97 protein-coding genes and 1 pseudogene (2 of these 98 only partly in view) are annotated in these 115,343 nt (G+C 42.7%); 43 read left to right on the forward strand and 55 right to left on the reverse strand.

Going from position 1 to position 115,343, the window contains the following annotated elements; genetic code table 11:
- The 4 genes from L3V77_RS09280 to L3V77_RS09295 form a co-directional block, all read right to left on the reverse strand.
- Positions 1-180 carry the 5' end (the start) of a glutaredoxin domain-containing protein gene (locus L3V77_RS09280; RefSeq protein WP_275133882.1) on the reverse strand. 180 nt of this gene lie to the left of the window's left edge, so 180 of the gene's 360 nt are visible here — the first part of the coding sequence; it begins with the start codon at positions 178-180; the stop codon falls past the left edge of the window.
- 232 nt (positions 181-412) lie between these two features.
- A complete protein-coding gene (locus L3V77_RS09285) occupies positions 413-1,915 on the reverse strand; it encodes an arylsulfatase (protein ID WP_275133883.1) in 1,503 nt (500 codons plus the stop codon).
- A complete protein-coding gene (locus L3V77_RS09290; protein ID WP_275133884.1) occupies positions 1,912-2,307 on the reverse strand; it encodes a DUF4345 domain-containing protein in 396 nt (131 codons plus the stop codon). The genes L3V77_RS09285 and L3V77_RS09290 overlap by 4 nt, the downstream gene beginning before the upstream one ends.
- Before the next feature lie 117 nt (positions 2,308-2,424).
- Positions 2,425-4,710, reverse strand: coding sequence for a multiheme c-type cytochrome (locus L3V77_RS09295; protein ID WP_275133885.1), 2,286 nt, complete (start codon positions 4,708-4,710; stop codon positions 2,425-2,427).
- 476 nt (positions 4,711-5,186) lie between these two features.
- Here L3V77_RS09295 and L3V77_RS09300 point away from each other — a divergent pair, with 476 nt between their 5' ends.
- Together L3V77_RS09300 and L3V77_RS09305 are read left to right on the forward strand one after the other, a co-directional pair.
- Positions 5,187-7,136 (forward strand): methyl-accepting chemotaxis protein, encoded by a 1,950-nt coding sequence (locus L3V77_RS09300; RefSeq protein ID WP_275133886.1) that lies wholly within the window; start codon positions 5,187-5,189, stop codon positions 7,134-7,136.
- Between the two features lie 147 nt (positions 7,137-7,283).
- Positions 7,284-9,089, forward strand: coding sequence for a GGDEF domain-containing phosphodiesterase (locus L3V77_RS09305; RefSeq protein ID WP_275133887.1), 1,806 nt, complete (start codon positions 7,284-7,286; stop codon positions 9,087-9,089).
- A gap of 47 nt (positions 9,090-9,136) precedes the next feature.
- Here L3V77_RS09305 and L3V77_RS09310 read toward each other — a convergent pair whose 3' ends face one another.
- Positions 9,137-9,547: a ribosome recycling factor family protein gene (locus tag L3V77_RS09310; protein ID WP_275133888.1), complete on the reverse strand. Its 411-nt coding sequence runs from the start codon at positions 9,545-9,547 to the stop codon at positions 9,137-9,139.
- Positions 9,548-9,828: 281 nt separating this feature from the next.
- Positions 9,829-10,845, reverse strand: coding sequence for an IS110 family transposase (locus tag L3V77_RS09315; protein ID WP_275133889.1), 1,017 nt, complete (start codon positions 10,843-10,845; stop codon positions 9,829-9,831).
- Between the two features lie 255 nt (positions 10,846-11,100).
- Between L3V77_RS09315 and L3V77_RS09320 the strand changes: the two genes are divergently transcribed.
- Positions 11,101-11,292, forward strand: a complete 192-nt coding sequence (locus L3V77_RS09320) for a hypothetical protein (RefSeq protein ID WP_275133890.1) — start codon at positions 11,101-11,103, stop codon at positions 11,290-11,292.
- 95 nt (positions 11,293-11,387) lie between these two features.
- Here L3V77_RS09320 and L3V77_RS09325 read toward each other — a convergent pair whose 3' ends face one another.
- The gene (locus L3V77_RS09325) at positions 11,388-12,281 is read right to left on the reverse strand and encodes a LysR substrate-binding domain-containing protein (protein WP_275133891.1); all 894 of its coding nucleotides are present in this window, start codon (positions 12,279-12,281) and stop codon (positions 11,388-11,390) included.
- Between the two features lie 140 nt (positions 12,282-12,421).
- On the opposite strand from L3V77_RS09325, the gene L3V77_RS09330 reads away from it, so the two are divergent.
- A complete protein-coding gene (locus L3V77_RS09330; protein WP_275133892.1) occupies positions 12,422-13,447 on the forward strand; it encodes a C45 family peptidase in 1,026 nt (341 codons plus the stop codon).
- Positions 13,448-13,531: 84 nt separating this feature from the next.
- On the opposite strand, the gene L3V77_RS09335 is transcribed toward L3V77_RS09330, so the two are convergent.
- A complete protein-coding gene (locus L3V77_RS09335; RefSeq protein WP_275133893.1) occupies positions 13,532-14,638 on the reverse strand; it encodes an alkene reductase in 1,107 nt (368 codons plus the stop codon).
- 409 nt (positions 14,639-15,047) lie between these two features.
- On the opposite strand from L3V77_RS09335, the gene L3V77_RS09340 reads away from it, so the two are divergent.
- Positions 15,048-15,767, forward strand: a complete 720-nt coding sequence (locus L3V77_RS09340) for a helix-turn-helix transcriptional regulator (protein ID WP_275133894.1) — start codon at positions 15,048-15,050, stop codon at positions 15,765-15,767.
- An 89-nt stretch (positions 15,768-15,856) separates the two neighbouring features.
- Here L3V77_RS09340 and L3V77_RS09345 read toward each other — a convergent pair whose 3' ends face one another.
- The 5 genes from L3V77_RS09345 to L3V77_RS09365 form a co-directional block, all read right to left on the reverse strand.
- Positions 15,857-17,263, reverse strand: coding sequence for an aldehyde dehydrogenase family protein (locus L3V77_RS09345; RefSeq protein ID WP_275133895.1), 1,407 nt, complete (start codon positions 17,261-17,263; stop codon positions 15,857-15,859).
- A 55-nt stretch (positions 17,264-17,318) separates the two neighbouring features.
- Complete coding sequence (locus L3V77_RS09350; RefSeq protein ID WP_275133896.1) at positions 17,319-18,818, reverse strand: tripartite tricarboxylate transporter permease; 1,500 nt, start codon at positions 18,816-18,818, stop codon at positions 17,319-17,321.
- Between the two features lie 23 nt (positions 18,819-18,841).
- Positions 18,842-19,429 (reverse strand): hypothetical protein, encoded by a 588-nt coding sequence (locus L3V77_RS09355; protein WP_275133897.1) that lies wholly within the window; start codon positions 19,427-19,429, stop codon positions 18,842-18,844.
- A 51-nt stretch (positions 19,430-19,480) separates the two neighbouring features.
- The gene (locus tag L3V77_RS09360) at positions 19,481-20,392 is read right to left on the reverse strand and encodes a tripartite tricarboxylate transporter substrate binding protein (protein WP_342752073.1); all 912 of its coding nucleotides are present in this window, start codon (positions 20,390-20,392) and stop codon (positions 19,481-19,483) included.
- Positions 20,393-20,457: 65 nt separating this feature from the next.
- On the reverse strand, positions 20,458-20,961 hold the full coding sequence (locus L3V77_RS09365; protein WP_275133899.1) for a universal stress protein: 504 nt from the start codon (positions 20,959-20,961) through the stop codon (positions 20,458-20,460).
- Between the two features lie 193 nt (positions 20,962-21,154).
- On the opposite strand from L3V77_RS09365, the gene L3V77_RS09370 reads away from it, so the two are divergent.
- The 4 genes from L3V77_RS09370 to L3V77_RS09385 all read left to right on the forward strand — a co-directional run bounded on the left by L3V77_RS09370 (position 21,155) and on the right by L3V77_RS09385 (position 24,836).
- Entirely contained in the window at positions 21,155-22,456 is a 1,302-nt protein-coding gene (locus L3V77_RS09370; RefSeq protein ID WP_275133900.1) for an FAD-binding oxidoreductase, read from the forward strand.
- Positions 22,457-22,471: 15 nt separating this feature from the next.
- On the forward strand, positions 22,472-22,834 hold the full coding sequence (locus L3V77_RS09375; RefSeq protein WP_275133901.1) for a cupin domain-containing protein: 363 nt from the start codon (positions 22,472-22,474) through the stop codon (positions 22,832-22,834).
- Between the two features lie 262 nt (positions 22,835-23,096).
- Positions 23,097-23,573 (forward strand): DUF1456 family protein, encoded by a 477-nt coding sequence (locus L3V77_RS09380; protein WP_275133902.1) that lies wholly within the window; start codon positions 23,097-23,099, stop codon positions 23,571-23,573.
- A gap of 36 nt (positions 23,574-23,609) precedes the next feature.
- Entirely contained in the window at positions 23,610-24,836 is a 1,227-nt protein-coding gene (locus L3V77_RS09385) for a DEAD/DEAH box helicase (protein WP_275133903.1), read from the forward strand.
- A 45-nt stretch (positions 24,837-24,881) separates the two neighbouring features.
- On the opposite strand, the gene mak is transcribed toward L3V77_RS09385, so the two are convergent.
- Both mak and L3V77_RS09395 read right to left on the reverse strand, forming a co-directional pair.
- The gene (gene mak / locus L3V77_RS09390; RefSeq protein WP_275133904.1) at positions 24,882-25,790 is read right to left on the reverse strand and encodes a fructokinase; all 909 of its coding nucleotides are present in this window, start codon (positions 25,788-25,790) and stop codon (positions 24,882-24,884) included.
- Positions 25,791-25,994: 204 nt separating this feature from the next.
- Positions 25,995-27,515 (reverse strand): aldehyde dehydrogenase family protein, encoded by a 1,521-nt coding sequence (locus L3V77_RS09395; protein WP_275133905.1) that lies wholly within the window; start codon positions 27,513-27,515, stop codon positions 25,995-25,997.
- A 255-nt stretch (positions 27,516-27,770) separates the two neighbouring features.
- On the opposite strand from L3V77_RS09395, the gene L3V77_RS09400 reads away from it, so the two are divergent.
- Positions 27,771-29,543: a sigma-54-dependent Fis family transcriptional regulator gene (locus L3V77_RS09400; protein WP_275133906.1), complete on the forward strand. Its 1,773-nt coding sequence runs from the start codon at positions 27,771-27,773 to the stop codon at positions 29,541-29,543.
- Between the two features lie 6 nt (positions 29,544-29,549).
- Here L3V77_RS09400 and L3V77_RS09405 read toward each other — a convergent pair whose 3' ends face one another.
- Positions 29,550-30,245 (reverse strand): amino acid racemase, encoded by a 696-nt coding sequence (locus tag L3V77_RS09405; RefSeq protein ID WP_275133907.1) that lies wholly within the window; start codon positions 30,243-30,245, stop codon positions 29,550-29,552.
- Between the two features lie 104 nt (positions 30,246-30,349).
- On the opposite strand from L3V77_RS09405, the gene L3V77_RS09410 reads away from it, so the two are divergent.
- Together L3V77_RS09410 and L3V77_RS09415 are read left to right on the forward strand one after the other, a co-directional pair.
- Positions 30,350-31,261, forward strand: coding sequence for a LysR substrate-binding domain-containing protein (locus L3V77_RS09410; RefSeq protein WP_275133908.1), 912 nt, complete (start codon positions 30,350-30,352; stop codon positions 31,259-31,261).
- Positions 31,262-31,350: 89 nt separating this feature from the next.
- On the forward strand, positions 31,351-32,259 hold the full coding sequence (locus L3V77_RS09415; RefSeq protein ID WP_275136739.1) for a 1-aminocyclopropane-1-carboxylate deaminase/D-cysteine desulfhydrase: 909 nt from the start codon (positions 31,351-31,353) through the stop codon (positions 32,257-32,259).
- Between the two features lie 16 nt (positions 32,260-32,275).
- Here L3V77_RS09415 and L3V77_RS09420 read toward each other — a convergent pair whose 3' ends face one another.
- The 7 genes from L3V77_RS09420 to L3V77_RS09450 form a co-directional block, all read right to left on the reverse strand.
- Positions 32,276-32,689: a hypothetical protein gene (locus tag L3V77_RS09420; protein WP_275133909.1), complete on the reverse strand. Its 414-nt coding sequence runs from the start codon at positions 32,687-32,689 to the stop codon at positions 32,276-32,278.
- A 195-nt stretch (positions 32,690-32,884) separates the two neighbouring features.
- On the reverse strand, positions 32,885-33,103 hold the full coding sequence (locus tag L3V77_RS09425; RefSeq protein ID WP_275133910.1) for a hypothetical protein: 219 nt from the start codon (positions 33,101-33,103) through the stop codon (positions 32,885-32,887).
- Between the two features lie 214 nt (positions 33,104-33,317).
- Entirely contained in the window at positions 33,318-33,830 is a 513-nt protein-coding gene (locus tag L3V77_RS09430) for a fasciclin domain-containing protein (protein WP_195703395.1), read from the reverse strand.
- A 130-nt stretch (positions 33,831-33,960) separates the two neighbouring features.
- Positions 33,961-34,401, reverse strand: coding sequence for a hypothetical protein (locus tag L3V77_RS09435; RefSeq protein ID WP_275133911.1), 441 nt, complete (start codon positions 34,399-34,401; stop codon positions 33,961-33,963).
- Positions 34,391-35,752 carry a CHASE2 domain-containing protein gene (locus L3V77_RS09440; protein WP_275133912.1) on the reverse strand — a complete coding sequence of 454 codons (1,362 nt, stop codon included), beginning with the start codon at positions 35,750-35,752 and terminating at the stop codon, positions 34,391-34,393. The genes L3V77_RS09435 and L3V77_RS09440 overlap by 11 nt, the downstream gene beginning before the upstream one ends.
- Positions 35,753-35,801: 49 nt before the next feature.
- On the reverse strand, positions 35,802-37,904 hold the full coding sequence (locus L3V77_RS09445) for a caspase family protein (RefSeq protein WP_275133913.1): 2,103 nt from the start codon (positions 37,902-37,904) through the stop codon (positions 35,802-35,804).
- A gap of 142 nt (positions 37,905-38,046) precedes the next feature.
- Positions 38,047-38,715, reverse strand: coding sequence for a hypothetical protein (locus L3V77_RS09450; protein WP_275133914.1), 669 nt, complete (start codon positions 38,713-38,715; stop codon positions 38,047-38,049).
- A 252-nt stretch (positions 38,716-38,967) separates the two neighbouring features.
- Here L3V77_RS09450 and L3V77_RS09455 point away from each other — a divergent pair, with 252 nt between their 5' ends.
- Together L3V77_RS09455 and L3V77_RS09460 are read left to right on the forward strand one after the other, a co-directional pair.
- Positions 38,968-40,527, forward strand: coding sequence for an alpha/beta hydrolase (locus tag L3V77_RS09455; protein ID WP_275133915.1), 1,560 nt, complete (start codon positions 38,968-38,970; stop codon positions 40,525-40,527).
- 53 nt (positions 40,528-40,580) lie between these two features.
- Positions 40,581-40,961, forward strand: a complete 381-nt coding sequence (locus L3V77_RS09460; protein ID WP_275133916.1) for a hypothetical protein — start codon at positions 40,581-40,583, stop codon at positions 40,959-40,961.
- A 74-nt stretch (positions 40,962-41,035) separates the two neighbouring features.
- On the opposite strand, the gene L3V77_RS09465 is transcribed toward L3V77_RS09460, so the two are convergent.
- The 9 genes from L3V77_RS09465 to L3V77_RS09505 form a co-directional block, all read right to left on the reverse strand.
- On the reverse strand, positions 41,036-41,827 hold the full coding sequence (locus L3V77_RS09465) for a LytTR family DNA-binding domain-containing protein (protein WP_275133917.1): 792 nt from the start codon (positions 41,825-41,827) through the stop codon (positions 41,036-41,038).
- On the reverse strand, positions 41,814-42,875 hold the full coding sequence (locus L3V77_RS09470; protein ID WP_275133918.1) for a histidine kinase: 1,062 nt from the start codon (positions 42,873-42,875) through the stop codon (positions 41,814-41,816). The genes L3V77_RS09465 and L3V77_RS09470 overlap by 14 nt, the downstream gene beginning before the upstream one ends.
- Positions 42,875-44,146 (reverse strand): hypothetical protein, encoded by a 1,272-nt coding sequence (locus tag L3V77_RS09475; protein ID WP_275133919.1) that lies wholly within the window; start codon positions 44,144-44,146, stop codon positions 42,875-42,877. The genes L3V77_RS09470 and L3V77_RS09475 overlap by 1 nt, the downstream gene beginning before the upstream one ends.
- Before the next feature lies 1 nt (position 44,147).
- Positions 44,148-44,894: an outer membrane lipoprotein-sorting protein gene (locus L3V77_RS09480; RefSeq protein WP_275136740.1), complete on the reverse strand. Its 747-nt coding sequence runs from the start codon at positions 44,892-44,894 to the stop codon at positions 44,148-44,150.
- A 22-nt stretch (positions 44,895-44,916) separates the two neighbouring features.
- Positions 44,917-46,176, reverse strand: coding sequence for an ABC transporter permease (locus L3V77_RS09485; RefSeq protein WP_275133920.1), 1,260 nt, complete (start codon positions 46,174-46,176; stop codon positions 44,917-44,919).
- Positions 46,164-46,847 (reverse strand): ABC transporter ATP-binding protein, encoded by a 684-nt coding sequence (locus L3V77_RS09490; protein ID WP_275133921.1) that lies wholly within the window; start codon positions 46,845-46,847, stop codon positions 46,164-46,166. Before L3V77_RS09490 ends, L3V77_RS09485 begins: the two co-directional genes overlap by 13 nt.
- Before the next feature lie 10 nt (positions 46,848-46,857).
- Positions 46,858-47,547 (reverse strand): hypothetical protein, encoded by a 690-nt coding sequence (locus tag L3V77_RS09495; RefSeq protein WP_275133922.1) that lies wholly within the window; start codon positions 47,545-47,547, stop codon positions 46,858-46,860.
- Positions 47,548-47,703: 156 nt separating this feature from the next.
- The gene (locus L3V77_RS09500; protein WP_275133923.1) at positions 47,704-48,789 is read right to left on the reverse strand and encodes a phosphotransferase; all 1,086 of its coding nucleotides are present in this window, start codon (positions 48,787-48,789) and stop codon (positions 47,704-47,706) included.
- A gap of 174 nt (positions 48,790-48,963) precedes the next feature.
- Positions 48,964-49,806, reverse strand: coding sequence for an SMP-30/gluconolactonase/LRE family protein (locus tag L3V77_RS09505; protein ID WP_275133924.1), 843 nt, complete (start codon positions 49,804-49,806; stop codon positions 48,964-48,966).
- 312 nt (positions 49,807-50,118) lie between these two features.
- On the opposite strand from L3V77_RS09505, the gene L3V77_RS09510 reads away from it, so the two are divergent.
- Positions 50,119-55,206 carry a caspase family protein gene (locus tag L3V77_RS09510; protein ID WP_275133925.1) on the forward strand — a complete coding sequence of 1,696 codons (5,088 nt, stop codon included), beginning with the start codon at positions 50,119-50,121 and terminating at the stop codon, positions 55,204-55,206.
- 4 nt (positions 55,207-55,210) lie between these two features.
- Here L3V77_RS09510 and L3V77_RS09515 read toward each other — a convergent pair whose 3' ends face one another.
- The 10 genes and pseudogenes from L3V77_RS09515 to L3V77_RS09560 form a co-directional block, all read right to left on the reverse strand.
- Complete coding sequence (locus L3V77_RS09515; RefSeq protein ID WP_275133926.1) at positions 55,211-58,069, reverse strand: ABC transporter substrate binding protein; 2,859 nt, start codon at positions 58,067-58,069, stop codon at positions 55,211-55,213.
- A 288-nt stretch (positions 58,070-58,357) separates the two neighbouring features.
- A complete protein-coding gene (locus tag L3V77_RS09520; protein WP_275133927.1) occupies positions 58,358-60,409 on the reverse strand; it encodes a caspase family protein in 2,052 nt (683 codons plus the stop codon).
- A 30-nt stretch (positions 60,410-60,439) separates the two neighbouring features.
- Positions 60,440-60,709, reverse strand: a complete 270-nt coding sequence (locus L3V77_RS09525) for a SemiSWEET transporter (RefSeq protein WP_275133928.1) — start codon at positions 60,707-60,709, stop codon at positions 60,440-60,442.
- 55 nt (positions 60,710-60,764) lie between these two features.
- The gene (locus L3V77_RS09530) at positions 60,765-62,045 is read right to left on the reverse strand and encodes an allantoate amidohydrolase (RefSeq protein WP_275133929.1); all 1,281 of its coding nucleotides are present in this window, start codon (positions 62,043-62,045) and stop codon (positions 60,765-60,767) included.
- Between the two features lie 3 nt (positions 62,046-62,048).
- Positions 62,049-63,278, reverse strand: coding sequence for an alanine--glyoxylate aminotransferase family protein (locus L3V77_RS09535; RefSeq protein ID WP_275133930.1), 1,230 nt, complete (start codon positions 63,276-63,278; stop codon positions 62,049-62,051).
- 65 nt (positions 63,279-63,343) lie between these two features.
- The gene (locus tag L3V77_RS09540) at positions 63,344-64,162 is read right to left on the reverse strand and encodes a sulfite exporter TauE/SafE family protein (RefSeq protein WP_275133931.1); all 819 of its coding nucleotides are present in this window, start codon (positions 64,160-64,162) and stop codon (positions 63,344-63,346) included.
- Positions 64,159-65,787 (reverse strand): gamma-glutamyltransferase, encoded by a 1,629-nt coding sequence (locus tag L3V77_RS09545; RefSeq protein WP_275133932.1) that lies wholly within the window; start codon positions 65,785-65,787, stop codon positions 64,159-64,161. Before L3V77_RS09545 ends, L3V77_RS09540 begins: the two co-directional genes overlap by 4 nt.
- Before the next feature lie 38 nt (positions 65,788-65,825).
- Entirely contained in the window at positions 65,826-67,082 is a 1,257-nt protein-coding gene (locus L3V77_RS09550) for an amidase family protein (RefSeq protein WP_275136741.1), read from the reverse strand.
- A gap of 51 nt (positions 67,083-67,133) precedes the next feature.
- Positions 67,134-67,982: pseudogene (gene puuE / locus L3V77_RS09555) on the reverse strand (allantoinase PuuE); the annotation flags it as partial.
- 167 nt (positions 67,983-68,149) lie between these two features.
- The gene (locus tag L3V77_RS09560) at positions 68,150-68,791 is read right to left on the reverse strand and encodes a TetR family transcriptional regulator C-terminal domain-containing protein (protein ID WP_275133933.1); all 642 of its coding nucleotides are present in this window, start codon (positions 68,789-68,791) and stop codon (positions 68,150-68,152) included.
- 243 nt (positions 68,792-69,034) lie between these two features.
- Between L3V77_RS09560 and L3V77_RS09565 the strand changes: the two genes are divergently transcribed.
- The 11 genes from L3V77_RS09565 to L3V77_RS09615 all read left to right on the forward strand — a co-directional run bounded on the left by L3V77_RS09565 (position 69,035) and on the right by L3V77_RS09615 (position 82,372).
- Positions 69,035-70,588 (forward strand): ABC transporter ATP-binding protein, encoded by a 1,554-nt coding sequence (locus L3V77_RS09565; protein ID WP_275133934.1) that lies wholly within the window; start codon positions 69,035-69,037, stop codon positions 70,586-70,588.
- Positions 70,575-71,705: an ABC transporter permease gene (locus L3V77_RS09570; protein ID WP_275133935.1), complete on the forward strand. Its 1,131-nt coding sequence runs from the start codon at positions 70,575-70,577 to the stop codon at positions 71,703-71,705. Before L3V77_RS09565 ends, L3V77_RS09570 begins: the two co-directional genes overlap by 14 nt.
- Entirely contained in the window at positions 71,705-72,634 is a 930-nt protein-coding gene (locus tag L3V77_RS09575; protein ID WP_275133936.1) for an ABC transporter permease, read from the forward strand. The genes L3V77_RS09570 and L3V77_RS09575 overlap by 1 nt, the downstream gene beginning before the upstream one ends.
- Before the next feature lie 483 nt (positions 72,635-73,117).
- Complete coding sequence (locus tag L3V77_RS09580) at positions 73,118-74,194, forward strand: BMP family ABC transporter substrate-binding protein (RefSeq protein WP_275133937.1); 1,077 nt, start codon at positions 73,118-73,120, stop codon at positions 74,192-74,194.
- A 99-nt stretch (positions 74,195-74,293) separates the two neighbouring features.
- A complete protein-coding gene (gene xdhA / locus L3V77_RS09585) occupies positions 74,294-75,745 on the forward strand; it encodes a xanthine dehydrogenase small subunit (protein ID WP_275133938.1) in 1,452 nt (483 codons plus the stop codon).
- On the forward strand, positions 75,745-78,111 hold the full coding sequence (gene xdhB, locus L3V77_RS09590) for a xanthine dehydrogenase molybdopterin binding subunit (protein ID WP_275133939.1): 2,367 nt from the start codon (positions 75,745-75,747) through the stop codon (positions 78,109-78,111). Before xdhA ends, xdhB begins: the two co-directional genes overlap by 1 nt.
- On the forward strand, positions 78,101-79,018 hold the full coding sequence (xdhC, locus tag L3V77_RS09595) for a xanthine dehydrogenase accessory protein XdhC (RefSeq protein ID WP_275133940.1): 918 nt from the start codon (positions 78,101-78,103) through the stop codon (positions 79,016-79,018). The genes xdhB and xdhC overlap by 11 nt, the downstream gene beginning before the upstream one ends.
- Positions 79,011-79,523: a 2-oxo-4-hydroxy-4-carboxy-5-ureidoimidazoline decarboxylase gene (locus tag L3V77_RS09600; protein ID WP_275133941.1), complete on the forward strand. Its 513-nt coding sequence runs from the start codon at positions 79,011-79,013 to the stop codon at positions 79,521-79,523. The genes xdhC and L3V77_RS09600 overlap by 8 nt, the downstream gene beginning before the upstream one ends.
- Positions 79,520-79,843: a hydroxyisourate hydrolase gene (uraH, locus tag L3V77_RS09605; protein ID WP_275133942.1), complete on the forward strand. Its 324-nt coding sequence runs from the start codon at positions 79,520-79,522 to the stop codon at positions 79,841-79,843. Before L3V77_RS09600 ends, uraH begins: the two co-directional genes overlap by 4 nt.
- A gap of 1 nt (position 79,844) precedes the next feature.
- A complete protein-coding gene (gene guaD, locus L3V77_RS09610) occupies positions 79,845-81,212 on the forward strand; it encodes a guanine deaminase (RefSeq protein WP_275133943.1) in 1,368 nt (455 codons plus the stop codon).
- Positions 81,158-82,372 carry a urate hydroxylase PuuD gene (locus L3V77_RS09615; RefSeq protein ID WP_275133944.1) on the forward strand — a complete coding sequence of 405 codons (1,215 nt, stop codon included), beginning with the start codon at positions 81,158-81,160 and terminating at the stop codon, positions 82,370-82,372. The genes guaD and L3V77_RS09615 overlap by 55 nt, the downstream gene beginning before the upstream one ends.
- A gap of 29 nt (positions 82,373-82,401) precedes the next feature.
- Here L3V77_RS09615 and L3V77_RS09620 read toward each other — a convergent pair whose 3' ends face one another.
- Positions 82,402-83,265 carry a LysR family transcriptional regulator gene (locus L3V77_RS09620; RefSeq protein ID WP_275133945.1) on the reverse strand — a complete coding sequence of 288 codons (864 nt, stop codon included), beginning with the start codon at positions 83,263-83,265 and terminating at the stop codon, positions 82,402-82,404.
- A 93-nt stretch (positions 83,266-83,358) separates the two neighbouring features.
- Here L3V77_RS09620 and L3V77_RS09625 point away from each other — a divergent pair, with 93 nt between their 5' ends.
- Both L3V77_RS09625 and L3V77_RS09630 read left to right on the forward strand, forming a co-directional pair.
- Entirely contained in the window at positions 83,359-83,598 is a 240-nt protein-coding gene (locus L3V77_RS09625; RefSeq protein ID WP_275133946.1) for a hypothetical protein, read from the forward strand.
- Positions 83,588-84,238 (forward strand): HAD family phosphatase, encoded by a 651-nt coding sequence (locus L3V77_RS09630; RefSeq protein WP_275133947.1) that lies wholly within the window; start codon positions 83,588-83,590, stop codon positions 84,236-84,238. Before L3V77_RS09625 ends, L3V77_RS09630 begins: the two co-directional genes overlap by 11 nt.
- On the opposite strand, the gene L3V77_RS09635 is transcribed toward L3V77_RS09630, so the two are convergent.
- The 8 genes from L3V77_RS09635 to L3V77_RS09670 are packed head-to-tail and all read right to left on the reverse strand — an operon-like array spanning position 84,225 to position 93,135.
- Positions 84,225-84,716 carry a DUF6653 family protein gene (locus L3V77_RS09635; protein WP_275133948.1) on the reverse strand — a complete coding sequence of 164 codons (492 nt, stop codon included), beginning with the start codon at positions 84,714-84,716 and terminating at the stop codon, positions 84,225-84,227. The two genes, L3V77_RS09630 and L3V77_RS09635, sit on opposite strands and share 14 nt — an antisense overlap.
- Before the next feature lie 23 nt (positions 84,717-84,739).
- A complete protein-coding gene (locus tag L3V77_RS09640) occupies positions 84,740-85,576 on the reverse strand; it encodes a phosphotransferase (protein ID WP_275133949.1) in 837 nt (278 codons plus the stop codon).
- Between the two features lie 11 nt (positions 85,577-85,587).
- The gene (locus L3V77_RS09645) at positions 85,588-86,013 is read right to left on the reverse strand and encodes a GNAT family N-acetyltransferase (protein ID WP_275133950.1); all 426 of its coding nucleotides are present in this window, start codon (positions 86,011-86,013) and stop codon (positions 85,588-85,590) included.
- A complete protein-coding gene (locus L3V77_RS09650; RefSeq protein ID WP_275133951.1) occupies positions 86,004-86,783 on the reverse strand; it encodes a class I SAM-dependent methyltransferase in 780 nt (259 codons plus the stop codon). The genes L3V77_RS09645 and L3V77_RS09650 overlap by 10 nt, the downstream gene beginning before the upstream one ends.
- Positions 86,784-86,833: 50 nt before the next feature.
- Positions 86,834-87,955 (reverse strand): NAD(P)-dependent alcohol dehydrogenase, encoded by a 1,122-nt coding sequence (locus L3V77_RS09655; protein ID WP_275133952.1) that lies wholly within the window; start codon positions 87,953-87,955, stop codon positions 86,834-86,836.
- Complete coding sequence (locus L3V77_RS09660; protein WP_275133953.1) at positions 87,936-91,040, reverse strand: efflux RND transporter permease subunit; 3,105 nt, start codon at positions 91,038-91,040, stop codon at positions 87,936-87,938. The genes L3V77_RS09655 and L3V77_RS09660 overlap by 20 nt, the downstream gene beginning before the upstream one ends.
- Entirely contained in the window at positions 91,033-92,097 is a 1,065-nt protein-coding gene (locus tag L3V77_RS09665; protein ID WP_275133954.1) for an efflux RND transporter periplasmic adaptor subunit, read from the reverse strand. Before L3V77_RS09665 ends, L3V77_RS09660 begins: the two co-directional genes overlap by 8 nt.
- Before the next feature lie 54 nt (positions 92,098-92,151).
- Complete coding sequence (locus tag L3V77_RS09670) at positions 92,152-93,135, reverse strand: DUF2860 family protein (RefSeq protein ID WP_275133955.1); 984 nt, start codon at positions 93,133-93,135, stop codon at positions 92,152-92,154.
- Between the two features lie 388 nt (positions 93,136-93,523).
- On the opposite strand from L3V77_RS09670, the gene L3V77_RS09675 reads away from it, so the two are divergent.
- From L3V77_RS09675 to L3V77_RS09715, 9 genes are all read left to right on the forward strand, one after another.
- Complete coding sequence (locus L3V77_RS09675; RefSeq protein ID WP_275133956.1) at positions 93,524-95,146, forward strand: ATP-binding protein; 1,623 nt, start codon at positions 93,524-93,526, stop codon at positions 95,144-95,146.
- Entirely contained in the window at positions 95,143-95,838 is a 696-nt protein-coding gene (locus tag L3V77_RS09680) for a response regulator (protein ID WP_275133957.1), read from the forward strand. Before L3V77_RS09675 ends, L3V77_RS09680 begins: the two co-directional genes overlap by 4 nt.
- A gap of 239 nt (positions 95,839-96,077) precedes the next feature.
- Entirely contained in the window at positions 96,078-96,620 is a 543-nt protein-coding gene (locus L3V77_RS09685; RefSeq protein ID WP_275133958.1) for an outer membrane beta-barrel protein, read from the forward strand.
- A gap of 231 nt (positions 96,621-96,851) precedes the next feature.
- Complete coding sequence (locus tag L3V77_RS09690; RefSeq protein WP_275133959.1) at positions 96,852-97,403, forward strand: nucleotidyltransferase family protein; 552 nt, start codon at positions 96,852-96,854, stop codon at positions 97,401-97,403.
- Between the two features lie 252 nt (positions 97,404-97,655).
- The gene (locus tag L3V77_RS09695; protein WP_275133960.1) at positions 97,656-99,122 is read left to right on the forward strand and encodes a diguanylate cyclase; all 1,467 of its coding nucleotides are present in this window, start codon (positions 97,656-97,658) and stop codon (positions 99,120-99,122) included.
- A 58-nt stretch (positions 99,123-99,180) separates the two neighbouring features.
- Positions 99,181-100,077 carry a DMT family transporter gene (locus tag L3V77_RS09700; RefSeq protein WP_275133961.1) on the forward strand — a complete coding sequence of 299 codons (897 nt, stop codon included), beginning with the start codon at positions 99,181-99,183 and terminating at the stop codon, positions 100,075-100,077.
- Positions 100,078-100,428: 351 nt separating this feature from the next.
- The gene (gene gntH, locus L3V77_RS09705) at positions 100,429-102,054 is read left to right on the forward strand and encodes a guanitoxin biosynthesis MBL fold metallo-hydrolase GntH (RefSeq protein ID WP_275133962.1); all 1,626 of its coding nucleotides are present in this window, start codon (positions 100,429-100,431) and stop codon (positions 102,052-102,054) included.
- 122 nt (positions 102,055-102,176) lie between these two features.
- Entirely contained in the window at positions 102,177-102,692 is a 516-nt protein-coding gene (locus L3V77_RS09710) for a hypothetical protein (protein ID WP_275133963.1), read from the forward strand.
- A 96-nt stretch (positions 102,693-102,788) separates the two neighbouring features.
- Positions 102,789-103,286 carry a hypothetical protein gene (locus tag L3V77_RS09715; protein WP_275133964.1) on the forward strand — a complete coding sequence of 166 codons (498 nt, stop codon included), beginning with the start codon at positions 102,789-102,791 and terminating at the stop codon, positions 103,284-103,286.
- 128 nt (positions 103,287-103,414) lie between these two features.
- Here L3V77_RS09715 and L3V77_RS09720 read toward each other — a convergent pair whose 3' ends face one another.
- The 3 genes from L3V77_RS09720 to L3V77_RS09730 all read right to left on the reverse strand — a co-directional run bounded on the left by L3V77_RS09720 (position 103,415) and on the right by L3V77_RS09730 (position 107,764).
- Positions 103,415-104,005, reverse strand: coding sequence for an HAD family hydrolase (locus L3V77_RS09720; protein WP_275133965.1), 591 nt, complete (start codon positions 104,003-104,005; stop codon positions 103,415-103,417).
- Positions 104,006-104,188: 183 nt separating this feature from the next.
- Entirely contained in the window at positions 104,189-105,868 is a 1,680-nt protein-coding gene (locus tag L3V77_RS09725; protein ID WP_275133966.1) for an RluA family pseudouridine synthase, read from the reverse strand.
- A 966-nt stretch (positions 105,869-106,834) separates the two neighbouring features.
- Positions 106,835-107,764: a LysR family transcriptional regulator gene (locus tag L3V77_RS09730; RefSeq protein ID WP_275133967.1), complete on the reverse strand. Its 930-nt coding sequence runs from the start codon at positions 107,762-107,764 to the stop codon at positions 106,835-106,837.
- 246 nt (positions 107,765-108,010) lie between these two features.
- Here L3V77_RS09730 and argH point away from each other — a divergent pair, with 246 nt between their 5' ends.
- Genes argH through L3V77_RS09760 form a run of 6 tightly spaced genes read left to right on the forward strand, consistent with a single transcriptional unit; the run spans position 108,011 to position 114,292 of the window.
- Complete coding sequence (argH, locus tag L3V77_RS09735; RefSeq protein ID WP_275133968.1) at positions 108,011-109,444, forward strand: argininosuccinate lyase; 1,434 nt, start codon at positions 108,011-108,013, stop codon at positions 109,442-109,444.
- 28 nt (positions 109,445-109,472) lie between these two features.
- Positions 109,473-110,336, forward strand: coding sequence for an amino acid ABC transporter permease (locus L3V77_RS09740; protein WP_275133969.1), 864 nt, complete (start codon positions 109,473-109,475; stop codon positions 110,334-110,336).
- Between the two features lie 10 nt (positions 110,337-110,346).
- A complete protein-coding gene (locus L3V77_RS09745) occupies positions 110,347-111,117 on the forward strand; it encodes an amino acid ABC transporter ATP-binding protein (protein WP_275133970.1) in 771 nt (256 codons plus the stop codon).
- 31 nt (positions 111,118-111,148) lie between these two features.
- Positions 111,149-111,979, forward strand: a complete 831-nt coding sequence (locus L3V77_RS09750; RefSeq protein ID WP_275133971.1) for an ABC transporter substrate-binding protein — start codon at positions 111,149-111,151, stop codon at positions 111,977-111,979.
- A 52-nt stretch (positions 111,980-112,031) separates the two neighbouring features.
- A complete protein-coding gene (locus L3V77_RS09755; protein WP_275133972.1) occupies positions 112,032-113,411 on the forward strand; it encodes an MmgE/PrpD family protein in 1,380 nt (459 codons plus the stop codon).
- An 11-nt stretch (positions 113,412-113,422) separates the two neighbouring features.
- Positions 113,423-114,292 carry a polysaccharide deacetylase gene (locus L3V77_RS09760; RefSeq protein ID WP_275133973.1) on the forward strand — a complete coding sequence of 290 codons (870 nt, stop codon included), beginning with the start codon at positions 113,423-113,425 and terminating at the stop codon, positions 114,290-114,292.
- Between the two features lie 873 nt (positions 114,293-115,165).
- Here L3V77_RS09760 and yidZ read toward each other — a convergent pair.
- Positions 115,166-115,343, reverse strand: the 3' end of a protein-coding gene (yidZ, locus tag L3V77_RS09765) for an HTH-type transcriptional regulator YidZ (RefSeq protein WP_275133974.1). 782 nt of this gene lie beyond the right edge of the window; 178 of the gene's 960 nt are visible here — the last part of the coding sequence; its start codon lies off the right edge, out of view; it ends in the stop codon at positions 115,166-115,168.

The following is a 115,343-nucleotide window of genomic DNA, read 5'->3' on the forward strand; positions in this document are numbered from 1 at the left end:
TTTCATTGCTCGACGAACTTTTACGCAGAATGGGCAGGCTTCAAATTGATACAGACTCATTGAAGTTGCTCTGTTATCGACCTCTTGTTGTAACGCATCGCTACGTTTGATGCCTTTAGGGGCAAATATAAAATTCAATGTTAAAATTATTTTCCCTAAACACCAACGTACAAACTTCATAATTTCTCTTTCTGATTGGGTATAAATTAACAATAGTGTAACAGTGTTGCGTCCTCGGCAATAGACCTGTTAGGTGGGTTTATTGTTGTACCAGTAATTTTGTGTCCAAACGGTAAAAATACTTTGAAAGGGTTGGTCTTTAAACCAACCGAGGGATGATGTTCGGTTAGTACTGGGATGATGAATCAATAGAAAAGCTCGCGAAATATCGCGAGCTTTTTATTTCCACTTGTTAATTTCCTACTCCACCTACTTTCTCGGCCGGTGTTTCAGAGGTCACTGATGGCCATTCTTTGAATGTCGCTAAATGTTCACCTACTGCGGCTTGAGCAGGGCCAAACGCCCACATTTTCTGCCCCATCCATTTAACGTACATACCAGATTCTTCAGCTGCTCTTTCGTATGGGTCTCTTCTCAGGTTAAATAATAAGGGCGCATTTAGTTCTTCTTTTGCTCCACCCCAACCCTCATTTTGAACAACGAAATGCGCCTTCCAATCTCCAACACGAACTGCCTGTAGTTTATCTCTTTCGTAATAAAAGATTTCTTTGCGGCTCGATTCACCATCTTTGGTTAACATCTCCATTTGATTATAGCCGTCGAGATGTGCTTTATGCCCTTTGTAACCTTTCAATAACTGTTCTTTTACATCTGCGGGTCCACCAGCGGCTTGAACTAAAGTAGGCAGTAAGTCCATACCGTCAAACATGCCATTATTTACGGTATCTGCAGGTATTTTGTTAGGCCACTGAATAAGAAATGGTGCGCGTACGCCACCTTCCCACGTTGTACCTTTCTCACCATGGAATGGTGTCATCCCACCATCTGGCCATGTCATTATTTCAGGGCCATTGTCTGCCGTAAATACGATAATAGTGTTATCTGCGATCCCTAACTCTTCTATTTTCGCCAACATTTCCCCCACATGGTCATCGAGGTCTTTCATAACAACCTCCTGTAGACCCCAGCCATTCGTTCCGAGCATTTTCTCGTATTTCGGTGATAAATGGCTCCAAACATGTCCTCGAGATGGGCAATACCAAGTAAAAAATGGTTTATTAGCTTCTACTGCTCTTTCAATAAAGTTTATGGCGTGTTTGTTAACTTCATCATCCAACGTTTTCATGCGTTCGATAGAAAGCTTACCGTCATCTTTAATCGTTTGATTACCTTTACCATCAGACGTAACGTGTAACACGTTACGCGGCGCAAACTTTTGAAAATCTTCGTCTTTTGGCCAGTCGGGATCTTCCGTGTATTCCATTGCATTTAGGTGGTATAGCCATCCCCAATATTCATCAAATCCATGCATGGTTGGCAAGAACTCATCTCGATCCCCTAAATGGTTTTTACCAAACTGACCCGTTGTATAACCAAGATCTCGTAACATTTCAGGCAATGTCGGCGTATCTTGGTTCAGACCAACGGGACCACCGGGAAGGCCTACAGAATGCATTCCTGTTCTTACAGGTAACTGGCCTGTCAAAAATGCAGAACGTCCGGCAGTACAAGAAGGTTGAGCATAGTAATCGGTTAGCAGCATTCCTTTTTCAGCAATACTATCTATATTCGGCGTTTCACTACTCATGACTCCGTTGTGATATGCACTCAAATTGGAAATGCCGATATCATCCGTAAAGATGACAAATATATTGGGTTTATCTTGCGCAGCATTCACGAGTGCTGAAAATAAAAGCACATTGAAAAATGACAAAATTTGAAACATCCTTTTCATACCGTTTTCCTTACTTTTTCACTTTTTTTGATTAAGATAAAGCCCACGACCGCAAATCCAAATTCTAGAATCATATAGGCAAAGAGTAGCCAGTGAGGCATTCCATCTACAAACAGACTGTAAAGTCGTCCAGATGCTAAACCAAACATAAACACCGTTAGGCTATATAGCGCTGGTAACTCATATTTTTCACGAAAAGCACCAAGGATCCAAAACAGTACGAGCGCAAGATAAAGGCCCATAACACCACGAAAAATATGACTAACATTGACGGCAACTGCATCAATACCAAACAGAAAAGACAACGACCTGACGGGGTCCAAACCATAAGAAAGCGCAATGGGTGTTAGCCCTGCTGACGCTAGTAGCAAGAATGCTCTTTGTGTCTTCACTTTTTCATCCTTTAACTTTACTCTTGTTAAGTAAAAGCGTAGGACATATTTATTAAGATACAAATAGTTATTGTTATAATATCACTCTATAACACGAGTTAAATTGCTTCACCGTGCTCACTTACCATTCAGTTTTTTTAATAACATGGTCGTCACTTCTGGCGTGGCATATTGAGACAATTCATTTATACATTTATTGGCTTCCTGGCGAAGTAGCTTCGTTTTTCTATTCGTTACCAATAGATTGCATCTAGCGAATAGCTGCTGTGGATCACGACTGATATCGAATGCGCGTTTCAGAGCACTATTGGCCGTAGACACATTAAACGCCTCCATAGATAGCCCATATACATACCAGTATTGAGCGGTGTTGTTATCTCTTGTTGTAGCCAATTTAAAATACTTGGTCGCTTGCTCTTTCTTCCCTTGCCTCAATAAAGACAAACCCGCGCTGTATGTCAGTGAAGCGGAATTAGGTTGAGCCTCAATGCCATTTAGCAGCGTGTCAAAGGCCAATTTCTCTTTTCCTTGACTGCGATATAAATCGGCGAGATTAACATAACTATTAGGGAAATAAGGTTCAATATCTATTGCACCCAAGTAGGCATTAATGGCTTCATCATATCGCCGTTGAGAGCGGTACACATTTCCCAAATTCGTTCGAGCAAAGCCTCTGTCTGAATTTAACTCTTGAATTTGAATATAATCTAACAAGGGGTTAGCTACCCTCTCTTTTTCAAGAGGATTCATTTCACGCCAATATATCACTAATCCCCCTGCAGCTTCCGCACGCACAGAAAGTGAAACGTCATCAAGCAGTGGTTCTAAAACACGCCACCGTTCCCTAAAACTGAGTGAAGCAGAGCCCTTAATGGTTCCTATTCGAACCAATTCACTTTCGTTTTTTACCCCTTGGCGAAGCGCGTTTATGACCGTCTGCCCTTTTGATGAGCTAAGACGCTGAAGCGCTGAGCCACGTATAATATCGCTCTGTTTTGAATCTTGTGCGATATAGGAAAGCGCCTCAACAGCAGAACGATGATTTATATCTGCGGCATAAAACGCTACGGCGAAATGTGGTTGATTACGATAGACGGAGTTAGGAAACCATTGCTTGAGCATATTATCTGCCCAATCATTATCCTTATCTTCATGGCATGAACTACACACGTTAGGTGTACCTGATTGTTTGCTCAAGTCAGGTCTCGGAATCTGCCAGCTATGATCCCGTCTAAGATCCACTTGCATATACAGTGTCTCTGGCATGTGACAAGTGGTGCATTTGGATGCCTCGCTACCTTCACTATGGAAAGTATGATTATTAGGCATGTAACTCGATGGAAGGTGGCATTGGTTACACAATACTTCTTCTGGTAAAAGCAATTTCGTGGAGTGAGGGTCATGACAGTTGGAACAGCTTACCCCGTTGTCTGCCATTTTTGACTGCATAAAAGAGCCGTATACATAGTCTTCGTCATAAATCTGTCCATCATCATGGTAGAGCTCTGGAGTAATCAAGCTCACTCGATATTTATCTAAAAGTGTACCTTTCAAATACTCATCTTTCTCGGAAACCTGCATGCGACGACTGTGACATTGTGCACAGACGTCTATCTGGTCTGTGGGGGAAATCTGATGCGGTTGTAATGTCGACTGTCCCTCTTTAAATACCCAATTATCTACTGATTTTGACAAGTCTCGCCCAAATCCTACGTTGACTGTTTGGTCATGGGGATTTTCTTTCACTAACTCAATATGCTTACTTGCAGCGCCATGGCAAGCTTCGCATCCGACATTAATTTCCGACCAGCTAGTGTTGTACGTATTAAGAGAAGGGTCATAGTTTTTTTTCAAGTTTGTAGAATGACAATCTGCGCACATGAAGTTCCAATTTTGGCCTGTATTCATCCAATAGAACTCGTCGTTATTCTTCATCTTCGGATAAAGATGATACCAACGTTGTCCTCCTGCTGATTCAGGTCTTGTATCCCACGCAAAAGGAATGAGTTGAATGCGACCATCGTCAAACTCGACCATATATTGCTGCAATGGTTTATAACCAAACGTGTAACTAATTTTATAGTCTCGAAAGGCATTGTCTGACCCTTCAATATTGACCCAGTACTCTTTTCCTTTTCTAAAAAATCTATTCTCTTTGTCATCAAATTCAAAAACACTATTATCAAAATCACCGAGTACGCTCTGTTCATCAGCATGTTTCATTGCCATATCATGATCTGAACCTTTCCAAGCTTCAAATTCTATTTCATGACATTCAAGACAACTCGCACTACCAACAAATTCTGCTGTATTTGCAATCTTTGCATTAACGAGAAATACATTCAGAAAAAAAACGGTTACAGACATTCTTACCCATAGAGATAGTACCTTTGAAACAGTCATCGACTTATCCATAACAAACCTTGTTGATTCAAATATCATTCAAACACTAATTTTTCCGTATTAATCCTAAAGACTACAACACATCATCTAAAACATTACTTCATTACCTTAGCAAAAATACATCCGTAACAATGGAATTTAATTTAACCAATAACGGATAAAAACACTGTCAATATATAGTATTTAGGCGTTTTGTTGACACTGTTTATACGAATATTCTTAATAAAATTAGAGTCTTTAGTCTAATTGGCATTTAATTATATTAGTGCATATATTCTAAATATTGATCTGAATTATTTATCTGATAAATATACGATTCCTCCATGACAAATATCAATTCAAAGAACACAAGTGGTTGCTAATGTTAGCAACTATTATGCGTGAAAATTCAAAAAATAAACAATACGTATAGAAAGCATAATATAAGTATAAAAAACACACACAGAAAGTACAATAAATACAAATAGAGGTGAGTTATGTTTAAGAATCTAAGGCTAGGTTCAAAGATTGGATTGGGGTTCGGTATTGTTCTGTTATTATTGTCTGTGGTATTAACCACAAGCATTTTTGCATTACAAAAAGCGGATCATGGTATTTCCAACTATAGAGGACTCGCCCGCGAGACCAATCTAGCAGGGAAATTACAAGCCAATATGTTGATGGTACAGATGAATGTAAAAAATTTCTTGATCACTAAGGATAACAACGATTTAAATCAATATAACAATTATCTTGCGAAAATGAAGGTGTTTTTAAGTCAAGCCGGTCAGGAGGTCACAAACCCTGAGCGTGCGTCTCACATTTTAGAGGTGGATTCTTCCATCATCAATTACGAACAATCCTTTGAAGCGATAATAGATTTAATTCGTAAACACGATATAATTTATTCCACTGTTATCGTGCCTAAAGGCAACGAAATGCGATCGACTATCGAAGAGATCATCTCGATTGCTTACAAAGATGGTGATAATGAAGCGGTGTACCATGCCGGTCATGTCCAAGACAAAATGTTGGTTGGCCGCTTATATGTGATGAAGTATTTACAAACCAACAGCCGTGAAGACTTTGGTATTTCGATGCAGAACATGTCAAATGGCCTTTCAGACGAAATCCAAGATCTTAACGATAATCTCCAGAACGGTAATCTTAAAAGTCTATTGACCAAGTTTAAAGCGGCTCAATCAAGATACGTAGAAGCAATGAATGACATTGATAGTATTATTACCGAGCGCAATTTAGTAATTGAAGACTCACTCAATATAATTGGCCCTTCTATCGCGGCTATTATCGAAGACATAAAACTCTCGGTTATGAAAGATCAAGATACTCTTGGGCCAGCACTAAAAGAATCAACAGACAACAGTATTCAGATTACCGTTGTACTTTCAATATTAGCCATTACGCTAGGTATCGTTGCCGCCTACCTATTAACGGTAAATATAACCCGTCCTATACAAACTGCAGTTGACGCGGCCAATCAACTCTCTGACGGCGATCTGACAATTGACGTTGGCAAGGTGAGTAAAGACGAAACAGGACAGCTGTTGGACGCAATACAAAATACAGCCGACAACCTAAAACAAATGATGTCGACCATATCGATGGCAAGTGGCGAACTTGCTTCGGCTTCTGAAGAGTTAGCCGTCGTGACCGAACAGACGTCAGAAGGGATCATTCAACAAGAATCAGAAACCGATATGGTGGCCACTGCGATGCAACAAATGGCGGCGACAGTACACGATGTCGCTGATAACGCAGCAAATGCAGCCGCGGCTGCAAATAAAGCGGATATCGAATCGAAAGCTGGTTCTGCTGTTGTTGAACAAACGATTCATTCCATCAATTCCTTGTCACAAAGCGTAATGGACTCTTCTACGAAGTTGAATGATGTACAACAAGAAGTCACCAATATAAGTACGATTTTAGATGTTATTAAGAGTATAGCGGACCAAACAAACCTACTCGCGTTAAATGCCGCAATTGAAGCAGCAAGGGCCGGAGAGCAAGGTCGAGGTTTCGCTGTAGTAGCCGATGAAGTTCGTTCACTTGCGGCTCGGACTCAAGGTTCAACATCTGAGATTCAAACGCTTATTGAACAGCTTCAAGCGGGTACAGAAAGCACAGTGCAACAAATGAATCAAGGTAAAGTACAAGCTGAAGGCTGTGTTCAGAACGCGGTTAAGGCAAGTTCTGCACTTGGTGCCATTACCAATGCGATTAATGTAATTAACGATATGAATATGCAAATTGCCAGCGCCTCAGAGCAACAAAGCTCTGTTGCAGAGAACATTAACGAAAATGTTTTAAACGTGAAGCGTATTGCGGAAGAAAACTCAGTCGCTGCAAATCAGACACGAGGTTCAAGCACGGAAATAGCAAAGTTGGCGGAGCAACTCAATCAATTAGTGTCTCACTTTAAAGTATAGACATATAAAAAGAGGGGTTTTATACCCCTCTCCTCAACTTGATATTATTTCGCTTTTTTAATCGATCTCCCGGTGTATAATCGAGCCAACTAAGATTCCTATTTCCTGCTTAGAGCCCTGAATAACGTAAGGTTATTAGTAACGACAATGAAATATAAAAAAGATATTGATCCGCTCGCGAATTCCCAATTATTTGATGTCTTACAACAAGGGTTTCTCGCACCATCTACCTTACCGTCCGTTGCTCTAGAACTTGAGCGTATTGGTATCACCGCAGATAAAAACTCCACTCTGTTTTTCTCAATCGTTAATCAAAGTTCGAACGCCGTTGTTATTACAGATGTAGACAAAAACATTATCTATGTAAATAAAAAGTTTGAGCAGCTTAGTGGCTATAGTCTCGAAGATGTTATTGGTGAAAACCCACGTGTCCTAAAATCTAGTCAAACCTCGTCAGATACTTATAGAGATATGCACCTTACGTTACAGGCCGGCAATCAGTGGCGCGGCGTATTTATTAATGTGCACCGTAATGGAAATCAATATATAGAAGAAGCCGTTATATCCCCTATTTTGAACGATAAAGGAAGCGTCATTTGTTTCTTAGCAGAGAAAAAAGACATTACGGCCCAGAAATATGCCGAGGATAGGGTCAAAAAATTAACTCAGTTCGATAGTCTCACTGAACTGCCAAACCGCGCGTTTTTTATTGAAGAAGCTGAGTTTCTCGCCAGCGTAAAACCAACTGTCGACAATCATTTTTCAATACTATTTGCCGACATAGACCGGTTTAAAGAACTCAACGATACTCACGGACACCTTTGTGGTGATGGTGCGTTAAAAACGGTCGCCAGACGCTTAACAACGTTGTTGTCTGCTAACGATTTCTTAGCCCGAGTAGATGGCGATGAGTTTGTCATAATACATCGAAATGCGACCGAAAATAGCACCTCGACTTTGGCAAAGAAACTGATTGCATCCTTTTCCGAACCAATCGGAATCCAAGGTCGAGAACACTATTTGGGTGTGAGTATTGGCTCATCAACTTGGCCAATAGATGGCCACAATTTAGACGAGATATTGTCTCGGGCCGATTTGGCAATGCACAGAGCGAAGAGCACTCAGCAAAGTTATGCCTCGTACACACGAACGCTAGGTTACGAACACGACAGAGCAAAGACACTTTCTGTAAAACTAGCAAAGGCGATTGAAAACGCGCAATTTTTCTTGGTTTATCAACCAAAAATCGATCTCTCCACTAAGAGAGTTACGGGCCTAGAGGCTTTACTCCGTTGGAATGAACCAGAGCTAGGTTTTATCGGACCAATCGAGTTTATCCCTATAGCTGAAAAACATGGTTTGATTACTGACATAGGCCATTGGGTGATCGTCAATGCTTGTAAACAGATAAACGAGTGGCACGCAGAAGGATTAAAGTTCGAAGGAAGGATTTCAATAAATATCTCGGTTCAACAAATAGAACAACCTAATTTTTACGAGCGAACACTTGCAACAATGAACAGCGAACAGATATCGCCAACTCAGATCGAATTGGAAGTAACCGAATCTATATTGATAAAAAATCCTGAAAAAATCATGGCTATTTTAGGTCGTCTAGTTGAAGCTGGTTTTAGCATTGCTATCGACGACTTTGGAACTGGTTACTCTTCCTTTACTTACTTGAAAAAATTAAAGGCCAGTGTTTTGAAGATTGACCGCTCATTTGTTGCCAATGTCACCTCCAACCGCCAAGATCAGAGTATCGTTCAGTCTATAAACCATTTAGGCCATAATTTAGGCCTAACTGTGATAGCTGAAGGGGTCGAAACGATTGAACAATCGGATTACCTAGCCTCAATAGGCTGCGATATGGTTCAGGGTTTTTACTACTCAAAACCACTTCCAGCCAAAGGCGTGGTGCCATTTATAGAAGACAATCAAAATCGCATATAACGCTGTATTTGTCATTCTAAACCGATATGGTTTAGAACCGCGTAACTTTAGAATGGATCGATATTAAATCTAGCCCCTCTTGCTTCAGAAACCGTGCAATCCGTTGCGACCATCAGTTCAGCAAGTGTCGCGTTAGGGTTCTCTGTAATAAGTCTATGCAATTTATCCTGCTTAGACTCTGGAGGCGGTCCACATTCAAGCCGTTTTTTTTCAAGTTTTTCGATGATATAACGCATCTTATCAGGGTGTTTAGCTTTCAACTCTTCTAGAATTTTCTCAAGCTGGGTTAGATCAGCAATAAGCTGCCAGTTTCTTGAACGTCGAATTCGTTTAAGCACGCCCCCCTGCTCAATGACTAATTGTTTTGCCACTTTAACACTTACTCCACCAATGCGATGTATCAAGGATGGTAAGGGGGTCAGTATATTATCGTTCTCTTTCACAGGTCTCAGTGTCATTGCTAAACGTCCTGCTGATTCTAACAGGGTTGAATACTTACGACATGCCCCAATATATGGTACGTCCCGTTATTGCAAGTAGAGTTAAAAATAACGAGCTGATTTGCGCTAATATATTCAGAGTCTATTAGAGACTGTCATTAGTCTCAGCTCTATGATGAGGTGTGCGCCAGACTGTCCTCACAAAACGAAAAGCATTTTAAGTTGCTGTTTGGGGCAACAGGTCTTCAGTCTGGTGGTCTAACCGTTGTGTCATCTTTAATTCTCATTGCAAATTCTGATTATGTTCTTATTTCAAAAGATTTTTTATGGACTAAAATTGCCCACGCTATACGGGCTATCTTGTTGGCTAGTGCTACCACGGCCACGTTAAAAGGTTTTCGTTTCTTAAGCTCAATAAGCCATGAACCAAAATATTTTTCGACCGACTTATCTCTCCATAAAATTGACCTTGCGGCATGGATAAATAGCGTTCTCAGTTCTTTATTTCCTCGTTTTGATATCCCAAGTAGCGTTGACTTGCCACCCGTAGAATATTGAACAGGAACAAGCCCGATCCATGCAGCGAAATTTCGCCCGTTTTTGAAGTCATTTGGATTACCGACAGTTGATATACAAGCGCTAGCGATAACTGGGCCAATACCAGGAACAGTCTGTAATTGTTTTACTTGCTCATTGTCAGCGAGAATTCTCTCGACCTTGTCTGCTTGTGAGTCTATACGTTCATTGAGGTTCTGATAGTGTTCATGTAGCTCACTCAATTCAAAGATGATTAGAGGAGGAAGGTGTTGATTCTTATCTACCAACCACTGGAATAAACCTTTCATACTAGCGTGCCCTTTTGGCAAACTTATCCCGAACTCAAGAAGGATAGATCCTATTCGGTTCATACAAGCGGTGCGCTCTCTAATATATCCGCTGCGAATTTTCCGAATGGTAGATACCACTTGAGCTGATTCGGTTTTTGCTGAAGAAAACCTCATTGTTGGCCGTGAAGCTGCCTCTGCGATAGCATCAGCATCGATGAAATCATTTTTATTGGTTTTAACGTATGGCTTTACATATTGTGGAGGGATTAGCTTGGCTGTATGACCAAGTTCAGCGCACTTTCTAGCTAGCCAATGAGACCCGCCACACGACTCCATGGCTATAATTACAGGCTCATGGAAAGATAAGAACTCTAGTAATTTCTGGCGAGTAAGCTTTTTCTTAAATAATTGATGTCCAGCTTGGTCATGACCAACTAAATGAAAAGAGTTCTTACCTAGGTCGATTCCGATAATGTGTGAGTTATTCATGTGGCACTTTCCTTTAAAGACTAAACCAGTTCAAGTTTAGCTGAAGGGAGGGACGTACCATCTCATTAAATACCCAAACATTTCCACTTTGGTGCTTATGTCGATCTAGGTAACATTTTTTGTTGGATCAAAGCCAGTGTACTTACGCTAAACGGTATGCATGTCTATAAATTCAGCTTCTTAAGCAATACACCTTAGACAAATTCAGAGGAACCTTTTACATTACTATAAGAAAAGACTAAAAGGAGAGATGTAATGGACTATGAGCCACATGCACAATCTACACTTTCATCCCATAATTTCCCTATCGGCACTTATGTTTGTACAACGTGTAATATGACCGTTGATGTACATTCTGATAACCAAAAGCCACTTGTTTGTCCATGCTGCGAGCAGCCTGTATTTATTACCGCTGAAGAGCAAAGCTTACTGCGCGAACATAAGTAACTGACGGCAATTTATCGTTATTTTGGCGTTAATCTGTATCTACTCAGATGACAACACAAAGCCGAATTCAGTTAGCTTGCATAAATGACTTGATTCTAATTACCTAGATTAGCCTGCAGCCATTGGTTAAATTCATAGATCTTACGTGACGCGAGTTTATAGCTTGGTATGTGTACGTAGTAACCATAATTAGTTTTCATTGAAAGATTAAATGGATTAACTAACTGACCCTTTTCTAGCTGAGCATCGACCATAAAATCAGGAAGCAGAGCTAAACCAACGCCCTTTTTTACCGCTTCTAAGGACATGTAGAAATGCTCAAATGCAACACTGTGATAATTGAAGCTAAAATCGACCTCACGTTTCCTTTTGAACTGTTCCCACAAATGTGGCCTAGTCACATGAGGCAATAAGATAAGCCTTTGTAAATCATCGATTGTTTTGACGCCTTCGTTCTCTAATAACACAGGAGACGCGACCAATACTAGGTTTTCTTTTTGCAATAAAGTGGCGTTTTCGTAGTGCTTGGATATGGGTAAACAACGGACCATAATTTCTGTTTCCAAATCCATCTTTTTGACCATTCCATCACCGGTTTTAATTCTTACGCGAATATTTTTGTTCTTCTGATTGAACGATTCTATTTGAGGTATCAACCATAGGCTAGCAAAGGAAGGGGTCACATTAACGGTCAGTATTTCTTCCACTTGGTCGGTTTGAATTAGACTTGCGGTAGCGTATTGAATAATCTCTAATGCCTCGACTATTTTTGGCAGATAACGTTTACCTGCATTAGACAACTCGATACCATTTATGTGACGTTGGAAAAGCGGTTGACCTAGCTGCAGCTCTAGGCTCGAAATCTGCTTACTTACCGCGCCCTGCGTCACAGAGAGTTCATCTGCTGCCTTCGAAAAACTCATATTATTCGCCACTGCAATAAATGTTCTAAGCGCCTTTATTGAGGGCAGTTCATTTCCTTTTAGCATCGCTTTGCTTCGTCCATTATTCGCCGCTCTTAAGGTTATTCTTATTACACGTTGACTTCAAAGGCATTGTGTCAATTTCGCAATTTTTTTTCCGACTCAATGCGGTAGAATTAACGCAAATAATAGTAATGGGAAGATGTATGCGAATTATATCCTTTGAAGGTACCCCCTATGAACTTGGCTACAAACTAGGACAGGAAGGAAAGTCTATCTTTGCTGCCTACATAAAAAACAGTCTGTACTTTACTCAACTCCTGCCTTGGCGTGAAAGTGATTGGCTCTCTTCTGTAGACCAACAGATACAACAACACTTTCCTCGTATCTATAGAGAGCTACAAGGGTTAGCTGATGGCTGTCAGCAAGACTATAAAGACATCTTGTTATGGAACTGCCGTGGCGATTTACTACCAACTGGACCAGAAGGCTGTACCTCGATAGCTATCAAGAAAGCAGACAGGGTCATTGTCGCTCATAATGAAGATGGCGATCCAAACTTGCGAGGGCACTGCTTCTTATTAAACGCAACATTAGATAACAACGTACGCCTATTTTCATTTGCCTACCCTTGTTCTATTCCTGGGCATACTCTCTGTGCGAATAGCCATGGCTTAGTGTATACCGTGAATAATATTCGTTTGGTAGAACAAGGAACCGGACTACCAAGAATGGTGATATCTCGTGCATTGTTGGAGACCAAGAATTGCGATGAGTTCGTTTCCTTGCTTGAAAATCACCAGCGTTCAGGTGGGTTCCATTATACGGTTGCAGATACCGTATCGAAACAGCTTTTAAGCGTGGAGGCCCCTTTCCAATCTGTATCCGCGCAGAGAGTAGAATCCAAATGCGTTCATGCGAACCATTTGGTTCATAACCAGCTTGGTTCAATTAAACAGATCATCACCGAGTCTTCCCAATGCAGACAAAACCGGATGGAAGCGTTAGCTGAACACTACTCTGATTCGATAGATGAGCAACAATGTTTTCACATACTGCAGGATATCGAGATAGATGCGCTGCCGATTTTCAGAACCGAACTGGATGACCCAGATGAAGAAAATACACTCGCAACCGGTGTATTCACTTTACGTACTGAAGGCGTTGAAATAGTAGTCTATGGTATGGAAGATTTTAAGGATCCGTTGAGCCAGCGTTTTTCATTAAGCTAATATACCCTTACATTAAGAGTAACCGTAGGCTCCGTTATTAGGTGTCGATTGGTCTAACAAGCAAGCCAATCGATACCTTAATCTCTAATTTTGGTTATGGTTGTACTCTGAATAATCTGTCAATCCGTGTTCTGAACCACCAAACAGTGTGTTAGGGTTGTGAAGCGTTAATGGATAACCATTCTTAATACGACGGGGAAAATCTGGGTTAGCGATAAATGGGCGGCCAAAGCCAACCATATCTGTCACACCTTCTTCGATGGCCTGCGCACCCTTCTCGTCATTATAGCGACCCGCGTAAATGAGTACGCCTTTATACGCTTCACGAACCGCCGTTTTAAACTCCTTTGGGGTCTCGGGCGCATCATCCCAATCCACTTCTGCGATATGGATATAGACAACGTTTAGCGTATCAAGTAATCCCACCGCCGCCGTGTAAGTTTCAACTGGTGTCGCGTCCACTGTGCCGTTCAGAGAGGTAAAAGGCGCGAGTCGAACACCAACCCGATCAGCACCAATAACGTCTGTCATTGCACTAACCACTTCACTAAGAATACGTAGGCGATTTTCAATAGAGCCACCATATTCATCCACTCGAGTATTTGCCTCAGAATCAATAAACTGGTTTATCAAATAACCGTTTGCAGCGTGCAATTCAATTCCATCAAAACCCGCTTCTAATGCATTTAATGCCGCTTGACGATATTCACCAACAACATGTTTAATATCTGCTTTCGTCATTGCTCTTGGTTCTACCACGTCAACAAAGCCGGGCTCATCCGTACCATTATCAATAAATACCTTCACATTTTCTGCTGTAAGTGCAGAGGAAGAAAGTGGTTGTTCACCACCTATATTATCAGGATGGCTCACTCTGCCAACATGCCAGAGCTGGGCGAAAATTGTACCGCCTTCGGCATGAACAGCGTCGGTTGTTTTCTTCCACCCTCTAATTTGCTCTGGAGTATAGATTCCGGGAGTCCAAGCATAACCTTGACCCATTGCAGAGATTTGTGTGCCTTCCGTGACAATCAGACCGGCCGATGCTCTTTGTGCGTAATATTTCGCCATCATCTGGTTAGCAACGTTACCTGGTTGGCTGGCACGCGAACGGGTCATCGGAGGCATGACGATACGGCTTTTAAGTGAAAGTTTACCGAGTTTTATTGGTTGGAATAGTGCGTTGCTCATTTTGTCATTCCTGTAGATTAGCGAACTTGAGTTATTTCAGTAGGTCAAGTGTACTGCCAACCAATACCAACATGAAATTATCAAATATTATGTATTCAATAATTTGACGTTATAATATGGTGGCATTGATACGCGGATACTTCGATGGGGAGACAAGAACAAACTAGGCCTATTATGACTAGGCGGTGTAAGAAAACATAGATAACAATGTGTCAAATGAATAAAAACGGTAGTGCCAGCAGACAGGAAAACAATTAGTTAACAAATTAACTACATTTAAATCACAAAACCAAAGTCTATAGGTATAAAAAACGAACATCAACGGATATATTATCCGTTAATGACTAATTGAATTCACGGAGTGAATATTGTTTTGGTTATCAATACAATGGATTGACGGAGTTAGTTAATGAATATTTCCAGCACCAGCGCCAACCTAGTTCAGCTAAATGATTTTCAAAATGAAATGTTATTACTGCTCGATTCAAGCCTCAATGTTTCAAGGCTCGCAAGTTACCTTGTTGACGAACGGTCGCGTCCAATTTGCTATCAGACGTCCAAAATTCAACCATCGATGCATAGAGAATATTTAGACGGTTTCTACAAAGAAGACCCTCTTTATCCTGAACATTTTAAATCCCCAAAAGACCGAATAATAAAGATGAGTGACCTTGTTTCTCCAATGAAACAGCGTTCCAATATCTACTACCAAGATTTCATTAAGCCATGGAAAGTCCAAGAAATTGTCGAGCTCTATTTTTATCATAATAACAATCTAATCGGTGGGGCTTCCTTATTTTTTGATCAGTCTGTTAATCCGCCCTCTAAGGATGACTTCATCCGTTTGGGAGCGCTTCATCGATACATTGAGTTTAGCTTAGGTCAACAACTCAAAACCGTCACTCAGTTGAGTTTTGATGACTTTTGCGATCAGTTTATTCTAACCAATAAAGAACGAGTCGTCCTCCAGTTGGCTATTCAAGGGTTGGCAAATAAAGTGATGGCGCAAAAATTAACCTGCAGTCTATCAACCGTTAAGACTCACCTACAGCATCTTTTTGCAAAGCTTAAAGTAAACAGTAAAGTAGAAATGATCAATAAAGTGTACCGTTCGAAATGTATTTTATAGCGTGAAAAACGTTATTTTTTATACCACGCAGGCTAAAGTCTCAATACCGCTCTAGTCTGCGTGTAGGTTAAATCTAATGTCGCTCTGAACTATTTATTGATATTTACAACCTGTAATAAGCTGTTTTCTAATAATCCTTCTAGTCCAAACTCCACACCAAAACCCGACATTTTGCAGCCGCCAAATGGCGCATGAGGGAGGACTTCCGCATGACCGTTTATCCAGACCGAACCGCATTCTAGTTGCAATGAAAGGACAAGTGCTGCGTCTACATCGCCCCATACGGATCCACCAAGGCCAACCTCGCTATCATTCGCCATTGCAACAGCGTCGGAAACCTCATCATATGAGATAACAGGGAGCACCGGACCAAACTGCTCTTGATCAACTATTGCCATCCCATTAACTGCGTTACCCACAATGGTTGGAGGATAAAAATAGCCCATTTTATCTAGCCTAGCACCACCAGCATAAATTGTCGCACCGTCTCTTTTGGCCTCTTCCACCAAACCTATTACCTTCTCTAACTGCTTTATATTTTGCACGGGCCCGAACGTAGACGATGGTTCAAAACCATCACAGACGACTTGCTTGTTAGCTATCTCTGCCAGCAACTGACAAAGCTCATCATGTTGTGACTTATGTACATAAAGGCGCTTCAACGCCGCACATGTTTGCCCCATATTTATAAAGGAGGTACCAAAGATACCCTCTGCAATCGCATTTAAATCTGCATTTGGCAATACTATTCCAGCATCATTGCCACCCAATTCAAGAGTTAGCCTTTTCAGGTTACCTGCCGCGGATTTCATAATATGTTGCCCGGTTTGAGTAGAACCAGTGAAGACTATCTTTTCTATGCCCTTGTGCTCACTCATCGCTTTGCCGAGTGAAGTCTCGCCAGAAAGTACGCTAAACACCCCTTTTGGTAACACATTTTGCAACAACTCCCCAAGCAAAAGGGTATTAATCGGTGTTAACTCAGAAGGTTTGTTGATTACCGTATTCCCCATGCGAAGTGCAGGAATAATGTGCCAAATTGCAATCATTAATGGCCAGTTCCAAGGTGTAATCGATCCTACAACACCGATCGCTTTGCGTCGTCCTTCAATGCGCTTGTTTGGCGAATCTTCATATACCTCGACCGGGATCTCAATACTGGTCGCGTGTCGCGTCCACGCAATTGCACCGCCAACTTCCATCTGAGCAAGCGACAACGGTTTCCCTTGCTCTTTTACGATGGTTTCGGCCAATATTGCTGCATTCTCTTCAATTTTGTTCGCGATTTCGTTGATATAGGTATCACGTGTTGATTGAGGCAATTGGCTCCAGCCTTTAAAGGCATTCTGTGACGCCTCAACTGCTGTATTTAACTGTGCAATAGAAGCCGCTGGTGCACTGAAAGCGATCGTTTCATTCGCAGGGTTTACTACATTCATTGAAGGCATTTCGCCCATGACTGAACAGCCATTTATGGTTAATCCTATCTTATTCATTACTTTATTCCTCTCTATAATATCGCTGTTCGTTAACGAGCTTGTTGTTTCGCGTTTACACATGGACAGTCTTCGCTTTAGATTTATTTTCTCTAATTAAACTGAAGATAAATAGAGTGACGGAAAGCACTATCACTCCTAACAACACTAGACTAATCGGACGGTCTACAAAGATGCTGAGGTCACCATTAGATACGCCCAATGCTTGCTTACTGCGGGTAACAAAAACAGGCCCTAAAACTAAACCGAGTATGATAGGTACTGCTGGAATATGTTCCCGTTTTAAAATGTAGCCAAATACAGCGAAACCTAACGCTATCAACGCATCAGAAAACTGATAATTTTGGCTATAGCTCCCAATAAAACCAAGCACAAGGATAAGCGCACCGATAAAGCGGCCTCGAATACGGGTAAGATTAACTATCCATTTGCTGGTAAATGTTAGGAACAAAAAAGCAACAATATTTATAAGGAACAATGAAATATAGAGACCGGATATGAACTCTGGTTTCTCCGCAAATAGTGTTGGTCCCGGTATGTAATTGTGAACCATAAAAACAGAGAGCAGCATCGCCATAAGTGCGTCAGCAGGGATCCCAAACGCCAATAATGGAATCATAACCGAGGCAGTAACCGCGTTATTAGACGTCTCCGATGCAATAAGTCCTTCCTCTGCACCCTGACCAAATTTCTCTGGATTTTTGGAAAACTTCTGGGCCAAAGTATAAGAGAAGAACTGAGACCCAAACTCCCCTACGCCGGGTAGCAACCCCATAACCACACCTAAAGCGGCGGAGCGTAGAACCGTCCATTTATATTTAAATACAGTTACCATGCCTGAAAAGCGGCCTTTTCCTTCATACTTTGTGACCTGTGAATCGTTCCCTTTTTGCGATAGAAGAACGAACGCTTGTGACATTGCGAAAAGACCAATTACGGTAGGCACCAACGGGATACCACCCAAAAGCCATTCCTGACCAAACGTATAGGTTAATGTATTGTAAGAGCGGTCAATGCCGATTGAACCTAGAAAGATACCCAGCCCTAACATCATAGCGGCAGGAAAAGCTTGTTTGTAATGTGCCATCACAACAAAGATCATGCCTAGCGCGGCTAACATAGCAAACTCAGCAGACCCAAAGTGATTGGCTACTTGGGATAATACTGGCGCAAGGAGAACCAAAGAAAGTACGCTGATAATACCGCCTATAAATGACGAGGAATACGCAATAGAAAGTGCCTTTTTACCCTCACCTCTTTTGGTCATTGGATAACCGTCATACGTCGTTAGCACGGCTACGGGCGTACCTGGCGTATTCATTAAAATAGCGGGAATCGCCCCGCCATACCACGCACCGCCATAGACTCCGAGTAATAAAGTAACACCCGGAAGAGGATCTAACGTAAAAGTGAGAGGAAGCAAAATAGCAATTACTCCTGCAGGTTCTAGGCCCGGAATAGAGCCTATAGAAACCCCTAAGAGTGCACCACAAACAATCGCTAACATGACGTTCAACGTGGCAATTTCATTTATCCCAAGAAGTATAATATCCATATCTTTCTATCACTCGGTCGGTTTTATAAATACATATTTGCAAATTCAGAGAATTGCGCAGGCAGTAGAGAATAGAGCCAAACATCAGGTAGCCAAAAATTAACCAGAACTCTAAATACCAGCACCATAGCAACAACGGATATGGCTGAAATTGATACCCAAAACCGGGTAAACAAATTGCTTATCCAAAGCATGGTAAGGATGAAAATCAAACTCGACGGCGCAAACCCAATGACAGACAAACTACGGATATACAACATAAAAAATAGGCTAATAATGATAGCGGTTCGGTACTTACTGATAGCAGAGAATGCGAGTTCGACCGGGTTAATACCTTTAAGACAGTGAATATTCTTAGCCGTATTGAACAGCAAATAAATGCCACTAAATGTTAAAATGATATACAACCCGACAAAAGGAAATACAAAAGGTTGGGTGTACCATCCATGTGCTTTTACCACCTCTTTTGCCTGCATAGGTTGTAATAGAATAAGCGTCAACGACCCTAAAAATGAGGATAAGTAAAAGTAATAATGAGACGATGACTGACTATCAGTGGACGTTTCATCCTTTACCTTATCGTTTGTTTTTTCTCTGTTCTCAATAGCCATGGAGCCTCCTGCTAGGTAGGACGAAATTGAACACTATTTCGTCCATTTGACTTAGTTCATGTATTCCAATAAACCTTGGGCACTAGCATAATCGTCTGCAATCACTTGTTGAGCTTGGTCACCGCCAATCCAGAATACGCTCGCGCCGGTGCTGGCACTTATTTCAGCTACACGGTCGGTAGCCAACGCTGCCTGAGCTATTTCCGCAATACGGTTTTTAATCTTCTCCGACGTTCCTTTCTTAACAAATAGACCGTTCCACGTTGTTTGAGCGATACCGGTTTGCTCCTCAAGTGTCGGGACATTTGGACTGAGATTTAGTCGTTCATGGGTAATAGACGCAATTATTTTGACATCACCAGATTTAAGACATGAAAGTATGGTCTGTGTAACGGTGTTGATTACGGTCGCGTCACCATTTGCAAGCGTCGAACAATTGATAGAATCAAATGGCGCATTTGATGAGAACTTAAGACCAATTTCATCCGCTGCTTTAAACGTGATCGCCGTTGGAAGTGCTTGATAACCAAAGTGTGCAAGAGAGACCGGATTCGATTTAGAAAATTCAGCTAACTCTTTCATATTGTTATATGGTGCGTCAGCTTTAACCGCGATGACAAACGGGTAGTCTAGGAAGATTCCAACAGGGTCAAATGTATTTTGATCAAAAGGCGCATTGCCAGACAAGATTTGAGTCGTTAGAAGGTCCGCCACAAATGAACCAATCGTTAAACCGTCGTTTCGAGCTCTTGAGACTTCAGAAGCACCAATAATACCGCCACCTCCCGGTTTATTGACCACGGTGGCGGGCTTGCCGGTTTCCTTCGACATCTCTTCAGCAATGATACGGGTAAGAATGTCTTCGAGATCGCCAGGAGGCCACGGCACAATAAATTTTACAGGTCTATTGGGGTAATCGGCTGCATTGACCATCATTGGTGTCAACAGTATTGATAATATCATCCAAGTAAAAATAGCAATTTTGTTCATGATAATTCCTTATATTTAAACAATCCTAAGTGATCTCTTTAATTTACCTTGTGACTTTTGGTACTGACTATAGGCACGATCAAGACCGGAACAACTGATTCTTGTAATACTTTGTGCGAGGTTGAGCCGAGAAAGACCCTTGATAACGCACTCACTTCCCTATTCCCCATCACTATCATTCCCGCGTTGTATTGCTTAGAAGCATTAACGATGACTTCTTCAGGCGAACCAAACTGGATATGGATTGAAAAGTGTGGGAATGCCTCTAATGTGGAAAGTTCTGTTGTCACAAAACGATTGATTCTGTTTCTAACATTAGAAATTATCGACTCTTTATGCTGCGCAGAATGACTCTTTTCGATATTTTTTGGCAAAAGGGAATGAGATGCGTCTGGGGTGATTTTGTTCACCTTATCGACGGCATGCACATAGATGATCTCTGCATGATGAGAGATCGCCTCCTTCACTGCCACATGAAAAGCGGTTCGGCTGCCCTCACCAATATCTGATGCGTAAATAATGACGTTAATTTCGTTGCTCATTGTGTGTTCCATCGTTAAATGACCGATTCATTACAGGCGATGTTAGATCAGAAAGAAATCAACCATAAGGATGAAACGTTAAAATTATGTAACGAATTTACTTTTATTTTACATATCAACCTAACGGCTGATAGCCGCATTGAAATGAGCGTGATTAGATAAATGGGTCTGAAGCACAATAAAAGGAATTAAGATGAGGCATTTAGATTCTCTTACTTATTATGCTGCTACCAAAAAATATGACTTAAGCTTTCCGAGATTGACAGAAGATCTTGAAGTAGATGTTGTCATTATTGGTGGCGGTTTTACGGGCGTTAACACCGCACTAGAATTAGCTGAAAAAGGCATTACAAACACGGTAATTCTCGAAGGGCGCTATCTGGGTTACGGAGGCACAGGTCGCAATGGTGGCCAAATCATGGCTGGATTAGGTCATGACTTAGATACGGTGAAAAAGCACGTTGGTCCAGAGGGGTTACAAGAGCTGTTTAAGATAGGTAACCTTGGCGCCGCTATAATTAAGGCGCGTGTCGACAAGTATAATATCGACGCCGACTTCCGTCATGGCTACGCCTACCTAGGCAGTAACTCTCGTCAAGAAAAGACGCTTCGTGCATGGGAAAAAGAGTTTACCTCAGTTTCTCCAGACGAAGATATCCAGCTCTTAACAGGATCTGAAATAAAGCAAGTCGTAGGGTCATCCGCCTATAGCTGTGCCCTTAAACATATGGGCGCGGGTCATGTTCACTCATTAAATTTGTTGCTTGGTGAAGCAAAGGCCGTCAGCGAAATATATGGTGTGACGATATTCGAAAACTCGATGGCAATATCGGTCGATTACGGTTCAACCATAACGGTGAAAACACCAACTGGCAGTGTTAAGGCCAAGAAAATGCTATGGGCTTGCAACGGTTTCCTTGATGGAATGGAACCAGAGATACACGGAAAGACCATCAACACTTACGCTTTTCAACTCGCCACTGAGCCACTATCTGACGAGTTAATTGAAGAAATAAGCCCAATTCGCGGCGCATACAGCGATATTCGTCCAGTGATCGATTACTACCGAGTTACAAACGAAAATAGGTTGTTATTTGGCGCAGCAACACGCGCATTAGAATATATTCCTAAGGATTTAAAGGCATGGAACAGAACGCAAATGCTGAAAATTTTTCCCTACTTAGATAAGGTCAACATTGATCTCGCGTGGGGAGGACCACTCTGTTGCAGCGCAAATCTATTCCCGCAGGTCGGTACATTAAAAGAACACTCGAACGTGTTTTATGTCCAAGGTTATTCTGGGTTTGGGGTCACCCCTAGCCACATCGTATGTAAAGTTCTTGCGGAAGGTATGAGTGAAAAAACCGAACGCTATGAGTTAATCAGTAACATCCCTCATGTAAATGTACTTGGAAAAGATTACATCGCTCCCGCCCTCCTAACGAGCGGTAAGGTGTGGCATCAAGTTTCCGGTTATTGGACGGGTCGTCGTTAAGCTAAGGAGAAAACAATGAAAGCATTATTACTTAATGGAACGTTGCCTGAAATGGCAGAGATAGGCAGTGTCACAAACTTAGGCTCTACCGTGATCGAAGGTGACCCGCAGGCTAGCATAGCCATGGTTGACGGCGCCCCGGAAGACACCGTGGTCTGCGGTATCTTTAAATGTACGAAAGGTGTCTTCTCTATGCAATATCCATTCACGGAGCATGCCACTGTTATAGAAGGTAAGTTGAAGCTAAAGAATGTAGACACTGGTGAGGAATCTACTTTTGGCCCCGGCGATTCATGGTTTGTGGCGCAGGGCAGCAGAATCGAATGGCACATTATCTCTAACCATTTTATTAAACACTACTTATCGGTAGCGAGTTAATACGTCACATAGTTACAAGATGGTATTTTGAAACCAACGCACCTAACGCATATTAGGTGCGTTTTTTTTGCTAAATAAACGGTTACTTGTCATCACTCAATGTGGATGAAATATTAAATTGGTTTTTCATTGCTAGGGGATCGAAACATTAGACTGACATCCACTGTGTATTGGCTTGGCTCAGTGTGTTAAAGTGCGCGCAATTAAACTTAGGCATCACACTTTCTGGTTGCTAAGACCACATTATAAATTAGGAGCTATTATGACTAATAACGATATTTTACGCCGCATTCGCTACACCTTCGACTTTAAAGATTCTCAAATGATCGCAATATTTGCAGCCGCTGACCACACAGTAACTCGCGCTCAAATCAGTGACTGGCTCAAGAAAGAAGAAGACCCAAGCTATATTAAAATGGTCGACACCGAACTGGCTATTTTCTTGAATGGTTTAATTAATACTAAGCGTGGGAAACGTGAAGGCGAACAACCTGCGCCAGAAAAACGCTTAACCAACAACATGGTTTTCATGAAGCTTCGCATCGCATTAAACATGAAAGCAGAAGATATTCTGGAAACAATGGAAGTCGCTAACTTTATTATGAGTAAGCACGAACTAAGCTCTTTCTTCCGCAAACCAGACAACAAACATTACCGTGAATGCAAAGATCAAATATTACGAAATTTCCTAATGGGTATTCAACGTAAACTTCGTCCAGAAGACACCAACGAAGGTTAATCCTTATCGTTGTTATCCATTAAGAAGAGTACATCCATGCCATTTTCTAAACTGCCTCTAAGTTCTGATATAGTGTCTGCGTTACCAGCAGACATTATTACGCCAAGAGAAATACAAACGCTTGCTATCCCGGAGATGATGAGCGGTCACGATCTACTTGCATTAGCACAAACAGGAAGCGGAAAGACACTGGCATACGGGTTACCTCTGATAGAAAAAACCAAAGACAACCGCCATGCAACTCAGGCTATTATTTTGGTACCCACTCGCGAGCTCGCTACTCAGATAAATGAAGTTATCTCGTCAATAGCACAACAGGTTGATATACATTCGATCTGCCTTTGCGGTGGTGTAGACAAAGAGAAGCAGATTAGACAATTATCTCACAACCCCGAGATCATCGTCGCCACACCCGGACGACTGCTTGAGTTAATCAATGAAGGTTCCGTTGAGACACATAAAGTCAACACGGTAATCTTCGACGAAGTTGATCGGTTATTGGATATGGGGTTTTGGTCAGACCTGAATGCGATATTAGATACACTGCCGGCTCAACGTCAAACGGTCATGTTCTCCGCCACCTTACCACCAGAGCTAGAAAATAAAGTCAGCATGCTACTCATTGACCCCGTACGCGTTCAAGCCCATGCCAGTAATAGTGTGGTAGAACATATTGACGAATCTCTTTATTTGGTGAACAAAGGCAGCAAAGCGAAGGTTCTAATACAACAGATAAAACAACACAACTGGCAACGAGTGTTGGTGTTTATTGGCGCACGTGATAGTGCTGATTCGCTAAACAAAAAACTGACCAAAGCTGGTATTTCAACAGCCGTGCTTCACGGCAATAAAAGTCAAACGGAGCGAGAAGAGACACTTCAATTATTTAAACAAAGCAAGGTCAAGGTTCTTATCGCCACCGACCTTCTTGCACGCGGTATTCACATTGAAGAACTACCGGTCGTGATTAATTTTGAAGTACCGTCTAGTCCTGAGGTGTATGTTCATCGAATTGGCCGTACAGCACGCGCCGGAAAGCAAGGCTGCGCCATATCATTAGTTTGTCACGCGGAAAGTGACTATCTGGATGCGATTCGACAATTTACAAAACGAGAATTATCGCTTAGTCAGTTAGCCGAATTTCCAATTACGGACAAGCCATCAACAGGCGAAAGTAAACGTGCGCCGAGAGACAAAAAAGCCAACCGACGCACCAATCACAAAAAAAGCGTTAAACAGTTCCAAGGGAAAGATAAACGATAGTACGTTTATCCTCTATGAACCGTTTGGTTTTTAAGCAACATGTCCTTACTCTTGAGCCCATAACCATGCTGCACCACGTACACCACTTGAGTCTCCGTGGATGGCTGCTTTTATGGGTGTATGACATTCCCCACCAAATGTATACTCTGGCAGAATCTTAGGGACGTTACTATATAATCGAGTCACGTTACATACGCCGCCAGCTAAGACAACAACATCCGGATCGAGTAAATTCACTACACTGGCGATAGATTTCGCGAGTCGACGTTCATAAACCTCGAGTGTGAGCAATGCTGTTTCATCCCCCTTGTCCGCCAGATCTGAAATTTCTTTCCCTTTAAGTAACTTACCTGTTCTTCGTTCGTAATCGGCACACAGTCCCGTTCCAGACACAAACTGCTCAATGCACCCGTGTTGACCACAATAACAAGGGGTAGCATCGGCAATTTCACGTTCTTCTGCATCTTGCCATGGTAGCGGGTTATGCCCCCACTCACCGCCAATACCATTACCACCAGCATGTGGGACACCATTAACGACAATACCCGCACCTGCACCCGTACCTATAATTACGGCCAAGACCATTTTGTACCCAGCACCCGCGCCATCTGTCGCTTCTGATACAGCCATGCAATTCGCATCATTGGCGACGCGAACCTCACGCCCAAGCAAAATAGTTAGGTCTACATCGAGTGGCTTTCCATTAAGCCAAACTGAATTTGCGTTTTTTACTTTTTGAGAATACGGAGAGATCGTGCCAGGAATCCCAAGCCCAACGGTGCCTGTCTGTCCCGTAGCTTCTTCTGCGTCCACCACTAAGCCTTTAATCGCGTGAAGCGTATCAGGATAAGAACCTTTTGGGGTATCGACTCGTTTTCTAAACAGCTCTTCACCTTTATCTGAAAGAGCAATGGCCTCGATTTTCGTACCGCCTAAATCTATCCCAATGCGCATACTAATTTTCCTTTTTGGTTTTAAGTTGTTGATGGGAAATCGGAAAATATTGTGGCGTATTTAGCAGATAGAATCTGTGCGGGTAGTCATGGCGTTGAAGAATTATTTTTGAGGTTAAACCAGTACTGAATAAAGGCAATGGTATAAATAATAGGCAGCAAAAGCGGCCTATTATTTATTAGTACAGATTATAAGCTAGGAAAATCAAAAGAACCCTAAAGGATTAATATCATAACTAACCAATAGGTTTTTCGTATTTTGATAATGATCTAGCATCATTTTATGCGTCTCTCTACCAATACCTGATCTCTTATACCCACCAAAAGCCGCATGCGCTGGATAAGCGTGATAACAGTTTATCCAAATACGCCCTGCCTCTATCTTGCGTCCCATTCGATACGCAAGATTTTGGTCCCTAGTCCATAGCCCTGCACCTAACCCAAATTCAGTGTCATTTGCAAGAGCCAGTGCTTCTGCTTCATCCTTAAAGGTCGTAACCGCGATAACTGGGCCAAAAATTTCCTCTTGGAAAACGCGCATTTTATTATGGCCTTTAAGCAACGTTGGTTGAATGTAGTACCCATCATTCAGACCGTCACCTTGTTTTGCTACGCTACCACCAATGAGTACTTGAGCGCCTTCTTCACGACCTATCTCCAAATAACCCAGTATTTTATCGAACTGTTCTTTGGAGACTTGAGCTCCCACTTGAGTGTTCGGATCTAAAGGATCGCCTTGCTGAATACCTTTCGCTCTTTCCACCACTTTCGCAATAAATTTATCGTATATAGATTCTTGAATAAGAACACGAGATGGGCATGTACACACTTCGCCCTGATTGAAGAAACCTAACAACATGCCTTCAACACACTTATCCAAGTACTCATCTTCGTAATTGAAGATATCTTCAAAGTATACATTAGGTGACTTACCACCCAACTCTACCGTAGATGGAATAAGGTTATTTGCCGCACATTTTAAAATATGTTGACCAACAGTTGTCGAACCAGTAAAAGCTAATTTAGCAATTCTGGTACTCGTTGCCAGTGCCTGACCTGCCTCGTTACCAAAACCATTAACAACATTGAGGACGCCAGGTGGTATTAAATGACCTATTTTTTCCATTAGAACAAGTATCGACACTGGCGTTTGCTCTGCGGGTTTTAAAATAATACAACAGCCCGCCGCTAACGCAGGAGCGAGTTTCCACGCAGCCATTAGCATCGGGAAATTCCATGGAATAATCTGACCTACAACCCCTATCGCTTCAGGGAAATGATAGGCAGCTGTATTGGCATCGAGTTCAGCAGCGCTGCCCTCTTGTGCCCGAATACACCCTGCATAGTAACGAAAATGGTCGACCACTAAAGGCAGGTCAGCGTTCAATGTTTCTCGAACTGGTTTTCCATTTTCCCATGTTTCGGCGACGGCTAATTCTTCCAAGTTTTGCTCTATCACATCAGCAATTCTCAGCAGCATATTTGAACGTTCACCAACGCTGGTCGCTGCCCATGCATCTCTTGCTTTGTGCGCAGCGTCTAACGCTAGGTTAATATCCGCTTCATCCGAACGGGCAACCTGACAGTATTCTTTTCCGTTTACTGGCGATAGATTTGAAAAATACCTGCCGCTGACAGGTTTTACCCATTCGCCACCAATATAATTATCATAAACAGATTTGAAATTAACAATAGAACCTTGCGTTCCTGGCTGAGCATAAATCATAGGTCATCCTTCCTTTAGATACATTTCATCATTCGTTTCATCGTTTGTTGTGTGCTCTATTTTTATTGAACACTGACATCTGTAACGCAATTCACACGCCAACATGTTAGAACTTGCTGTAATTAAATAGTAACAGTATGATTACATATAATTAACATTAACTAGCAGCGGGCTAACATCGCCCAACAATACCCTGTTCACTTTGTTCAACTGTCTTAAAGTGGCACACCAGAAACGTTACATTTTGGAACACTTATGAATCTTCAAATCGACGACACCATTGATTGGCTGAACAATTCATGGCACAGAAGCAGTGAAGCAGGGCTAAGAGAGAATCGACTTCCCGACGATATTCGATTGGAAAGCTTTCAACTTAGCGAAAGAAGAGATAACGCTAAGAAGCTGATTAACGGATTGGAGAAATACGCGCTACCCCTTTTTAACCAGATGTTTGCTCGAACCAATAGCCGACTGATACTAACCGACATACAAGGTGTAATTTTAGGTTCATGGGGCTTAGAAAAATTTGCCAACCGCCTCACCTCGATTGCATTAGAAAGTGGCGTTTGCTGGCAGGAAAACCTGAAGGGAACGAACGCGATAGGAACCGCCATTATAGAGGCCAAGCCAATATCCATCATTGGCAATCAACACTTTATCCATCAACATCGATTTATCAGTTGCTCTGCAAGCCCCATCTTCAATCATCAAGGCGAAATGCTCGGAATTTTAGACATTACCAGTGAGCAGCAGGTGCATCACTCCAATACCCAACTTCTAATTCAAAGCATGATTCAGAAGATAGAAAATAGCCTGTTATTTGGCATACCAAATGGCACAATTCGGGTTGATATCGCTTGTGATAAAGCACTGCTTGATAGTGGATGGCAGGGTATTATGATTGCCAATGAAGCCGGCGAAGTCATCGCCCACAACCAACTGGCATCTCAACTTTTGGATCATCAAGAAATAATAGGTGCACCTCTGGAGCATCTGTTAAAACACGAAGCCACCCCATTTGTGTACCGTTTACATCCTCAGTCAACAAAACCTATTCCAAAATCAGTTACCTATTCTCCTTCTAGCGAACTACACCAAGGGGATGAACGCATTGAAAATGCCTGGCAACAAGCGTGCAAGGTCATCGACAAACAGATCAATCTGTTGATCTTAGGCGAGACCGGAGTTGGTAAAGGCGAGTTTGTTAAAGCACTTCATCAACAGAGTAAGCGCAAGCAGTCCCCCCTTGTGATTGTTAATTGTGGCGCACTGCCTAAAGATTTGATTGAGTCAGAGTTGTTTGGTTATGCACCAGGGGCATTTACCGGAGCAAGCCACAAAGGCTATCAAGGAAAAATACGTCAGGCAGACAAAGGCACTCTTTTTTTAGATGAAATTGCCGACATGCCGCTCGAAGCGCAGTGTCGTCTGTTACACTTTCTCCAAGAAAAAGAAGTGGTTCCGGTAGGTTCTAATCAGACCTATCACGTGGATATTCAAATCATCGCCGCCACACACAAGAATATAGAGCAGCTTATAGCAGAAGGTCGTTTTCGACAGGATCTCTATTACCGATTAAATGGCCTAGTTTTTCACCTGCCTTCGTTAAGAGAAAGAAAAGACAAGGTTGCCCTGATTAAAAAAATTCACAGCAAACACTGTAAGAACGAACAAAAGCTGGACAAGGATTTATTGATCCTGCTCGAAGATTTTACTTGGCCCGGAAATATAAGAGAATTAGACAACGTATTGCACGTTGCAACGCTGCTCGCGTGCGATGAACCCAAACTTATGCTCAAACATATTCCCGACCACATCAGCGCTTCATTGCAATCTTTAAATCAAACGAGCCCGTTAGGTACGGAAGCTAGAGGTGAAGATATTAGCCTTCAAGAAACCGTCGAAGATACATTAATTAAAATCTATCGGGCCAATAACGGTAACATCAGTAAAACGTCTAAAATCCTTAGTATCAGCAGAAATACTATCTACAGGAAATTGAAAAAGCTTGGTGTTTTGCCAAGCTAACGTCATTTAGGCGTCATAATAATAATAATTAACACACTGGTCTGCGAGCAAGTCCAAAGAGTCCAATGCTTTCGCCATTTTGTCCGCTGGCAATGTATCAAATGCTAATGGTATTTCGGTGCAGCCAAGTACAACACCATCGGCGCCTTTATTAATTAGACTGTCAAAAACAGGTTCCATTAACCTTCTTCCCTGCTCTATCTGACCAGCTTTAACACAGTATATTCCTTCCATAACCTGAAACTGTTCTTTTGCCGTTGGTAAAATAGCCTGCATTCCACGAATCTCGATGGCATTGGTATAAATGCCCGTTTGTATGGTTGCATTGGTAGCCAATACGCCCACTCGACACATCTGTCGACGGCTAGCTTCATTCATCACTGCGTCAATGATGCTAATAAACGGAACCCTTTCATTGTGGCTGAGTTTGTCCAACCAGTAATGAGCGGTATTACAAGGTATCACTACCTTTGTGGCACCAGAATTTTTTAAGTTCATTAGGTTTTTTAGCATTTTTTCCAACGGATTTTCACCGTTTTCCAGGATATGCTTAGTCCGATCAGGAATAACAGGGTCATTCGAAATAATCATAGACATATGTTCTTGGTCAGAACAGGCCGGGCTTTTTTCTACTATACGCTTAACAAAGTCAACCGTAGCCATTGGGCCCATACCCCCTAAAACACCTAACTTCTTATCCATATTCGCTCCTTATCTAGGCACAAATTAACAAAAATAATCCTTGATAAGAAATGAAATAACTGGCATACCTATGCATAAATCGCATAGCTATGAATGTATCTCTGATGTTAAATATCGAAACAAAGTGGTTGCTGGATTTTTTAAAACTGGCCGAAATCCGCAACTTCTCTAAAGCGGCAATCGAACGAAACGTAACTCAGTCAGCATTTAGTCGCCGCATACAGGCACTCGAAAATGCGGTGGGATGCCAACTTTTTGATAGAGATAAAACACCGGTTGGGTTAACCCAAAGTGGCAAGGAATTTCGAACCAGTGCTCGCTCTCTCATCATTCAACTTGAATATGAGTTAGAGCGTCTTAACGATCTCTCTATTCTAGGGAACCAAAAAGTAAGCATCGTAGCTGGCCACTCAATAGCGACCGATATCCTACCGTTGTTCAAATTCAATCTGTTTGCAGAAGAACAAGAAGTCATTTTGGATGTACGCGCGATCGATGTTGATGATGCAGTAAAAATGTTAGAAGAGAGCGCTTGCGATATTGTATTAAGCTATAAAAACCCTCAGTTGCTTGCTGAACCCTATCTGGCACATAAACTTGGCGAATCTAAAAACTATTGTGTCAGTGTATTATCCGATTCAAAACCAAAATACTCATTATCCGAAACCATTGTTACACCGCTTATCATGCATTCGACCTCCAGCTATATGGGCAGATTAACTCGTCAAACGAGCAGTCACTACGCCCTTAAACCGATTTTTTCTTCATCCATGACCGATCTTGTTAAGGCGTTGGTACTGCAAGGCGAAGGCATTGGCTGGTTACCAGATTACGCTATCATTGACGAACTGAAGCAGAATAAACTCGTTATATTACATCCCGAAGAAGCAACCTTAAATACCGAACTATACGCCTACCGTTCTAAAACCAAGCTCCACCCAGCAGGAGAACGGGTTTGGAAACGTATATGCGAACACCAAACTATATTTTCGCCCAATCACAAAACCAGCGACTAGGCGTCATATCCAACATCAAATCACTGGTATAGATTGAGAATTGGTTTACTATGTGCAACCGAATTTTGCAGCAGATAGCCATAGATCCAATGAAATTATCTGAAAGCCCAATTACTCAACACCGTTTTAACGGACTCACTTTTTTTGTAAAAAGAGATGATCTCTTACACCATCAGTTCTCTGGTAACAAGGCACGAAAATTCATGTCTTTGTTAACGGGAGATTTTCTCCATATAAAAAATTTGATTGGCTATGGTTCCGTTCAGGCAAACTCGTTGTACTCTCTCTCGGCACTTTGTGCGATAAAGAAATGGAAACTGACCTTTTATGTTGACCATATTCCAAGTTATGTGAAAAAAAAACCAACCGGGAATTATCGAGGCGCTCTCGACTTGGGTGCAAACATCGTCGACCTGTCGCAATTAGAAGATAGAGATGGACGCCACACCAGTACTTATATTGACGATAATTTTGCTGATATAGCAGATACGTTGATTGTGCCGGAAGGCGGTCGATCTACAATGGCAGAACAAGGCGTTAAAACCCTCGCCCAAGAAATACTTAATTGGAAATTAATGGAACGATGCAACAACCTCGTCGTCGCACTTCCATCAGGTACAGGAACAACAGCTCTCTATTTACAAAAACATCTGGAACAAGCAGACATAGAGGTCATCACATGTGCCTGCGTAGGTGATAAAAAATACCTCGTCGAGCAGTTTTTGGAAGTCGATAGCAAAGCCACTCAACCGACGATAATTGGTACCGACAAAAAGCATCACTTTGGCCGATTATACAAAGATGAATATGCTTTATGGCAAACATTAGAATCACAAACCCAGATAGAGTTTGATCTTCTTTATGACCCATTTATGTGGAAAAACTTGTTAGATTGGCTGTCGGAGAATCCAAATAAGACCGTACTTTATGTCCATCAGGGGGGCATTTTAGGTAATGAGAGTATGGTTGGCCGTTATCGCCACTGGTTATCTATCTAATGCCCAATGAGATGCGTTACTGTTCTGTGTCAACAATGATTTTATTAACTAAAACACCCTTTTCGAAGGTCAGTCTAAGCTCTTGCGTGTAGTGCATGAATTCTATTTCGAAATCGAAATCGAGCAACTCACCATAGGGTAGACAAAGCGTGTCGCTAAACCAATCCGCGAATACTGATTGGTCGCCTGCCATTCGATACATTCCCTCAAGTGATTTTAGATATAAGCCGTCGCCCTCAACCTCCCAAACCCCCACGTATTGTCTCCAGCATGCCGTAGAAAAACAAAAATCATCGGCGTCAATTGCTTCTTTCAATGCATCATCCGTGAGCTCTATCACTCTACCATCGGATAAAGGTAAAGAAATACACCCTGGCATATCGTAACTCTGACCCTGATATAGACATCGTTCCTTTATTTGTGCTGTCATGCTGAACCCTGTGGTTAAAGTGCTTAAACGCTAACGCTCCCGTACCCTAAATTCTATTAAGGTTAGAACTTACTCGTTCTGTTTGAGCTGATATTTGTATAGACAGTTCACTATAGATTCAAAGCGATAAAATAACCAAAGAGGACATGTGAAATTTTGAAGTAAGTGGCGAACACATGTCGCCACTGTATTTGATTAGTGGGTAGTTCCAGATGGATTAACACCAAATTCAGATTGCTCGTAAACTTTATCAAAGCGTTTTTGCTTTTTCTGAGTATGATCTGAGTTCGTCGGTGATCTTCTTTCGGTTAAAGCAATATTCCGTTCGTGCTCTCTAGATGAGCGAACAAACTCTGGATTATTCAATGCTTGCTTTCGTAGTTTATTCACGCGTTCAATTGTGTCAGCCAACATAGTTTGTCTCCTTTGCTATTACTACTGTGTATACATACAGTATAGAGAAATTCTAAAGTTAGTCAAACCTAGAGGTTGAAAAAGCCCCATTTTACGGGCTACATCAAATTTGAATTTATAGACTATGACGACAGAGTAAGTAAACGCCAAGATGCGACTGGGGCGTAATGAGAAATCATTACGCCCCTTAATTTGGTTGTTTAGATTAATTCTACTATTTCGGTAAGATTACACTGTCGATTACGTGAATCACACCATTACTAGCCGCTACATCGGTAGCGATAACATTCGCGTTATCAACCATTACTTTTGAGCCCATCACTTTGATAGTGACCTTTTGACCTTGTACAGTTTTAGCACTCGTCAATTTTACTACATCTGCGGCCATCACTTTTCCTGGAACAACGTGGTAAGTCAGAATAGCAATTAATTGATCTTTATTTTCTGGCTTCAGAAGGGTTTCTACCGTGCCGGCAGGCAACTTAGCAAAAGCTTCATCTGTAGGAGCAAACACCGTGAACGGTCCGTCACTTTTCAAGGTATCGACTAATCCTGCGGCTTGTACTGCGGCAACAAGCGTATTAAACGAACCATTCTCAACGGCTACGTCTACAATGTCTTTTTTCATCATACCATCGCTATGTTTCATATCCTTGTTACTTGAACAAGCTACAAGAGCGAAACTAATCACGACGAATGTAAATGCTGATATCATTTTCTTAAACATAATCTTATCCCTTTGAAGTAAATGTCATTATTGTTGTGCTTAGATGTCGATAAGTAATACGGCACCATTTCAAAGAAGGATCATTTTTATTTCTATTTTTATTTTCACTCCAAAAAAATAGGTTCAATGTTCAAGGATTATGGGGCTTATTATTAAGGTCTGGTTGGCTATCAATACACGTTAATGACACGCTTTCACTGTCCCCTCTCATACCAAAATTTTGGTGATTACTTGATCGAGCGCTTTTCGACTGCTGACAATTAAGGATTAAGCTTTCTTCATTAAATCTAACCGAAGAACGTCTGACCCAGACTAAACCTACTCGTCTAATATTAATTAAAACTCTAGAGGTTTCTTCCTTTTGAACGATGAAGGGTGGTAATGGTAGTTTTTCAACGGACATTATTTTCCATGAACCATCGGTAAACTCAACGTCTATTGCAGGTTCAATCCATTGTTCCACCAACAAAGTAGCACTAACTGACGCTGTCATGCATAGTGTGATAGACAAGAGAATCATACACTTCACAAAGTTGATCATCGTTCCTAATGCACTTAGGTTAATCTTCATGTTTCGTCTCACCTCTCCACTCCCCCATTCGCCTTTCTAGTCGCTCTATTAGCTGAATGCCTAACCAACCCAGAGCCAAAATAGAGACCCAACTAGCGGGCGCTAGATGAAACACACCATATGCAAAAAACAGAACAACAATTACATAAAAAAGACTTGATAACAGAAGCTTGCTTTTTATACACATCAACACTTTATGTTTATAGGCAAAGCTTCTTACCGCCACCAACAATGTGATATACAGTGTCCACACAATCATATTGATATATTCAGCGTTTGGGTCATCTCGAATATACTCATTTTGATCGACCATCAAGTTATCAAGTGCCATTGCGTGAAAAAAAACACCGGGCATCGCACCGTGTACTGGTGAAATAACATAGTCATGTATCCCTTCTATTTGACCGCCGACCAATACAATACTGCCTTGAACCCAACGTTTGAGTTGTTGCCGCTCTTCATCGATTGGGGAACGGGCTAACGCCATAAGCTCATCAATATAGAGCACCCTTTGAGGTGGACATATTTTTTGCTCCTGTTGATCATCCTTCATCGGTATGATGTTGTTAATAACCTTATTTAGGCTACTCCAAACAACGCCATACCAAGAGGTATCTAATTGTATACACTCATCTTTACGATGGGATAGCAAGACTGGCGCTGCTATTCCACTCCATCGAACACTAATGGGGTGTTTTTCATCCCGTATAGGTGATTCACACTCTCTATTTTTACAATATTCTTGATATAGCACGTTAACAGTGGTCGCCACTTCATGGGTATAAAGTGGATATAACTCTGCTCGTTCTTCCCATCCATTAGGAACCAAAGAAACCGACGGACCTAACGCGTCCCTGACCTCTTTTTCCATGACGGTGTCAGCTTTACCCTGTGCAAAATAGAGAGGAACATTTGTGGCGGAACGTGCGGCATTTAACTTCGCGATTGCTCTGTCAAAACTATCATCCAAGGCACGTTTCTTCATCCACATTACGTCGTAGAATACCGCCATAGGAGATTGCGCCATTATCGCGGTTAGCATGTTAACTTGATCCAAATAAGAAAGCGGCCAGTCGTTGGATTGCCAAATCTCGGGATAGAGGTTTTCTATTGCTTTATCATTGAACAAAACAACCAGAATGTTGGGCTGACTTTTCGCCGAATCGTAGGAATGTGCCATGAGCTTGTAGATGGCTTGCTCACCAGCTCGTTCACTGGCACTGCCAATTCCAAAAGGGTCACTAAAAATAATCCACGCGCCAAGCAGGAACAGCATCGACCACTGAATCATAAAATTATATTTTTGGTAGAACAGGTTCAGTGCAACTTTCCATTGCTGATTTATTTTCATTGCCTAACCTTCATTTGCTCTTACATACCTTTGTTCATTCTCATAAAACTCAATCTGTTCTCATGCGTATTACGTTGATGCTTGCCTTGCCGACCGATTTACCTTTCTTTTTAAATGCACGTGTTTGCGGTGTGTCCCCTAACGATTGAGCAAATAAGTCTTCAACGGATGCGGAGCCACGAGCCTTCACGGAGAACGCGCGCGAGTCAAAGAATTGCGAGCTTTGCATTGGCTCTTGTTGGAGGTGGCTAAGTGAAATTTGGGGCGCTTGGCGATTCGTCGGTATCGCAATGACGACAAATTGCTCCTCTCCCGTTGTCGATTTCGATACGTTCCCTTCAAATTCCGCCGCTTCTCCAGCGAATAACCGTCCACTATAACCGGGTTCCGGGAATACCTGATAGATACCCATACCACTATCGATAAACATCACCGTTAGGTCAATTGGGGCGCGGCCCTGATTAACAAAGCTAACATATAGATCATCGCCATCTGTCGCCTTGACCACTTGCTCTAGACTTTGTGGTTGTTCGTTTAAGAATACTTCAGAAACGATGGGAGAACGCCCAGTTAAACTTGCGGATAGCCGTTTCAAATTTCGTGAACGTACCATTCGAGACAAACCATTATTAAGTACTTCATAGCGATTCAATTCTCCGCCATCTAAAGCCATGGACAGATACGTTTCGCGCTCATCAACTTCACATACCCCAACGTTACTTTGCAACTGACAAGGCAATTTTTCATTCTCTAACGTGAAAAAATAGAGTGTTTCTCGTCCTGCATACAATGAGATATCCGCTGGCTGATCAGTCTCGACCCACTTCACGGTTCTGTCTAATAACTCGCTCTTTTCAATCAACGTTATTGCAGCATCAACCCAGTCTGCATCGGGTAATACCTGCCACTTCACCGTCAGTGGTTTTGGGTAGGCAGGACTTGCCAGTTCTGCATATGAATATCGAGTGTCGATATCACCTTCCACAAGTCGACCTTCACTGGTGGTCATGTCGGCCTGAATGATTTCTAACGTCGCGACTCTATTTTTTGCTGAAATATCACCATAGATATCAACAACAGCGCCAACTTCTAGTCCATTTAGTTGACCGCCCTGAATGAAGTGACGTCCTTTCTTAGTCGTGACAGCGTAAACCGTCGTCACTTTCTCTGTCTTATGAAAAATAGGTTGATCAAGGCTCTGTCCACCTTCGAAAAGTGGTGTGGTTCTGTGCCAAGGCAAGCTGTTGTACGAGGCCAGTATACTTTGCGCTAACTGACGGTAGGATATATTCGGGTTTTGACTAATTATGGATGTCATGACGAAAGTAAACAATCCTTGAGGAGCCTCTCCCTCACCACTAGGTAATAACATTTCGGGCGCTTCTTCGTTACTTTGAGCTGCACCAAAGCTCATTAACGCGCCTGCATTTTCACTGAGTGTGACAGGCATCAAAGAAGAAGGTGCAATAGGATTGTCTGTCTTTGGAGGCGTGTCTAACGAGCCTTTTGATGTCGTATTATTGTCGTTGTTAATACCCAACACTTTTGGCTCGATACTGCGCGACCTAATCTCTTTACCTGTCAGGCTTCGCGTCATTGTACCGGAATGACAGGAGTCAAAAATAATCCAAACATTGGCACCAATATTTCGTAATCGTGTAACCAAAATATCCACTTCATTGTCGCTTAGACTATTCTCAACCGTCCCGATACTTTTAGACCATGCACCTGTATCTCTGGGAAGAAAAATCTCGTCTAAACCATCAACACTATCACTATTTTTTGTCGTACCAGTTAATACCGAAGGTTGTTGACTACCATGACCTGAGAAATGTAGGTAAGCGAAATCACCGGGCGTTAGGTTTGATTCCAATTGCGCAAAAGCCTTAAGGATATTCACTTTTGTTGGCAGCACGGCGGACGGTACTCCATCAGCTAAAAGCTGTATATTCTCTTCAGCCACCCCTTGTTGTAGTAACATACTCTGCACTCTTAGCGCATCATATTTAGGCCCCGAAAGATCCAATCCATCAGGCAAGTTAGGGTATTCAGATACGCCCACGACGATAGCGTGATAGTTGGGAGTATTTACGGTAGACGCGTGGGATAAAAGTGACGATACCAGCATGCAAAACAGAGCAACAAAACGCATTGGTTCTTCCTTGTACACAATGAAATTATTCAATAAATCATATTAGAGAACATAGGCGAACATTCATTTCGCCTATCAATCAAAGTAACACAACTAGACCTCGTAACCTAGATACTCAGATCCAGATACTAGCTAGTGGGCTTTAGTTAGATATTATTGCGTACTCATTATAGACCCGACCGTGATTAGATACTTCAATCACAAAAGGACCATTGAGGATAGGGACCCAGGCGCAATACATTGTGTCGCTGTAATCCGCATCTTCGCAAACCAGATTTCCATACTCATCGAATACGCGCAAATCTAAGTCTGTATCGCCATCACCTACAACCAATAATTCCGCTATCTCGTCACCGTAATAATCAATTACGTACTCGTGCATTCCCTTTGCATCGATTGTGTCATAATGTATTTCTGCTCCCCCCATTTTACCTCGCGTTTTAAGGCCTTCTACTTCTTTTATCATTGCTATATAAGCTTTGTTATCACCAGAAAGGTCTGTTGCCGCTTCTAATAGTGCCTCAGCACTGTTTAGACTGACCGAATCCTTTTCTGACTTTTCGCCTCCTTGGCTTTTCCTTTCAAGTTTTTTTTCTTCAATGGCCGTCATTTTGTAAAGCTTCGCGGCAGAAATTAATAACAATGGATCTTTTTGCGCCATACCAATTTGACCGAGTTGCTTAGCGACAGCAAGATTGGACATCGTCGACTTAGGCTTCGCCTTTACGTCTTCTTTAATGTTTGGTGCTTCAGCCAATGAGAGCGGGGAGAAAATAACGAGTGTGGACAACAATAATACTTTATTTTTCATTTTTAATTCCTTTTAAACAAATATTTACACCACTACGTTGATGATAATATTTGGCTAAAGAGATAACTCGGATCGTCTTAGCCAATAAAATCACTTTCAAAGTGTAGCAAATAAAATTTATATACCTACTAATCAATAACGTTTTTGTTTGCCCTATTTTACTATTAGCCTAATAATAGATTTAGCAAGCGAAAGCAAATACGCAACAATGCGAACACATCGTGCGCAAGGTCACTATTCATGGAGGAAAGTATGCCCCGTCATTCAAAACGGTTTTATCGCTACATTATGGGTGTATTTTTAAGCCTCGTTGCGACCTACTCAATAGCTTCGTCTGATGCAAAATGTTTCGTGTCAGAAGATTTCGCGAACCTGTTGGTCGGAAAAAACAAACTGGCTTTGGTGACACACGAAAACCCATTTTCCGCCCTATCCCAACACGACAGCGTTGACACCATTATTTGGCTTACCACATTTGAAGGCGATCAAGATGCACTAGGGTTGTTTACCATTCAACGACAAGGTAAAAATAGTGACGTCACTGTCATTGCTACTTCCTGCGATTCCCTCAGTACAGATTTAGAATTAGTCACTCGAGCAGTGAGACAAGTAATTAATGACGAGATACCGCTATCGCCTGATGCCCATTTTGTTACAGACATGGGATTTTCTTTTGACCAAATTATCGAGCTACAAAATGCGGCTTATGTTTTGGCTGGTAAATCTCAGCCTGATGAACTTTTCGAAACAATGACAGAATTAGCACAAAACATCGCAGTTGCCCAATATCTGCCTACATCTCGTAGCGTGGATGACAAAGAGTTTTACGTACAAACCGTTTATTACGGTACCACTCGCTCACCAGAAAAAGAAAACGACAAATACTACGGTGCACTCAGAGATATCACACAGCCGCTTCATATGGGAATCGCGAAGGTTTCCATTCCAAAAAACCATAAGAAAGGCCATATTGAGCAACCATTCTTATCAATTAAATGGTTGAAGCAATCCAACGACCACGTGCTGATTCAATCAGTGACCGAAATGAGTGTTGATGATTTTTGGACGTCTCTCCCCGTCGAACAAGGCGTTGGTGAATGGAAGCAGAGCATTATTGTCTATATACACGGTTATAATGTTGCTTTTGGGTCTGCGATAAAGCGTACCGCTCAAATGGCATACGATTTTGATTACTCTGGTGTCCCGGTCTTATTTTCATGGCCGTCAAATGCCTCTCTCCTTGGATACGCTTCCGATCGTGAAGACGCTATCTGGAGCGCGACCTACTTGGCTGATTTCTTAACCACACTCGATAGCCAATTCCCCGATGCCAACATACATATAGTTGCCCATAGCATGGGGAACCAAGTTCTACTCAATGCACTTAACGAACTCGCACTACAGGAGCAAAGTAAGTCACTTCAATTTGGTAGCGTGATTCTTGCCGCCCCAGATGTTGATAGTGAGTGGTTTCAATATCAGTTGGCCCCACGAATAAATCGACTTGCCGCCAACTGGGCTATCTATACATCTGAAAACGATGGAGCCTTGATTGCGTCAGAAAAAGTCAACCAAGTTAGGCGTTTAGGCATGCCTGTTAGTCTCGTTGATAACTTTGATATAGTTGACACAAGCGAACTCAATGCGGCACCTTGGAGTATCCCTGAATCCCATTCTTATTATGCCAATAAACTGCCCGTTATAAAGGACTTGGTAGACCATTTACGAGGTATTCCACCGGCCAAACGGTCCCTGAAAAAAATGACAAAGAAGGAAGGGATTTACTGGCAGATGCTTGAACAAGAAGATTAACGACTTTAGTCAGCGAGAATCCTGACTAAAGAGTAGAGTAAAAAGGAACAACAATGAATCTATGGAACCTCCTGCCTTTTTCGATGATAAAGATCGATTACATACTCAATCTGCCCTACGCAGCATTGCTTGCCTACATCTATGTTTTGTATGCGATATGGGTACACCGCAATTACCGTATCAAACTGATGCTCTTTCTTGCACTTACGATCATCGCTAGCGGTACCATGGTGCTAACTATGGGACCCAACATCGGTCATATAATTCCACCACTGTTGCTCATATTAGTCATGTTATCCCCTGTTTTCGAGCTGGTAAAATCTCTGATTTACACAGACAAAAAGGGAACAAGAATTTGGCTAAAAATTGTTATAGCAGGTTGGTTGCATAGCCTCAGTTGGGTAGTATGGTTGGCAGCGATGGCAAGAAGTTAACTCTACGTCTATAGCATCAGAGGCACTTGTCGATGACTTACCCTAAGTTTGCCATCTAGCCTTACCAATCACTTTTACAAATTATTAGTAAACAAACTTTGCATAGCACGGCTTACCGGTAATTTCGCCGTGCCAATTGTCACCATCATCTTTCCCTTAAAATCCTTCTTCACTTTCTCGATGGCTGACACATTCACAACCGTTGAACGATGAATTTGCCAAAACATATCTGGGTCGAGCTGCGACATTAACTCTTTAAGTGACGTGCGCAAAAGGTATTCAATACAGGTACCTTCTTCGTTTTTATAAAGCGACACATATTTATCTTCTGCTTTGAAATAGAGCACTTCCGAGATAGATATCAAGTGAATATCATCACCTTTGCTGGCTTTAATCCATGTTAAGTAACTCGGTTGATTTTTAGAGGTGAGAGTCTGTATTTGACTCATTAAAGTCGTCAGTTCCACCGAAACAGGTGGTTTTTGCTCTGTTAATCGAGCCTTTACTTTTCGAATACATTGGTCCAAGCGAACATCGGACAACGGTTTAAGCAAGTAATCCACCGCATTCGCTTCGAAGGCTTGTACAGCGAATTCGTCGTACGCCGTGACGAAAACAATATACGGTGCACGTTCATCTTTTGTGATCCTAGTAGCGACCGACATACCATCTAACACTGGCATTTTGATATCCAGAAAGACAATATCAGGTTTGTGCTGTTCAATTAGTTCAAGCGCTTGTTGCCCATTTTCCGCTAGCGCTTTTATCTCTAGCTCTGGCCAAAGATCAGCAAGAGCCTTATCCAGATGAAACCTTAACAGTGGTTCATCATCAGCGATAATGGCCGTAAAATTAGACGCTTTCATCTGTTGCCTCCCGTAGCATATGCAACGCAGATAAGGCTATTTTTAGCCTAACTTGTACACCGCCAGATATTGATTCCGAAATGGTTAGTGTCGCCTTTCCGGCGAACAATGCTTGTAAACGCTGGCGAATATTGTCTAACCCTACTCCGTGACCTATATGGGTCGAAGATCCCGTCAGACCGACTCCGTTATCGATAACTTCTATGAGGATATCGTGTTCAACTTGGCTTACTTTTATCTCAATTTTTCCACCATTCTTAAGCGGTTCTATACCGTGTTGAATGGCATTCTCGACCAAAGGTTGTAACAGGAAAGGTGGGAGATGGACTTCGTTATCCATGTAATTTGAAATCGTGTAATTCAGCCTTTCACCCAAGCGAATTTTTTGTATTGCAAGATACGCATCGATGTAAGAGAGATCTCTTTGTAACGTCGTAAATGGTTCTCGACTGCTTTTCAAGGTTTCTCTCAGTAATTCTGTTAAACGTTCCAACATAAGACGCGCACTCGCCGGATCATGTTCGATAAGCGTGTTTATATTGGCGAGAGTATTGAATAAAAAATGTGGTTCTATCTGACTTTGAAGCTGTTTTAACTGGCTTAAAATCAATGCCTTTTCGTGTTCCGATTGTTTGCGCTTAGCTACTTCCAATTCCTTTTGCGCTGCCAATTTTTGCTCTTGGCTGTGAAAATAAAAGAAACAGGCCGTTGTGAAAATAAATCCAAGAAAAATAATGGGTTTCAATTGCGCAGCGTCATTAAGATCCGCATATTGATTCATCCAGAAATAGGCATTAGCCGTACCGAACAACATCGATAGCCCGAGAGAGAAGAGGCTAACATTTCGTGAAGAGAGCTGAGGTTGATAACGGCCAAGTAAGTGGGCCGTAAACACAGCGCTGTAACCGAAGCCAAAACTGATAATGAAATGATCCAGTATCGAGTTCCCCCAAATGGCCTGTGTCGCAAAAGCAATGATGATGCAAAAAAAAGTCGTTAAGACGATGCTGTTTATCCAACCATTTGCATCACTTTTACTCTTAGCCATTAAAATTTTCCTTTAAGATTTAATAGAATCATATGCTTATCTGATAAATTTGCATACAACGAACGGCTTTTTCCGGTTAATAATCTGGCGGCCAACTCAACATCAAAAGCCGCATATCCAGAATCATAGGCATGATAATTTACCCATTGCGTCGCAATTAGGCCACCATCTTCAGGTGAGTAGAGCAGATCAAAGGTTGGCTCAACATTGTCGAGCCACAAACTATCGCGACTCCAATTCCAATGGCTCCAGCTACTTGAATCTAACGCCCAATGAAACATTACGTTATGCTTCATTAAATTCGGCAGGTTCAATCCACTGGCATAGGAACGAGCAATAGACTGTGTTGATCTGTCTTGGTCGAGCGCTTCTACCCTTTCGAATGCCTGAGACCATTCATCTTTTCCCCAACTTCGGTCATCATACCAATATTCTAGTATTATATTGTGGCCTTGGCTGCTCGCCCAGTTGACCCCCATCAGCACTTGAAAACTATCGTCAGAATGAGTCAACGCTACCGGAGACCGTTCCTCACTCTGTTCGATACTGAGGTGCTCCCTTTGAAATACAGCAGAACTATGAAATTCCCATGCTTGATCTAAAACCGTTACCAACGAACCTGCTAGCAACCCTTTTCGAACATCATCATAATAAGCGATCACTTGCCATTCATTACTGTTTTGCAGAGCATAACGCCTTACACCAATCCCTTGTTGTTGTGATTGCTCTTCTATTGGATACCCCTGTTGTTGAGTCCAAGACGAATCGGTATATACAACGCTCCACTCTCCTAGCGCATCAAAATAGGAGACGAGCGCCGTGCCAGCGCCCTCTTCTACTTGAATTCCAATAGGGTTACGCCGATAAGGCTTAAAGATATCTAACGGACGAAAGCCATAACCGACTCCCCAATCAAGTCTCAGTTTACCTAGGGTCACATCCACAGGGATAAATCTGTTGTCTAACTCGCCCTGCCAAAAAAGCTCCTGAATGATAATATCTCCATCAAAAGATTGGCTCTCATCACTGCTCCACATTCTCTGACCGTTCGCAGCAAAAAGGCCGGTCCAACGACCCCAATCAATCTGAACGTCGATCAAACCATCAACACGTTGACTCTGCGCCTTTGTCGGCTCACCAAACAATAATGAGTCTTGGTACTTAGTCGTCGTTGTACTGAGTATCCAATCCCACTGAAAAGTAGGTTCCTCTGCTCGCAATAGATGCGAGTAGAGGCTGAGAATAGCAGCAATAACTAGGCCTTTATTCATGCTATAAATCCAGCTTTGAATTACGGGTCAAATACGCAGGGTTGTAATACTTATCTTCCAAAGTCATCGGCATAATGCTTTGATATTCGATGATGGTTTTTTTAGCGGGTTGAATTTTGTCAACCAAGGTCATCGCCACTACCTGCAACCTGCCTTCTCTGTCTCCTTGAGTAAAAAAAGCTTGTTTTGCGAGCTTGCCTGAACGGAGATAAAGATCGGCTTTAATCGGGAAACCATTACGTACATCTAGCCATAAATTAATATGTTGATAACTTGCCCCTTTTGTCGTCGCTGTTAGGTTCAATTTGTGGCTATCAATGCTTTGATTTTCTTGGGTAACGACACTCTCTGTACCAACCATTGTTGCTTGATAGTCATCGCTCCAAGTCAAGGTCGAGATATCACCTATTGATGCCTCCCCCAATAATTTTTGCATTGGCGTAATTCGAATAGGGCGGCGGCTTTTGGGCATAACTAGCCAATAATTGTCGCCTAACATCAGCATTTTTTGCCCCGCTTCTACAGCCGATTTGAATACCACCAAAGATTCACGATTCGGCCTTGTATAGACATGATACTCTCGCGTTTTATCGATTCGATTATGTTCGAAAAGGGTCACTTTAGAAACCACCTTCGATGAGGACGAATCTAATCGGTATTCATCGGCTTTTTTAACCATATCAGCGACGTCGTTCGCCACACTTTGACCCACGAAAACGCCATTAAGAACAAAAAGTAACATGGCCATCTTCAGGTTTATTTGACAGTACTTAGACATAGATTAGTGCCTCCGTAATTGGTTTCTTCACACCGTTTCGTGCGGATAACCACGCGGCTGTGACGCAGATGATAAGAACGCCAATCCCACTATAGGTAAAGAGTTCAAAAGAGAAGTAGATATTCAAAGGGTACCCTTCGGTACTGCCCGGTGGTGGTGGCATTTGGATATCTGAAAAGGTGAGAAATAAACTTGTCAGTGCGGTAGCGATGCCTCCTAAAAGCGAGCCGATCACTGCAAGCATAATAGATTCTCGAACAAAGCCAGATACAATCTCTCTTGGATAAGTGCCTAACGCAGATAAGGTACCAATTTCGCGGGTTCTTTCTGTTACTGACATTGTCATAGTATTAAATATCGCAACAAAAACAACCAAGCCCATAACTGCGCCCATGATGCCGAAAATACGGTCATAAAGGTTTTTAACCTTCACGTAGAAAAACGCTCGCTCTTGCCAAGGCGTTACTTCTACAGGTTGATCGAGAACCATACTACTCAATGTGTGTTCGACCCAATCCTTTGCAATTAAGGTCTGTGCTGTTTCGAACAGGAACACTGATAACGTGCTCACTTTTTCACTATCAAGTAACTGCTGAGCCGATTGAATATGTAGATAAAGCTGACGTTTGTCCAGTTCAGGTACTCCTGTGGAATAGATACCATGTACTTTAAAATCAATCGCGTTAAGTGCACCTTCACTCGTACTTGCTAATAAGGTAACCCAGTCTCCTGTCGTTACTTTCAGGTTCTTAGCCAAATCGACTGCCAACATTATTTCGGGTTCTGATGCGTCGTATCGACTAGAAAGAATGTTAGACAAGGTTTTGCCTTTCCTAACATCTAAAAATGGGCCTTTCATATCAAATTCTCTATCATTGACACCCGTACCAACAAAAATAGTTGACTTGTTACCATTCGAGATCAAGCCAGTAAACTCTATTCTTGGTTGTATTCCTCGAACTGAGTCATTCGACAAAAGGCTTTTGATAATATCGTCGCTGTCAGTCAGTCCATTGGCTAATGGCACCTCTTCATCTCGTTCAAAAAAATCAGGTTGGCTGAGTGTGAGGTGCCCGGTATCACGCGCGGTAGACTCCTGCAATGATTGGTATGTATACAACCCAAAGCCACCTGCGGAAGTGAGCGCGAATACCGCTATACTAACAATGAGAACCGAGAGTAAACTGCGACGGCTATTCCGAGTTAGATTTAGAAATGCGATACGCAACGGCTGTGAAATTAACTGACCCATTTCATCTCCTCTTTAGCAATTCTTCCATCTTGTAAGTTAATTATCCTGTCGCAGTGACGAGCCATTCGCTCGTCATGCGTGGCAACAATAAAAGTGGTTCCCATTTCGTGACCCAATGATTTCATTTGGTCGATAACAACTGAAGCGGTGTGGCTGTCTAAACTGGCTGTCGGTTCATCTGCAATCACCATTTCTGGTTGATGAACAAGTGCGCGTGCAATCGCAACCCGCTGTTGCTGACCACCGGACAGATTATCTGGTCGATGATGTGAGAACGCGCCTAACCCTACTTTATCTAGTATTTCTTCCGCTCTTCTCTTTTGCTCTTTTAGCGAATAACCATTCAACATCAATGGATAAGCGACATTTTCCCACGCACTCATTACTGGTACCAGATTGAACTTTTGAAAAACAAACCCTAATCGAGAACGTCTTATTTTTGCCGCATGGATCGGATGTTTGGGATAAGCGATGCCATCAAGCACTATCGATCCGGAGTAATCCACATCCAATAAACCTAGAATATTAAGTAGGGTACTTTTCCCAGAGCCAGATGGACCACACAGCGCCAGCATCTCCCCTTTAGAAATCACACCACTGACCTTATCTAGAGCAACCACTTTCTGGTGGCCTAACGAATACTGTTTACTAACCTGATTAAAGTTCAACATAACGCTTCCCTTATCCCGCTTGCTCAGCTTTGGTTAGGTTAACATTCGTAAGCGAAACCTTTATTTCCGAAAAAGCAGCTTGTGCTTGTAGAGTCATAGGATTATTGCTGTCGCGTTGGTTCATCTCTTCCAACCAACGTTCCGCTTGTGATGTATCTTCCGCTCTTATAGCGGCTTTTACTGCGTAGAAGTAGATCCATGAGGTGGTCGCAAATGGTTGAGCGGTAAAGCGCTCTTCAGCCAGCAGATCCAAATAAAGGTCATAACCTCGTTCGAAATGATTGAACATATCAGGAAGCAAAGTAAAGGTAGATGCCGCGACAGCACGACTCAAAATTGATTCGGGTAGACCTTGTCGGATCGGTTGTTTCTCGAAGGAAGTCGTATCATTAGCTAACAGGTCTAACCCTTTAGCGATAGTGGCTAAACCCTGCTCTGTGTGTTTCATCTTGTTCCAAGGCATAAATGCGTCACGGCCCATCAGTGTTTGCGTACTGCCTAGATAAACCAAACTAAGTGCGTCCGCGCCATTACGCTTTAAATCACTTTGCAGCTGCTCGTATACAACTTCGACTTTAGCTTCGTCTCCTTGAGCCGCCTGATTATATTGAGCAATGAGTTCTTCACTCGGTACAGCAAAAACCTGACTACTAAACAGAAGCCCAACAACGATTGAGTTTCTTGCGATAATCGATTTCATGTGTTTGTCCTTTCCATATGGTTAATATGGAAAGGTTAACCTTAGGAGTGGAAACGTGTTGGTGTTTGCGATAAATGGGTTATATAGGGAGGGAATGGTAAATAGTCGGTGCAAACGGCAGAAAATTAGACACAGTATAGAAAGTGGTATAATGCGTTACTTACTTTGATAGCGAGCGACAAGAACCTGTTTCTCTTTGTAACTCTGAATCAATTCATCCTTAGACTTGTCGCTGTTTTGATAGAAGAAACCGCCTTGTTGCAACAGATCATCATAATCCTCTTCAAGGCAGTGTAGGACATATTCAACACGCATGGCGGTTGTCGATGTACAGCTTTTTCCATGTAAGTCATCTTCTATATCCAGAACATGTGAACGGAAAGATTCTAATCTAAATAACTTGCTTAGCTCTTCCGTATTTATGAGTGCTTCGCGCCATTTATTCACAATTCGTTCGAAGTGATTAATCACAACGCTATCCGCGTTCTGTTCGACTAACCAACGAATCTTACTTTCAAATGCCTTAACACCCAACTGTTTTACAATCCTGTAGTTATCTAGCTGTCTTGACTTGGATACGTTATTGGTTAGTAGCCAACCAAAATAGAATCGCGTTTCAAAACGTTCGACTATATGAAATATAGGGTCACTCAAACCGTTACTATTAAACTCAGTACAAGGACTCATTGGGTACATGTATCCGAAATCAAAAAGCGTTAATTTACCCGTATTATCCACCAGCATATTACCGCTGCATAAGTCCCATTCCATAAAGCCGACTTTCTCACATGCGATCAAGGTGCTAAAAAGCTGCTCGATGAGCGACGGGGTTACATCCGTAATTTGTTCACCTTCTATCCAAGGAGACAAAATTATCCCCAACTGATAATTGGCATAAACGGTGTCCACAATGCATTCCAACTCGTTCCTTATCTGCTCATCTTGTTTCAAACGGTAAAAATCTTGTCGCCTTTGGACCTCGTTAAGAAAGGAGTATTGACCGTCTATATTACTCACGCCCGACTTAGGGCGCCTCTTTTTAAGGGTATAATCTTTGCCTTCTATGCTAAGACGATACACCTCCGCAGTCAGTCCTGATTGAAAGGTTTGAATGACATAGTTTGACGCCTCGTTGGTTGCCGCAAGAACAACCGGATCCATTGGGCACAGATCAGCGGTACCAACTTCAATGTTCATACCACTCTTTTCAAAGACCACTTGATTCTTTTGTCTATGATTCATTCTTTATTCCTATCGAACTGATAACGTTCACGTTGCATATTTGTTGCGTCGCCTACTGTTTTCTTTTTAACGCAATTTCTTTGCTTCATCCAATATCAATTCGCATATTGACGGCATTCATCACGCTTGGTAGGCGTAAATTCTTACACTTTTATCGTAGCGAAATTCAATACGTCACAGTTCAATGGCGTACAAACCACCAGAATCGGGTTGAGCTTTGAGCTCTTGTTCTGATAATCCTTGGCGGGAAGAGGTGATATAAAGTGTATTCCGTCCCTTTCCTCCGATTGCCGTGCACGTCGGATTTTTAGCCGGAACTTCAATGATTCTGTCTATTTCACCTGTAATAGGATGGATACGAATGACGGCATTTCCAGACCACACGGCGTTCCAGAGAAAGCCTTCATCATCGACCGTGGAACCGTCTGGCAATGAAAAACGACCCTCTCCTTTATAGAGGATGCGTGGTTCAGATAACTGGGTGCAATCGGGTGAGTAATCATAGGCAAGGATTGTTTTGGTTGGTGTGTCGGTAAAGTACATCGTTTTGCCATCAGGCGAAAAGCAAATACTGTTGGCACAAGTGACACCTTCAATTAGTGTGTGAACTGTAAGATCCTTATCAATTTTGATTACTGAGGTCTTGTAAGAATCATCATCTGATTCATTGGCTCCGCCCACAACAAAGTTACCTTGACGATCAGACTTACCGTCATTTAATCGACTAGACGGATTCTCAGGCTCGAAATCAAACTGTTTCTCTACCTTGTTAGCACTAAGATCCAATATGGCAACATAGGAATCAAACCCGGCAAGAATGGTATTGTCATTCCTCATCGTAAATGCACACAAGCGATCCGGCATTGGGTAAGATTTAGCGCAGTGAGTTGTCGGACAATATGTCCACAAAAAACGGCCTTCAATATCCGTCCAAAGGACCTGTTGTCGGTTTTTACACCAAATGACACTCTCACCATGAGCATTTTTACAGTCGACGACTAACTTAGCGGTATTCATATCTATCTCAATCTCTATTCAATCTGATTAACGATTCATTTATACCGACTATGTGCTGACGTTTCTAGTCTATGTTTGTTTCCATACAATATTCGTTAATAAAGTAATGGGGTTAACATAAATACACTTGTTCTCAGTAGACGCTTTTAAAGTCACTAAGATTAGGCGAAGATACAGAACCCACCCGCCTTTACTCATTAGTTTGTACATACCTGAGGTCGGAAACCATTGGTATTTAGTGAACCATTTGTGTTTAGTGAAAAATCGGTGTTTGGTGAATATAGGTAAAGTGCCTTCAAGGAGACAAAAGCGATGGAATGTCGGTCAAAATCATCTTTCTTATCAATGAATCAGAAAGCTTATCTCATTCTACTACTCTGTTCGACCGTCTTTTCTGGTTATGCCAACGCCAATTATGCCCAAATGCCATTGACCAGCAATAGCGCAGGCTATATATGGGCAGAATACTCATTACTGGGGCTCGATATTGACCTGCCACCCCAGTGCCAAAACCTAGTTCAGTTAGGTCAGCACTACCCGATGATGGCGATCTCTAATCAAGCGCTTAAACAGTGCGAAAATAGCCTTGTAAAACGACATTCCCAAGTTGAGTTTTATGAGTCAACACCGAAATACCAATGGCAAAGTTATCTTCAACTAAGTTGGTTATTAACCCATGTTGCGGAACATACTCAGAGGAATATGAGCCCCTCTAGTGAACGTAACCCCTATATTGATTTGGATAACGCTACGGCTTGGGCGAACAAAGCACTCAATCAAGTGAACAAGCTTTCTGAAAAAGAAGGCGTGATGGCTAAAAGCACCATCAATACGCTCATATATTGGCAAAACGCACTGTTTAGTCGCCTAAACCCAGAAAATCCACAACTTGAGTTAGATGTGGCGACATTTAGATCATTAATACCCCAAGATATCGAAACTCGAATCGCCGCTTTTGACGAAGATAAACGTGTCTTGTTTGATCAATCTGTCAGGATGTTAGAGCTAAATATCTGGTTTCGCCTTAGTATTACCAAGAGTCAGGTTCTGCAATTAAGCTACGACGAGTTACTAATAAAAAGAGACAATGAAGCGCTTATTGTTCGGTTCCTCGCTTATCTAGCGAGTTTAAGAGAAGAAAACGACATTGCGAACATTTATCAATTGTACAATATCGAACTCAGCACCAACCAATATCAGCAACATGACGACGCCCTAGAATGGAGAGTGGACAAGCAACCTGCTGCTTCCCACCTAGATTCAGGCCTCACACTTTCGGTTAAATTGCGTTCAGCAGGCGTACATGGCAACACGTTAAATGAACACACTTTTCATCACCTCCAAAAACAACTGACGTCTTTTGAATCTGACGAAATCCCGCCGTTCTTTCGCTTTAGTGCCCTTCACCTGCAAGCCTCTTTGCTAGACATGATGGGTGATGTGAGAGCAGCAGAACGCTATTTCAATAAAGCCCAGACAGAAGCGATACAAATAGCAAACAGAAAAAACTCGCACGTTCCGGCAGAAATGGCATTTATTTACCGATTTTTTATCGAAAAAGCGCACAATCTATACCAATTAGAAAAGATCAGTGAAGCAGCAGAAACTCTTTCTCTGTTTCCACTGAATGACTTTAGGCAAGACGACCTGCTTTTTGTCAGCGCCGTTCTCATCGCCGATGGTCAAGCGGCTAAAGCCGAAAAGCTGCTCAACGAGGCACTGATTGATGCAGACAAGGATACCTACCAAGACAGCTATAGACACAATCTGACTATCGCACTATTTAAACAAGGCAAGTTACAATTATCCCTTGATCAACTCATCCGACTCGAAACTGCGGCTAAAAAGTCCAACAATTTTCATTTGCCAACGTATCAACTCAGCATCGCTCTGCTGCAATCCGCACTAGGCCAACGAGATGAAGCAAAAAATCGAATAATGCAACTATTGGCTAAAGGTGATATCAGCCAATCCTTGTTGTTAAGTAACCTAGAGGCACTCTATATCACGCCTGATTCTGAGCCGATGCGGCTTAACCAGTTTTATCCGGCACTGGTAAGCCGAGTCTATATGGTCAGAGAGGGTTATCATCAGGGAATGGTCATCAGTTCCACTTCTACGCTGAAGAACGCTTCTGCAGCGCAACTTGTGGTCTATAGCGATTCCGATAATGGTCAAACGGGTTTCGTTCATGCTTCTCAACTCTCATTGGCACAAAACAGTGACCTTGCGGTAACAAGCGTTGCGGGTGGTTCAGTCTGGCTATTTCAACCCTCAAGCGGACGCGCCATTAGGAAAATCAGGCTGTCCAATGGAAACGTGTTAAAGCTTCAACTCTCTGCTGATGGGGCAACACTCTTCGCTCTGATCAAAGAACAAAACAGCTTTCGCTCCTATCTACAGAGGTGGGATTTGCAGCATGATCAGATGACATGGAGCTCGGGGGAAGAGGTTGGTGAAGTCGCCGACTTCGATTGGCTAGAAACACAAAACAGATTATTGGTTCTAGAGCAAGCTTCCATTGATATTTATGACACAGCCAACTTTAATAGAATCGATAGGTTTGAGCACAGCAAGCTTATCTCCGGTGTTGAGCATCTTGCTAGGCCATTTATAGGCAAATTCACCACCAATAATAAAATCGTTATTGGCTTTGAATCAGAATTGGTCAGTTGGGATCTCAATAGTGGAGCTAAACAAGTAACAGCGCTTCCTTCAACACCCCAATATATCGCACGTACTGATAGCAATCATATGTTGCAAGTAAATATAGAGAAAAGCAGCTGGGATGCCCCAGAGATAATTCTCTACTTTGATAGCGAAACCCTTACCGAAATAACCGATAACGGTACATATCAAGGTCAATTTACAGCAAAAAACAGCGCAACAAACGAGTGGGTGAAAATCACCAAAGCCGAATCCGGTTATTCAATTTATCGCCGTTCCAATAATCAACTCATCAATGAATTGCGAGCAAGAAACCGCAGAGTGTTGCAATCCACACTTTTCGAAGACCAGAAACTGATGGCTCTCAGAACATCGGAAGGTATTCAACTCTGGTCCTTAGAGACAGGGCGTCAGTTACCCACTGGAGAACACCTTAACCATACGTATTCCATAATGGAGAAACTGGATAATACCCATCTTCTTCTGGTCTCAGACTTCGCTGATAACCTAACCGTGCTTGACCTTAAAAACCTAGCACTGGATAGCATTGAGCTAAGCCAGAATCAAAAACCAACGGACCTAATTAAGGTCGGCGCAACATGGTGGTTGTTATCAGACAATGGTTATGTTGGAAGTCAAAAACGACTTGCCCTCGCCCAGCTAACATGGACAGGTAACAACCTTCACTATCAAGAGATTGCCAGCGACCTAGAATATCAGTCGCTAAACCTACTAACAGGTTATCAAAGCAGTACTGGATTTGGTATCTGGTTAATGGCTGAAATAGACAACGACCAATTCCAATTACTCAATATTACCAGCGATACAATTAGCGCATCAATTGAGGATAACCTTGAATTATTACCGCTAACCAAATCGCCTGACTTTGGTAATTCAAACATCAGTGTAGACAACGTGATCGAGGTTATCGCTGACGAACAAAAGCTCTCACTTTTAACGGAGAATGGCTGGTTACGCATAGACTTGACCAATGGCGTGGTATCGAAAGAACAGGAACTGTTAGGCCGCGTTGCGGCTTTGTTAATGCCCCCCCATTCCGACGAGCAATATCGAGTTGTACGCGCCGCCTCACGCAGTTTTATCGTTAATGAGCGAAGCAGTAATGGGCCCTTTGTTGTGCTTAATGACTCTATTACCGATATGCGTTACAGCGACAATGGTGAATATTTGACCGCAATAACCTCAGAGCAAAATTTACTGTTTTTAGACCCTGATACATTTGAACCAATCGTAAGCTTGATGTTAATGGAAAAGAACGGTTGGTTAGTCACCGACCAAGAAGGGAGATACGATAGCTCGGCTCCTGGCGATATTCCTAACGCTTCATGGATAGTAAAAAGCAAACCGCTATCACCCTTGCCTCTTGAAAATTTCATGCAGGCGTATTATGAACCAGCCCTGCTTGTTAGAGCGTTGAATTTTGAAGCGTTTCCAGAGACAATCGATCTACAAAGCATTGATACACGTCAACCTGTATTGGATTTTGAAAGGCTTGTGAGCAACAACAACGGGACCGTCACGATCAATCTTGCTATTGATTCAGATGATGAAGGGATAGATTCTGTCCAACTATTTAGAAACAACCAGTTAGTGGGGCGAGTTAAAAACATCGATCATCCGGGGCGACAAATCGTGACCTTCAGCGAAATACAGCTGCCATCGTCAAACAACTCGTTCCCTAATAAAGAACCCATAGAATTCAGTGCCTATGCATTTAACAGGCAAGGCATTCGAACACCCGTCTTAGTTATTCCTTACCAAGCCGTTCACAATATCGAGCGAGAAAAACGTGCCTATGTCATTACGGTTGGTGTAAACCAGTATAACAACGCCTCGTGGGATCTCACTTACGCTGCCAACGACGCATTGGAAATGCAACAGCGTCTCTCGTCCTCATCATTAATGGAACAAGGTTATAACGTCATCCCTATCCCACTCACCTCTGATCACGAGTTCAAGAACGCAACAAAAGAGACGATAACCAAGGTAATGCGAAGACTCGCCGGAGAGGACATCCCATTGCCGAGTATTAATGATTGGGAAAACATCATTAAAGCAACACCCGACGATCTGATCTTATTTAGTTTTTCTGGGCATGGCCTATTGGCCGCTGGAGAGTTTTATTTCTTTACCAGCGATATAGCCAAAGGCGATAGTCGAGAGATCAGCCCAGCACTTCTTCAAAGTGCTCTATCAAGTACCGAGTTCACTCGTCTTTTAGAATCTGTTGATGTTGGAACCATGGTGATGATTGTCGATGCTTGTCAATCTGCAGGTGCGCTCGATTCAAAAGGTTTCAAACCGGGACCGATGGGAAGCCGAGGATTAGGCCAGCTTGCGTGGGATAAGAAAATGTTTTATTTGAGTGCCAGCCAAGCCGAGCAGTTTGCATTAGAGAGTGACCAGCTTAACCACGGATACCTGAGCTACAGCTTGGCAAAAGAAGGTTTAGCTTCTGGCCAAGCAGACTACTTTCCAGAAAACAACGAAATCTCTGTCCGTGAATGGTTAAGCTATGGCGTTAAACGGGTGCCAGAGTTGGTCAATGAGTTACGTTCTGGTGAATTTAGCTCTTTGCAAAGTAATACTAGAGGTCTTGGTGCTGCCCCAACCGACACAAATGCTCAATCGGCGTTAGGTAAGATTCAACAACCAGTACTATTTGACTTTGCGGGCCAGCGCGATATTGCATTGCAACAATTGAACGACTAAAAGATCAGTGGGTAATATTCCATTCTTTCGGTGGTACCCAACCATCGATCCAGTCGAGTAACTCTTCTTGTGGCATAGGTCTAGCTATGCCATACCCTTGTACCACATGATAGCCCATTTCTTTAAGCCTGCGCCCATGCTCCAATGTTTCTACACCTTCGGCTACGGCCGTCATGTCAAATGCCCGACACAGACCTAAGATACCTTCTAGAATGCTCATATCTGTCGGGCTATTTAGCATATTAATCACAAAGCTCCTGTCGACTTTGAGGGTATTAACAGGCAATTGTTGAAGGTAGGTCAATGACGAGTATCCAGTACCAAAGTCGTCCAAAGAAAAGCTAATACCTAATTCATTGCATGCTCGAATCGTATTAGCCACTTCAGTGAGGTTTTCCAATGCATTGGTTTCTACTATCTCCATCTCTATTAATGATGGAGGCAACCCTGGAAACTGAAATAACTTATTTTGGACGAGCTGAGCTATGTTTCGTTGTCTAAAGTAAGCGTGGCTAACATTTATACTCACCGGAATATTTGATCCATTTTTATGCCAAGTATTTACCTGAGTTAATACATTATCTATAACCCAATCATCCAGCTTCTTAATTAAATTGTATCGCTCAAGATCCGGTAAAAAATGAGCAGGACTTAATAAACCCTCTTTAGGATGATTCCAACGAATAAGTGCCTCTACGCCCACCAGACATCCGGTCGTCAGGCTAACTTTAGGTTGATAATATAATACAAGTTCTTGTGAAGAGAAGGCCGTAAGTAACTCTTTAAATCTATCTGAACTCTGTTGGTGGGAAGCATAGCCATTAAAGTTATGAATATGGTTCACGCCATAGCTCTTCGCCACATATAACGCTTGTTCTGCTTGCCTCATTAGATGCTCGGGCTCTAATGGGATGTCTTGTGGGTAACTTGTCAGCCCAGCGCCAGCCGTTACCACCACTTGTTTACCATTAATCTCAAACGGCTCAGATATGCAATCTAAAACAAGTTCGACTTCTTCTTTCCCGTTGCTGTTCGATTCAAACAACAAGTAAAATTCATCACCACCAAGCCTTGCGATAACACAGCCTTTACGAAGGACCTCTTTTACTCTATTTATCACGTTCTTAATGACTATATCGCCAAACTCATGGCCATAAAGCTTATTCACGTTCTTAAAATCATCGATATCGAAAAAAGCGACATACAGAAAGCTGTTGTTTTCTTCACTTTTGCAAATCGCTTGAACCAGACGATCCATAAATACCAACCGATTTGGTACACCCGTTAAGGAATCGTAAAAGATGGCCTGTTCAAGTAATCGTTCATGGCGCTTCTGTGCGGTAACGTCTAACGACACACCGCAAAGCGCATAGATATCGGCGTTATTGTTAATGAGGGGAATCTTGGTCGTTTTAACATCCTGTTGCGATTGCCAATCTTCGCGCCAAAAACTTTCATCTTTAGAATATCGATGCTTGTATTTAAATACCTGCTGGTCAACTTCTACTATTTTTTCTGCCATCTCTTGATCATAAAGATCAAAATCACTCTTACCTATCATCTGTTGTAAAGACAAGCCGAATTGCTCTCTTGTCAGCTTATTTGCAAACAGATATTTTCCGGCCGCATCTTTTAAATAAATATATGCATCAATACTATCTAAAATGAGATTGAGTTTTTTTTCGCTCGCCTCCAAATTCTTGCTATTTTGATAGCGAATAAAAATATGCACAATTAACAACATAACCACAACCAAGAGCGATATCATTATGTGAGTATTATAAAGTTCAAACGTATTCGGTTTCTCGAAACGAATCTCCGCATCAGTCGGAAGCTGGGAGTTAGATACGTCGTACTTTATGAGTTGTTGATCATCAAAAATAGGGATATTAGGGCTACTTTCAACAACAGAAACCGTAGCAATGTCGATTCCATCCAAGTACATAGAAATAAGCTTACCGGCTTCATAACCTTGACGCCTATGGCTTATCACTACGCCGCCAAATACACCGTTCCCCATTCCATGTTCATAGGGATGAAATATAGGCGCTTTGGTATTCTCGACAATATAGTTAAGCGAATCATAAAACGGAAGGCTTGATGCGTTTTTGTCCCTATAGGCAGAAAGGAGGAGAATTGTGCTCGAGGCCGAATCAATTTGATGAAGCTTAACTTTAAACTCTACCCAACTCAGATCTGCCAAATCAAGTAAGTGCCAGTGTATTGATGGGTAGTCTCGAAAGAATCGCAACAACTTTGTTGTATCCGTTTTTCCTGATGTCGTCCCATCACTCACCACAAAAATATCTTTTCTTTCCGGAAACGCAGACAGTATGATGTCGATAGTCGCGTCTAACGTCACGGCTTCTATTACACCGGTAACAAGAGGGTTATCGTTCTGAGCTTTGGCCAATTCGATATTATTAACACCGAGAAAAGTAATGGGTATCGACGAGAATAATTCATCTTGATATTTTAGGGCAAAAATTAACGCATTATCGTCTGCGGTAACAATAAAGTCATATTCCATCTTATTAGAGAGTTTATATTTTAAGGTGGTGTAAAAATTATTAACGGTATTTTCATCATACAGCGATTTGCTGTCCATATATTCGATATCAATATCAACTCTAATACCAGATTCATCCAGACCCGACCTCAGCCCTTGAAAGACCTTCTCCGTCGTTTGAAAAGTTGGATGATAAGAATAAATAAGCAATAAACGTTTTGTCGCTTGAGCCTCAGCTTGAGTAGTAGCATAAGTCAACGAAGAAAAGAACAACACCACAAGGGCTAACAATATTAGGCCGATATTTGCAAATGAAGAAAATTTAGTCCAATAGGACTTCTTCATAGTATTCATACGGACTCGTTATCAAGTTCAAGGACGATTACTATAGCATATCAATGAGTAACAAAATGCCATCAAAATCACACCAGCCATTCATATAATAAATGAATGGTGGTCAGCCATTTATTAGGATAATCATCTAGTTGAGATTATATTGACTATAAAAAACAGTTTCACAGACTCTTATTAAATAAAGGATATTTTCATTTAAGTGACAATAGCGTTCCGTCGTGCTTTCCAGCATAACAATACGAGGATATAACCACCTCTATCCAAAACTGTTTTACTATCGATGTCTCTTTATAGGTCATTGCCAACCTCCCAAGAGAACAGCTCTAACCCCCCTTGTTCTGGTGGCGAGCTCAATTTAAAACCACGAGTAGACACCTGAAGCGACGCCTGCTCCAAATGGGGAAAACTCACGCCAACACCTTCTGACATTTGACTAAATAACATTAAATGCTCAACACCTGTTGTGCTCACATTGACGTACCAATTGAACGAAAGCGATTCGTTGGGTTGTAAACGATTGGGTTGACCACTCTGCGGATATAATTGAGTAATACCATATTGACTGTCGATAAAAAATATATTTATATCTTGAGGTTTGCGGCTTATGTTTTTTATTTCGAAAAGAATTTGATCGTTCTCTTTTAACGTCGGACGTACATTAATGGGTAATGACTGAACGTTGTTATCCCGTTTAACGTTAAACTCAACCTTAAGGTGCTTCTGGGTTCCCGTTAATCGGACATTACTACTTAGTAAGCGTTCAACATTCGCGATCTTTAATAAGCTATTCTTAATAACAACTAAACGACTTCTTTGCGAACGAGGAACCGATACGTTAAGTAGTCGCTGTGCCACTCTATCTTCCAAGCAAGTTGCCTCTTGTGTTTTCTCTATCTGTTGCTCTTCACACGGTAGTGATTGATCTGCCCGCAGAAACCAATACTTGTTGTCGAATTCACTGACTAATATAGACGCGTTGTTTACTTCGCTAAGTGTAAACTGTGGTTGACGAGAAGCGATATTTTCTAATTGAGTTTGCAGTGCTTCCCTCTGAGAGGGCGACCTGTTTTTTGAAGGTAACATCGCGATATTTAACGTCGCATTGAGTGCCGAATCAATGATGCGAACATACACATTTTCCGGCCATGTTCCGATTTCTAAAGACTGAACAGATGCATAGCTAGTCACAGCCGTCGCACGGTCAATAGTGACTTCAGCCAAATAGTCTTTATCTTGATCCAAAGGGTCGGAATATATTGCCACTAACGAGTTTGCCGTCAACATCGATAACGCCCCTCCTTGAATAACCAACTCGTTTCCCTGAATATTACCGACAAATTGTGGTTCCCCACTGTCTTCAGAATCAAACACAGATTTGGTCAAATCCGTTGCACTAAATAGAGGTATGCTGCTTCTCCACGGAATACTTTCGTAGCGAGCCACTATTTTCTGTGCCAATTGTTGATAACTAAGTGTTGAGTTCGACGCTAAAACGTCCATTAGGGCATAAGTAAACAACCCATGAAACCGAGAAGCGTCATCGCTACGTGGCAGTTTCATTTCAGGTGTGGTTTGCGTGCTTTGAGCGGCAGAAAAGGCGATTAACTCACCTCTGATTGTCGAAAGCGAATTTGCAGATGCGTGGAATAGCGCTTTTTGTAATCCCGTATCTTTATCATGACGAGAGTCGTTCCATTGACTAAAAGGCAAACTGTCGGTCGACTGGGGTGTATTCGAGGGGATCACAGGGATATCGAGTATGGATGGCGCGACTTGACGGAACCTTATATCAGGCATCGCTGCCCCTCTTGTCATTGTCCCTGAATGGCAGCTGTCAAACACGATCCAGACATCTGCACCACGGTCACGAATCGCATTGATATAGTAAGCAATCTCGTTATCTACTATCGCATTCTTCACTGCGCCCATTTCTTTGTTCCACTCACCGACATCGGTTGGGAGGAATATTTCATCTAAACCATCGGCTTCGTCATTCGACTGAACCTTTGCAGGCTGACGGCTGCCGTGCCCAGAAAAATGCAGATAAAAGAAATCGCCCTCACCAGCTGCCGTAACTAACTGCTCTAATCGCGTTAAAATATTACGTCGCGTAGGCGATTCAAAACTTGGTTTAGTGACCAATGAATAGATGTGTTTTTTATCGAATTTATTCTTCAGTAGTACGTCCTGAATGATCTCAACATCGTTTTCTGGCCCTAATAGTTGAGCACTTTCAGGTAGATTAGGATAGTTACCAACGCCGACCAATAGTGCGTATTTTTGCGCGATAACACTGGTCGATAACAATGATAGTATAACTAGAAAAACGGGCCGAACCATCCTAAAACATACCTGCATAACCTAAGTATCCTACTGATTAATTGACTTTTTCCTACCTGAAGTGAGTTTTAGGATAAGCACCAAACTAGAAAGAAAACCGGTAATCACATTTGCGATTACTAACGGCCAATCTTGATTAACAATACCATAAATTAACCAACTAAAAACACCCGTTACAAACATGCAATACATGCCAGTAGATATCCCATCTACATTTTTAGTTTTAAGAATCGATGCTACCTGAGGAACAAATGAGAATGTGGTACAAAATGCGGCAAAATAGCCGATAGTTTCATTCATGAACGTTTACCAAAATAGGTCAGTTATTTACCGAAGTAAGATTACCATAAAACGATCAATTGGCGACCTTCTCATTGATAAACATAGCCAATGCCGATAATGAAACCGCCACGTCCTCAACGTTAACCGACTCTTTGGGGCTGTGACTGATGCCCTCTTTACAACGCATAAACAACATTGTTGTGGGAACAATATCGGCCAAAACCATCGCATCGTGTCCCGCGCCAGAGGTCAATGCTAATGGTACACCTATGATCTGCTCTACAACCTCTACCATCGCGGTCGTTACATTAGGCTCACAGCTCACAGCCTGTGCGTTATGGGTTTCTTCCAATTTGATACTCACCCCATTTTCGCTTGCCAATCCCTCTAATCGTTCAATAGAACGAGCAATGAACGCATCTCTCGCACCATCATTGATACTTCTTACATCTAACGACATATTCACACAACCGGGTATCACGTTCACACCACCAGGATAGACATCTAATTTACCCACTGTTGCTAACACGGGGTAATCATCAGCAATGGAATTTCTCGCGGCTTGATTGAGTTCAGTAATCCACTGGCAAGCCGAGACAAGCGCGTCTTGCCTTGAGGCTATGGGGACAGTTCCTGCATGGCCTGCTTTACCTTCCAACGTAATCGAAAACCGCTTCGCACCGGCAATACCATTTACCGCAGAAATAGGCAGATCTTTTTCTTCCAATACAGGGCCTTGTTCTATATGAAGTTCGACATACGCAATCACATGATTACTGTCTATCTGCGCTTCCGAAACTTTAGATACATCCAAAGCGAAGTCACGCATAGCTTGCGCCAAGCTAACGCCATTATCATCGGTTAACTCACGCCATTTACTTATCCATTTACCGGATATGGCCGAACTACCAAGGAGCGTTGCACCGAAACGCGTACCTTCTTCATCACCAAATCCCACCACATCAACATGAAAATCAAAGGCAATACCGTTATCCGCGAAATATTTGATCAAAACCAAAGGAGCAATAACACCCAATACACCATCGTATTTACCACCATTAGGAACGGTATCTGTATGGGAACCTAAGATAATGCGCTGCTCTGTATCACTGTTTGCTTGAAGTCGGACCCATTGATTGCCCGCCTGATCTTGCCAACTTGGCAGGTGGCTTTCATCTGCCCATGTGCGTATTTGCTCGTTGGTCAACTTATGTTCCGGCGTCAGATAACGTCTGTCCATTTGGCCAGGAGTTTGAGTGTATTTGGCGAGAACCTGACAATATTCCATTACGGTAATGGCAAGTTTATCCATTGTTGGTTTGCCCAGTTTCTGTTGATACCACGTTTTATCCATCGTCTATTTTCCTGTCTGATAACGTTCGATCGCTGACTGATAGGCGGCCCCTTGTTTAATGACACCACCTGATTGAACCAGTAGAGCTTCTAACGCAACCAGAGTGAGTAACACCGTGTCTAACCTTGCGTTATACCCCATCGTGCCTATACGCCAAATTTTGCCGTGAAGGGGGCCAAATGAAGTGCCAATTTCAATATTGAATTGAGATAGCATTGCCTGTCGAACGGCTTCACCATCAACATAAGAAGGAATCACTACACCAACCACGTTGTTCATCTTATGGGTTAGGTCTCCGAATAAGGCCAATCCCATCGCTTTGAGTCCAACAGCTAATGCATCACCGGCTCTCTTGTGCCTTTCAATAACACAGTCTAATCCTTCTTCTAGGTTGAGCTGCGCACATTCACGTGCGGCGAATAACATACTCGTGGCTTCGGTATGGTGGTTTAAACGTTCATCACCCCAATAATCCAAGATCATGCCCAAATCAAAATAATTAGAACGAACCCGACTCCGTTGTCCTACGTGGTGATCGTCGGTACGAATACCCGCTTCAATATGCTTCCTTTGCCGTATTTCCTCGACGGCTTTCTCACTTAACGTTACTGGCGCTGAGCCCGATGGCCCACCCAGACATTTCTGTAATCCAACTGAGACCGCATCAAGTTGCCATTCGTCGGCTTCAAACTCATTACCAACGATCGACGCCGTCGCATCACTATAAAAAAGCACACCATGCTTTTTACACAATTCACCCGCACCGTTTAAAGGTTGCAGCATCGTGGTTGAAGTATCGCCTTGTACAAGCGCAAGCACTTTGGGTTTATGACGAGTAATCTGTTGTTCTAGCATTGAATCGGTCACCACGGTGCCCCACTCAACCTCAAAGGTGACGACATCTGCGCCCGCGCGCTCCGAAATTTCAGCAAGTAGATGTCCGAAACGACCAAAAACTGGCACCAGTACTTTGTCTCCCGGTTCGATAAGTGACACCAATACCGCTTCAATACCGGCTCTGGCAGTACCATCTACCAACACGGTGGCTTGGTTCTTGGTTTTAAATACGGATCGATATAACGCCATGGTTTGGTTCATATAGCCCGTCATTACCGGGTCATATTGTCCAATCAGTTGATTGCCCATCGCCTGCAATACTCGGGGGTAAACCGTGATTGGCCCGGGACCCATGAGAATACGAGGAGGGGGTGAAAGTCGTTCAAATAAGTCCATATCTTCTTCCTTGAAGGTGATTTTCCGTCTAAATAGCCATCTAGATTAAATCTACATTCCTGTATTTATAAGGTTTGTAACAACATACGAATACCGGTGAAAGCAAGGACGATTGCAAACACCTTTTTCAACATTGCATTATCGAGTTTTTTACCTAGACTCGCACCAATTGGTGAGAAAAACACCGTTAGCGGAACAATAAATAGGAACCCTAACCAGTTGACTAAACCGTAGTTACCAAAAGGAGCATCGCTTGGTGTTGTGCCTACCAACAACATCGTCACGACACCAGGCAGTGCAATTAACAACCCGACAGTAGCTGCCGTGCCGACAGCCTTATGGGTTGGAAAATTAAAGGCAGACAATGTGGGCACTGTTAACGTACCGCCACCAATGCCGATCATTGCACTCAGACAACCAATACACGTTCCTATCACACCTTGGCCGGTTTTACTCGGTAACGATTGTGCCAAAGGTGCGGCGTTTGCACCAAGTAACATATTGAGCGCGGAAAGGGTGGCGATAATGCCAAACGCCGCCGTAAGCCAAGGGCCACCAACACGTGTCGCCAATAAACTTCCGCAGACAACACCAAATACAATAAACGGGGCAAGCCATTTAAGTAGAACCCAGTCTACATTACCATTTTTGTTGTGCGCCTTAATCGAGCTTAAGGAAGTAGGAACGATGGTGGCCAGTGATGTGGCGGTAGCAATCATCATGGCAGATGTCGAGCTTACCCCAAAGTGTTGAAATAGATAAAAAAGGACAGGAACAATAACAATACCGCCCCCAACACCTAATAACCCCGCTAACAATCCAGCAACTACACCTGTCGCTAATAGAGCTAATATCACAGGTAATACCTGAATAACGTCGTTCATTTTCTATTTGTTCCCTTACTGTTTATCGACCATTTATGTTCACTAACTGAACACTCGTTATTTATGATTGCTTTGCCGTTACTTCTTGGGTCCGATGCGGCAGTCGTCGTTTGCTTAGATACGTGGATAGCACCTGCATGGCCGAAAAACTCGGCTAAATCGGGAGCGGACACCACATCGTGTCCTCTTTCTTGTAGCGTTGCAGCATGCTTGCGATACAAAGCGGCCTCCAATTTGAGGTTTTCACTCACTTTGCCCCATGTTTTACCCAATAACCAACGTGGTAGTGCAATCGAATCACCGATATTCTTACCTTGTATCAGGTACCGCCAAATCAATGCGGCTTGAGTTTGAGGTTGTCCTTCTCCACCCATGGTTCCGTAGATAAATCTAGACCCGTCTTTCAGCAACGCTAACGGCGGATTAAGAGTATGCATTGGTTGGTGACCACTTTTGATAAAATTAGCATGTGTCGGTTCTGTACTAAAGCCTAAACAACGGTTGTTCCAGACAACGCCTGTCGCTGGATTAACCATACCAGAACCAAATTCCCAATAGATACTTTGAATATAACTTACCGCTAAACCGTCGCTATCCACGACCCCCATCCAAACGGTGTCTCCAATAGGACCAGGGGTCGGCCACGGAGCAGCAGTAGAGGAAATCAATCGGTTTTGTTCGCTTATCGAGTCTGTCGAAAGACGCGCTTGCATCTGGTCGTTCAATGACGCTTTATCACTTAGGTTGCTATTGCGCCAGTCAAACGCGACTTTTACCGATTCGATTAGGTAGTGAAGCAACTCCTCCTCTCCTTCATCACTGCGCCAATAGTCATCTTTTTCTGCTCGCTGCTCGACATAATGGTTTAGCAAAGCAAGGATATTCAATGACGCTCCGCCTTGAGTAGGCGCACCAAGGTTATAGAAACTCCCCCACTGTGTGACCGCTTTTAGTGGCGTTGATATCTGAGCAGATGTGTTAGCGATATCTTGCAGAGAAATAGGGCTCCCTTCCTGCTTTAAATAACGCGCATTTTCTCGGGCTAGATCCCCGTGATACCAATCTTGTAATCCTGCTTTTGCTAGCTGTTGATAGGTTCTCGCCATCGCAGGCAAAATCATCAGGTCTCCAACCTCATGAGCTTTGGATTGCTTCAAAAATACCGTCGAGAAATCGTCACCACCCCATTCATCAATCAGTTTGCATTGCGCATCACGTAAACTCTGCGTCACCTCAAATCCATTCGTCGCATACTCGATTGCAGGCTCAAATATCTTGTCTAATGAGAGCGAACCAGCATACGTTGATAACGCCATTTCCCAACCCGAGACAACACCCGCGGTAGTCAAAGCCACCTTTGGACCTCTCTGATGCTGACCAAATTCTGCGTTAGATAAATCTTGAACACACTGACCTGCAGCATTGATGGCGATAGGTGATTCTCCGGGCTTATGAATAAGCCAAAAACCATCACCGCCCAAACTCGTCATGTGTGGATACACCACCGTTAATGCGCTCGCCATAGCAATACACGCCTCTACGGCATTTCCACCCTGTTGTAATATTTTCTCTCCTGCTAGGGAAGCAAGATAATGCGGGGCGGTAACCGCTGAACTGTATGACATAAACATCCCTTTACTATGTGTGTAACTACCATTCTATTTTACAACGAGTTTACTTGTTGTTTAGCAAAATGAATCAATGACAGGTCTGAATTCTCTTTACCCAATAAACTCAGACCTATCGGAGCTTTACCGATCGTTATTGCAGGTATCTGCAATTGAGGCCAGCCACTTAAACCTGCAATAGAGGTGAGCCCGAGCAATACTTGCCTTTCGTTATTGATTTCATCCTTATTCGAATCGATCAACGGTGCAACATTGGGAACCGTTGGCATGAGTAGAACACACCCGTCGGGTAACCAATTCGATTTCTCACTATTCCACTCTTCCCGTAGGCTCAAGGCCCTCTCTTTATCTACACTGCTGATATTTTGCCCCCACCGCAGACGCTGTTGGATGTCAGCACCAAATGCAGATAGATTCGCCATCAACCACCGACGATGAGTGTCCCACAAAGAGGTGGCTTGAAGCACTGAAAAGCAAAATCTTCTCTCCTCCGCGCTCAATGGCGGATCGTCTAAACGCGTTGTATGACCTTCAAAATTTAAGAAGATTTGTTCGGCATAAGATTTCAGTTCTTTATTGACTCCGTCCCATAACACCTCGCACCACGCCATACTATTTAATGGGACGATAGTCTTATTTCCTAATAATGATTGATAACCTTTTTCCAATATTGACAACTCCTTTGCCAGCAAGCCCGGAGTATCGAACGTTGGCGAAAGCGGCACCAACCCTTGTTCAGAAATAACACCGTAGGTAGGTCGCATGCCAAACAATCCACAATAACTGGCAGGGACTCTAATTGAGCCCCCTGTATCAGTTGCCAACGATAGTTCAGACTCCCCCAGAGCAATCGAAACCGCAGAACCCGAGCTCGACCCCCCACTCGTGCGCATGTTGTCACGTGGATTAACTGAAACACCATGATGGCTGTTGTTGCCAGCAAGCGAATAAGCCATTTCGTCTAGTTGTGTTTTATAGGTTAACCTAGCCCCGTGTTGTAACAGAAGATCGACCGCCTTAGCATTACGTTTCTCAATTGGCGCTTGCGCTAACCAACGTGGAAGACCTGCTCCCGTCTTAAAGCCTTTTATAGCGAAGAGGTCTTTAACAGAAACTCTGACTTCTGATAGCGCATCACTGATAATGGTTTGTGTTTCATTTTCGACCGACGAGATGTCCTCAATATTGTGAAGCTGGACAGAAACATCGCTCTTTGCGTTCTCTTTCTCTCTAGGGGCAGTAGCGGTCACGCTATCCCCTAATGGCTTTTTTTTAGTGGCCTTGTTGTCCACTTTCTTATGTTCAGACAGCCAATGCTCCGCTATTTGTTCACGTGTCGCGTACCAGACATCCGTGAATTGCTTAACGTATAAGATAAATCGTCTCAACCCTGCAATTCGCGCGGGCCTTCCGACCAGACGACAATGTAGGCCAATACTCAACATTTTAGGATTTACGTCTCCCTCCAAATACAATTCATCAAAGGCATCTTTTAGATACTGGTAGAACTGTTCACCGCCATTAAAGCCTTGTGGAGTAGCAAAACGCATATCATTGGTATCCAGTGTGTAAGGCACCATTAATAACGGTTTGGAGTAATTCTCATCCCAGTATGGCAGATCATCTGCATAGCTATCAGCACAATAAAGAATGTCATTACGATCCGCAATGAGTGCCAACGTATGCGGGCTCGTTCTACCAGTGTACCAACCTCTCGGCTTACTTCCCGTTACCTTCTCATGGATCGAAATCGCCTCATCCATGTGGGCTTTTTCTTGCTCTCGTGTGAAGCTTTGATAACTTATCCAACGTAAACCGTGGCTCGCAATTTCCCAGTCAGAATCCAGCATGGCTTTAACCACCTCAGGGTTCTTCTCTAGTGCTTTTGCAACACCGAAGACCGTTACTGGAATCTGCTCTTTATTGAACAATCGATGTAGACGCCAGAAACCAGCGCGGCTACCGTACTCATAGATCGACTCCATACTAAGATGCCTGTCTTGGTAGGAATCTGCACCAATGATCTCAGAGAGAAACTTCTCAGATCCTTCATCCCCATGAAGCACACAATTCTCAGCGCCTTCTTCATAATTAATCACAAATTGGACCGCAATTCTTGCCTTGTTGGGCCAGTTTGGGTTTGGTGGCGTTTCCCCGTACCCGACCAAATCTCTTGGGTAGTTATCGCTCATAATCATTCCTTGTTGAGACGTCCTATAACGCGTTTACATCGGGTTATGCTTAGTCGCTATATGGATAAGATTTAATGGTACCCATTAGCAATGTAAATAAAATGATAGGAGTATATAGCCTTTATGTTAAGCAATTTTCTGACCAAGTGTTCAAGAAATTGCTTAACTCAACGTAAACCTAACCCTTTAAGCACAATATTTACCGTAAAGTCCCCGGCCTCTATAAACTCCTCATCATCGAGAGATCGGCCATTTATCAGCTCTATCTCACTATCAAAATCCGCATAAAATTGTGTCGTCCCCCAAATGAGGAACAGTAAATAGAGTGGATTTATTTTTGTGATTAATCCTTCATCGATCCATGTTTGAATGACATCGACTTTGCTTTTCGACCACACAACCATTGGCTGTTCAATAGCATCTCGAATGATTGGTGCACCTTGAATTATCTCCATTGCAAAGATCTTAGAACGCATTGGATGTGTTCGGCTATAACGCATCTTTTCAATAATATAGCGACGAATAACCTCATCTGGAGCCTGTTGGTTTGCGTCAATAGAGAACCCTTGATTCCACATCTCAAGAATATCGGTAAGCAGTGCCTTATAAAGGCCCGTTTTTGATTTAAAGTAATAAAGAATATTCGCTTTTGGCAATTCAACACTATCCGCAATAGCTTGTACTGAGGTACCTTTGAAACCATATTTGGCGAACTCTTGTTCGGCCGCATATAATATTCGCTGTCTGTTTTTTGCGCGGATAGAACCTCCCCTTCCCTCTGTACTTTCTTCATTTTCTACATCAGACATATCGATCCTATTTGTCGTTAGATTTCGTTGTTCTATTCATTTTTGTCGTGCTTATTTTAAAAACACGACCCCAACGTCGGCTTTCTTTTCGTACTCATTTGGTGCAGGCGCACCAAATGAGCGTCGATCGACCGTTCAACGTGATTACATAATCTTAGCAAACCTTGCGTTTCCTAGTGAGTTGAACAATTGGTCAGGTTATTGCATTAACCATTCCAATTATAGGAAAGGAATCGACACACCATGACCAATGGATATCTATTAGAGCTCTGGAACGTGAGTAAGTTTTTTCCAGGTGTCATCGCAAATAACAATGTAAATCTGACTCTAAAAAAAGGAGAAATACTGGCGTTATTGGGTGAAAATGGCGCAGGAAAGTCAACACTCGTGAAGATGATATATGGTGTAAATCGCCCCGATACTGGCGCGATTCTGTGGAAAAATCATGAGGTAAACATTCGCTCCCCTAATCAAGCCAGAGCAATGGGTATCGGCATGGTTTTTCAGCACTTCTCTGTCTTTGAAACGTTAACCGTACTAGAGAATATTGAACTGGGTTTGGATAAAGCGTTTCTGAACACAGTAGTAAACCTAAAGCAACGTGTTATTGAGATAAGCAAAAAATATGATCTGCATGTTGAACCAAACCGATATGTACATAGCTTGAGTATAGGTGAACGCCAACGTTTAGAAATATTACGTTGTCTAATACAAGAGGTTGAGCTCCTTATCCTTGACGAGCCAACCTCCGTATTAACACCGCAAGAGGTAGCCGGACTTTTCAGAGTCCTGAAAACACTCACCGCGGAAGGGTGTAGCATTCTCTTTATTAGCCACAAACTAAAAGAAGTAACGGCGCTGTGTGACAGAGCCGTTATCCTTCGCGGTGGTGAAGTAAGTGGCGAATGCACCCCTTCAGACGAAACCCCAGAAACCATCGCAAGAATGATGGTCGGCAGTGAAGCAGAACTGTCCGAAAGCTACCCGAAAAACCTCACTGAACACATCCTATTCGAAACCATTAACCTTACACTGCCTCCCGCGCACCCCTTTGGTTGCGGACTAAGTAATGTAAGTCTACAGCTTCGTACGGGTGAAATTCTTGGTATAGCGGGCGTCGCGGGTAATGGGCAGGAAGACCTACTTGAAGCAATCAGTGGTGAAGATTTTAGAGCGCCCAAAGAAAGCATTCTATTCGAAGGAAAAGCTATCGGCCATAAGAGTGCCGGAGAAAGAAGAACGTTGGGAATGGCGTATGTACCAACAGACAGGCTGGGGCAAGGTGCAGTTCCAGAAATGAGCCTAACCGACAATACACTACTGACCAACAGTGAAAGATTGGTTAAAAATGGCTTTATTCTCAAGCAAAAACTAACTCAATTGGTCGACAACATCATCCTCGTCAACAACGTCAAATGCCGTAATAGACAAGCTCAAGCAAAGAGTCTCTCCGGCGGAAACCTTCAGAAATTCATCATAGGTAGAGAAGTGGAGCAAAACCCAACCCTGCTTATCTGTGCCCACCCGACATGGGGAGTGGACATTGGCGCCGCTAGCGCTATCCACCGACAACTCATTGCACTAAGAGATCAAGGAGCCTCTATCTTAGTGGTATCGGAAGATATCGATGAACTGTTCGTTATCTGTGACCGGGTCACCGCATTATATGAGGGAGCCATAGCGCCAATTGTCGAAACCAGTAAAACCAATATTGAACAGATTGGACAATGGATAGCCGGTAGTTTCATTGACCATTCAGAGGTTAGATTAAGGGAGAATTCCAATGCTAAAGATTGAACCAAGGATTGAAAGTTCTAAGTTGATGACCTGGTTCTCGCCTGTTATAGCCATCATCTTAACAATGATGGTTTCCAGCCTAATGTTCACCGCTTTAGGGGTTAATCCTACTAAGGCGTTCGAGGTCTTTGTTATTTCACCACTCAGCGACAGTTACAATCTAGGTGAACTGATGGTGAAGTCTACGCCATTAATGCTTTGTGCTGTTGGACTCGCGTTATGTTACCGCGCGAACATCTGGAATATAGGTGCAGAAGGACAGCTGCTCATTGGTGCCGTTGCAAGCAGTGCGATTGCAATACAAATGGGAGAGGACGCCGGCGTTGGTTCTTTGGTTTTAGTCCTTCTCATTGGCATAATAAGTGGCATGTTGTGGGCCGCAATTCCCACATTATTAGAACGTATCTTTCATACCAATCTTATCCTCACCACCATCATGCTCAACTACGTTGGTCTTTATACCCTGTTATGGGCAGTTCATGGCCCACTAGCCGACCCACAAGGCTTTGGCTTTCCAGAGTCGATTATATTTACTGATGGCGTTTTGTTGCCCATTATTCAGGAAGAAGGCCGCGCTTCCATTTCTATTATTATCGCCGTTATTGTGGCGCTTTTATCCGGGCTTGTGCTCTTTAAAACACTACCGGGCTTTAAATTAAGAGTATTTGGTGAAGACCCATCTGCCGCTCGATATGCGGGTTTTAGCAGCAGTAAAATTATTTGGAGTGTGATGTTATTTTCTGGCGCACTCGCAGGTTTCGCCGGTGCCGCAGAAGTCACAGGCCCCATAGGGCAACTTATTCCTTCAGTCTCACCGGGCTATGGATACGCCGCGATAATCGTTGCGTATCTTGGTCGACTAAACCCTATAGGCATTATTCTCGCGGCGCTCTTTATGGGGACCCTCTATATGGGGACCGACTTGGCACAAATAGAACTGGGATTGCCAACCGCCATCACTGGGCTATTCCAAGGCACCCTGCTTTTTTTTCTTCTTGCGTGTGATTTCCTTATTTTCTATCGGATAGCCATTCGAAAACGTAACCCAAAACACACTCCCCCTCTCCTTGTTAAAAAAGAAATTGTGGACACCCATCATGAATCAGGAGTTGCCTAATGGATATGGAATTACTACAACAAATATTAATAGCGGCACTCAAAACGGGTACTCCGTTGTTACTTATCGCTTTAGGTGAATTGGTCTGTGAGAAATCAGGCGTACTGAATCTAGGACAAGAAGGCATGATGTTAATGGGTGCAATGGCAGGCTTTGCTGGCGCTTATTATACTGGCAGTTTAGGGATGGGTATCGCTATCGCTATTTTTGCTGGTATGAGTATGTCTCTGATTTTTGCGACCTTGTCAGTGAGCCTTAACACCAATCAGGTGGCGACGGGCTTAGCCCTCACCATATTTGGTACCGGATTAAGCTCGTTTTTAGGGGGCGAGTTAGTCGGATTTACTATCCAAGGTTTCGCCCAAATTGAGCTCCCATTGCTCAGCCGTATTCCGTTTATCGGTCAAATACTGTTCAATCAAGATATCATTGTTTATACCAGTTTCGGCATCGTTGGATTAACGTGGTATGTACTGCAAAAAACACGCATCGGCTTAACACTCCGTGCGGTAGGTGAAAACCCACATTCGGCTAATGCACTCGGTATCAAGGTATTAAAGGTTCGTTATCTAGCGGTTCTGTTTGGTGGCGCAATGGCTGGGTTTTCTGGTGCCTATATGTCCCTCGCTTACACACCAATGTGGATGGAGAACATGACCGCAGGTCGAGGTTGGATTGCGCTTGCATTGGTTGTTTTTGCTTCGTGGCGAGTCGGTTATCTGATGCTGGGTGCCTATCTATTTGGCTTCGCTTCTATATTGCATCTCGTCATGCAAGGATTTGGCTTTGATATCTCGCCAAACCTGCTTGCTATGACGCCTTACTTAGCAACGATTATCGTTATGGTGATGATCAGCTCTAACTCCCTTAAGCAAAAGCTCTCAACACCAATGAGTTTGGCCAAACCGTTTGATCCTAAATTGCACTAATTTGCTTGCATCTGTCGATACACAAAAGGCACACAACACGTAACACAGATATACGTCAGCAGCCCTACCGCGCCATGATGGCGTGGTGGAATTCACTTACGCATAGTAAGTGATGGATTAACAACTGATCGGTATTGGACCCACAATAGATCAATAGTGGTCAACGAACAGGCTAACGACGGATTAATTTGGTGCACGCAAGACACGCTATTGCACCAAACCCGAACACCATTGATTACGCCTGCGTTTCTATGTCACAGATCTCAATATAACTCTACCCATATTACTGCTCGCAACGCCTTTAGTTACAAGGTGTTAACAAGAACGATGAATTATTTTGTAAAAATATCACCATGTGGTCAGGTTTTTGCAATTAATCAATAACAACGTGCTAAACCGAATTGGTTCTCCGTTCAAGTAATTCTGAGAACGCTGATTCAAACGAGTCACATTGATTTATAAACAATTGAAATGGAGTTTTTCATGAAATTAAACCGATGGATGAGTGCAACCGCCTTATCAATTACGACACTTTTATCTACTGCAACTTTAGCAGAAGAGCAAATGAAGGTTGGATTCGTTTATGTAGGTCCAGTGGGAGACCATGGATGGAGTTATGAGCACGACCAAGGCCGAAAAGAGATGGAGAAATATTTTGGCAATAAGGTGACAACGACCTACGTAGAAAGTGTCCCTGAAGGTGCGGATGCAGAACGAGTGATTACCCAGTTAGCTAAGTCAGGTCATGAGCTCATTTTCACGACTTCTTTTGGTTACATGAACCCGACACTTAAAGCCGCAAAACGATTTCCTAAGGTTAAATTTGAACACGCTACTGGTTATAAACGCTCGAAAAACGTCTCTAACTATGCACTAAGAACCTATGAAGGCCGTTATGTCTCTGGTGTTGCTGCAGGCATGGCAACCAAGACCAACACATTGGGTTACATCGCGTCGTTCCCAATTCCAGAAGTTATCCGTGATATTAACGCCGTTTACATTGGTGCGAAAAGCGTAAATCCAGACGTAAAACTTAAGATTGTTTGGGTTAATACCTGGTATGACCCAGGAAAAGAGTCCGATGCTGCAAGCGCACTTATTGACCAAGGCGTCGACATTATGCTTCAACACACTGACAGCCCCGCCCCCCTCATTACCGCCGAAAAACGCGGCATTATGGGCATTGGCCAAGCGTCCGACATGAGCCATTTCGCCCCTAAGGCACATATGTTCTCAGTACGTGATGTATGGGCCCCGCACTATATCCGTACCGTACAAGAAGTCATGGATAGCAATTGGATGCCAGAAGATTATTGGGGTGGTTTTGCAGACGACATCTTGCAAATCGTTTCTGTGAACCCTGAGCTGCCTACTGACATCAAAGAGGCGATTACGGCCACACATGCTAAAATTAAATCAGGCGAGTTCCATCCTTTCACTGGCCCAATGAAAGATAACAGTGGTAAAGAAGTGATTGCAGCGGGACATACGCTGACGGATCAAGAGCTTGCGGGTATTAACTGGTATGTAGAAGGTATCGAGGCAAAAATCCCTAACTAAAGCGCCCTCGAAAAGACTCACCAGCTTTTGATTAGCTCGTGGGTCTTTTTTTACCTAACTACTTGACCAAGTGGACAACTTTTGGCAACAGAGGACGTTATGTTAGAGATCATGATCAACAATGAAATTGTTCAAATTGAAACAGCAGCCGTTGATAGTATGCTACTGCCGTATTTAAGAGAGCAACGAGAATTAACCGGGTCTAAAGAAGGTTGCGCCAGTGGCGATTGTGGTGCTTGTACGGTTGTTATGGCGGACTTGGATGAAGATAACCAGTTACGCTATCGACAGGTCAACGCCTGCATTACGCCCCTTCATGCGCTGCACGGCAAGAAAATTGTCACCGTTGAGCATCTGCAACAGAACGGAAAATTGCACCCAGTGCAGCAGGCCGTTGTGGATAATCATGGCACACAATGTGGCTTCTGCACTCCCGGCATTGTGATGTCTCTGTATGCGCTTTCTAAACAGAAAACTCGCCCAGAAAACCCACCAGATTACCTCTCTGGCAATCTGTGCCGCTGTACTGGTTACGGCCCGTTGATTGAAGCTGCAAACCTCATCGCGGACATCGATATTGACGACCCAACAAGTCAAGACGAAGACACACTTGTCGAATGGATGAATTCTATAGAACCACAGAACACGGTTAATTACTGGAAACCATGTGATAGAGAAGCGCTTGGCGAACTTCGTACCAAGCATCCAGATGCAAAACTGATTGCGGGTGGTACAGATTTGGCTCTTGAGGTAACCCAGCAATTACAACGCATAGACAAGATGATTGACCTCTCGGATGTGAAAGACCTACAAGGCATTACAAAAACCAAGTCAGGTTGGAGAATTGGATCCGCTGTGCTGCTTTCAAAATTGCACGCTTTTATGCGTGAACATTATCCAAGCACAGACGAATTAATTGAACGATTAGGTAGCCTAACTATTCGAAACCGAGGCACGCTCGGTGGCAGTCTAGGTCACGCCTCACCTATCGGGGATGTTGCGCCATTACTTATCAGCTTGAATGGTCGTATAGAGATCGATAACGGCAAACAAAAGCGCCTATACGCGCCAGAAGATTACATTACCGGTTACCGCGAAACCCTTATCAAAGACGATGAATGGATAAGCGCAATCCATATTCCTATATTGGCTCCGAACCAGAAACACGCCATCTATAAGATCAGTAAACGATTCGAAGACGACATTGCTACCGTTGTGTTGGCGATCAACCTGACTTTTGGAAATGATAACCGTATTAAGGCCTGTATATTATCTGCCGGGGGTATCGCGGCAAAATCGGTTCGACTTTCTCAACTCGAAGGCCTTTTTGTCGGCCGCCATTTCACCTCTGAGTTGGTCCGTAAAGTACAAAAACTCGTACCAAACGTTATCGCCCCCATTGGTGACGTTAGGGGCAGCGCGGAATATCGTATACAACTTGTGCAAAACCTCATTCAGCGCTTTTACCTGGAATGTCATCAGGTCCCAACAAGATTGAACACACCACTCCATTCATCCAAAGAAAAGAGTACAAAAGAGGTTAATCAATAATGCGTAAATTAACCCAAGTAAATCCGATAAGTGGCGAAAAAAAATTGCGCTCTTCAGACATTGTTGGCCGAAGTTACAAACACGAAAGTGCCATTAAACAAGTCACTGGCGACGCGGCATTTCTAGACGACTACCCAACCCCTAAAGGGTGTTTGCATGGTGCTGTCATAACCGCTTCTATTGCAAAAGGGAAGATAACAGCGATTGATTTTTCTCCTGTAAAAGCGATGCCTGGTGTCGTCGCGGTTTATGGGTATCACGATATCCCCGGAAAAAAAGATATCGGTCCAATTGTCAAAGGCGATCCATTACTCAGCGATAACGAAATCAAGTTCTATCAACAACCGGTCGCACTTGTATTAGCTCGAAGCCATGTTCAAGCGGTAAAAGCAGCAAGGAAGGCTCAGATTGAATACGATGTCGATCTGAATCCTATTCTTGATTGTGTGGGAGACGGCAATCAAGCAGAAGTATTACCAGCAAATACTATGGGAACGCCGGTATCAGCCGAACAGTTTGAAAAAAGCGATATCGTTATTTCTGGTCAACAGCATATTGGTGGACAAGAGCACTTCTATCTTGAAGGACAGATAAGCCTTGCAGAACTCACCGAAGACAAGGGGATTTTTCTACGCACCTCAAGCCAACATCCAACCGAGGTACAAACACTCGTCGCCGAAGTGCTCGATATTCCATTTAACAAAGTGACCGTAGATATGCGTCGAATGGGAGGAGGCTTTGGAGGCAAAGAGACACAAGCCGCTCAATGGGCATGTCTAGCCGGCATGGGCGCATTGTTGTCCGGTAAAGCGGTGAAAATTCGACTCCCTCGTTCCACGGACATGTCGGTGACAGGTAAACGTCATCCGTTCTTCAATCAATATAAGATTGGCGCAAATAAACAAGGAATTATCGAGTCCGTCGCGATAGAAGTGAATGGCTTATGCGGCCACTCAGCGGACCTTTCTGGTGCTATTGTCGATCGCGCTATGTTCCACAGCGATAATGCCTACTTCCTCGCGAAGGCATCAGTCATTGGTAACCGACTCAAAACCGACACCGTTTCCCATACTGCATTTCGCGGATTCGGCGGGCCTCAAGGCATGATGATGATTGAACAAGCAATGCAGGATCTCAGCATTGCTGTGGGAGAAGATGCCCTCGATCTACGCCTTAAAAACCTTTATCGAGCAGGCAAAGACACCACTCATTACGGGATGGCCGTTGAGCAATATAAAGAGTTAAAACAGGTTATCACTCAGCTAGAAACTCGTTGTGATTATCGACAACGTCGAGAGGAAGTCGACGTATGGAATAAAGCCAATCCAATACTTAAAAAAGGATTGGCACTCACCCCTGTTAAGTTTGGTATTGCATTTACCGCAACGCATCTAAACCAAGCCGGCGCTTTGATCCATATCTATACCGATGGCAGCGTGCAGGTGTCGCACGGCGGTACGGAAATGGGACAAGGTTTGCATACTAAGATTCAACAAATTGTGGCTCAAACTTTAGGTATCCCCTTTGAGTTGGTGTTAATCACCTCAACCAGAACAGATAAAGTGCCTAACACCTCGCCTACTGCTGCGTCTTCAAGTACGGATCTCAATGGTATGGCCGCGCACAATGCGGCAAAAACGCTGAAATCTCGCCTAATAGCGTTTGCATTGGAAGCGTATAAAGCCGTAGGAACCGACGCAGACATTATCGATGGTGTGCTCGCTATCGGGGATAAGCAAATAGATTGGCATTCGTTGATTCAGCAAGCCTACCTAAACCGTGTTTCCCTCTCCGCTAGCGGATTCTACAAAACACCAAAGATTTGGTATGACCCGAAAAAATCTATCGGTAGACCTTTTTTCTATTTTTCACTGGGTGCTTCTTGTTCAGAGGTGACTATCGATACCCTCACAGGCGAAATGCGCGTTGATAGAGTAGACATCCTACACGATGTCGGCAGCAGCCTTAACCCGGCGATCGACCTTGGTCAAATTGAAGGAGCATTTATCCAAGGAATGGGGTGGCTGACGACAGAAGAGCTGGTCTGGAGCAAAGACGGTGCGCTGCTAAGCAATAGCCCGATGAACTACAAAATACCAACCATCGGCGACTATCCAAAGCAGATGAATGTCGATCTTTTCGATAAAGCAAACCCTGAGCACAGCATCTATCGTTCTAAAGCTGTCGGCGAACCGCCTTTCATGCACGCCATCAGTGTTTGGTGCGCCATCTACAATGCGGTTTCGTCTATTGGAAACCATACTTTGGCCGCTGATCTGAATGCCCCTGCTACCGGCGAAGCCATACTAAAAGCGTGCGCAAAACAGTACGACAAGTTTGGTCGGGAGGCGACCTATGCAAGATAATCACTCAGACGCTTTCAATCCGTTCATTGTGGGCTCGAAATTAACGTGGTTAGAGGCGTGTCAATGGCTAGAACAACATGGCGAAGCGTATTGTATCGCCACCATTGTTGCTGAAGCTGGCTCGGTTCCTCGGGCAAACGGCAGTAAAATGGTCATCTCAACCCATACTCAGTTCGACACACTTGGTGGTGGAAACCTTGAACGTCAGGTAATCAAAAAAGCGCGAAAATTGTTAGACGATAAACAAGAAGGCGTTTCTATTGAGCGCTTTTCGTTAACCGCAGATTTACAACAGTGTTGCGGCGGTGCGGTGCAGGTTATGCTTGAGAGCATAAACTGCCAATTGCCTAAAGTCGTTATTTATGGTGCCGGACATGTAAGCCAAGCCTTGTGTACCATTCTTCAGCAGCTGCCTTGTCATGTGCGCGTTATCGATAATCGGCATGAATGGGTAGAACAAGTAACGGTGTTAGGTGTAAAAGCCTATCAACACGACTTTCCTATCGAAACCGTCGACAATCTCGACGCAAAAAGCATCGTGCTTATTATGACACATGACCATGCTTTAGATTTTGACTTAACGAAATTAGCGATAGAAAGATCCTGTTTTCCTTATATTGGCCTTATCGGTTCTCAAGGTAAGAAACAGCGCTTTGAGTTTCGCTTAAAAGAACAACTCTCTGACCCTTCATTACTGGAACAACTCACCTGTCCAATCGGCCTTGCGGGTATTCATGGAAAATTACCGATGCAAGTTGCTGTGTCGGTTTCTGCCCAGCTTATCGTCCTTTTTGAAGCAATCAAATCCGATTCAGCGAGCCAATCAGAAGACCGCCCGCGCAGCGAGAGACAGTGGCAGCGGGCAAACGACGTCAGAAAGATGTTGAAGGGGACTCCGCATGACTAATCAACCTGCAGACCACAGACCTTCCATCGATAAACCATTGTTGGAAAAAATTTGCTCAAGCCAACGCTGGCAGACGCTGTTATTAACATCGTTATGTCCTAACTCCGGAACGATGTTAAACAAAGAGAACGTGATTGGTATGGCGGACAAAGCCTTTTGCCAACTTGAAGAGAATGACTGGTTAGATGCCTTTGCTGGCCACCCAATGATTGGTGATATATCTAGCCTTAGAGAGAAATACGCGCAAGGCAAGGGCTTGAGTGAGAACGAGCAGAATCAGGTATCGGGCGCATCCGAAACGGTACTGCAATCACTTCTTAAATTGAATCACGCTTACCTCAATAAATTTGGTTTTATCTTTATCATCTGTGCCACAAATAAATCAGCCCAAGAGATGCGCGATATTTTGCAATTTCGACTCAACAATAGTCGTGCTGAGGAGTTACTAAACGCCTCTGTAGAACAGAGAAAGATCAGCCATATTCGCATGGAGGCACTATTATGAGCAGCTTAAGTTGTCACGTACTCAATACCACCCATGGTATTCCTGCTTCTTGTATCGAAGTAGAACTCACTCGATTCTCTCAACATGAGAGTCTGCAAAAAGGCATCACCGATCAGGATGGTCGCTTTCAGTTTGATGCCGTCACACTTGAAAAGGGACGATACACGCTCAAGTTTCACACCGAGCAATACTGCCAGAACCAGTTCGACGATTGTTTTTTTCCTATGGTAGATGTGCATTTTATTGTCGAAGATGAACGTCACTATCATGTTCCTCTGTTGCTTTCTCCATTCTCTTATTCTACCTATAGGGGAAGTTAATATGCTTAGACAAGTCCATCGGGGAAGTCTATTGCACTTCCCTAAAAGTAGTATCGATCCAGCCAAAAACTATCAATACTTTAATGACGGTGTATTAGTGATACAAGAGGGGAAGATCGTCCATGTCGGTGAGGCCGAAACGTTTTTCAAACTACCCGAGAATCAACAGCTACTCAATTATGGTGGGGTAGATCTGCACAAGGGATTAATCATTCCCGGAATGATCGACGGCCATGTACATCTGCCGCAAATTGAGATGATAGCCAGCTACGGCAAACAGCTCTTAGATTGGTTGAATGAGTACACCTTCCCTACCGAGAAAAAGTTTGCCGAAGTGGAGTATTGCTATCGACAATCACGGTTCTTTTTAGAACAGTTGCTTTCTCACGGAACTACGACCGCGAGCGTATTTGCAACGGTCCACCCACACTCCGTTGATGCTTTTTTTGTCGCGGCTGAAGAGTTAGATGCAAGGATGATCTGCGGAAAAGTCATGATGGATAGAAACTGTCCTGATTACCTGCAAGATACGCCTGAATCCGCTTATTACGATAGTAAGGTACTCATAGAGAGATGGCACGGGAATGGCCGAGCCATGTACGCGATCACGCCTAGATTTGCACCAACAAGCTCACCGGAGCAGCTTAAAAAAGCGGGACAACTTGCCGAAGAACACCCAGACACCTTTATTCAGACTCACCTAAGTGAAAATCGGTCTGAAATAGAGTGGATAAAATCACTCTACCCAAAACACAAAGATTATCTCGATATTTATCAAAGCTTCGGCCTAGCTCGTGACCGTTCACTATTCGGTCACTGTCTCCACCTGCAAAATCGCGAGTATAAAGCGTTAGCAGAATCAGGGGCTACCATCACCTTTTGCCCCTCTTCTAATCTATTCCTTGGTAGCGGTTTATTCGATTACCAAAAAGCAAAAGACCACAATATCCCAATATCCATAGCCAGTGATATTGGCGCAGGGACAAGCCTAAGCTTATTCGCCAATCAGTCGGACGCCTACAAAATTTGTCAGTTGCAAGGCATTAGCTTAGACCCATTTGAATCTTTATATCGCTGTACACAGGGTGCGGCCGATGCCATGGGCATATCCCATCTTGTTGGCAATCTTAATCCCGGAACCGAAGCCGATTTTATCGAACTGGATATCAAAGCTTCGCCCATTCTTCATCAGCGCTTGGTGCGCTGCAATGATCTATCCGAGCAACTGTTTGCTATCTCAATGCTAAGTGATGAAAGAGTCATCGCGGCTACCTATCTGAATGGAAAACTCGTCTACAAAAAAGGAAGTAAAATATGTGGCCACAACTCTACGAGTGGATTGCGTTATTTATCAAATGGTTCCACGTAATCAGTGGCATTGCATGGATAGGGGCAAGCTTCTATTTTACGTGGTTGGATAATAGCTTAGAGATACCACCAAAATGGAAAATGGACAAAGGTATTAAGGGCGGTTTATGGGCCGTACATGGTGGCGGTTTCTACGAGGTAACAAAATACCAAGTCGGTCCAGAAAAAATGCCAGACAATCTACATTGGTTTAAATGGGAAGCCTACACCACATGGGTGACTGGATCCGTATTGATGATCTGGATGTATTACCTTAATGCGCAGGCCTACCTTATTGACCCAAGGGTGATGACCCTTTCCACGACAGCAGCCATTAGCTTAGGGGTTGGGACTATTTTGGCGGGAGTGGTCTGTTATGAAGTGTTATTACGTTCTCCATTAGCCAATAATCGAACGCGCTTTGTTGTTTCTCTTACCGTTGCAGGTGGGGTGTTTTTCTTCGCCTTCACTGAATTCTTTAGTGGACGTGGTGCCTTTATCCATATGGGAGCGCTAATAGGCTCGATTATGGTGAATAACGTCTGGCATAAGATCATCCCCGGTCAGCGAAAAATGGTGGCACAGGTCGCCGCGGGCGAACCCGTCGACCCTACTCCAGGTTTAGAAGGTAAAAGACGTTCGATTCACAATAATTACCTTACTCTACCCGTTATCTTCTTAATGATAAGTAACCATTACCCAATGGTCTATCAGCACGAATTTAACTGGTTGGTTGCCCTGCTAATCATGATAATCAGTGCATGGATTCGACACTACTTCAATCTAAAACACACCGGTAAAAACAAACCAAGTGTTCTGATTACCGGCATTGCAGCCATGTGTCTGCTCTCGGTGCTTATCAGTATCCCTCCTGTTACGTCTAAGGTGACAGCGGCAGAAGGACAAGTAAGTGAAGTAACCTCGCTGACGACAGTGCAAGGTTCAGCAAAAGCGATTATTTCGTTGCGCTGTGTGAGTTGCCACAGCAGCAACCCAACCGATGATGTTTTTGTTGTCGCGCCATCTGGCGTCGTCTTTGATAACTGGCAAGATATTGAACGTTGGATACCAAGGATTTTAGCGCGTTCAGTCGACACCGCTGATATGCCATTTTTAAATAAAACCGGCATGACAGATGAAGAGAGAAGCCGACTTAAGCAGCTGCTAAACCAATCTAAGTAGGTTCAATACGGACATTAATCGAGACGTAATCATGTGCAAATAAGTGTGTCGATAAATTGTTGTCTCACTGGATCTTGATAGCTGTTATTCCAGATTAAACCTACATCCCATTTTGAGCTGGGGCCACTTAATGGGATATATCTGATCTGTGGTTGGCTCAATAATTTAGCGCTGGCTGGGATAACAGTATATCCCAACCTTGCTGAGACAAGAGACAGAAGTGTTAAAATGTCGTCAGACTCTTGTTCCACATTCAATTGCAATTGATTGTCGCGAAGAAACGAATCTATTTGCCCGCTCAGCCCCTGACCTCTAGATGGGGTAAGTCGCATATAATTCAATTGGTAAAGTGATTTCCAGCTATCCTTACTGTCTATTAATTCGCCTTCATGTACAGCCACGACTAATTGATCCGAAAAAAGCCGAATACTTTTTAAGGGAGGATTAACAGGCAGTCGATTAAAGCTTAGCTGAAGCTCGCCACTCAGAAGCAGTTTAGTCTGATGGTGCGACGGTATATCATTCAATGTGATATGCACATCCGGATAGTTCTGTTTAAAAGTAGAAATATATTTAGGTGCTTGGTGGTAGGTAGAGATCCCAAAACCGATACCTAAATGCCCTTTCGTACCGTCTGTAACCGATCTTGTTAGCCCTTCAAAAGCTTTAAAGCTTGCAACCAATCGTTTTGCTTCCGGAAGAATCGTTTTACCCACTTGAGTTAAGCTCGCGCCACTTCTGCCTCGTTCGAACAATATTGAGTTTATGTCGTTTTCTAGACGCTGAATTTTCTTAGTTAGTGCCGACTGAGTGATAAATAGTTGCTCGGAAGCCATCCGGTAGTTGCCCGATTTAGCTAGCTGACAAAATGCGCGCAGTTGATCTACATCCATTCCCATTACTCATGCATTATTGAATTTAATTCATTATATGGAATGTTTAAATAAGGTTAAAGTTGTTTCACAACCTAATGGAGAATAACTACTATGAGTAAATCCACATTTGCACTGCTATCAGCAAGAGGGCTGGTTATTGCGCAAAATTTAGAGGACGACGAAGCGGGAGCGGTTATTTGCTCAATGATGAAAGATAAAGCCATCATATTACCCTTTATTTGCCACGCAGAAGACAGTAGAGAGGCGCTTGATATTTACAATGACAAAGTAAAAGGTAATCTCGATCTTTTTACGATTTTCTTAGGTAAAGAGGCGTTCGATGTCCGCTAAAATTGAAGCTGCACTGTTCGATATGGATGGGACGTTGATTGATTCCAAACCCATTATTGAACAGGCATGGCGTTGTGTAGCGCAAGAATATGGCATTGAGTTAAATAGGGCCACCATTGAGCAACATGTTCATGGTAGAAGTGGCAACTATACTCGTGATTTTTTATTCAAACACTTATCTATCAAAGAAAGGCATATAGCCAAGGGCAAAGTAGACGCGATCGAGGAGACATCCAAACCACGTCTTATAAATGGTGTAATAAACACTTTGACTATGCTGCGTGAAAAAGGAATAAAACTCGCCCTTGTCACCGCCAGTTGGGACAGTCGCATTGAATTTATTTTGTCTTTGCACGGCCTCCACCACTATTTTGATTGTGTGGTGTCCCGTAGTGATGTGAAACACGGAAAACCGCATCCAGAGTCTTTTTTACTTGCATCCAAAAGATTACATTGCAATATCCAAAACTGTGTTGTGTTTGAAGATTCGTTAAGTGGTTTGGAATCTGGCATTCAAAGTGGCGCAAAATGCATTGCAATTGGTCACCTAGATTACAGCGAAAAACCGGTCCATTCCACGTACCTTGATTTTAAAGCACTGTTGAATGACCAACAGAACACCTTATTTAATCCACCTTAACGGGTTTGTCTGTGTCCATATACACCCATACCATGCGATCCACGAACCATGCTTTACATAAGATAATCCAAATATTGCCGATGATTAACACCCAAACATCTAACGAGTAAAGACCATAAAGAAATGGAACCATGCCCAGCGCAGAAAGCAATTGAAGGACATTCGCCGCCTCCTGATGATGTGTTGGGATGGCGTGCACAGCACGATTCAAATATATGCGTTCACCAAATGTTCCCCTCGATGCCCAATTATCTGTCTGTTTTGGTGCTTTAAATAACCTAGGATTTAACCATACCCAGATAAGTGAGATCAGTACCAATAGCCAACTGTATGATCCAATCCAATGCTGTGAATAAAAAGAAATTGAAATGAGCGGTAGAAGAGTAAATCGAGTATAGACACTCCATGGATTAGAATGCTTAGCCCAACTATCGTCGTCCATCTTCATTAATTGCTCTGATAACTTAGTAAAATCCATCGTACTTTTACCTCAACCTATTCTTAACGTAATCGGTTATGTCTCTTCAATTCATTATTTATAATTGCTTTAAGTGCCTCAGTCTCTCCACTGAAGTTCTCAGACAATCTCGCCGCAGCAACAACCGCTAACCATGCTCTGAATTCATTCCTGTCCAACGTGTTATTTTTTCGGTAATGGTAGATATATTGACGACAGATAATGAACTTGAAAAACTTATCCATCGCTTGTTTTACTTTAGACGCGTCAGAGTGCCTACTGAGTGAGATAAGAAGATAGGTCCGAGCGACATCCGCTAATGGGTTACCCACGTCAGCGTCTGCCCAGTCCAAAACCACGACATGAGTCATGCTTTGCATCAGATTCCCTGGATGGAAATCGTTGTGACACAGATGCGATTTCGTCGGTAAAGACAACAATAAGACCAGTAGTTTATCTTTCACTTCTTGCGAAAGTAGGTTCTTTTCTAAAATTTTTCCTTTAAGCCGAACCCCTTGCGATATTAAACCATCTTGCACCGTTTTCTGGTGAATTTCGCTGTGGGCATTCGCCAATAATTCTCCTAACCGAAATACAGTCGATGGCGATTTCTCAATAATACTTAGTATTGACTCCCCTTCTATCAGGTCCATTTTTAGCGCAAATTTCCCATTCACTGTTGTGATACCGGCAATAGTTGGAACGGGTAAACGTAACGCACTCGCTTTTTTAGTTGCCTCGAACTCATACGCGATCGTTTGATAAGAAACGTCGGATTTAAATGCTTTATAAACGGAATCAAGACCATCATAAAATACGTCAGCTTGATTTCCACTTCCTATTAGACTCATATGATGCAAATCGATTTTTTCTTCCAACATTTTATTTTCACCTAACGACATCGCTTAAATAAGAATATTTTGTCGACGCCGAGGACTGGAAAATCGCGGAATCTCCCCGTTTCTAAAAAACCTAATTTCTTATAAAATTGCGAAGCCTGAAATGTATACGTATCGAGATAAATTCCATTGACGTTTCGATTTTTCCCTTCTTGCTCAACCATTTTTATTATCTTCTCGCCCCAACCTTTTCCTCTAACGCTTTCTGATAACCAAAAATAATCGAGATACAAACACTGACCTAAAACTCTTACTGTGACGCCGCCATATAACTTACCAGTATCACTACGCAAAAATAACGCGAAACTGGCGTCCTGAACAAATGGTAAGTGAGTCCTATTAAACGCCGACAGCCCTTCATGAATGGTGTCAACTTCAGATTTATCAGGCGCGCTATTCAACTCAATAACTAAAGACAAATCTGTTTTCTTGCCTTAATGGAATAAACTAATGGTATCGGTTGACCGTTGCACAACTTCTTAAATCCACGATCTCCATCTTTTTCCATTTCGGAAAAACAATTGTACGGGCTGTATGGGAACTCGTTCACGCTATCAACACTCAGACCCGCTCCAATTAGTGCATTGACGACTTCGCTTATAGGGTGAGGCCAGGTCATCATTACCGACGTTTCTCCGGTACAGTTTTCAGTATACGTTCCTTCGTCATCAACATCGGCTTCGTTCGATGGGAAATAAGAGTAACCCGAAAGAACATCATTGAAGTTATGAAACTCCACAAGGTTAAGTTGACCGCCTTCTTTTAATGAACTCGAAACCAAATCGGCCCAACGACGTAAATCCGGTAACCAACACAAGGCCCCGTATGAAACGAAAACGACATCGAATAATTGATCATTTGTGTCTGCGAAACTGTAGATATCATCACAGACAAAGTGAGTGGATAAGCCTAGCTTATCAGAAAGACGCTTAGCCACATTTATCGCCTCGGAAGAGATATCTACACCCGTAACCTTCGCGCCTAGTCTTGCCCATGACAGTGTATCTTGACCAAAATGGCACTGGAGATGGAGTAATGCCTTACCGTTAACGTCGCCGACTTCGTCAAGTTCAATTTGATTCAACGAATTTCTTCCGCTCAGAAAGCCTTCTACATCATAGAACTTTGAGTCTACGTGAACTTTTGTTCGTTTATCCCAAGCGTCTTTATTTACCTTTAAGTAATTCATTTTTAGCCCTATTCTTATATTTATCTCTGACCACCTGTTACGTAATCAACCTAACAGATAACAGAAACACCCGAGTCAAACGAATTTTCAAAGTTAATAACAATCCGCCCTTTCGCTCGATGAGTCGTTAAATGACGTATCGCTTCTGAGATACTCCGTTGAGTAAAAGGAATAACCCTATCAATTGGCATTTTAATATTTTCATTGAGAAGGACTTTGTAAGCCTGCTCAATAACATTCTTAGGATACTTCTCACCAAAAGTATACATCGGGCCACGGCGAACCCTTGTGCTGAGCATTCTTTTTCCAACATAACCTAGGACACCAGCAAATTCTGACCAACTTAACTTCTCTTCACCTACGTACTGCATGGGGCCAACGATCGTTTCAAAAACACCATCATTTTTAAGTACCCTAAAGGCGCTTTTTTCTATGGATTTCCCACCTACACAATCGAACACGATGTCGTAACGAATGGCGTTATACTCAGCCAAGTCTGCAAAATCGTTAAGTGTATAATCCACGACTTCATGTGCGCCTAATTGGCGGACATACCTTTCATTTTTTGCGCCGCAAACAGCCGTAATATGACAGTCTAAACTCTTTAAGTACTGTACGATCATACTGCCAATGGCACCAGAAGCGCCAACGACAACACAGTCGGCTCCTCGACGGACCTTTGCAGCTTGTATTGATCCCCACGCGACACAGGCTCCCATAGTGGTCGCGGCGGCCTCAACGTGTGTTAATTTGTCTGGCTTTCTCATCACCATTTTCTGGTCAAGCACGCGATAATTCGCCCAAGATCCGCGTTCCATTTGTTCAGACGGGATAGCGATAACCTCATCACCAATCTTTACTTTTTTTACGCCAGACCCCACTTTTACAACCACACCGGATACCGAAGAACCCAAAATACAGGGTTTCTCATCCGATATCGCTTTAGGGCCATAGAATCGACCTAAAGCCGTTCCTTGTGCCGCATAGATTTCGTCAATATGCATTGCTGAAGCACAAAGCTTAACCAACACTTCTTGGTTGTTTGGTTGTGGAATCGGCACCTTTTTCATCGTGATATAGTCATGAACTCTGCCCACTACCGGAATATCCGTGAGGCATATAGCGTCCATCTTTTGCGTCGATGAGAAGTGATCATTCATAGGATAATTCATTAAGTTTTCCTTTTTTGTTATATCTCAATGCTAACAAAGATGGGGTAATTAACAGGGTTAGTACGGTTGCAAACACCAACCCTCCAGCGACAGTTGACGCGAGTTGGACCCAAAATTTGGCGATCGGCGCACCAAATTCAATCTTTCGGTTGAAAAGGTCGACATTCATTTCCAATACCATAGGCAGCAAACCTAGAACCGTTGTGACCGTGGTCATTAGGACAGGCCTAAGCCTCTGTAAACCTGTATTGATAATGGCCTCTTGGACTGGTATCCCTTCTTTTACAAACTGATTAAAGGTGTCGATAAGAACAATATTATTGTTCACCACGATCCCGGCAAGCGCGATGATGCCTAACCCGCCCATTACGACCCCAAATGATTGCTGAGAGATAAGCAGACCCAGAAAAACACCAACGGTCGAAAACAGCACCGCACTCAGTATTAAAAACGCCTGATAAAATGAGTTGAATTGAGTAATCAAGATGAGCCCCATCATGAACAGCGCACCCAAGAAGGCCTTGGTTAAGAAATCTTGTGATTCTTGTTGGTCCTCATTCTCGCCTTTGTATCGGATACGAACAGTGGGATCTGTCATCAAATCGGCCAGTTGCTCGTTGAGTAACGCAAATACGGTTTCTAGCTGAACTCCCTCTGCCAAATCAGCTTGGATCGTCAACACTTGCTTGCCATCGACCTTATGAATCGATGGCTGACGTTCTGACGGATAAACGCTCGCAAAGTTACTTATTGGCACCATTCCATGAGGGGTGTTGACTCTTATCGTTTGTAAGCTATCAAGATGTCGAAATGCCTTAGGATAACGAACCTTAATGTCTAACTCTTCATCGCTATCGTCGGGTCGATAATTACCAACGACTAGCCCCGTTGTTAACATCTGAACACTCGAACCAACCACTGTCGGATCGGCACCAAATGAAGACGCTTTCTCCCTATCGATATCTATTTTCCATTCAATACTTGGTTGCTCCCCATCATCAGTTACATTGCGAAGTTGTGGCATCGAATTTAATAAGTGCTTCAGTTTATCTAAGGCAGGTTGAAGTTGATCTGACGCTAATGCGCTGACTTCGATTTGGAGTGCTTTACCGCTGTTCGGCCCATTACTCTCCGGTTGAACTTCTACCTGAATACCAGAAATACCTTGCAGTCGCTGCCGAACTTCCTCGGTGATCAGATTTAGATGAGGTCTATCTTGCCATGGAACCAAATTACCCCGTACAAATCCGACAGCATCATCATTCCCTGTCTTTGAGTAGAGCGTGTCTATTCCATCTATATCTAGAATTCTGTTCTCGACCTCTTTCATCAGATCACTTTTTTCATAGATAGATAAATCGGCTGGCGAACGGATCGTAAGATTAAATACACCGGTATCAATTTTTGGGAAAAAGACGACACCTTTTCCATAGTTTGCATAGAGAACAAACACTGAGATTGAAAAAGCCAGTGCGATGGATAATGTATAAATAGGCCTGTTTACCACAACCGACAGAGCTTTAGCGTATAGGCGCGTTATCATGTTCGCTTCAGAAACATCATCATTATTCGTTGAAGCGTTTGACGCTTCCTCTAAGACTCTCACTGGAGCCGATTTACCCGCAAAAACAGCCCCTAACGTCGGAACAAAGATTAAAGCCATAAACAGAGAAGCAACAAGAGTAAATATCAACGTTAAAGGCAGATACTTCATGAAATCGCCCATAATACCCGGCCAGAATAGCAGAGGTATAAAGGCAGCCAACGTTGTGGCAGTAGAGGCAATAATGGGCCAAGACATCCTATTTGCTGCGGTCAAGTAGGCCTGTTTTTTGTCTATACCCTTTGCCATCTCTTTAACGGCATACTCGGTCACGACAATCGCCCCGTCGACCAACATACCGACAGCCATGATCAAGCCAAATAGGACAATAATATTGATGGTCATACCGAAGGCGACCAATAAAATAATTCCAGTTAGAAATGCGCCAGGTATCGCAACGCCAACAAAAGCGGCGCTTCTCCAACCTAAAATCATAACGATGACTATCACAACAAGAATCACCGCACTTGCCACATTGTTTTGCAAATCTGACAGCATATTCTTCACATCAATTGACGTATCACCGACATAGCTGATATCAATGCTACTTGGCCATGAAGCCGATTCCTCATCTATCAGAGCCCGAACTTTCTCAACCGTACTGATCGTGTTTTCACCCGCTCTTTTTTTAACATCTAACGTAATAGCCCGTTGGCCATTAAGGCGGGTTATGGTTATCGGATCTTCGTAAACACGTCGAATTGAGCCTATATCACCAAAGGTAACGACCTTGTCACCAGAGACTTTTATCGGCATAGATAAAATATCGGACATTTCTTCGAAAACCGACGGTACTTTGATGGCAAATCGCCCCTTACCTGTATCCATGTTTCCTGCGGCAATAAGACGATTGTTACGAGAAAGCAGATTTAAAATAGACGAGTGATCAAGCTGATAGCTCTCCAATAACAGCGGGTCTAGTAACACCTCCACCGACTCTTTGCGTTCTCCTCCAATATCCACATTAAGTACTTCGGGAAACGCTTCTATTTGATCCTGAACCGTTTTAGATAATGTTATCAACGTGCTTTCTGGTACGCTGCCCGAAAGTACAACTGTCAACGCTGGAGCCCATGCAGCAAGAGTGATCTCTTTAACGATTGGAGCTTCGGTATCCGGTGGAAGTTCCCCCTTCGCAAGTTCAACCTGTTGACGAACATTCGCCAATGCAATGTCTTTACTTATGGTGGGTTCAAATTCGAGAGAGATAGTTACGAGCCCTTCGTTTGCATCACTTAGCATCTCTTTGATACCTTCGATATCATTGAGTTTTTTCTCTATTGGTCGCAGCAATAAACGCTCAGCATCATCTGGTGAAATACCATCATGCGACACAGAAATACTAATAAAAGGAAGCGGCACATCGGGGTCTGACTCTTTCGGAGCAATACTATAACTAACGGCACCGACGAATATAAGTATGATCAACAAGAGAATGAACGTACGACTTCGTTCGATTGCAAAGCGAATAACACTATTCATTGTTCGTTGCCTCTACTCGAAAAATATTGACCGATTCTCCCGCACTTACAAAACCTTGGCCCAAAACAATAACGTCCACGCCTCGACTCAACCCTTTTATCCACGCACCATCTTGGTCCGTTTTTAGGATATCAATTGGCTCAAACCTTACCTTTCCGTCGACAACACTCTTAATACCAAGCTCACCGTCAGTACCTAACACTAGAATCGAAGGTGATACTTTGATTGCGGGTTCCACCCCTAGCGGAAGCTCGATCTCTGCGCTGGTTCCTGCATACAAGATATTATTCCGATTCGGTACCTTTATTTCGATACGGAAGGTATTCGTTGCTTGGTCTGAAACACTTGATAAGTAGTTAATTTGCCCCTCTATTAAGCGGTTATCCAGTGTTCGAATTTTTGCTTCCTTCTGGTTCCGCAAAAGATAAATATCGTTCTCCGTAACTGAACCGCTGACAATAAGCGGGTCTAACATTTCAATCCTTGCCACAGCGTCACCGACAGAAACATAATCCCCTGCTTCGACAAAACGTTCATTCATCACACCATTTTGAGGTGACCGAATATAGGACCTATCAATCGTTCTTTTAAGCTTGGCGACCAAAGACTTCACTCGCTTATATTCGGTATGTAATTTAGCCAGTTGGATCTTTCCTTGGAACCCTTTACTTGCGAGTTTCTTTGCGCTGGTATATTCAATTTCTTTCTGCTTTAGGTTAGCCAGAGCGTAATCTAAATCATCTTGTACACCGTCAACGTCCAGTGTAGCGATGAGGTCATCGGTTTTTAACACACTGCCTGGCATAGCCAACACTTTGCTGACCTTCCCCTCTATTTCCGACGCAACCGTAACGGTTAAGTACGGCTCTGTTCGGCCATTAAGTTTTATACTCTTTACGATGTTTTTCGTTTGAAACTGCTTCACACGAACGGTATAAACACCCTCATTTAATGGCTTTTCTTGAGCGACAACTTCCGCAGAACTAAAGCTACCAGAAAACATCCATCCACCAATTAAAACGATGAAAAGAGCACTCACTAGATTGGATTTATTCATTATTCAACACCTTTTCATCTGTTATATTGTGCCAATATTGGTCATATTTGAGGTCTAAAAGTTGAGATTGAGACCGACTGAAAATGCCAACAGTGATGAGTCAAAAAAGTCGATATTAGAATTAGTCTGGGACATTCCAGCAAAAGAAATGAACGACAAGTAATCAACATTAAAGAGTGAGGCGTATTCATAAGCTACAAATGCACCATAAGAGGAATCTGATTGCTTGAGACCAAAAACGGGATTGATAGCGTCATAATCACTTTCGGCATAATCGACGTTAACCGACAAAGCGTGACGTCCGAACTGGTTAATTAAACCTAAACTTGCCGCATAAGATTGAAAAGACATGGCGCGGCCATCCGCGTTATGGTCAATATAAGTCACTGCCGGAGAAAGGAACATATTGCTACTTAAGGGGAACTGATAACCCACATTAAGATAACGACTATCGCCGCTTCTTCTCAAGATAGATCTCTCTTCGTTGCTCAACGAACTGCCTGACAACTCATTTTCTACTTCATTGGTGCCGTAACCGAGATCCAATGAAAAACCTGCACCAGAACTTGGCGTTAGCTGGATTCGGTAGCCCTCACTTTCACTATCTGTAACCGACCTTTTAGTTCCGGTTAAATACGGGTCTTGCCAGACTTCCGCCGCCGATAAGGTTGGCACATATGAAAGACTTAAAACTGTCCCCTCTAATATTTGATTTCGATAACCAAATGCCATGACAAAATCGCCAGAAGCAATATCGTCTCTCGACATTCCGGCAAACAACTGCTGCTTTCCGAAGTTATATTCAATCACGCCAACAGGAAATAATAACGCAATGTTCTCTGAATCACCTTTACGGTTGATATCCCCTTCTAATACTCGATTACTTTCGGTATTAAGGTTCGATTCCACAGACATCATGCCCGCATTAAGTCCGAATTCACCGCTAAAATGGCCGTTTAAAAACTCAGACGCGCTTGCCTGCACAGAAAACACAACACTCAGTATCGCGACGTTCGCTATCTTATTTACATTTTTCACTTCAAATCCTTCCTATCAGGTATACGCAGCCAACCAATAGCCACATCTAATACTCAAAGCACATTCATTGTGCTGCTGAATGAAAATACTAGATGAAAAATAACGTATTTACTGTTCGACTTTGTCGGTGAACGTAGCGAAAAAATTAGGGTTTACAAAACTTTCACACCGAGATAAATTACGCGAGATATTATTTTTTATAATAAAAACAATAAAATAAGGACAGAACACGACGATAGGAATCGGTGTCTTTTTATACATCCAAATACGATTACTGACGATTTTCCAGCTCATCCGACAATTCCTGACAATCCAACACATATCTAGACAGCATCTGTTAAACAGAATGCTATTATGTAAATGTAGCTATCAGCGGATTAAATTGTTTATGAAACTAGCCCTCATTATGCTAACCGCGCTGTTGATGATCTCATTGGCGTTAATTCAGGTTGTCATTTTCCCCTCATTCCAAAGTACACTTACAGAAGACTCTGAAACATGGCAGTTAAAATACCTAACTGCGGGGCAAATCCGAATGTTGGCAAATGTAATTGCACCATTGCCAGAGCACGAGCGCGAGGAAGCGCTTGAAAAATTGAGAGAAAATATTGGTTTTTTCGTAGAGATATCTTCGTTAGAGAATCATCGTTTTGACGAAGACCAATTAAGAGAATTGAAGGCTGGCGAAACCGTTGTCGATATTTACAAGGATTCAAGTTATCAACTTATCAGTGATAACCAGTATATTAGCTTTGTTTTAACTAATGAGGTGCCTTACCATTTGACGAGCAAAGCACAGCGCTTTGTTATGGGATCGCTCTATTTAATCCAAGAAAAGCTCGCGTCCATCCCACAAGAAGATTGGGATGCGGCTTTTGTGGATATACAAAAACAATATATGCACCCTATAGCATTAAAAGACATGAGCACGCTCGATCTTTCAGACCAAAACATCAAATTACTGAATAACGGCAAAATCGTCACGTTGAAAACCGAAGATTCAGAGACCATCGATTACCCTGCAGATTATGCGATGCAGAAGGTGAACAATAGTAATAAAGTCATCTATGTAGGTCCTTTTTCACCAACAGTCATCGAAAAACTTTACGTACTACTCACCATCTATTACATCTGCTTTGGTCTGTTTATACTTATTCCTATTTTACTTTGGCTATTACCTGCTTGGTTCTCCATGAAAGAGCTTAAGAGAGCAACCGCCTCACTTGGACAAGGCAAATTTAGTACCCGAGTGAAGCGAATTCCGTTGAGCCAACTTAACCACCTTTCTCAAACCTACAATGTCATGGCAGAAAGAATTCAGCGATTAATTTCATCTCATAAAACCCTAACAAATACTGTCTCTCATGAACTGAGAACGCCGATAGCGAGAATAGAATTTAATATTGAGTTACTACGGGGACATGTTAGCGGAGATTATGCCTTGAACCAGTTAGGTCAAATAGAATCTTCTGTTGATGAGCTTAACAAATTGGTCTCAGAGATGCTGATGTATGCTCGTTTTGATAGAGAAGCTCCCCCCCTTAAGCTGGTTCAAATCAATGTTAATGACTGGCTCAACGAACAGGTTGATGTTTGGCGAACGAACTATCCTGATATCGATATTCAGGTAAAAACTGAAGACTCAATGTATGTGGTTTTTGACCAGTTTTATATGAATCGAGCACTAAATAACCTAATAAAAAATGCGATATGTTACGGTAATGGCACTGTGGTCATTTCTACTGCTAAGACGAAAAAGCACCTTCAACTCGCGGTGGAAGATAACGGCTTCGGTGTCGACTATACTGAACGTTATGACGTTTTCACGCCGTTTTATCGCAGCAGTGAGCATGTAGACAGGGACAAAGGAGGATCAGGGTTGGGGTTATCCATTGTAAAACTCATCATGGATTGGCATAACGGCCAAGTTAACGTTAAAAAATCGACATTAGGAGGGGCAAACTTCCAGTTGACGCTTCCTAACTCTACTTCAACGGATGTAATAAAATGAATGCAAAGATAATGATTGTTGAAGATGACGCCCCATTAGCGCAGTCAATTAAGGAGTACCTCACTATTGAGCAATTCGATGCTCGAGTGATCTCTAGAGGTTCTGAGGCCGAGTCAGCCATTCTCGACTGGCAGCCTGACATTGTTTTACTTGATGTTATGTTACCCGGTAAAGATGGCGTATCTATATGCCGAGATTTACGCTCAGAATATGATGGCATCATCATAATGTTTACAGCAAAAGATGATGAGATTGATCAGGTTGTAGGATTAGAAATTGGCGCAGATGATTACCTTACAAAGCCGGTTAAGCCGCGCATTTTATTAGCTAAACTTAAAGCATTTTTGCGAAAACAAGAGCGAACAAGTAAGCCATCATCCGCCCCCGTCGATAGCCTAACCATAGGTGATATCAAAGTTGATACCACCTTAAGACAAGCGCATCTTAATAACGAGCTCATCTCTCTCACCGATGCCGAATATGACCTGCTTGTATTGCTGGCAGTAAACGTTGGCGTCATACTATCGAGAAGTACCATCGTCGAAAAAACACGAGGCTATGAATACGACGGTATTGACCGGAGCGTCGATAACCTTATAAGCCAATTACGAAAAAAACTAGGTGATGACCCAAGACAACCGGTCAAACTCAAAACCATACGTTCAAAAGGCTATGTTCTGCTCGACAGATAGACGCGGAGCTTCGCGCTTTATTTTAAATTGTCTGTTTTTGTCGAAATATACAGACCATTACCTTTGATATGCAAATGCGCTTAGGCCGTTATATCTGTATTATCAACAGATTAACTATCATCTAAACGCCAATTCTGCTGACAATCCCCGACAATTCCCGATAGAAATCATCGTCTAATAACTTGAGAATAGATTTACACGTTATCCATTCATTCTATCAATAAATAGAGAGACAACACATGAAGTCAGCAGCAATTATTCTTCTCACACTTTTCGTTTCATTTAGCGCAGCAGCCGAGGCACCACCATCACGAGTCAGCACCTTTATTGGTACTAAAAGTATCAGTGATAACACATGGGAACCGTTTGATTCTCAGGTTGAGTTTGGTGTGGCGGCGGATGTTAATATCGCCAACCTACCGGTAAACTTTTACGTTGGACTGAATGCTTCCATCGACAAACGAGACAGTGGTGATGACGAAGGCAAAACCGTTGAGAAGTTATTTGGTGTTAGCAAACACTTCCCTATTGGTGGTTCTCCATTTAACACTTATGTAATGGGTGGTGTCGCTCATATTGAAGGTGAACTGACTAAGTCTGGTGTGACACAGAAAGATTCTGCCGTGGGGTACTTTGTAGGCGGCGGTATTGTGTGGAATTTCACCCAACATTTTGATATCGGTTTTGAAACTCGATACTCCCAAGCAGAGATCAAGTTTGATGATAAAGACGTAGATGTAGGTGGTACGCACCTAGGTGTTACTGCTGGATTTAACTGGTAAGTAATGAGCACTTTGCATCCAATTGCGGCGCGATGAAAGCAGGTTTCGATTGATTTATATATTCAAACCAGATAACCAAGGTTATCTGGTTTTTTTGTGCAACGCGGTTCTGAATTCCCCTTTAAACTTGATATTGAGACAAGGTAATACTGGGTGATAATCGTTTTCTATAGTGTATGCTCTGCGTATTAAGTATATACAAACTAAGCAACAATAAATGAGTTAGCGATAATGAAAAAAAACGAAGTCACTCAAATTACCGAGCTACTAGAGAAGGATGCCGTAAGGCTTCAAGCTTTGAATTGCGTCCAATCACTACAATTGCCAGATTGTTATGTTGCGGCTGGTTTCATTAGAAATATGGTCTGGGACTTTGTACATGGTTATCGCTTTTCGACACCACTCAATGATGTTGATGTGATTTATTTCGACAACAATGAGTCGTCTAACAATATCCATGAGCAATATGAACAACAATTGTCTGAATTGATGCCCGATCTTAATTGGCAGGTTCGAAATCAAGCAAAGATGCACGTTCGAAACGGTGACAAGCCATATAAAAGCGCTCTTGATGCTATGGGTTATTGGGTTGAGAAAGAGACCTCTGTAGCGGCAAGAATATTGGACGATCGTCAAATTGAGTGCATTAGCGTATTTGGTTTTGAGAGCCTATTTCAATTAAAACTAACCCATAATCCAAAGCGAGACAGGGCGACATTTGAGCAAAGGGTATCGAGCAAAGGCTGGTTGATTCAGTGGCCTAAACTCACCGTACACATTTAATTTGTAGTCGAAAATCAACATTTTATGGCTGGACCACTAGCGTAATGGTGCTCTTAATGATCAATTTTTACGTAGCCGTATACGCGTTTTAACTAACATTAATGTAATATCTGTGATTGCTATCTATAAAAATGAGATCTAAACACGTATCTTCATCCTACTGTTGCTTGCAAGTACTATAGTTAACGACAGAAGTTAGCGATAAACTCTCTACACATGAAAAATGTACATCTCGTAACAATTAGAGCACACATGGTAATCCAAACTGGTAACTTTGAAAACTTAGATCACACCGAACCAAGTCATCTCGAAAATGAACTACTGACGGCAATTGCCCGCAGTGCCGAGAATCTATCTAACGGACGTGGTTGGCCTGAAGGTGTCGACGCGCTATTGGCAGATCTAGGCAACATCACTAAAGTCAGTCGAGTATGGATATTTCAAACATTAAAATTAGAAGATAATTATATCCAGCAAGACTACGTCTTTGAATGGGCTTCTAACATCAAGTACAAACAAATTGGGCTTCCTAGCTTCAACCGTTTTACTTCTAATACCAAAGAACCTGAGTATATTTCTTTGATTGAAAGCCGCACTCGAGGAGAATACCAACACCTCATCGTCAATCGACTTCCTGATTCTTGGCTAAGAGGCTATCTTATACAGCAACATATTTGCTCTATGTTAACCATTCCTATTTTTGTGGAAAACCAATGGTGGGGCACACTGGGTTTTGATGATTGTGAACGTAACATTGAATGGTCATCTAGTGAAATTGCACTACTGCGAACGGCTTGTTTTCTTATTTCTAGTGCGATCCTAAGAGATCAGTTAAGCGCAAAACGTCGCCAACTAGATATCCTTAAACAAATTACCGCGTGCAGCGCTTGGGAATTGGATATTCGTAGAGGGCATTTATGGTGTACACCAGAAATACTCAGCAATATTCCAGAGAAAACCGATAACCTGCAGTTTTCATTCCGACAATGTATCAGAAAGATTCACCCGGAATATCGAAAGGATTTTTTTCGCGTCGTCCGTCAGTTTAATCAAAGCAGTTCTACTTCCTTTCGGTGTGACTTGAAAATCCGAAGAGACAATGGCGACTACGGTTGGATTGAACTATCCGCCAAAATCGATGATAGTACTGAGCATAGTGGCGATGTACTCGCGGGTATTTTGTTAGATATAACCTTGAGGAAAGAGGCGGAAGAACGCCTAAGACATGAGGCCACCACCGACCCACTCACGGGCATACTTAACCGAAGAAAAATAGAATCACTCGTACAAGAGCACATTGATAGATATAAGAAAACAGGTGAGAAGTTTTCGTTGGTCGTTTTAGACCTAGACCATTTTAAGAGAATTAACGATACCTATGGTCATTCTGTTGGCGACCATGTGTTGTGTCAATTTACCGAGCTATGTCAGCGATCGTTGCGCAAAATAGATTACATTTCTCGTATCGGTGGGGAAGAGTTCGCGATTCTATTGCCGAATACCAATGAAGAAGAAGCTTTTGTCATAGGAAACCGAATCTGCCAAACCATTCAACACAATCCTTATATTCACAAAAGCGATCAGATAATTTATTCCGTCTCTATCGGCTGCTCAACGCTCAAGGATGAATACCTAGAGGTTCATAAGATTTTCGAACGAGCTGACTCCGCGTTGTATTTCGCAAAACGATCGGGCAGAAATCAAGTCAAAGTGAGTTAACCAGCGGCGAATTTATTATGGTAGAGTGCCCACAGAACTTACAAAATAATACGATTCTATGTCTACCAATATGAGCACATTTTTTCCTGCTGGGGTCCGTTTCATGATCCTATCTGCTTTCGGTTTTGCCCTAATGTCGGCTTGTGTAAAGTACGTCAGCAATCATGGCATTCCGCTATTTGAGATAGTTGCAGCAAGAGCGATCGTATCTTGGGTTATCAGTTACCTCGATGTTAAGCGGAAAAGGATCTCTTTATGGGGTCATAACAAACCTCTGCTTGTTTCTCGAGGCGTGATGGGTACGTCGGCGTTAATATGCGTCTACTATTCGGTGACGACGTTACCATTGGCAGAAGCGACCATACTTCAGTATGTCAATCCCGTGTTTACCGCCCTTCTAGCCGTTCTATTTTTAAAAGAGCGCATTCAAGTCTCAACCATTATCTGCATTGTGATGTGTTTGTTTGGTTTATTCTTTATGGTAAAACCGAGCATGGACAGCAACTTAGCCGGCGACTTGCCACTTTTTAGTGTTGGTATTGCTTTAATGGGAGCACTGTTTAGTTCCGTTGCCTACGTGATAGTAAGAAAATTAAGTCAAACCGAAGATAGCTCAGTAATCATCTTTTATTTCCCACTTGTTGCCCTTCCTATCTCATTATTATTAATCGGTGATAGCTTTGTTTGGCCGAGTATTCACATCGTGATAATGCTGGTGATGCTTGGTGTTTTTACACAAATTGGTCAATTTGGCTTAACCAAGGCAATGCAGACTCAAGCCGCAGGAAAGGCATCCGCTTACTCGTATGTACAGATACTGTTTTCTGCTTTGTTAGGTGTCGTGTTCTTTAGCGAAATACCTTCGATGTGGAGTTATTTAGGCGGTGCATTCATTGTCACCGGTGCACTAATCAATGTGTTTGGACAGCACCTAAGAAACCCATTTAAGGCTTAATTTTGTCATCATTCGGTTTAATCATAACCACTAATAAAAGGGTCGACACGAACAACCCTCATCATCACCGTTCCTTCGGATATATCCATTTAGTAACCCTGTCATGATTGTGTGTGACGACTCATTTGCACTGGCATAACCCGTCATAGCAATACGAACGATCCTCTCTTTATTACGCTATTCATTTTAATACTCAATTCATCCCCCGACTTGATACATAAATTCAATTTATGTATCAAGTTAATATCAACCTATGTATTCGCTCTGTATTTATGAATAAACTTGTTTGCATCGAAGTGAGCAAGCAACCTCATTTCATGAATGATGATGATTAACCCAATAGGTGGAACTATGAGAACTTTCGCAAAACTATCAATAATTTCGACTGCCATGATTGTCGCAACAGCGGCATTCGCGGCGGATCCAATGATGCAATACAACACACAAAAAACGAACAGCAATCTAGAAAACTCCCAGAAATTTGAATACCACGAAGGAGACACGTTAGAGCAATATATAAGCACACAGCCCGAAGGTAAGTTGTATTCTTCTGAAGAAGAGGTCCTTGCCGTATTGATGGGAGGCGTGAATAACGGTGACTACCGAGGTAAAACCAATACAGGCTGGAAAGAAGGTTTAATGTTTGAAGGCATTGCACCTTATGGTGACCATATGGTGTCAGGCGCAAACTGGTTCCCACGTACCGAAGAAGTACAACCAGATGAAATGCGCGTGACCTTTATGGGGACATCTCCGATGATTCGTCCTGGACAAGCGAACACATCTATCTATGTGGAACTGGGTAACGGCTCGAATTTCGTATTTGATTTAGGTGAAGGTTCAATAGCGAACTATGTGGCGGCAGGTGTCGCAATGAATGAATTAGATCACATATTCATTACCCATTTACACGTTGATCACTACGGTTCCTTACCCTATCTATACCAATTCGGCGGCTGGAATGGACGCTGGGAAAAACCGTTAAATATCTATGGTCCAAGTGGCGCGACGCCAGAATATGGCACACGACATATGATTGAGGGAATGCAACAAATGTTGAACTGGCATACCGATGCCTTTGACGTATTCCCATCGGGCAACGACCTTGTAGTACATGAGTTCGACTTCCGAGACGATGGTGGTGTGATCTACGATCAAGACAATGTTGAAGTAATTCACTGGCGTCGCAGCCATGCAAAAGACGGCGCTTCTGGTTATCGCCTAAATTGGACACAAGAAGATGGTCGCGTACTTTCATTTGTATGGACAGGCGATGGTCGTCCAACAGAACTTGATTTGAAATACGCAAAAGGAGCAGACTTATTCATTACTGAATTACAAACAGAAACCTTCGGTATTTCATCCATCATCCAAGGGGTTCCACCGTTCTTAGCGCGCTACACCGTAGATACACACCACACTCCGGCTTATGCTGCTGGTTATGTGGCAAATGAAGTACAACCGCGCTTGTTTATGACAACGCACATGACATTCGACCCGTATCTAAACGAGGAAACGGTTGCCGAAGTCCGTGAGCACTGGAAAGGCCCTTATCACTTTGGCGCACCAGACGGCATAGTCGTTAACATGACAAAAGATAATGCATGGGTACGCGAAGGAATTTTACCTGACTTTCCGAATGCACGTGCGCCACAGTTTGACATGGCAGACGGCTCAGATTTTAGAATTCCGATGCCAAAGAAATCCCGTGCTGATATCCAGGAACAGGAGATTAGAGATCTCGAGTTAGATCCAAAGCTGTACTACCCAGAAGGTTACCACCCAGAACTATTAACCGAATGGCCAGTAGAGAGAGACATTGTTATCCCAGCAGAACAAGTGCCAGAAGCAATGAAGAAAGGGATGAATACAAAACAAGAGTATATGGACAGAGTGCGTGAACATCATAATCTAGAGCGAAAGTCAGTGAGTCGACCGACTGAACCGAGTGAAGGGGCAGGAACAGACAAAAAATAGGACGCGATTAAAGTAAGGGCATGATGGTCATGTCCTTACATAAAAAACGCAAACATTTGCCTGTTTAGCAATGTTTGCAAACCATTACTTTGGTTTACTTACGCAATATTTTGGAGTACATCATGAAAAAATCACTTCTAGTTATGGTCATATTCGGTCTTGTTTCTGGCTCTGTGTTAGCAAATGGACAATCGAATGCACACAATTATCAACCGGGTGCAACAAACAATTCAGAGCGTCTTTCGAATATCGATCCCGATTACGAACTAACGTTACCATCCGATAAAAAAGGCTATACGAGCTACGATAATACGTTCATGTCTGATGGTGGCACTTACACGACGTATGTTAAGCCTAACCCTTCAGACGATATCCATGTTGCTGATGAAGGGTCAATGACACTCACTCATGCTCAAGGTGGTGGAATAATGACCGAATACACCACTGGTATTGGTGCGGATACCTTCACTGTTATGTGTGGTTTCACTTCCGGCCCCTCTTTTTGGGCAGACAGTAAACCAGCAAATGTTTGTAAGGATGCACAAGCGTTAGCGGTTGCGTTAGAAGCGAAGGGTAAATGGGAGATAAAAAAAATGAATGACACAATCCCGCCGGCAAGAATAAGCTCTGACTCTTAATAAGCAAGGCAAAACACTCACTAAAACAAAGGAAATCACATACGAATCGTGCTGAATTCCCAATGTAACGTCACATAACATGCAAGGTAATATTCTATGAAACGCTTTTCAACAGCACTAATAATTCTATGTTCATTGGCGGTTCCCGCTACCGTTTCAGCAGCAACGCACGACCACAGTCATAACCATTATAATCCGACATTAGAACAACTAGGCAATGATATTGTTGGCTTAACCGTCTGCTATAAAAATGGTTATTTGTCCAACGAAGCGCAAGAACCTGCGTTTACAAATCTGATTAATCACGCCGACGTTTCCGGTGAGGAATTGGGCATGTATTACATGGATAAATTAGGACTAAAGGCAGAACAGATTATGAGTGATGACGAATCGAAGATGTTATGGAATGAAGCGTTTTGTTCAGAATTAACCAGAACTTACTTAGACAACAATAAACTGGCTGAAGCAAAAAAAACCAACCACAATGATCAGAATACACACAACCATGGACATAATAACAGTGGCCATAAAATGCTTAAAAAAGAAACGATTCAACAAGATATCGAACGTGGACGCCTTCTGAGCATCAACTAACACAAATCATTGATTTACCGGTTCCACCTCAAATGTGGAAGATGCTTAGGCTCTTCCACATTTTTTTGTATCCTTGTTCCCTTGCTTCCGCTTGAGCACAAAAGATACTCAGTCGTTCACTTAACCAATTAGCAGCAACGTAACAGTGCAAGTAACTCATCCAACTCATTCACTACTAGCGAAGCTTGGTCTGCAAAGTTCGGTGTTTGACCATGTGTGACCAAACATGACGCCATATTGGCATTCGCTGCTGCTTGCAGATCGTAGAGATAATCCCCCACATAAAGCACGCTAACAGTTGACAGGTTCCAATGATTTGCCAGTGCAACAAGTGAGTCTGGTGCAGGTTTAGCCGGGAAATCTTCACGGGTTATTATTTGCTCAAATTCGATATTATTGTGGCTCAATTTCAACGTGGTTGCTTGTCGGCAATTACGAGTCACAACCGCTGTATAAAAGTTGTTTTTATACAGAAAATCGAGTAGTTCATAACAACCAGACATAGGCTCAGACCTTAACGCGTCACTCATCTCATGATCTAAGATAATCTGATGGGCACGGTCTCTATCTTGCTTGTTGGACAAAGAATCCGAATAGGTGAGCAAATCTTCACTTAATGGGCAACCAATCACACCTCGTAGGGCCTGAAAATCCATTCCAGATGTAACCAACGTATTATCAAGATCAAACACAACTGCTTTAATACGATCTAAATCCATGTAGGCAATTCACCTTAAATTATCTGCTCATAAATAGCTCATCAAAGCATAGCATTTCTGCCAACGAGGGTTGAGCTTACACCTCCAATTTCAAATCTAAATCACCAGAATAGTAAACTCGCATCGATATTGTGTGATTGACGAGAAAGACCAATTACGCTTATAAAAAAGTGACGTCAGTATTTAAAACTCGACACCTACTTTAAATGTCATGCGCGCTTTACTGTATGGGTGATCGAGTTCTAGTCGCTCTGCATGTAAGTGCAAACGGTCGGCTTTTCCGCCATATAAAGCGTCTCCCACTATCGGCATATTTAAACCTAAGTGATGTGCACTGTGGACGCGAAGTTGATGGGTACGGCCAGTTTTTGGGTACATGTACACTTTACTAAGACCCGCTTTCACTTCAATCAACTGCCAGTGAGTTTCGGCATGTTTGCCATGCTCGTCACACACAAGTTGCCGTGGGCGATCATCAGGGTCACCGCGCATTGGTAAAGAGATATCCCCTTCTGATTGGGTGAGCTCACCTGTTAGAAGTGCTATATAGCGCTTTTGTACACCACGTGTGATGAATTGTTTTTGTAGGCTTTTGTTTGCACGTTTGGTCAGAGCAAACACCAATAAACCGGATGTTGCCATATCTAAGCGATGTATCACAAACGGGCCTTCAACGTTTGGAAATAAGGCTTGCAGGCGTGTATAGGCGGAATCTTTAATGGTTTTTCCCGGCACCGATAATAAGCCTGATGGCTTATTAATAACGACCATCGCTTCATCTTGAAACACAATTTCTAACTCTTTGTCTACCGCCCAATTTTTCTCCAAAGGATTGGGCTCAACATTCAAGCCTTGTAGCATGTGCCCCATGATAGGCTGACATTTGTTATTGCATGATGGGTAAAATGTCTTATGTTGACGAATTTCTGATTTAGGTGGTACGCCCCACCAAAATTCTGCCAAAGCTAGCGGTTTGAAGCCATGTTTATAGGCAAAGTGTAGCAGTTTTGGTCCTGCACATTCACCAGCTCCGGCAGGTGGAACGGGATTGCTTGTCGGGGCAAAGATATCGACCAAATCACGCATATGGCCACGATTATCGAGGAAACGATACTGTTTATGCAGCCTATGTTGTAAGGCGTTAGACAGTGTTTTATGTCGTTCTTTACGCTCTGCCAAATGCACCTGAAGGTTCGCCAAGCGTTGCTCTTTGATGGTTAATTTCTCATCCCACACGCGTTTTAAATGCTTGAGTATGTTCTTCTCTTTCACGCTTTGTTTACTCAAGCCATCCAATAGAGCGTTGAGCCGATCTGGAGCAAGCGTTTGTTCACCCTCTTTCCGCAACTGCTTACGGGTTGCGCGACGATCAATCATTACCTGACGATGTGCCTGTTCTTCTTGTTGGTAAGCGGCGCGGTCTGCTTTTATTTGTACGTTTAGCTCTGCCATTTCTGGATTTGCGGCCAACGCTTTGTATGCTGCGTTTGCTGTATTGATCGCATCGCTCTCGTCTCGGAAAAAACCTTCTTCCTCAAGCATATCGAAAACAGGCGGAACAAAACCGGGTACTAGATTTTGGTCAGCAATTTTGCCGGAAAATGCACTTAAAAAACCGATTTCTCCTTCCGGATTTTGTACGAGCAGCACTCCGAACATTTTCCCACGGCCACTACCTTCATTTTCTAAACCAAAGTCATGCTCGAAATCTGCCTGAGTTTCTAAGTGCTGTTGTAGTTGCTCGGCTGCCAATACGCATAAAGGATGCGGCATATAGTAGAACGGAAACGTAAATTGTTTCGGCAAATCATAGCCTTCGATAGCAATGTTAAATCGAGTAAAGCAGTGTTGAGGCGAGTGCATATTAAAAGCCGCGTGATAGGATAATTCTGAGCACGGATTGTACCTGTTTTTTGAGAGATTGCCATGAAGGGCTGTGCTTTCGGAATCTCCATTAATTAAGGAGCCCTAATTCATTAGACGTGGGGAAGATTTATAACCGGCGTTGTTGAACCATTCAGATTCAGAACAGATCTAACCTAAGCAAATTACTCTCTCATTTAATAACACATTTATCCCCATCAATAAGCAAGGTGGGCATTGAGGATGGTTCTCTCTAACTCCGAGACAGTTGGCATTCCGTAACACAGAAATGCTCCATTTATGCCGTGAAGTAAAACGCATATCAAAACGAACTGATTCACTAAATTTTTTGTAGAAGATGACAATTTGTTGTGGTGTGGCGAAATTTACACAGTTATTGAGTCACAATTGTCCCATTCTTTGCTACACCAACAAGCCCCTACCCCAGTTGAAACAACCTATAAAATGGGATGCTACCAATATCTGCCGAAGGGAATATCTAAAGAACTTGATCAGCTCTACCAAGTTGTCCATCAGAACATCAGTAAAGTAAGGAACTCACTACGAGTGTAGATAACCTTACTAAATCGATACGTCCTGCTTATCCGCAAGACTCATTGAAGAACAAGCTCAAAGTGCGACTGAACTGCGTTAGCAGATTTCTTGTTCAAACTCGCTTATGCCCCTTTTCAATTTAGAGTAACTTTTAAAACATAGTTGTGATGGCTGCGGTCGCCCTAGAATAATTTATCTAATAGCATCTATATTCGTAGCCAATTAATGCAAACCACTACAGTCGATAGCGATAACATTATTGGTTAACATGTTGGAACCTTCAGTTTTAATCTCACCTTTCTGGTTTAGATTGGTAAAGGAGGGAGAGGGTTCAATACATCATGTTTCAACGCTTAATATCCTGCTTAATTCGAGTACCGTTTGACCTAGTTTCCCTAATCGGTGTTGTGTCTACTCATTATTGGTCGATTCAGTTTCTGGAGTCTTATCATTTTCTAGCGACCGCAGTAACCATCCTTTAAAGACGTCTAATACTTGTTCTAAGTCCTCTCTAAGAGGGGTATACCAATACGCAGCATTGCCTGTGAATGTTAATGAAGGATGACTAGTTAATTTACCAGTTTGGAGTTCTTCCTCTACTAATCCTTTAGGTATGAAGGCAATACCCTGACCAGACAGCGCCGCACGGATAACCATGGAGTAGTATCCGTAGCGAATGACGCGATCTGGGCGAACTTTATGTGTGTCAACAGAACTTGTAAAGTTCTCCCAAAGAAATGGTGTGCCACCGTGCTCTAAAAAGGTGCAGTTAAGTAAGTCGTTGAAGCATTTTGGTGAGCCGTTACGTATCCAATAGTCAGGTGTAGCAACGAGTAAAGCTTCTTTTCCAAACAAATATATACTGTTGTTGTTAGATACTGGCTCGGTGCCAAAAGAGAAAATCGCATCAGGCTTTTCACTTTGACAAGCGTTGCTGAAATTCGTAAATTGAACTTCTATATCTGGATACATATCTGTAAACGTTGAAAAACGGGGTAGTAACCACCTGTCTCCAAATATTGGGAGTACTTGAACTCTTAAAGTTTTTCTCTGCAGGTTAATACGAGCGACTTGTAATGCTGCATCTTCCATTGCTTTGATAGCAATAGATGCTTTTTCTATATATATGTACCCTGCTTCAGTTGGAATCATGCCATGGCTAGTACGTTGAAACAGAGGGTAGCCTACCAAATTTTCAACCGCAATAAGTTGCTTACTAACTGCGCTTTGAGAAAGGTTTAAACTACGTGCTGCCGCGGTGGTAAAGCCCCTACGACCGATTTCTACAACGGTTTGAAGACCAATTATAGAAGGTAGGCGTGAATATCCAGATTCTATCATTGAAATCATCCTTTATTGACGTTGTACTCTCAACTTGTCCAAACATAATCCTGTAACAAAGGACAACAGTTATCGTTAGGTTATGCAATATTTGCGCCGTCATTCATATAATGAACTTTGTTCTAAATTGCATTTATGTTGCCTAGTCGTTTTTGTCATGGCCTATATGAAATATGGTCGTTGGAACTTAAAAAATAATACTGCCATATTGGTTGTCACCTAAAGGACTAATTACGGAGAAGACAAATGACTAAATCGACAACCAATTTATGGGGTGGTCGCTTTAAAGCTGGCGCATCTGAAGCGTTAACTCGCTTATCACGCTCACACCCCACTTATTTTCGATTATTCTCAGAGGATATATTAGGTTCTCAAGCTCATGCTTTAGAGCTCAAACGAGCTGGAATATTAACCAATGAAGAAGCAACGACTATTAAAAAAGCGTTGTCGAAAATTCATAAAGATATTGAGTCAGGTGACGTTGTTCCTGAGGAGCAAGATGAAGATGTCCACAGTTTTCTTGAACGTATCTTAATGCTACGACTAGGCGCTCTGGGCGGAAAGTTAAGAGCTGGGCGTTCACGTAATGACCAAACATCAAACAATACTCGTTTATATCTTCGCCGCATAGCTCGTGAAATTACAGTATCGCTTATTGAGGTGCAAGAAGCTTTAGCTGAACAAGCTCAAGCTCATGTTGAAACTATTTTACCGGGTTTCACTCACCTTCAACCGGCACAGCCTGTATCCCTGGGTCACCATTTGATGGCTCATGCGCAGTCTATGCAACGTGATATTCAACGTTTTGAAGATTGGGATAACCGCTTTAGTACATCTCCATTAGGTGCTGCTGCACTGGCTGGTTCAGCTATTGCCTGTCGTCCTGAATTGTCCGCAATTGACCTTGGTTATACTGCGCCATGCGAAAACTCAATTGATGCCGTTGCAAGCCGAGACCATGTCGCAGAGTTCTTGTTTATCTGTTCAACAATAGGTATGAATTTGTCTCGTCTATCAGAAGAAATCTGTATCTGGAGTTCTAAACAGTTTAATTGGACCAAACTTCATGATTCCTATTCGACAGGCTCTTCAATTATGCCGCAAAAGAAAAATCCAGATATCGCAGAATTAACACGTGGTATGTCTGGTAGCATGCTTGGTAACTTAGCTGGGTTTTTAGCCACAATGAAAGCTATGCCATTGGCGTATAACCGAGATTTAGCCGAAGACAAGCGAGCTCTATTTTCGAGTATTGATTTATTAGAACTCATCCTTCCCGCTTTCGCAGGTATGGTTAAAACTCTTAAGTTTGATGTTGCACGTTTACGAGAAGATGCTAGTAAAGGGTTCACGTTAGCAACTGAAATGGCGGACTGGCTGGCGTCGAATGGAATCCCATTTTCTGAAGCACATGATATTACTGGTATTGCTGTATGCTACTGTGAAGAAAAAGATATCGATCTAACAGATCTAACTGTAGAAGACCTACCTCATATCGATTCACGATTATTGCCTGATGTATTGAACGTTATTGATTTGAAAAAAGCAATTTCGTCACGTGTTGGTTACTTTGCTACGGCTCCAGTCAGGGTTCGAGAGCAAATCGAAAGATTTAATAAAGAGCTAAAACGTTCAAAATTGTGGGCGCTTGAAACTTTGTCATATTCGAAGCTAATGTAATCAATCAGATAATCAAGGAGTGATGACTATGTCTACTGACGTATTGGCTAAATTAGATCCATATCAAATCTCACATTTAGAAATACAAACCCGAAAGCATACCGGAAGAAAAATCACCGCTTTTATTACGCTCGCTATTGTGGCGTTTATCGTACATGCCTTTATTAACGGTCAAATTGAATGGGATGTTGTTGGAGAGTTTTTGTTCGCACCAGCCATTATGGATGGGTTAACAAACACCATTGTTATGACAATTTGTGCGATGTTTGTTGGCCTCGTTTTAGGTGTTGTTATTGCGATTATGCGGATATCGGGTAACCCGGTCCTCATTACAATTGCAACAGGGTATGTTTGGATATTTCGTGGGGCACCAGCTCTACTTCAGTTATTACTTTGGTTCAATTTGGCGCTGATATTTCCAACTATTGGTCTGCCAGGTTTTTTTGAAGTTCGTACCGTGGATGTAATGACACCTTTCGTTGCCACAATGCTTGGACTTGGAATACAGCAAGGTGCATATACTTCTGAAGTGGTTCGTAGTGGTTTACTCGCTGTTGATGTAGGCCAATATGAAGCGGCGAAAACACTTGGCATGACTCAGATGAAAATGCTGCGCCGTATTGTATTACCACAAGCAATGAGAGTTATGGTTCCGCCAATCGGTAATGAAGTGATCGGTATGGTGAAGTTGACCTCACTCGCTAGTGTTATTCAGTTCTCCGAAATTTTGCATAATGCTCAAATTATCTACTTTGCTAACACTCGTGTTTTAGAGTTACTTCTTGTGGCAAGCTTTTGGTACCTCGCCGTCGTGACTATTTTATCCATAGGACAATATTACATCGAACGCTACTTCGGTCGTGGCCACCGTAATGCTAATGATAACAACTAAGGTGAACCCGATGAGCGATAATTTACTTGTTAAAGCAATTGATGTGTCAAAAAGTTTTGGTGATTTTAAAGCATTAGACTCTGTCAACTTTGAAGTCAAGCGAGGTGAAGTGTCTTGCATAATTGGGCCTTCTGGCTCTGGGAAAAGTACGCTACTGCGCTGTATTAACTTATTAGAAATAATGGACTCAGGTGGTATTTGGGTTAACGGTGAATTAATCGGATACAGGCAGGAAGGCGATAATCTATACGAGATCAGTGATGCTGAAATTGCGCGTCAACGAACCAAGATAGGAATGGTATTTCAGCGCTTCAATCTATTTCCTCATATGACCGCGATTGAAAATATCATTGAAGGCCCTGTTCAGGTGCTAAATGTGCCAGAAAATGAAGCAAGGACACATGCGAAGGAATTACTCAAAAAAGTAGGGCTATCAGATAAAGAAAATCAATATCCATCTGAGCTTTCCGGCGGTCAGCAGCAACGCGTGGCTATCGCTAGAGCCATGGGGATGAAACCTGATTTGATCTTATTTGATGAACCTACATCAGCGCTCGATCCTGAATTGGTATCAGAAGTATTAGAAGTAATGAAAGATTTGGCGGCTTCTGGTATGACAATGGTTGTTGTAACACATGAACTCGGGTTTGCTCGTCAAGTCGCAGACCGAGTGGCGTTCATGGAAGACGGAAAACTTGAAGAATACGGTACTGCAGAAAAGGTACTGGTTAATCCAACTAACCCTCGAACTGCGAAATTTATCCAAGCAGTAAATAGCTAATACATCATTAATCGGAAAGGAAACCACAATTATGATCAGTAAAGTAACCAGCGTAATTTTAAGTTTGTTTGCTGTTGGCGGCGTTCAGGCGGCAGAACTTCCAGCACAGTATAAAGAGTCAGGAAAAATGGTGATTGCCAACCAACCTAACTATCCACCGATGGAATATCGAGATCCAAAAACGAATAAGTTATTGGGCGTTGATATCGATTTAGCATTGGCACTAGCTAAAGAACTTAAAGTAGAAGTTGAATGGGCAGATATCGGTTTTGAACAAATGGTCTCTTCTTTGGTGACTGGCCGAGTAGATCTTATTCATAGTGGTATGAGTGACCTACCAAAACGCCGTGATAGCCTTGTTTTTGTTGACTATATGAAATCGGGCGCACAATTCTATACCGATTATAATCGTCGTAGTGAATTCCAAACACCAACGGATTTTTGTGGAAAAACTGTGGGTATGAGCCGTCGTACATCATTCCCTGATGAAGCGAAAAAGTGGAGCGATGAAAACTGTGTAGCAAAAGGAAAACCAGAGTTAAAAGTTGTTGGCACAGAAGGATCTGCAGACGCTCGAATTCAGCTAAAACAGGGCCGTTTAGATGGCGCGGTTCAGGGTTCAGAAACTTTGCCATATCTACTTCAGATAGAAGAAAATACTTACGTAATTGTGGGTAAACCCTTCACTGCTGTTTTTCAAGGTATTGGCTTTGACAAAAAAGCGGTTGGCTTGAAGGATGCTTATGCGTCTGCGCTAACTAAATTGATGGCATCTGGTGAATATCAAGCAATTTTTGATGGATACGGACTTGGTGAAGCAACACTTGATGGCCTTTATGTCAATGGTAAAGCTGTTAAATAAACTCACTTCTCGTGTCCTGATATAACAGGGCACGATTTTCTAGGCAGTAGTTATGGTAAATTCTCCTCTGCAAACTCTTTGTGAGTTTATTGCATCACTTAAATATGAAGATCTGCCCAATGATGTGGTAGATAAAACCAAAGTGCATATTACGGATACGATTGGATCAGCCTTAGCTGGTACGTGTTCATATGAGTTTCAACAAGTGACTCAATTTCGATGTGGTAGACCAACTTCTTCAATATGGGGAACGGAATACTTAACTTCACCACGTGAAGCTGCTTTTATTAATGGCGTTGCTTCCCATGTGTTCGAACTTGATGATTCTGGTGGCTGTGATCACTCTGGATCGGTTGTAATTCCTGCGGCCTTAGCCGCATTATCACTTTCAGAAAAACCGGTAACCGGCAAAGATTTGATCGTCTCTATTGTTGTGGGTTATGAAGTAGGCAGACGAATTTTGGATTCTACAGGCGGATACAATGCGCATAACTCCATTGGATGGCATTCTACCGGAACATGTGGGACTTTAGCGGCGGCGAGTGCCGTTGCAAAGTTGTTGGATTTCGACGCAACAAAGTGCCAACACGCGATCACACTTGCAACCAGTTTTTCATCAGGACTTTGGGCGTTCATTCATGATGGCTCCCAGGCGAAGAAAATTCATGCAGGACGAGCAGCTGAAGGTGGCCTACTCGCCGCTCAATTGGCAGATAAGAACTTTACGGGGCCAAGCCAAGTGTTCGATGATGTTTGGGGGGGATTCTTCAAAACATTTAATCAAAGCAGTGGCGATATATATAAGCTCGTTGAAGAGTTAGGGCACGACTGGAAGGTACGCAGAGCAACTATTAAACCTTATGCATCTTGCAGAGGTGCTCATTCTTCAATTGATGCATTGATTGATCTTTTGGAAGAGAACAAGAGGCTCACAATAGATATCGAAAGCATTGAAGTTGAATTAAACCCAATGTTGATGAATATGTGTGGTTCCAAATCATATCAAAGCTTAGCTGCGACCCAAATGAGTTTGCCTTATGCGCTAGCAGCTTACATCGTTCATGGTTCCTCTCGGCTAGAAAGTTATTCCTATAAAAAGCGTTACGACCCAAGAATTCAAGACTGTTTTTCTAAGATGATAATGAAGGTCAATCAAGATATGGGGGAAATGGAGGAACCCCAAATAACAGTCATGTTTAAAGGAGGTTACCAGGTTTCGAAAACAGTTCCTCGTGCGACAGGTTCAGCGGAACGGCCTATAACAACCGAAGCACTACATGCTAAATTTTTTAGTCTCTCGAAGATGGCTTTACCGAGTTCCGAAGTAACAACGCTACACCAAACCTTGATGGCGCTTGAGCAGTTAACAGATTGTTTTCAATTGGATGCGTTATTGTCACTAGAATCGACCCAGCAAAACGTATTTTCTTAGAGGTAATAAATATGGACTTTGATCTTACACCTAGACCATTGAATATGGCACCACCTTCTCCACAAATGGTATGGCCTAATGGCGCTAAGAGCGCTTTATGCATTGGATTTGATGTAGATGCGGAGACTGCATGGATCGGCAATAACCATTCAAATGTCGACCGCCTAGTTACTGCTTCCCATGGAGGGTATGACGCACGCGTGGGTATTAGAAAAATACTTGATTTGCTTAATGAATTGGAATTGAAAGCGACATTTTTCATCCCCGGTTGGACAGTTGAAGCGCACACTACGGCGTGTGAACAGATATTAACTTTTGGTCATGAAATTGCTCATCATGGTTACCTACACAAGCGCCCAGAGCGCTCAAATATGGACGAAGCGTTTGAAGAAATAGAGTTAGGTTTAGATGCTTTAAAAAGCAAACTAGGTGTTGTTCCCGTTGGATATAGAGCGCCTTCTGGAGAGAATTTTTCTGAGTTACTTTGCCACTTAAATTCAAGAGGAATTATTTACTCCAGCTCGTTTCGCGATGACATTACGCCATATCGTCATGTTTTGTACAATGGACAAAAAGGGCCAATTGAAATTCCGGTTAACTATGCGTTTGACGATTGGAATTTTGGTATGACTGCAAGAGTGTCTCCTCAACCACTGTTCGGTAAAGACCATATTTTACCGATTTGGGTAGAAGAATTTGAAGGTACGCATGAATGGGGAGGAGTGACAACATTAGTATTGCATCCGCAAGTCTCGGGGCGCCCAATGAGATGGCGAATCTTGAGAGAATTTTTGCTGTATGTACAAAATAAAGGTGATGTATGGATTGCGACTGGTGAACAAATTGCCCGCCATTATGAACAGTTTGAAAAATCTCTCTGATTATCTAAATACGTCAAGCGTGGATCTATGGATCTATCACGCTGTCGTTTTGGATTTATACTCTCGAAATGTTCTACAATCGAATAAGGCATCATTCTTATCTTGATGGTAAGAGCCCTAAGGTGTTTTATCAGTCTCAAAATGAGGCTGATAAATGTCGATGGTTCTCTAAGCTGTCCAATATTTAAATCTCATGTTGTATGAATTAATGTTGGAACACGACTCGCAATGTGGACAGAGGTGTTGTAATGATTTGGCTATTCAATTGGTTGTTCTCAGAGGTTCCAGATATTTATGCCATAGTAGGGGCCGTTATTATAATAACCAGCGTTGTCATACCTAATCTGATAAAACTAAGACAAGAAAGCCGAATTTAAGTGCCTTTCAATACCCTCTCACTGCTTAGCGATCAGCCAATGACGAAAGGATAACGGACAGATGTTTTACGAGCGTCAGGACTAGGTGAAGAAGGGATGACCAGTTGGCATATACAATTTGAACAAATAGAACCAGAAGGCCATCAAAAATTTCTTGAATTTTTAGGCATTGAAACTTATAAAATCGACAGTATAAGAAAATGGTCAAAATAATAAGTTTTGTTTCCACGGATTTTGTCCAGTTAGACCTTACATTATTGAGCTACCTGCTTTACCTGAGTTAATTTACGAATTACTAAATTAGAAATATCATTGGCACACTTATGTCCAACAACGCTCTAAAGGGACAATTTGTCCCTTTAGAGTTTAGAGCAAAGACTATTGGCACTTGCTAGCACGAAAATGTGCCCCAAGACGAGTTAGCGTCATTACTTACAACATATCTTAGCGTTTCGTTTTGACTTAGTTTATCTAATTCAGAAGTGCTCCCAACTTGCTAGATATTACTTCCCATTAATTCGCGAAGCGTTTTTTTTAACCAAATAAGTTTAGGGCTGTAAGAGTTGCGCTTATGCCAAATCATAGTGAATGGAATAACCAGTTGTTCAAGTTGATTGCGATCAAGAGGGATTGGTAGGGCGATAAGATCGGGGTGCATTTGTTTTATGTACTGC

Source organism: Vibrio sp. DW001, from assembly GCF_029016285.1.
In the GTDB taxonomy this organism is placed as follows: Bacteria; Pseudomonadota; Gammaproteobacteria; order Enterobacterales; family Vibrionaceae; genus Vibrio.

Excerpts from the sequence above, each read along its gene's own strand:
- L3V77_RS09600 (WP_275133941.1), top strand. The coding sequence starts at position 79,011 with ATGACTAATCAACCTGCAGACCACAGACCTTCCATCGATAAACCATTG.
- L3V77_RS09285 (WP_275133883.1), bottom strand. The coding sequence starts at position 1,915 with ATGAAAAGGATGTTTCAAATTTTGTCATTTTTCAATGTGCTTTTATTT.
- L3V77_RS09465 (WP_275133917.1), bottom strand. The coding sequence starts at position 41,827 with ATGAAAGCGTCTAATTTTACGGCCATTATCGCTGATGATGAACCACTG.
- L3V77_RS09525 (WP_275133928.1), bottom strand. The coding sequence starts at position 60,709 with ATGAATGAAACTATCGGCTATTTTGCCGCATTTTGTACCACATTCTCA.
- L3V77_RS09710 (WP_275133963.1), top strand. The coding sequence starts at position 102,177 with ATGAAAAAATCACTTCTAGTTATGGTCATATTCGGTCTTGTTTCTGGC.
- L3V77_RS09720 (WP_275133965.1), bottom strand. The coding sequence starts at position 104,005 with ATGGATTTAGATCGTATTAAAGCAGTTGTGTTTGATCTTGATAATACG.
- L3V77_RS09365 (WP_275133899.1), bottom strand. The coding sequence starts at position 20,961 with ATGAGCAACGAAATTAACGTCATTATTTACGCATCAGATATTGGTGAG.
- L3V77_RS09520 (WP_275133927.1), bottom strand. The coding sequence starts at position 60,409 with ATGGTTCGGCCCGTTTTTCTAGTTATACTATCATTGTTATCGACCAGT.
- L3V77_RS09650 (WP_275133951.1), bottom strand. The coding sequence starts at position 86,783 with ATGAATTACTTAAAGGTAAATAAAGACGCTTGGGATAAACGAACAAAA.
- L3V77_RS09615 (WP_275133944.1), top strand. The coding sequence starts at position 81,158 with ATGTGGCCACAACTCTACGAGTGGATTGCGTTATTTATCAAATGGTTC.
- L3V77_RS09540 (WP_275133931.1), bottom strand. The coding sequence starts at position 64,162 with ATGAACGACGTTATTCAGGTATTACCTGTGATATTAGCTCTATTAGCG.
- L3V77_RS09395 (WP_275133905.1), bottom strand. The coding sequence starts at position 27,515 with ATGATTTATGCTCAGCCAGGAACGCAAGGTTCTATTGTTAATTTCAAA.
- L3V77_RS09660 (WP_275133953.1), bottom strand. The coding sequence starts at position 91,040 with ATGAATAGTGTTATTCGCTTTGCAATCGAACGAAGTCGTACGTTCATT.
- L3V77_RS09730 (WP_275133967.1), bottom strand. The coding sequence starts at position 107,764 with ATGATAGAATCTGGATATTCACGCCTACCTTCTATAATTGGTCTTCAA.
- L3V77_RS09700 (WP_275133961.1), top strand. The coding sequence starts at position 99,181 with ATGTCTACCAATATGAGCACATTTTTTCCTGCTGGGGTCCGTTTCATG.
- L3V77_RS09325 (WP_275133891.1), bottom strand. The coding sequence starts at position 12,281 with ATGCTAAAAGGAAATGAACTGCCCTCAATAAAGGCGCTTAGAACATTT.
- L3V77_RS09655 (WP_275133952.1), bottom strand. The coding sequence starts at position 87,955 with ATGAATTATCCTATGAATGATCACTTCTCATCGACGCAAAAGATGGAC.
- L3V77_RS09375 (WP_275133901.1), top strand. The coding sequence starts at position 22,472 with ATGAAAGCATTATTACTTAATGGAACGTTGCCTGAAATGGCAGAGATA.
- L3V77_RS09695 (WP_275133960.1), top strand. The coding sequence starts at position 97,656 with ATGGTAATCCAAACTGGTAACTTTGAAAACTTAGATCACACCGAACCA.
- L3V77_RS09715 (WP_275133964.1), top strand. The coding sequence starts at position 102,789 with ATGAAACGCTTTTCAACAGCACTAATAATTCTATGTTCATTGGCGGTT.
- L3V77_RS09360 (WP_342752073.1), bottom strand. The coding sequence starts at position 20,392 with ATGATATTATCAATACTGTTGACACCAATGATGGTCAATGCAGCCGAT.
- L3V77_RS09470 (WP_275133918.1), bottom strand. The coding sequence starts at position 42,875 with ATGGCTAAGAGTAAAAGTGATGCAAATGGTTGGATAAACAGCATCGTC.
- L3V77_RS09425 (WP_275133910.1), bottom strand. The coding sequence starts at position 33,103 with ATGTTGGCTGACACAATTGAACGCGTGAATAAACTACGAAAGCAAGCA.
- L3V77_RS09310 (WP_275133888.1), bottom strand. The coding sequence starts at position 9,547 with ATGACACTGAGACCTGTGAAAGAGAACGATAATATACTGACCCCCTTA.
- xdhC (WP_275133940.1), top strand. The coding sequence starts at position 78,101 with ATGCAAGATAATCACTCAGACGCTTTCAATCCGTTCATTGTGGGCTCG.
- L3V77_RS09680 (WP_275133957.1), top strand. The coding sequence starts at position 95,143 with ATGAATGCAAAGATAATGATTGTTGAAGATGACGCCCCATTAGCGCAG.
- L3V77_RS09755 (WP_275133972.1), top strand. The coding sequence starts at position 112,032 with ATGGTAAATTCTCCTCTGCAAACTCTTTGTGAGTTTATTGCATCACTT.
- L3V77_RS09570 (WP_275133935.1), top strand. The coding sequence starts at position 70,575 with ATGCTAAAGATTGAACCAAGGATTGAAAGTTCTAAGTTGATGACCTGG.
- L3V77_RS09420 (WP_275133909.1), bottom strand. The coding sequence starts at position 32,689 with ATGACAGCACAAATAAAGGAACGATGTCTATATCAGGGTCAGAGTTAC.
- L3V77_RS09440 (WP_275133912.1), bottom strand. The coding sequence starts at position 35,752 with ATGAAAATAAATCAGCAATGGAAAGTTGCACTGAACCTGTTCTACCAA.
- L3V77_RS09625 (WP_275133946.1), top strand. The coding sequence starts at position 83,359 with ATGAGTAAATCCACATTTGCACTGCTATCAGCAAGAGGGCTGGTTATT.
- L3V77_RS09620 (WP_275133945.1), bottom strand. The coding sequence starts at position 83,265 with ATGGATGTAGATCAACTGCGCGCATTTTGTCAGCTAGCTAAATCGGGC.
- L3V77_RS09295 (WP_275133885.1), bottom strand. The coding sequence starts at position 4,710 with ATGACTGTTTCAAAGGTACTATCTCTATGGGTAAGAATGTCTGTAACC.
- guaD (WP_275133943.1), top strand. The coding sequence starts at position 79,845 with ATGCTTAGACAAGTCCATCGGGGAAGTCTATTGCACTTCCCTAAAAGT.
- L3V77_RS09475 (WP_275133919.1), bottom strand. The coding sequence starts at position 44,146 with ATGAATAAAGGCCTAGTTATTGCTGCTATTCTCAGCCTCTACTCGCAT.
- L3V77_RS09335 (WP_275133893.1), bottom strand. The coding sequence starts at position 14,638 with ATGAGCAACGCACTATTCCAACCAATAAAACTCGGTAAACTTTCACTT.
- L3V77_RS09740 (WP_275133969.1), top strand. The coding sequence starts at position 109,473 with ATGTCTACTGACGTATTGGCTAAATTAGATCCATATCAAATCTCACAT.
- L3V77_RS09415 (WP_275136739.1), top strand. The coding sequence starts at position 31,351 with ATGAAATTATCTGAAAGCCCAATTACTCAACACCGTTTTAACGGACTC.
- uraH (WP_275133942.1), top strand. The coding sequence starts at position 79,520 with ATGAGCAGCTTAAGTTGTCACGTACTCAATACCACCCATGGTATTCCT.
- L3V77_RS09495 (WP_275133922.1), bottom strand. The coding sequence starts at position 47,547 with ATGAAATCGATTATCGCAAGAAACTCAATCGTTGTTGGGCTTCTGTTT.
- L3V77_RS09760 (WP_275133973.1), top strand. The coding sequence starts at position 113,423 with ATGGACTTTGATCTTACACCTAGACCATTGAATATGGCACCACCTTCT.
- L3V77_RS09340 (WP_275133894.1), top strand. The coding sequence starts at position 15,048 with ATGAATATTTCCAGCACCAGCGCCAACCTAGTTCAGCTAAATGATTTT.
- L3V77_RS09315 (WP_275133889.1), bottom strand. The coding sequence starts at position 10,845 with ATGAATAACTCACACATTATCGGAATCGACCTAGGTAAGAACTCTTTT.
- L3V77_RS09545 (WP_275133932.1), bottom strand. The coding sequence starts at position 65,787 with ATGTCATACAGTTCAGCGGTTACCGCCCCGCATTATCTTGCTTCCCTA.
- L3V77_RS09665 (WP_275133954.1), bottom strand. The coding sequence starts at position 92,097 with ATGAATAAATCCAATCTAGTGAGTGCTCTTTTCATCGTTTTAATTGGT.
- L3V77_RS09565 (WP_275133934.1), top strand. The coding sequence starts at position 69,035 with ATGACCAATGGATATCTATTAGAGCTCTGGAACGTGAGTAAGTTTTTT.
- xdhB (WP_275133939.1), top strand. The coding sequence starts at position 75,745 with ATGCGTAAATTAACCCAAGTAAATCCGATAAGTGGCGAAAAAAAATTG.
- L3V77_RS09305 (WP_275133887.1), top strand. The coding sequence starts at position 7,284 with ATGAAATATAAAAAAGATATTGATCCGCTCGCGAATTCCCAATTATTT.
- L3V77_RS09350 (WP_275133896.1), bottom strand. The coding sequence starts at position 18,818 with ATGGATATTATACTTCTTGGGATAAATGAAATTGCCACGTTGAACGTC.
- L3V77_RS09455 (WP_275133915.1), top strand. The coding sequence starts at position 38,968 with ATGCCCCGTCATTCAAAACGGTTTTATCGCTACATTATGGGTGTATTT.
- L3V77_RS09355 (WP_275133897.1), bottom strand. The coding sequence starts at position 19,429 with ATGGCTATTGAGAACAGAGAAAAAACAAACGATAAGGTAAAGGATGAA.
- L3V77_RS09510 (WP_275133925.1), top strand. The coding sequence starts at position 50,119 with ATGGAATGTCGGTCAAAATCATCTTTCTTATCAATGAATCAGAAAGCT.
- L3V77_RS09580 (WP_275133937.1), top strand. The coding sequence starts at position 73,118 with ATGAAATTAAACCGATGGATGAGTGCAACCGCCTTATCAATTACGACA.
- L3V77_RS09575 (WP_275133936.1), top strand. The coding sequence starts at position 71,705 with ATGGATATGGAATTACTACAACAAATATTAATAGCGGCACTCAAAACG.
- L3V77_RS09385 (WP_275133903.1), top strand. The coding sequence starts at position 23,610 with ATGCCATTTTCTAAACTGCCTCTAAGTTCTGATATAGTGTCTGCGTTA.
- L3V77_RS09490 (WP_275133921.1), bottom strand. The coding sequence starts at position 46,847 with ATGTTGAACTTTAATCAGGTTAGTAAACAGTATTCGTTAGGCCACCAG.
- L3V77_RS09445 (WP_275133913.1), bottom strand. The coding sequence starts at position 37,904 with ATGCGTTTTGTTGCTCTGTTTTGCATGCTGGTATCGTCACTTTTATCC.
- mak (WP_275133904.1), bottom strand. The coding sequence starts at position 25,790 with ATGCGCATTGGGATAGATTTAGGCGGTACGAAAATCGAGGCCATTGCT.
- L3V77_RS09500 (WP_275133923.1), bottom strand. The coding sequence starts at position 48,789 with ATGAATCATAGACAAAAGAATCAAGTGGTCTTTGAAAAGAGTGGTATG.
- L3V77_RS09345 (WP_275133895.1), bottom strand. The coding sequence starts at position 17,263 with ATGAATAAGATAGGATTAACCATAAATGGCTGTTCAGTCATGGGCGAA.
- L3V77_RS09485 (WP_275133920.1), bottom strand. The coding sequence starts at position 46,176 with ATGGGTCAGTTAATTTCACAGCCGTTGCGTATCGCATTTCTAAATCTA.
- L3V77_RS09405 (WP_275133907.1), bottom strand. The coding sequence starts at position 30,245 with ATGGATAAGAAGTTAGGTGTTTTAGGGGGTATGGGCCCAATGGCTACG.
- gntH (WP_275133962.1), top strand. The coding sequence starts at position 100,429 with ATGAGAACTTTCGCAAAACTATCAATAATTTCGACTGCCATGATTGTC.
- L3V77_RS09530 (WP_275133929.1), bottom strand. The coding sequence starts at position 62,045 with ATGGATAAAACGTGGTATCAACAGAAACTGGGCAAACCAACAATGGAT.
- L3V77_RS09480 (WP_275136740.1), bottom strand. The coding sequence starts at position 44,894 with ATGGCCATGTTACTTTTTGTTCTTAATGGCGTTTTCGTGGGTCAAAGT.
- L3V77_RS09685 (WP_275133958.1), top strand. The coding sequence starts at position 96,078 with ATGAAGTCAGCAGCAATTATTCTTCTCACACTTTTCGTTTCATTTAGC.
- L3V77_RS09725 (WP_275133966.1), bottom strand. The coding sequence starts at position 105,868 with ATGCACTCGCCTCAACACTGCTTTACTCGATTTAACATTGCTATCGAA.
- L3V77_RS09750 (WP_275133971.1), top strand. The coding sequence starts at position 111,149 with ATGATCAGTAAAGTAACCAGCGTAATTTTAAGTTTGTTTGCTGTTGGC.
- L3V77_RS09330 (WP_275133892.1), top strand. The coding sequence starts at position 12,422 with ATGCGAATTATATCCTTTGAAGGTACCCCCTATGAACTTGGCTACAAA.
- L3V77_RS09690 (WP_275133959.1), top strand. The coding sequence starts at position 96,852 with ATGAAAAAAAACGAAGTCACTCAAATTACCGAGCTACTAGAGAAGGAT.
- L3V77_RS09745 (WP_275133970.1), top strand. The coding sequence starts at position 110,347 with ATGAGCGATAATTTACTTGTTAAAGCAATTGATGTGTCAAAAAGTTTT.
- argH (WP_275133968.1), top strand. The coding sequence starts at position 108,011 with ATGACTAAATCGACAACCAATTTATGGGGTGGTCGCTTTAAAGCTGGC.
- L3V77_RS09380 (WP_275133902.1), top strand. The coding sequence starts at position 23,097 with ATGACTAATAACGATATTTTACGCCGCATTCGCTACACCTTCGACTTT.
- L3V77_RS09515 (WP_275133926.1), bottom strand. The coding sequence starts at position 58,069 with ATGAATACTATGAAGAAGTCCTATTGGACTAAATTTTCTTCATTTGCA.
- L3V77_RS09535 (WP_275133930.1), bottom strand. The coding sequence starts at position 63,278 with ATGGACTTATTTGAACGACTTTCACCCCCTCCTCGTATTCTCATGGGT.
- L3V77_RS09400 (WP_275133906.1), top strand. The coding sequence starts at position 27,771 with ATGAATCTTCAAATCGACGACACCATTGATTGGCTGAACAATTCATGG.
- L3V77_RS09560 (WP_275133933.1), bottom strand. The coding sequence starts at position 68,791 with ATGTCTGATGTAGAAAATGAAGAAAGTACAGAGGGAAGGGGAGGTTCT.
- L3V77_RS09640 (WP_275133949.1), bottom strand. The coding sequence starts at position 85,576 with ATGTTGGAAGAAAAAATCGATTTGCATCATATGAGTCTAATAGGAAGT.
- L3V77_RS09410 (WP_275133908.1), top strand. The coding sequence starts at position 30,350 with ATGTTAAATATCGAAACAAAGTGGTTGCTGGATTTTTTAAAACTGGCC.
- L3V77_RS09370 (WP_275133900.1), top strand. The coding sequence starts at position 21,155 with ATGAGGCATTTAGATTCTCTTACTTATTATGCTGCTACCAAAAAATAT.
- xdhA (WP_275133938.1), top strand. The coding sequence starts at position 74,294 with ATGTTAGAGATCATGATCAACAATGAAATTGTTCAAATTGAAACAGCA.
- L3V77_RS09430 (WP_195703395.1), bottom strand. The coding sequence starts at position 33,830 with ATGTTTAAGAAAATGATATCAGCATTTACATTCGTCGTGATTAGTTTC.
- L3V77_RS09635 (WP_275133948.1), bottom strand. The coding sequence starts at position 84,716 with ATGGATTTTACTAAGTTATCAGAGCAATTAATGAAGATGGACGACGAT.
- L3V77_RS09505 (WP_275133924.1), bottom strand. The coding sequence starts at position 49,806 with ATGAATACCGCTAAGTTAGTCGTCGACTGTAAAAATGCTCATGGTGAG.
- L3V77_RS09300 (WP_275133886.1), top strand. The coding sequence starts at position 5,187 with ATGTTTAAGAATCTAAGGCTAGGTTCAAAGATTGGATTGGGGTTCGGT.
- L3V77_RS09675 (WP_275133956.1), top strand. The coding sequence starts at position 93,524 with ATGAAACTAGCCCTCATTATGCTAACCGCGCTGTTGATGATCTCATTG.
- L3V77_RS09460 (WP_275133916.1), top strand. The coding sequence starts at position 40,581 with ATGAATCTATGGAACCTCCTGCCTTTTTCGATGATAAAGATCGATTAC.
- L3V77_RS09435 (WP_275133911.1), bottom strand. The coding sequence starts at position 34,401 with ATGAAGATTAACCTAAGTGCATTAGGAACGATGATCAACTTTGTGAAG.
- L3V77_RS09320 (WP_275133890.1), top strand. The coding sequence starts at position 11,101 with ATGGACTATGAGCCACATGCACAATCTACACTTTCATCCCATAATTTC.
- L3V77_RS09450 (WP_275133914.1), bottom strand. The coding sequence starts at position 38,715 with ATGAAAAATAAAGTATTATTGTTGTCCACACTCGTTATTTTCTCCCCG.
- L3V77_RS09630 (WP_275133947.1), top strand. The coding sequence starts at position 83,588 with ATGTCCGCTAAAATTGAAGCTGCACTGTTCGATATGGATGGGACGTTG.